Genomic DNA, 115,343 nt, shown 5'->3' with positions numbered 1-115,343 from the left:
AAATCTGTTCTTCCCAGCAAGATCACTGTCGCCTGAAAATTTTCCAGCAGATATTTTGAAATTACATAACCCAGTTTCCCAACACCTCCGGTAACCAGATAAACTCCTTCTTTGATAATTACTCCAGTATCTTTACCAAAAGCGTTATCATTTAATTGCTCATAAGACTGGACCCATCTGGAGCCATTTCTTAAAGCAATTACTTTACCTGAACTACGGTTTTCAATTTCATGAAATAACTGTTTAGGATTTTTTCTGAAATACTTTTCTTTCAGCGTGATATCAATATGACTGGTCAGGACTGTTGGATATTCCTGAGACAGTACTTTTAATAAGCCAGATGCTAATGATTTACTGAGGATACTTTTTTCAAATCCAGAGATTTTGAACAGATCATTGGTCAGGAGTACAATTTCTTTACCAGTCACTCCGCCCCCTATGTTTCCGATAGATCTGACTAGTTTTACAAGACTGAAGAAATAGCAATCCAGAGGATCAAATACTGTGACCTCCTGTTTACCAACCGACCATGCATGAATAATTTTATCAGGTACCTGGTTTCGGTTGAAAAGTGTGGCCATTAAATTATCGTAATCACCTTCTTTTTCAGGATGAATAGTAAATACGCCACTGGATTCTTCTGAAAACTCTATTCCTGTTTTCACAATGACCATCGTGGTGCCGTTTTTATTAAAATATGTGGCAAGGCTTTCAACTATGCCCAATTGATCTGCAAATACCAATACGGAATTGACAGCTCTGTTTACGGGTAAAAGGTGATTTCCCCGCTTCCAGGTTGGCGTATAAAACCAATTCTGAAATCCTCTTGCTTCATCTGGAATTTTGCTTTCAGTTAGTTTAGATAATAACCTCTTTGTATCTACCTTAACAGGATATTTTAACTTTTCAAAAGCATAGGTCGGTACTGAAATTCTTTTTCCCTTTTGATCGCCGTATAATTTCTCCCAATCGAGCTTTAATCCATTAATCCATAATTCAGCAATTGATTGCAAAAAGAATTTATAATCATTTAAAGTATGTCTTGGGTGCCGTAGAAGATTTACCTTTTTAATCTCCGGCTGAATTTCGTTGTTCGCATTTAAAAAGCTGCTTAAAACATTGCCTGGCCCAACCTCAATAAATAAGGGAGACTGATCTGATAGCTTTAAAATCTGAGTTATGCCCTCTTTAAACTTAACGGTATGCCTGAGCTGGTTAAACCAATAAGCTGGCTTAACCAAATCATCAAGCTCAACCAAATGACCGGTTAAACAGGATACATAAGGTATCTGAGGCTGTTTAAAGCTGTACTTTCTTATTTCATTTTCAAAACTCTCTCTGATATCTTCCATTAACGAAGAATGAAAAGCATGAGAAGCCTTAACCGGCTGCGCCTCAAACCCACTCTCTTTTAGTAAAGTTTCAAAAGTACTGATGGCATTTTTACCTCCCGAAACCACACATAAACCGGTGCTGTTGATAGCCGCTATTTCCAGTTCAGGCTGATCCTTTAATAATCCGGTCAGCACCTGCTCAGTTATGCGGATGCTTAACATCCGGCCATCTTTGGTTTGGCTCATCAGCTCACCCCTTTTAATGACAATAGCTAAAGCATCTTCTAAAGAAATAACCCCACTGATACAAGCAGCCACATATTCACCTATACTATGACCAATCATCACATCAGGTGTAATCCCCAGGTTCATCAAAGTCTTTGCTAAAGCATATTCAATGATAAATAAACATGGCTGTGTATATTCAGTATGATCCAGGTCATTATACTCAGGGCGGGCATTAAACAAAACTGCTGACAAATCTTTACCACAAAGCGTCTCTGCAATTTCAAAGCATTTATCCATGACCCCTTTAAAATAAGAGTCATTCAAATAAAGGTCTTTGCCCATATTTACATATTGAGAGCCCTGACCAGAGAACATAAAAACTACCTTCGGCTTTTGGTTTTCTTCAGTATCAAAAGATGTTGTTGTCAATAGATCCTTTAATAATTGCTTCGCCTCCTCTCTATCCTTACAGACTACTGCTTTTTGATGCGAAAAACTGCTTCTGCCTATTTGTAAAGTATAGGCGATATCCTCCAATTTAGCTTCCTCCTCATTTTCAAGAAAATAAAGGAACTTCTCCAGATACCGGTAAAGTGATTGTTTAGATTTAGCCGAAAACAATAGCAATTTAAATTCAGCCAGATCAGGCGTTTGTTTTAAAAATGGTGCTTCCTCCAGAATAACATGCGCATTAGTACCGCCAATTCCCAGAGAATTTACAGCTGCCCTGCGCAAACGGCCATTCATCTTATTCCATGGTTTTAACGCCTGATTTACATAAAATGCAGAGTTTTCAAAATCAATATTCCGGTTAGGCTGTTCATAATTGATTACCGGGGGCAGAGATTTATTTTTCAATGCCAGAACCGCTTTAATCAGTCCGGCAACTCCCGCAGCCATATCTAAATGACCAATATTTGGTTTTACAGAACCTAAAGCACAAAAATTACTTAGATTTAAAGTTTGATAAGCCTTGCTTAAAGCCTCCACCTCTATGGGATCTCCCAATGGTGTGGCTGTCCCGTGAGTTTCTATAAAACCAACAGTCGAAGGCTCTACTCCTGCTGTTTTTAAGGCCTTAATAATATTTTTATATTGCCCGTTTACACTTGGTGCAGCAAAAGCCTGCTTATTGTTTCCATCATTATTAATCGCCCCGCCTTTGATAATCGCCTGAATATTATCCTTGTCCCTGATCGCATCCTCCAGACGCTTCAACAGTATGACTCCGGCACCCTCACCACCAACAGTTCCGTTAGCCTGTGCATCAAAAGTTCTGCAGTACCCATCCGGTGAATTAATCATACCTTCCTGGTAGAGATAACCAATATTTAAATTGTTATTTATCGTTACACCTCCCGCCAGCGCCATATCGCATTCTCTCAACAAAAGACTTAAACAAGCTCTCTGTATAGCAACCAGTGATGTAGAACAAGCCGTATTTAAATATAATGCAGGTCCCTGCAGGTTAAAAAAGTAAGCAATTATAGCATTCATGAAAGTTACATTCCTCACTTGTGAAGCCGTGTAACCATCAACCAGTCCTTCTCTGTTTAGAAAAACCGCATGATTTTCCCAGGCTAAATTAGTGGCACCACCAGCAAAAAGACCGATATTTTTATCGCAGTTACTCAAGTTATAACCGGCATCTTCAATCGCTTCCCAGCATACTTCGTGAAAAACCCTGATCTGAGGATCCATGATCATTGCTTCCTCTGGCCTGTATCCAAAAAATTCAGCATCAAAAAACTCTTTATTTTTCACATAAGAATTAGCTTTCACATAAAATGGGTTATTAATTTCCTGGGCAGTTACGCCGTTTTCGATTAACTCCTCCTCACTAAAATAAGAGATACTATTCTTTCCATTTTTAATGTTTTCCCAAAATTCTGACGTATTATCAGCACCAGGAAAACGGCAGGACATACCGATTATCGCAATTTCAAAGCCCGTATATTTATCCATATCGATATTAATATTTATGAAAAATTATTAATTATTCCGCGCATCGCGATAACATCCTCAGTTGCTTTATTCTCATAGGCTTCCGTATGGTCTGCTCCATTTTCTACAAAATCAATCATAGCAATAATACTAGGGTACAGAAACATTTCACTTACTGAAATGTGCCAGTCAAATTTTTCATTGATTTTTGAGTGTAACTTGATGATCTTAATAGAATTGCCACCCAGCTCAAAAAAGCTTTTATCAATACTGATCTGATCTTCAGCTATCCCCAGAACTTCTGCCCAAATAGACAGCAATTGCTTTTGCATTTCCGTATCGGCAGATGTATAACTCTGGTCATCAGCAATATGAGGTTCAGGTAAGGCATTTTTATTTACTTTCCCATGCGTGGTTAAGGGTAAAATATCCAGCTGCATAAAATAAGAGGGGATCATATACTCAGGTATTTTTGACAGCAGATAATCACGTAGTGTTTTTGAATTAATCTGTTCATCTGCAACAAAATAAGCAACCAGATAATTTCCTTCAATAGCAGTTTTATTGATTACAACTGACTCCTTAACCTGCGTAAACTGTGAAAGATGATGGTTAATTTCATCCAGTTCTATCCGGAAACCCCTGATTTTCACCTGATCGTCTATCCTTCCAAGAAATTCGATATCACCAGTTTCCAGCCATCTCGCTACATCGCCGGTTTTATATATCTTCCCGGAAGATAATTCCTCAAAATGATCATTCAGGAACCGTTTTGCTGTAAGCTCCGTATCATTATAATATCCACGGGCAAGCTGACAGCCCCCAATACATAACTCTCCTTTTACTCCTATCGGACATAACCGGCCGTATTGATCCAGGATATAGACTTTCACATTGTTCAGCGGTTTTCCAATAGTGCTTAGTTTTTCATTGATCACAGGATGTGCAGACATGGTTACACAAACAGAGGCTTCTGTAGGGCCATAACCGTTTACGATACGGACACCTGCATCCATCAGTTTTTGAGCAACTTTTATATTTAAGGCTTCTCCTGCCGACACAATCGTACGCAATGAAATTAAACTATCCTCTAGCAAAGATTGATAAGAAGGTGGCAGTGTAGCTACAGATATACTATTTTGGAGGATAAAATCCTGCATAAATCCAATAGACATATTTTTTACCCGGGCAGGGATAAAGAGCTGCGCACCAGCACATAATGCAGGAAATATTTCAAAACCAAAGGCATCAAAAGCAAGTGAAGAGAATTGCAGCACATGATCTCTGTCACTCAGTCCCAGATAGTCCATCTGGTTTTTAATCAGGTTATACATTCCGCCATGCGTTACCATCACACCTTTAGGCTTACCAGTTGTACCTGAAGTAAAAATAACATTGATCAGGTCATTTGTCGTCACTGCCAGCTGCGGATTTTCACCGGACCATTCTGCCAGTAACTCCTGATCGTCCATATAGATAAACTCACAGGGGTGATCATTTTTGACTTTGTCAATTAAATAAGACTTAGTTAATAATTTTCCGGCATTGACTTCTTTTAAAATATAGCCAATCCGCTCTGCCGGGTATTCAGGATCAATCGGGACGTAAGTACCTCCCGCTTTTAATATGCCCAGCATTCCTATAATGGTATCCGCAGACCGGTCTATACAAACCGGAACAAGTGTTTCTTTGCGAAGCCCCTGTGCCAGTAAATAATGGGCAAGCTGATTAACCCGTACATTCAGTTCATGATACGTTAAGCTTAAATCCTCATGTACCACCGCAATCCGATCTGGTGATTTACTGACCTGTTCTTCAAATAAACCAATCACAGTTTTATTTGCAGGGTAGACAACCTCCGGTCCGTTAAAATCAATCAGTAAATGCTGACGTTCCTGTGCTGAAAGTATTTCAATGTCACGTAACAGAATATCCGGTTCTGCAATTATGGAAGAAACCAGTCTTTCAAAATATCCTGACAACCTGTTAATAGTATCTGCATTGAATATATCAATAGCATATTCAAAATTCAACTGCAGTTTTCCTTCCTTTTCCACAGCCGTAAGGATAAGGTCAAACTTGGCTACTCTGTTTTTTTGAGTATAGTCAGCGAGCTTAAGACCCGGAATATCAAGCGTTATTTCTTCAAAATTCTCATAAGCAAAAAGCACATCGAATAAAGGATTACGCCCTAAACTACGTTCTACTTTAAGCTGATCAATCAGATCTTCATATTGATAGTCCTGATGCTCAAAATACGCAAAGCTACTCGCTTTCACCTGGCTTAAAAATTCGCTGAACATCAATTCTCCAGCTGGATTATTCCGCATAGCCAGCGTATTCACAAACATGCCAAGCATCTCATCCACATCTGCATGTGGTCTGCCAGCGGTAGGTACACCAACAACAATATCTTCCTGGTTCCCTAAACGGCTAAGCAGAATATTGTATAAAGCTAGCAGTACAATAAATAAGGTTCCTCCCTGCTGCTGCGCCAGATCTTTTAAATATTGTGTTTCATTCAATCCTATTTCAAAACTCATGATACAGCCCTGATGACTTCTATGAACAGGACGTACATGATCCAGAGGCAGATTCAGCGATTCCGGAAGTTCCTGATAAGTATTAAGCCAGAATGACCGCTGATCTTTCAAACGCTCCTGTTGTACCTCACTCTGCTGCCATACCGCATAATCACTGTATTGCAAACGTTGTTCAGCAAGCACTTCACCATTATATAGCGCCATAAAATCCCGGATAAAGATGCCCTGAGAAACTCCATCCATCACAATATGGTGCAGATCAATCAGCAGCAAAGACTCTTCGTTCCCCAAATCAAGAAGTCCAACACGCAACAAGGGTCCTTTTCCCAGGTCAAACGGGCGGATAAAAGAATGAATCATCTTTTCCTCTTCTGCTGCATCAGCAGCATAATATACCGTAATCCCGAAATCAAAATCTGTAGTAATCTGCTGATAAGGCTCTCCATTGACAAGGACAAAGGAAGTACGCAGAATTTCGTGCCTGGAAATGAGTTTTTTAAAGGCTGCTTCCAGTAAAGAAAGAGCTGGCTGCCCTTTTAACCGGAACAACCGGGGCATATTGTAAAGTAAGGATGACCTGTCAAACTCGAACAGAAAATAAAGTCGTTTCTGGACAGATGAAAGCGGATAATAATCTTTTACAGTTGCTTTAGAAAGTGCTTCATAAGATTGTGTACCCTTTTTGCTGATATATTCACTTAGTTTTTTGATATTCGGATAACTGAATATATCACGAAGCGCTATTGTGATGCCCAGTTTTTTGGCAATTGTATTGGTCAGTACCATTGCTCTTAATGAATGACCTCCCAGTTCAAAAAAGCTTTTGTCTACGCTAATCCTGCTAAAAGGTAAATTGAGTACTTCAGCCCATATGGCTGCCAGTTCTGATTCCGTCTGGTTTGAAGGGGCGATATATATATCACCCGAAAAAATATCAGGTACCGGCAGCATTTTTTTATCAACCTTGCCATTTCCTGTTAATGGAAAGACAGGTACCGGCATAAAACAGGACGGAATCATATATTCAGGAAGTTTATCTGCTAAGAACTGTTTGAGTTCCTGACTATTCATTTCATTTTCAGCCACATAATAAGCCACCAGTAATTTATCTCCCGAACGCTCCCGGCAGTCCACGATGACATCTTTTAAACCCGGATGTAAAGAAAGCTGATGCTCTATTTCACCCAGTTCTATTCTGAAACCGCGGATCTTTATCTGGTTATCAATACGGCCGATAAACTCAATATTGCCATCCGGAATTCTCCGTACCAGGTCACCTGTTTTATACAGGTTCCCCTTTCCAAAAGGATTGGGAATAAAACGCATGGCAGTTTCTTCCTGAGCATTCAAATACCCTCTGACAATACCATCACCTGCGATATATAACTCTCCCATTGCACCAGCAGGCAATAATCCGAGTTGATTATCTAATATATAAGCATCAGTATCTCCTATAGGGAAGCCAATAGGAACAGTTCCAAGTTCAGTATCTATTGAATTGATTGGATAGTAAGTAGCAAAAACAGTAGATTCTGTTGGCCCATATACATGGATAAGCCGGTCAGGTCCTAATAAGCTGAGCACTTTTTGTACATGTTTCAAGGAGACTAATTCCCCGCCAAACAATAATTTTTTCACGTTAGCCAGGCAGGCGATTTTCTGATCAGCAAGCACATTAAAAAGTGCAGTAGTCATAAAGGCAATAGAAATTTTGTCCGCTACAAAGATTTCTGCCAGCCGGTCCAGATTAGATAATTCACTGCCTGAAATCAACCGGAGTGATGCCCCATTTAAAAGCGCACCAAAAATATCAAATATAGAACCATCAAAGGCAAAATTTGACAGTTGAAGCAAAGTATCATCCGCATGGATATGAATGTAATCCGTGTCTTTAACGACTCTCAATACATTTAAATGAGTCACCAGGGTCCCTTTAGGTTTTCCTGTAGTTCCTGAAGTATAAATAGCATAAAGCAGGTTATTTACGTCAATATCTGCAGGAGGAACAACTACAGGTAAGGTTTCAAAAAGTAAACCGGAATCTAAACTTACACAATGATATCCTTGTACGGGGTCAAGTTTACAGACCAGATGAGATTGGGTCAGTACAATGGTTGCTCCGGTGTCTTCAATGATATTCAGGACCCGTTCTTTCGGATATGTTACATCAATTGGAACATAAGCAGCCCCCGATTTGATAATGGCCAGTAAACCGACAATCATTTCAATAGATCTCTCTACAAATAGCGGGATCAGTATTTCTTTTCCTGCGCCCAGGCTAATCAGGTAATTCGCTATTCTGCCAGATTTCTCGTCCAGCTCCTGATAAGTAAGCTGTTCATTTCCATAAATCAGTGCAATACGATCAGCGTTCAAACCAGCCTGCACTTTAAAATGATCAATAATCGTAAAATCATTGTGCCTGAACGTCTTATTTCCCTGAGATTTTTTAAGCAAAGCCTCCTTTTCATGCGGGTTTAATAAGCTGGCTTTATGGGCCGGCTGATCAGGATAATTAATCAGCTCATTTGCTAAAGCTCCAAAACTTGCGGCAAAATCTGCTATAAACTGAGCTTCAATAGCATTGCTATATAAGATTTCAATTTCCAGTTCCTCTTTAAAAAAGACAGTGATTGCAAGCGGATGATCAATATGTTCATGAATAGAATTAAAACTTACTACAATATCTGAAGATCCATTAATTGCCTGCAGGTTCAGCGGATAGTTTTCAATAGCCAGCAGCGTATCAAACAAATGTTCATCCGGACCAAGTTTCCTTGCTTCCTTAATTTCCTGATAAGAAAAATCAGTTGTATGGTTCCTGATTAAATCCTGATTTACCCGCTTAACCAGATCCAGTAAAGTATCCCCCTGACTGGTTTTGACCCGGCAGGGAATAGTCTTTACAAAATTCCCGATCATATTTTCTACTTCTTTGATTGCAGCTGATCTTTTGGAAAGCACAGTACCAAAGACAATATCATCATTGAAATGGAACCGCTGTAATAACAGTCCGTAAATGGTATGTATGATAGCCGCTTTAGTGACATTATGTTGTTTAGAAAAGCGGTCTGCAGCTTCCATTAAAGGAAAAGAGAATTCTTTTTTTTGTATAAGGCCGGGTGCAACGGTATGTCTGATTGCCTGAAAAGGTGTTGTATTATATTCTGCTAAATAGGAATTCCAATACTGGGATTCAGCTTCAGACCAAGCAAGATCATTATTTTTATTTTCAGCAGCATAAGGGGCTTTAACTAAAACCGGAAGTTTTCCGGATTCAACCAGGCTACGATAAGAAAGGAAAACCTCCTTCAATAAAACACCAGTACTCCAGCCATCATATAAAATATGATGATGTGTAACCACAAATACAAAATGCTTCTCTGAAACCCTGAGAATAGAAAATCTCAAAGGCAGTACCGAAAGATCAAACTCTTTTTGCCGGTCATTTTTCAGATATGTTTCCAGCTGAAAATCAACATCTTCTTTAAAAACAGAAAAATCCTTATATACCACATCCAAAGGACATTTTTTTAGTACGATCTGGATTGGTTTACTGATCCCTTCCCATCTGTAAACTGAACGTAAAGTATCATTTTTAATCTGAACATACTGAATGGATTCTTTGAACCTGTCCAATTGTAATTCTCCTTCAATACGCAAAGACAATTGTACATTGTAAAGCCCTGCCTTCCCACCTTTCAGGTAGTGATAAAGCATTCCCTTTTGGGTAGAATTTAAATCAAGAATATTTTCAACTTCAGCTTGTTTTATTTTGAGCGTCATCATACAGAGGATAGAGTGATTACAGGAAACAGAAAGAATATTTTGGTGAATTCTAATCGAAAAGGACGTCAATATCCTCTTGATTGATCATTGAACTCATAAAATCAGAAGGGGTAAACCGTGTTTTCCCAGTTAATTTCAAGTGTTCAAAAATGGAGTCCAGAGATTTAAAGAAATCATCCCGGAATTGTACTATAGTCGATTGATGATGTGCTTTTTCATTGTAAATGATCTCCAGCTGCAGTTCATTGTTAACGATGACCACATTAAAGTCAATCTTTGCGCTGAGGTTATTTTCCGGAGCAGATTCAAGACCCGACAAGCCAAAATCATAAGAAAACACCTCATTATTAAATTCATTAGAGAATTGCCCCAGATAATTAAATCTGATATCAGCAGGAGATGGAACTTCTTCCTTTAATAAGTCAGTATAGTATTTCAACACACCAAAACCTAAACCATGGTTTGGAATATTCCGGATTTGCTCCTTGACCGATACAATGCGGTCCTCTATAGTTTGCTCAGCTAAATACAGCTTTAACGGGAAGATAGAAGTAAACCACCCAGTGGTTCTGGAAACATTAATGCCTGGTAAATTTCTACCATGCCCTTCCAGTTCAATTGTAAAAGTATCAGCAGCAGTCCAGTTCCTGATGGCCATACTTAAGGCTGTTAACAATAAGATATAAGCATCTGATCTGTAGTTGATATTTGCATTCTTTAGTAAAAACACGGTATCTTCCTGATTCAAAGTCCCGGAAATCCTGCGGGCATTAGCCGTTTTCCAATCCGCGGTCTGGAAATCTGAGGGCATTACCTGAGCTGCCGGTTTCAGATTCTCTTTCCAGAAAGCAGTTTCAGTTTCTAAATCCAGCTGCTCTGAATAAATATTAAGTTTATTCATCCAGTCTTTAAGAGAGGCCGTTTTTGGTGCAAAAACAACAGGTTGATTATTTTCCTTCGCCAGATAAAACGCGTAAAAATCTTCCAGTAAAATCCGCCACGATAGGCCGTCAATCACAAGATGATGCGCAGCGATATACAAATAGTAGTCTTGCCTGCTGTCTTTGAGGATTGATACTTGAATCAGCAGGCTATTTTTAATATTAAAAGATGGATCTGATTCTAATGGTGACAGCGTATTCAGATCCTTAAGATCAATGGAGATTTCCCGGATATCAATTGCAGCTGCCAGATGTGCTTCATTATAAAATAAACAATCTTTAACTGGATCATAATTGAGTCTTAAGCCATCATGGTGATGAATTGCCCAGTCAAAAAACTCTCCGGTCCAGGTCTTATTTATCTTTCCATTGAATTTTAGCAGCACACACTGATGGTAAACATCCGGATTCACCAGCTGCTGATTAAAGAGCCAGTGTTCAACAGGTGATAGTTTTTTATCTCCAGTAACCAATTCCTGTGATCCTGATGCCTCATCAAGTACCTTTACTGCATGCCTGCTAATCTCATCAATCGTATGGTAAGTAAGAATATCCTTTACATGAACCTCTACACCTTTAGTCAAAGCACGTGCAGCTATCTGAATTGCTTTGATCGAATCTCCGCCAAGTTCATAAAAATTGTCATGGATAGAGATATGATCCATATTCAAAACATCCTGCCATACCGATAGCAATTGTTTTTGCAAATCATTCACAAGAATAGCTGGTATTTGAGGCTCCTGTGTTTTTACTGGTAAAGGAAGTACAGACAGGTCAACTTTACCATTTAAGTTGAGTATAAATTCGCTCACCTCTATAATCCTTTCCGGGATCATATAATAAGGAAGTTTCTCTGTTAAGTAACTTTTCAATAAAGCTTCATTGACCAGGTCACCCTTCTGGGTAAAATAAGCGTACAATACTTTTTTCCCGTGTTCATTTCTTTTATCCAGTACCACCGCTTCTTTAATCTGCTCCTGTGCTTTCAATTGAAATTCAATTTCAGCCAGTTCAATCCGGTAACCATTAATTTTTACCTGACTATCATTTCGCCCTATAAATTCAAGCTCACCGTTAGCCGGTCTTTTCACCAGATCACCAGATTTGTACATCTTCTTTCCCTGTACAAAAGGATTGTCAATAAACTTCTGGCTGGTTAAACTTTCATTCCATAAATAGCCGCTGGAAAGACAATCTCCGGCAATATAAAGTTCTCCGGTTACCCCTTGCGGAACCGGATGAAGGAACTTATCCAAGATATAAAGCTGTGTATTTTGCGCGGCTTTACCAATAGGCACTGATGGCGTATTCCCACCGCGGTCAAACTGATAAATCATACAGCCAATAGTAGCCTCAGTTGGTCCGTATTCGTTAAAAATCCGGACACGATGCTTAAACTTTTCATCCACCTGCTTCGCCAATTCAAAGTCAAGTGATTCTCCGCCAACAATCAGGGTAACCTCCGTACTAAAACCTTCAGGGACGATCAGCTCATTCGCTAAGGCCAGTCTGAGATGTGACGGGGTAAGTTTAATGACATCAACACTGTTACCTTTAAAAATAGCTGTTAAAACGGATGCTCCAAAGTTGTCTTCGTACACCACGATTTTATTCCCGCTCAGTAAGGGTACAAAAATAGAAGTCAGCGTCAGATCAAATGAAATAGAAGTAAAAAGTGGAAATGCACATTTTCTATCTTGCGGTACATATTCACGGATAGCCCAGTCTACATAATTAAGCAGAGAACGATGTCCTATCTCCACCCCTTTAGGCTCACCGGTAGTACCCGAAGTATAAATCACATAGGCACGTCTTTTTCCGGATACCTGTTTGGTATCAGTAGTAGTAACTACCGCATCAAAATCAATTTCATCTGTTAAAATGATAGTAATGGAAAAATACTTTTTAAGATAATCAGCCCCGGCAGCATCTGTAATTACAGCTTTACATTGACTGTTAAATAATAAATATTCAATCCTGCTGATAGGCAAATCCGTATCCACAGGTAAAATCGTAGCACCAGTTTTCAATACGCTCAAAAAGCTGGTAATCAGCTTTTCACTGCGCGGCAAAAAGACGGCAATGATTTCTTCTGCATTGCTGCATAAAGTAGCTTCAATCCGCTCAGATAGGTTCGAAATTCTGTTTTTTAAGTGGTTATAAGTATAAACATGGCCGCCTTCTTCTACTGCAATAAAGTCAGGATTTTTAAGGGCTGCCTGTTCAAATAAATGATAGACATTTTCTGTTTTAGCATATTCAGCTTCCTGATAATTTGCCAGTTCATCCCATTCTTCTTTTAATAAGATAGAAATGTCAGCAACCGGTTTATCGGGTACTTGTAATATCAGCTCAATAAGATGCTCGAAATGAGTAGCGAAACTAAGTATAGTGTCTTCAAGGAAAAGCTGGGTAGCATATTCAATACTGTAAGTTAACTCTCCTTTTCCCTGATCTGAAACTTCCAGTGAAATATCGAATTTACTGAAACCGGGATCAAAATCAAATGCCGAACGGATCAGTTCTCCTTGCTCAGTACCAGGCTCCTGAATACTATTGAACATAAACATAGTATCAAAAACAGCATTCCTGCTTCTATCCATATTGGCATTTGCCTGTCTGGCTAATTTTTCAAAAGGATAATCCTGATGCTGAATTGCTCCATAAAAAGCTTTCTTCTCTTTTTCCAGAATAGTTAAAAAAGAGTCCTGTTGTGTAAGCTGAGTTCGTATGGGCAAGCTGTTTACAAACATTCCAAAGGTATTTTGAAATTCTGCATATCTTCTGCCCGAAGCAGGGATACCAATAATAAGATCTTCTGAACCAGTATATTTATTTAAGAAAACCCGGTATAAAGAGATAAAAACAACTTGAAGCGGACAGTTATTCCGCTTTGCAAAATCCCGGAGCTGGCTCACCTGATTTTTGGGCAGACTTCTGAATAGCTTTGCCCCAGCAGGATCAAAAAACACTGGTCTTTGAAAATCTGCAGGCAATTCTAAACGGGGCAGCTCACCTTCAAGTACTTTAGTCCAGTATTTAGTTTGTTCATCCATTGAACCGGTTTTCGCTACCTGAATTTCCCATAGGGCAAAATCACGGTATCCAGCAGTTAATGGTGCGATTGCCAATCCGGCATATAAGCTGCTAAGTTCTTCTATAAAACGTCCTGCAGATAAGCCATCAGCAATAGCATGATGAAAATCAAAGAACAGCACTGCATCCGAACTGTTTACAATAAACAGCTGACTGCGGAACAGCGGGCCGGTATGCAGATCAAATTGTTTAACCGAACGCTTCAGCGTTTCAAAAATCTCATGCTCAGCACAGGGTACACAGGTTAAAGTAAAGTCTGTATGGTCATGAATTTTCAGCAAAACCTCTTCGCCTTTTAAAAAATAAGACCTGAGCGATTCATGGCGGGCAATAAGTTGCTGAATACAATTTTCCAGCAGTTTTATATCTGCATCCGCATTGATTTTAAAAGCAACCGGTATATTATAAGCTGTCGCATCCTGATCGAGCAGCCAGGTATAGTAAATTCTTCTCTGAGCTGCGGATCCAGGATAAATTTCAGCAGTACTGCCCACTTCAATTTTATACTGGTCCTGCTTCAGTGCTGTTGTTCTGATTATTTCTGCCAGCCCTTTAATGGTTGGATGATCATATAATTTATCAATAGATAAGTCAATCTGGAACTCCCGTAGCAAAGCCGAAGCAAATTCTGCGGCTTTTAAAGAATTACCACCACAATCAAAAAAGTTTTCCTCAATTCCTATCGCTTTCCTGTTTAACAGGCGCTGCCAGAGTTTCAGTATTTTGCTTTCTACTTCATCAGCCGGATCAATTGAAGTGTGATCTTCCCCAATGCTCACAGCCTGGATCTCTTTTAAACGAGTTTCAATTTCCGAAAATTCTCCATTCAGGTATTGTTCCAGTAATTTAAACCGCTGCAATTTGCCACTTGTTGTTTTAGGGATCTGTTTGACCGGAAAAATCCTGGTTACTTCAAAGCCAAATTTCCCGCTAACCAGGTGTTTAACCCGATCAGTCAGTTTGGCGAACTCTTCGAGTTTACCTTTTGATATGATAAAAACTACAACCTCCTCTTCACCAGTCAGGTGATTTGTAAAACCAGACACGACTACTTTATTCAGTTCAACTTCTTCCAGCTCTTCCAGTGCCCGTTCCAGATCATGTGAAAAATAGTTCTGGCCATTGATAAAAATAATATCCTTTGCCCTTCCTATAACACACAAATTGCCATCCTTCATAAAGCCTATATCGCCAGTATTCAGCCAGCCGTCCGGATGGAGTATTTTCTGAGTAGCTTTCGGATTATTATAATATCCGGCAGTAACCCCTTCACCTTTAATATGAATATGGCCAACAATTTCGTCTTCTACCTCAGCATTTTCCTGATCATAAATACGAATCAGACAATCATTTACGGGTTTGCCCACATTTACAAAAGAAATGGAGTTATTCCCTTCTTCAACAGTTTCAATTTTATCTTTTACAGTTAGCTTATTCCTGTTTAACTGATAAATCTTAATTTCTTCTGAGGGCTCGGGAATAGAAACTGCAAGGGTAGCCTCAGCTAAACCATATACAGGATTCATTGTCCTTGCGTCTAAGCCATAAGCTTCTAAAAAGCCCAGAAACTCATCAATCACCTGAATCGAAATCGGCTCAGCTCCATTGTAAATCAATCTTACACTAGAAAGATCCCAATGATTTTCAGTGAGGTCTTTGCTGTTTTTGAGCAGATATTTATAGCCAAAATTAGGCGAACAAAGTATAGTAATCTGATGTTCACTAGTTTTATCCAGCCAAAGTCTGGGTGCGCGGATAAAAACTGGTGTAGGTATTAAATACTGGTCAATACCGCAATAGAGCGGATTGATATGAAAACCAATCATTCCCATATCATGTGTTAAAGGCATCCAGCTGATCATCGAATCACCCGCAGCATATCCTGATGCAGCAGTTATTGATCTTACATTAGAAATAATATTTTTGTGCGTTAAGATGACTCCTTTAGGATCACCCGTAGAACCGGATGAAAACTGCACATAAGCAATATCATTTTCAGCGGCAGGAAAAACTTCTCCCTTTTGCACCGGATTATAAATGTCACTGCTATCAATAAAGCGTTCTTCCATTTCGTCAAGTACACTGACAAACCTTTCATCCTCAAAAGTCAATAATTTTTCGAGATGCTTTTTTGAACTGATCAGATAAGGAGAATTTAACGTTTGCCATACCTTAAACAGCTTTATTTTATGTTCTTCGTGTACCCCGATTGAAATTGGAACGGCAATAATTCCCCCAGAAATACAAGCCCAAAAAACAGTGACCAGAGATTCATTATCTTCAATCTGGAAAACAAGTTCATCTTTTGGTTTTAACCCTAGTGATTGCAAATGGTGAAGCACCTTTAAAGATGCCTGATGCAACTTCTCATAAGAAATCTTCTTCTCCTGCTTAGCCCCTTCAATAAATGTAACTCCCTGATCAGGATAAAATTCGGCTACGTGCTTAATTACTGCTGTAAGTGTGTTCAAACGCATGGTATTTATCGATAGGTATTATTTCGTAAACTGACCTTCTAAAAAGTCACAGATTTCAAGCACATCATCTTTGCCATTTAAATGATCCTTTAAAAAGTAACGGACGGTTTCCAGCTCAGGATCATCAGGATATTCTTTGATAAAAGAACAAAAGCTATTTAAATCAGAAGCATGTACAAAATTCCAGGTAATCGAAATACTGTCCGATGCCGAAACCACATCATGAAACCAGCCTGATGGAAAAAGTACAATTTCTCCAGCCTTAAGTGTGGTTTCATAAGTTGCACCAGGCCTGGATAAACGCTCCTGCTCAGAAATTGACGGATGATACAGATCAATAATTTTCCCCTGATCATCTAAAAGATCCTTTTCCTGCTCAGGGCTATGTAATCTGATTTCTTTCTCTCCATAAAACTGGCACAATACCGCATTGCTGTTGAAAGGATCTTTATGCAGCCTGGTTCTGGCACCGCTGCCTGAGATAAACAAACCACGGTACGGAAATTGGGATTCATTACTGTTGATCACTTCACCCGTTTTACGGAAAGGGATAACCATCGCATCAGTAGGCAAAAAATAAGGTGTACTCCAGCTATCAACCAATTTGTCAAAAGCATCATCAGCCCAAAAGAAGTCTACATCCTTTAGCTTTGAATACCAGCGCATATATTCAAGTTTTACATTTTCGCTGGCAGTTTTGCCAAAATTATCATTGATATAATCTTCTAATGTTTTAATAGTCTGAAGATCAAACAAATCATTATAAACCTGAATATACGACTGTCCGAACTTCTCAATCAAAGCCTCAGGACTAAAGTCACCGAGATTCCACTGCGCCATTCCATCAGTGATTATAACAGGTTGTTTTTTTATCAGGAAATCGTTTACAAAACTAGCTTTAGAAAGACTAGAGATCCGTTGTATATCCATAAATTCAGGTGATTATTTTTCTAATTTAAATGACTGTCCAATTAAAGTGCACGACCAGTTTCGGCCTTATTTCCAGCATCTTTTTGTCTTGGTTTAACCTTATCACTACCAAATCTGTAATTGATAGAGAATACTACTCTGCGCAGATCAGCATAATTTTTATATTCCTGTCTGATATTATTGGTATATCCGACAATTGTCGGCGCACCGGTTTTAAAAACATCAGATCCATTTACCCCTAGTCTTAACTTATTATTCAGGAACTGAAATTTGAAACCGATATCCAGCTGATGAAAATTACTCAGCTGATATTGCGTAATAGGTGCAGGAAACTGATACATGTAATTGACCTCAGCGAAAATTGTCCTGGCAGCATTTAAGGTAAAAGAGTTATTGGTTGACACATAACCACTCATTCCTTTTGTTTTACCAACCAGTACATCCAGCTGGATGTCTGAATAATTATAATAGGCAGAAGCCTCATTGTTACTTTCCCATCTGTCCCCTACCGAAAACGAGTAAGATTCAGTAAGTCCTGCATTATAAAATGTGGCATAATTTTCATAGATATAAGCTTGCAGAGAATTATCCGGAGATATAAAAGTTACCCTTTCAAACCAATTGGAAGTTTTTGAGGCATAAAGTTTAGTACTCAGTTTATCTTTATAAACATGAGAAACTTCCACATTATTAATAATCTCTGGCCTTAAAAACGGGTTACCTGCACTATAGGAAAACACACTTGCATACCATCTGAATGGGTTCAGTGCTTCGTAAGACGGGCGGTTAATCCTTCTGTTATAATTAGCTGTAAATTTATGATCTGCCTGAGGCGAATAACTGATGTAAGCAGAAGGAAAAAATGAATTGTAAGTATTATTATTAGTTTGATTTAAAGATGCCGATATGCCTTTGGTATGGGTAGATTCAAATCTTAAACCAACTTTCGCATCCCATTGGTCACTCAGTTTTTTCTGCACAGTCCCATACAGGGCCTGTATATTTTCATTATAGCTGAACACATCATTCTGAGTTGTATCTACCGTAAGATTACGAAAGCCAATGTCATTCTTATTCTTTATAAAACTCAGTTTACCTCCAAATTCAAGTCTGGCCCATTTATAAGGAAGGGTCAGGTCAACATTTGCGGTATAGATTTTCATATTTTGATTACCCCAGTTATTCGCATCTGTAGGTGCAATATCAATAGGCAACTGCACACCAGGGTCGGCGGTACCATAACTGTTAAAAAACCTGTTGCGATCACTTTTATAGGCAAAATAATCTGTACCCAGTGACAGTCTTTTTCCCGAAGTATCTAATTTCAGTTGGTAAAATGCACTTAAGTTGTTGTAATTGACTTTACTATCCGTTTTTCCGGTGGTATTGATCGTACCGGCAACAGCCTTGGTAGATGGATTTATAAAGTTGACCAGAATATCATCTTTACTATCCGGAGCAGAGCTATTTCCTGCATACTGGATTCCGGCTATTGCCCGGTCAGAAAACTGATAATCCAAACTTATCCTCCCACTGATATACTTGTTATAATTTCTGGTTTTCTGACTGGAAGAACGCAAATAATCAGAATAAAATATTTTCTCCTGATTATCCTGATTTACAGAGCCATCACCAACACGCAAAGTGGAAGTTGCAGAAAATTTATCCTTTTTATAATTTAATCCGGCACCAACATTTGCTCCCGGGTGAGAGGCCTGCGTATATCCCAGGGAAACGTCTCCACTAAAATCTTCCTTTTTGTTTTTCTTCAAATTAATGTTAATCAAACCACTATTGCCCTGCGCATCATATTTTGCAGATGGACTGGTAATGACTTCAATATTTGAAATATCCTCAGACCGCAGTGACTGCAGATAGTTGGTGAGATCTTTACCCGACAGTGAAATCAGTCTGTCGTTCACCATCACCTTTACGGCCCCTTTGCCCGCCAGACTTATGGCATCATCAGAAATCCGTACACCAGGTGTTTTTCTCAAAGTTTCCATCCCATCATTTCCCATCGCTGTAACACTTTGATCTACATTAAATACATACCGGTCCAGCTTATATTCTATTACTGCCTTTTTTCCGGTAATGACTACTTCCTTCAGATTTTTCGAATCGTTTTCAAGGGTGATCGCCGCTAAAACAGTGTCACTAGTTAAATTAATACTGATTTGCTGCTGCTTAAAATTCAACTGGCTTATTTTAACAACATAAACGCCCTTATTTCCCATCAGAGAGAATTTACCAAGCTCATCTGTCAGTGTACTTATAGTTTGAAAATCGCTCGCATCGCTTGTTAAAAAAATATTGACTCCATTGATCGGTTTTCCTTCCTGGTCTTTAATAATTCCGGATACTTTATATTGCGCATGAAGTGCTAAAGGAAAGAAAAAGAGAAAGAGAAGTAGCTTAAAAAAGTCCGGCATTTTATAAAGTTTAAAAATCATAATGAACTGATTACTTCATCTTTAAGTACTGTATTATAAGATGAGTCTGCTTTAATTACATCAATTATCTGTTGAAGTCCCTTCACCAGATTTTCTTCTGATATGGTTAACGGGGATAATAGTTTCAATACCTGGCCATCATTCCCGCAGGTCTCGATAATCAATTTTTGTTCAAATAGTTCCTTTGAAATACGATCAGCGGTATCCCCGTCTATAAATTCGATTCCCCAGATCAGCCCGATACCACGTATATTAACTACATCTGGCATCTCTTCAACTGTCTGCAAATAATTATGTATGATTTGTGATTTAGCTTTAACCTCATTCTCCAGCTTATCATCCATCCAATAGTCCAGCGCTTTTTTTGCAGTACATAACGCTAAGTTATTGGCCCTGAATGTTCCGTTATATTCTCCTGGGTTCCATATATCTAACTCAGGTTTCAGCAACAATAAAGACAGAGGTAAACCTAAACCACTAATAGATTTAGATAATAAGACGATATCGGGTACAATACCGGCTCTCTCAAAACTAAAGAAATGTCCGGTCCTTCCGCATCCAACCTGGATATCATCTACAATCAGTATGATGTTATTCTTTTCGGTGAAAGCTCTTAATTGTTTCAGCCACTCTACAGAAGCAATTTTCACTCCCCCTTCAGCTTGTATGGTTTCCAGAATTACAGCTGCCGGCAGTTGATATCCTGTACCTGGAGTCAGGATCATCTTCTCGAGGAACGCCATGGAATCTACTATTCCGTTTTCAAAATCACAATAAGGAAAAAACAATATATCCTGTGAAATAGCATGCTGCAATGATTCTGCTTTTGAAGCAGATAATGCATAGGACGTAGCCGTCATACCGTGAAAAGAATTTGTAAAAGATACAATGTGTCTGCGTTTGGTAACTTTTCGGGCTAATTTAATAGCTGCTTCAACAGCATTGGTACCAGTTGGGCCAGGAAACTGCAACTTATAAGGCAGATTTCGTTTGGCCAGTAATAAATCAAATTTTTCTATGAATTCTTTTTTAATCACGCTGTCCATATCCAGACAGTGAAGAATTCTATCCTCATTTAAAAAAGAAATAGCGGCTTCCTTTAACTTTGGATTATTATGTCCATAATTTAAAGTTCCTGCTCCGCTGAAAAAATCAAGGTACTCGTCTCCATTCTGATCAAAGACAATATCACCTTTTGCATAATTGAAAACCTTTGGAAATCTCCTGGCGTAGTAATTAACGTTTGACTCCTCTAACATAATAAAATTTTAAAAAATGAATGAATTCCTATCCATAACCATGAGGCCAGTTTCTGAGAAACAGGCATTGGATATAAAGAGAACAGCTGATGTTAAATTTTAAGAATTGATGTTTAGTAATTTTTGAAATAGCTATCGCTACTGTTCGTGACATTTATGTTTTGTAAATAAAATACATTTTATGACACGAAGAATTTCCAGAAGGATTAAATCTTGAATTTCTTATGGAATGAAGTTATTCAATTAAGTATAACATTTCAATGAAATAGAAATATTTTATTTAAAATCACCGAATTACCGGACGAAAATAATAACCTGCTGTATATCATCAGTTAAATAAGGTCATCTGTCAACCTGAAAAAACCTAACCTTATTTCATAAAAAAAGGGTATCCAAATACGATGAACACCCTTTTAAAAAATTGAGTTTGAAGCTTTATTAATTACGTCCAGCCATAACACCTCCATCAATATCCCAGATGGCCCCGGTAACCCATGCCGTCTCATCCGATAACAGGAATGCGATTGTTTTGGCAATATCCTCCGGCCTGCCAACCCTGCCTATCGGATGAAAATCATTAAAGCCCTGCAGCGTTTCTTCGATTTTGCCTTCTTCAATAAAAGAGCGATATATTGGCGTCACGACTACCGCAGGTGAAACTGCATTCACCCTGATATGGTCTGCGGCCAGCTCCATTGCCAAGTGCTGCGTTAAACTGTGAAGACCTGCTTTAGCCATAGAATAAGCTGAAGAAGGCGTAGCTTTGATCGCTTGTTTAGCCCACATAGAACCTATATTTACAATTGATCCTCCACCGTTTTCCTTCATCACTTTTGCTGCTGCCTGGGTGATAAAAAAAAAAGCTTTATTGAAATTATGATAAATATCATAGTCTTGTTCAGCATGCTCAAGAAATGCTTTTGGACTAAAATAACCCGCAGCATTTACTAAATATTTCAGATGTGGTATTTCACTTTTCACAGCAGAAGCAAAGCTGAGAACCTCTCCTATTTTCGACAGGTCTACACCTATAGTCCTTACTGTACCCAGTTTAGCCAATTCCCTTTCAGCGCTTTGAAGATTTTTATCTGGTCTGCCAACAATTACAACCTCAATTCCTTGTTTTAAAAGTAATGCTGCGGTAGCTTTTCCCATCCCTGTTGTACCACCAATTATTAACGCTTGTTCGTTCATCATTTTTGTTTTTTATTTTACAATGCAAATGTCCGCAGGGAACTGTACTGATAAAATGGACAAAAAAGAGAATAAATGGTAAATTCAGGAAATTGACTTCCTGAAATCACCCGGGGAGAGTTTAGCGTGTTTTTTAAAATATTTCACAAAGTAAGATGGATCTTCAAATCCCAGCTGGTAGCCAATCTGGTTCACGTTTAAATTGGAATGTGCCAGAAGACGCTGTGCTTCCATCATAATCCGTTCCTGAATAAGCATTGAGGGCGTTTTAAAAATGATCTTATTGGTCAGACCGGTTAATGTTTTACCGGAAATATTTAACAGCGAGGCATAGGCCGAAACAGGAAGGCCCTTTTGATAATTTGATTCCACCAGATCAATAAACCGGAGTAATTGCATATGTTTCTCATCAGCAGCATACAACTTATTTTCTTTGTTGATATCTATATTCCCCTTCTCCCGCTGGGCACTGATTAAAAAAGCGTTCAGATAGGATCTGAGTAATTCAAGTTGTCCAAATACATCAGCTTTATGCAGCTCTGCATTGAGCTGTGACATCAAAACCTTTAACTCCTTTTCTGCCTGTTCACTGATGCTGCAAAAAGGTTGCTGGTGCGGATCATTGAATAAACTATATTTCAAAAAGAAGCTGACATCATTTTCTTGTTGTATTAAAAACCGTTCATTAAAATGGATCATTACCCCCTCATAATCAGCATGATCATCAAAATAATGAACCTGATTTTTACCGATAAAAAATAAAGTACCAGGCTTAACTTCATGCGCTTTAAAATCGACAAAATGAGTTCCCTGCCCTTTCTCAAACCAAAGCACCTGGTAAAAACTATGAATGTGCGGTTTTAGTGTATACGGTCTGTTTTTTTCCAAATACTCTTTTAAAGAGAATACTTCAAACTGCCTTTTTTCCGGGAAATCTTTATGCAGATGATATTCACTGATCTTACTTTCTTTCATGAGCTGGCGAACCTTAAACATTTTACAATAGCAAATCTGATTTGCCCAATTCCAAACTAAAATTTAGTTCATAGGATAATACCTGGTGATCAATCGTTATCTGATATTTCCTGGGGTATAAAATCATCAGCCTTTTTTTTGTATTTGCTATCCCAACCTGAGTAGAATTGGGATTTACATTATCTTCATTTGCCGAATTACAAATATGAAGCATCAACCTGGACTGCTCCATGCTAAAATTGATATGGATATAACCTTTTCCCGCGCCAGGTGGAATATGGTAATGTTTAAATGCATTTTCAACAAAACTGATTAAAATCATGGGCGCTATTTCATACTGCTGCAACACTGGGGTTGCAGCAATAGCAGTCATGGTTACCTCACATCTTTCACTGACCCGGTCTGCCTCTATAGCCACATAATCTGTGATAAAGTCAAGATCTTCCTGCAGGCTCACATATTTCTTTTTAGAAAGCTCCAGCTGATAACGCATAATCCTTGACATGTGCATAATCTTTTCAGGAACTTCAGCTGGTTTTTCCAGACTGATCCCATAAAGATTATTCAGGCTGTTGAACAGAAAATGCGGGTTTAGCTGAGACCTCAGTAAATTCAGCTCCATGTCTTTCATTAAAATCTGGTTATTAATTTCCTTTCGCTGCTGGCTGTAATAGCCAATAATAAAGAAAACAAACAATAGAATAATAAGACAAATTAAACAGCACAATACATAATATAAGTAGAGCTGCTGATGGTTAATAATAGCTTCATCATACCAGCCAACTGTAGACAGCCAGCTATCTATAAAATAGGCAGCCGTTCCAAATAAAAATACAGTAAAGATTGCCATTACCCCGTATAAGAAATAGCGCCCGGCTACAAAAAATGGCAGGATTAAAAACCGCTGAAACTGAATATGCAAATACAGCATAAAAAACACAAAAAAACCATCCCTGAATTCATGGGGATTGATCAGGCCCTCGCGGTCATTTAAAACCATGAAAATGAAAAGCAGGCTAAAAAACAGGAGTTCTCTTATCCACTTATTTTCCAGCAATCGAACCATTGATGTATCTTTATTAAAATTTAAGTGCCTCAGCCAAAATCCTTCTGTAAGTAATTCCTGCAGGCAGGTCTATTTGCGGTTCTTTGATCGAGATAATATCACCTGTAAAATCTTCAATTTTATTGATTGCCACAATATAGGACTTATGAATTCTTATAAACTCAGATTTGGGCAATTTTCTTTCAACTTCCACAGTAGTAGCTGTACACAAATAGGTTTGTTTAACGGTATGAAGCTTGATATAATTTCCCCAGCTTTGAATATAAGAGATCTCCCTGAGAGGGAAATCAACCATTCCTGCATCCGTTTTCAAGGTGATAAAATTATTAAACCCCAATACTCCCTCTTCGGCTAAAGCTATTCCGCTATGCTCCTGGTAACGTTTCAGAGCCTGCTCAAAACGGGGAAAAGGAATCGGTTTAACTAAATAATCAAGGACCCCAAAATCAAAAGCTTTTAAAGCATAATCAGAATAAGCAGTAGTCAGAATGATTTTAGGCGGAGACTGTAATGCCTTGATGAGTTCAAATCCATCTGTTCCCGGCATATTAATATCCAGAAAAATAAGATCAATTTGTACCCGCTGCAAAAACTCAATTGCAGTAGCTGCATCAAAATATTGAGCAGTCAGGACTAAACCAGGAGATCTGTTAATATAATTTTTCAACACATAATGTGCGTTTTTCTCATCATCAACAATCACACATTGAATATTTTCGCTCATTATTTTCTATTATTTCGCCAGCTGAACTGTCTTTTTTTTCTTCCTCATCCTGTTCAGCCACAATATAGTACCGGTGACAGGAAAAGTAGCACTGATTAAACTTACAAAAAAAGCCATTAATTTAGTAGGTATCCCACCAATTGCACCTGTATGCACGGGTTTCATATATCTCCTGAGCTGCCATCCCCCTGGCATATCTTTCAGTAAAGATACCTGAAGTATTGCTCCTGTGCGCTGATCAAGACTTAGGTTATCAAAACCATTACGGTGCAGCGCATCGGTACTTGCAGAAGTTATAGTAATCGGCTCGTCAGCTTGTTTTGGCATCGAAATGCTCCAATACGGAGCTTTACTAAATTGTTTTCTCCCTGCTTCCAGTGCTTGCTGGTAGCTGATTGTTTTTACGCTTCCTTGGGGCGATAAGGATTTAACTTTCTCAGGAAAACCAGGTTTAGAACCCGTAATGGTATATAATGCTGTATTTGCCCATTTAAAAGACCATGACAGACTAGTAACCAGCAGGATCAGAATAAAAAAGGAACAGTAAAAACCAAGCACAACATGCAGATCATGATTAATCCGCTTCCAGCTCCCATCTGTTTTTACTTTCAGCCTTGCTTTTAATTGTTTCCGCTTTTTAGGAAACCATAAAACCATACCTGTGATCAGAATAATAAGAACGACAAAAGTAGAAATCCCCAGAATAGTTTTTCCAACTTTACCTGTCAGTAATGACTGATGCAGATCCAGCATGAAACTAAAAAAAGTGGGTGCCGCAGGGTTAAGCTGCCCGGTAATTTCTGCGGTATATGGGTTCAGGAACAGGATTATACCTTTTCCACCACGTTTGCCACCTCCTTTTTCTTTCCCTTTCTTTTCCTTTACATTAATCTCTACTGTCCGATAAGGATTACTGTAAACTTTAATGGTACTGATTTTGCCTTTTGGCATTTTCATACGCACAGTATTTGCCAGACTATCTAAAGGGATTGCCTGCGAAACCTGATTTACCTGGTAACGTGAAGCATGCAAAGCTTCGGTAATCTCATCTTCAAAAACAAGTAAAGTACCACTCAGGCATTCCGTAAAAAAGATCAGACCTGCTGCCAGGCCCAACCATAAATGTATATTTCTCCAGATGTTTTTCATGAATCAGAATGTTTGTTTTCACCAGACTTATTGCTGCCAGAATACGGTGTTAACTAAACCGTTAATATTACCTTGTTTTTGAACTTCTGCCGCATTGGTACTAACCTCAGAAGCTGGATAACGTAATCTTTTGGGCGTTGTTGCAGCGGCTGCAACCGAAGATGGCATTCCTTTTGGCAAACCCAGTCTTCTGAAATCACTCCAGGCTTCCAGTCCGGCCAAACCATTTAATGCAAGCCATTTCTGATTGATAATCCTTTCTATTTTATTTGTCGCAGACGGGTCATCAAAGGCAACTCCTGTTTGCAGGTTATAGGCTGTAAATGCTGTTGCAGGAACCCCCGTATAACTGAAAGAGGCTTTGATCCCGTTCTCATATAGTGTTTTCGGTTCACCACCGATCCAGCCCCTCTGTGCTGCTTCTGCCTGCAGAAAATAACTCTCAGCCAATGAAAAGATTAATGCACCTGAAGTAGCCGTTTTAATCAATCCGGCCGATGGGCCCCTCAAAGCTGAAGTAGCACTGGCATTTTGTGTCGCATCAGTGGTATTCTGTCCAAGCAAAACACCTTTATATCCACTACCATTTGTTGCTTCAGCAAAGATTAAAGCTTTTCGGGGGTCATTAACCCCGTCATATTTGCTGAGTAAAAACCGGGTCGGTCTCACTGCATTAAACATTGCAGAGGCTATGCCCTGACTGTTTCTAAAATAAGCCGTATAAAACGGGTTCTGCTGATTATCTGCCTGGGAGGTAAAACCTGGATTAGCCAGTACATCGGCTGTCAGGTAACCAGAACCTTCGGCGTTGATTTTTGCAATCTCAGCAGAAATATAAGCTCCTTTATCCGATAACTGGCTCTGACGCAATAAGGCCCTTAACTTAACCGTATTTGCAAATTTCACCCATAATGTACCATTTCCTTTAAAAAAGATGTCAGATGTAGCCGGTATAGCTGTTGTTCCCGCATTCTTGATATCCTGTATACCTGAACTGATTAAATCCAGCGCTCCCGCATAAACAACATCTCCCTTGTCATAAGACGGTTGGGTAATGCCGGGATCAGAAGCTTTGGAAAAGGGAATATTATTATAGTGATCTACCAGTTGCAAAAAATGCAAACCTTTAACTATTTTGGCAATTCCTGAATAAAAAGGTGCATTCGCCTGCGTCTGCTGCTGTAAAAGTGTATAATTATAGATATTGGTATAAGATTTCTCCCAGATATCTGTGGCAAAATTATCAATGATACTATAATTGCCAATCAGGTCTAATGTTGTTCCCGAAGCACCTGTTGTGGTACCCGAAATATCATAGGCTTTACCCCAGTAACCGCCCCAGAATTCACCCAGTTCATTGATGGTATTGGTCTCCAGTCTGGCAGTGGTTAATAAAGAACCAGCAAGCAGCATGTCTTTAGTAACGGTAGTAGATGCATTAGGATTGGTATTGATATCCAGTACCTTTTTGCAGGACGCACTGCAAAAGGCGGAAACGATCAGTGTGGAATATAATATAACTTTCTTCATGTGTTCTGATTAATACGTATTGAAAATGGAAGGACTAAATAGTTAAACCCAGAGTGAAACCATAGGACCTGGTCGAAGGTGTAGTACGCCAGCCGCTAAAACCAACACCGCTGAGATAGATAAATTCAGTTTCTCCGAAAATATTATCTTTTGCACGCAAATTGACCAGGTTACGGCCATAAACTGATAAGTATAACCCTTTAATTGCTTTCTGATGTCCTAAAACCTGTATCGGAAAATCATAGTTCAGTGCAATCTCACGAAGTTTGATAAAACGTCCGTTAAATACATTATTTGATAGTATATTTTTGTAAGTATTCCAGAAGGCAAAATCACCATTGGTCTGAACAGATGTATTTTCAACATACACCCCAGGAGAAGTTTCAATCACCGAATTAGGGAAAATGAATTTATCTCTTCCGAAACCTTCACCGGCACTTTTAGGCAATAAACCCGAAGCAGTGATATTTTCTGCACCCGCGGTATAAAACATATTTCCCCAGCGTGCGTCAATTTGTGTACTCAATTGCAGACGTTTATAGCGTATAGAAGTATTGAAACCTAACATATGTACAGGCTGAGAAGTTCCTTTATCAGTTAATGCAGATGCCTGTGAAGGTAATCCGGTAGCTGCATTGATCACCACCCTGCCCTGTGGATCACGCACATAATCTGGTAGCTGATAAGTTGGATAACGGTCACCTACAGAAAGATAAAGTCCTTTCCACTGGTTCAGGGTTTCTTGTCCCCCGGTCAGGCTCACCACTGTATTATCATTATGGGTATAATTGATACCAGCCGACCAGCTCCAGTCTTTTGTTTTGATAATATCTCCATTCAAGGTTAGTTCAATGGATTTGCTTTTCATTCTTGCCGCATTGGATTTTGCTGATCCAAAGCCCGAAGCAAAAGATGTACCTATATCCAGGATCTGGTCTCTGGAATCTGCATAAGCATAAGTTCCTTCAAAATGCAACCTGTCTTTGAAAAATCCAAGCTGAATGCCACCTTCGTAAGAATACACAAATTCAGGTTTAAGATTATTGCTCAGGTTTTGCGCGTTAATCGCTGCACCAGGTATATTTCCAAAAGGAAATCCATCTACACTCGTATAGATATTCTGCAATGCATAAGGTTCTACAGTTACATTTCCACTTTTACTTGCAGATCCGTAGAGTTTAGCAAATGATAAAACATTGCTATGCGCCAATGCCGGGATGGCCTGACTCAAAATAAAGGAAACATTTGCGCCTGGATAAAAATAATTACGGTTATCTGCTGATAATAAAGATACAGACTCCCTCCTGCCGTTCAGGGTTGCAAATAAATAATTGTTATAACCAACGGTAAATTCACCGAAATACGAATAACGGCGCTGATGTGTGATTTGTGAACCGCCATTCAGATTACCGGTCAGGTTGCTTTCGTTATACAGATCAGGGAAGTTTAATGCTGCTGCGCCAACCTGCACAAATTTATATTGGATATCCTGATAGTTTTGTCCCAGTAATAACCTGGTACTGAACCTGCCAAAATCTTTATTGAATTGTAATAACAGATCACTGTTTAATTGCTGATTGTTAATCGTCTGATCATTGACCATTCCGGCAGAAGTGCCTCCAAAGCTTGTGCTTTTACGTACTGCTGTCAATATATTTCCATCTGTACCATAATACCGGTAAGGAATAGAAGCATCATCAAACTTATTTCCAAAACTCTTATAACCTGTATTTACACTGGTCAAACCTACCCTATAAGTCGCTTTAAACCAGGGTGCCACCTGATAATCAAAACTTACATTACCGGTAAGGTTTTCCTGTTTAGTATCCTGGCGCTGGTTGTCTATCGCCCAGTATGGGTTTAGCGTAGTTGTCGAGAAATAATATTCTGGTTTTGCATAAGGTGTGTTCTGCCAGTCTTTCAGAGCATCCAATGGAATAAATGAAGGTATCGACCGGACATTGTTCCAGGGTTCTGAAGTTGTAGTAGAAGTATTCGTCTGCACATAGTTCACAGAATAAGAAGTTTTCAGTTTACCAAAATCACGGCTCCCATTAAAACGAAGACTTGTTTTTTTACTCTGATCTTTCGGGATAACCCCATTGTTATTGACGTACTGTCCTGAAAGGAAATAAGTGGATTTCTCATCACCACCAGCAAAGGAAATATTTTCCTGATTGGTTATACCGGTATTAAAGAAATCAGATTTCTGGTTTTTAATAGGTGAATAAGGTAATTCCCACTGTGTGCCATCAGGCAAAACTGGTCCAACTTTAACCATTTTACCATCGTATTCTGGCCCCCATGAACGCACTTCGTAAGGTTGATAAACCCCATTAAACCCTGATCCATAGGTATCCTGTAATTTAGGCAGCCAACCTACGTTTTCCAAAGTAGTAGCATGAGAAAAATTGATCGTTCCCTGTCCGCTTTTACCCCTTTTAGTGGTGATAATGATCACCCCGTTTACACCCTGTGATCCATATACAGAGGCCGCACTGGCCCCTTTTAAAACTGTAATATCCTCTATATCATTTGGATTGATCAGCGAAATAGCGGAAGCATCTCTTTTTGTCCCTCCTGCCTGTGGGTTATAATAAGTAACTGTAGCCAGTGGTACACCATCTACAACAAATAAAGGTTCATTTTTTGCATCATTTATATTTCTTGCCCCACGTAAAGTTACCCTTACCTGCGGGTTTACACCTCCGTCAAACATGTTTACCTGTAAACCGGCAACTTTACTTTGTAATCCATTTAAAGGGTTTACTACCTGTGTTTGTGTGACGTCATTTCCAGTAATGGTTGCGGTTGCCACTCCTAATTCTTTCGCTTTACGCCTGATCCCAAAGGCACCAGTTATTTGCACCTCTGTCAACGATTTTGAAGATTCAATCAGGCTTACATTAATGATATCTGTGTTTGGTTGTATGGTAACCTCCTGTGTTTCAAAACCGACATAATTAAAGACCAGTACTTCGCCTGCATTAACTTTCATTTTAAACCTGCCATCTTTATCGGTCATGCCTGCCTGATGTTTGCCTTTAACACGCACGGTAGCTCCTGGAATTGCAATACCGGCTTTTTTATCTGTTAAAATTCCTTTAATATTTCTTTCCTGAGCGGATGCAAGGAAGCCATTAAAGAGCAGCCCTATCAGGAAAAATAAGCGTAAAAATTTAATCATGTAATTAAGACTAGTTATAAATTGCCTGCAAAAGAAACTATTTAGAATTGTTCTTTCTAATTTCCAGATGGATGTTTCGGGATTAAATGACGAGTTGAATTGGTCAGCTTAAACACAGCAAGTTTAACTAACTCATAATAAAGACATTAAACTTACCTTCTCCAGACATGATTCAGACCTCATCTACAGGTGTTACAAACCTGATCCGGAATTTACCGGACAATCAATGAATTTAAAGTGTAATACTTTTCAAATAGAAATTTATTATTACATTATTGTCATATTATTTAACTAAATTGTAACATTCAATTATATTAATCAGACAGGATTATGGCAATTTTACAGGAAGGCACCGTATTATCGGGTATCAGGGGGAAAATCGGAAACGTGGTCATTTATCAATGGAAGAATAAGGTATGTGCACGTTCGACACAAACCAGGCTACATAAAAAGCCCAGAACCACCGCTCAAAAATCTCAGACCGGTAAAATGAAGGTATTAAGCCCTTTTTTAAATCCTGTTTCTGAATTTCTTCAGGTCGGTTTCAGGCATGTAACCAAAGATCAGGACCTGTCTGCAAACAATGCTGCCAAGTCAGTGAATATGAAAAATGCCATTAAAGGAGAATTTCCTGACCAGGAGATCAATTGGGATACTATTTTAGTTGCAGAAGGAGAATTGATAAAACCTGAAAATGTAAAGGTTACAGTAGCTGAAAACTCTTTCATTTTCACCTGGGATAAAGATAAGACCAATACGGCTTCACCAACAGACAGAGCTATTATCCTGTTATACAGCAAAACTCACGGCTGGGTATATGCCAATTATAGTGGGGCTAGAAGAGATGAATTAAAAGACTCCTTCCGTATTAGGCAAAAACATTTCAAAAACAATACTTATGAAGTATTTATTGCCTTTAAAGATGTGAGAAGTGACGAAGTCTCCAGAAGTGTCTATTGTGGAAGATTTACGAACTAAAATATTGCTATTTGTAACATTTATCACCATTTTTAAATGAGATCTTTTTTCTCTTTGTGAAAGAAAGAATACATCATCTAAAAAACAAAAATATGTCTGATAACGTACAACTTATACCGGGAAATTCGCTGATTACAGCAACACCTGAAGAAGGGCGTATGCTCGCAATTAAAATGTCGAGATTAATCATTAAAGCTACCCAGCCTGATGCCGCAATCAGGGAGAAGCTAAGACCTGTTTATGCAGAAGATCCGGCTATGCTTATTGCTATAGGCCAAACTGTTGCTATAGAATTTGCGACTATCGCAGCAGCTAACAAATACTGGGTTAAATAGTTATTTTGAAATTCCAGCGCCCCTTCCCTGCTTATTGAAGGGGCTTTTAAGAAAAATTTTAAATTAACAGATCAATTTTATTTGTCTGCCAAGCTGAACTATTTTTTCTTCTTTTTCCATTTTTTTCAGAATCCTTGAAACCACCTCTCTGGATGTAGCCAGGTCAGTTGCAATATGCTGATGTGAAATCGATATGGTAGTAGATTTCAAAATGGAAGCCCTCGTTTTTAAATAATTCAATATCCGGTCTTCGAGATTATAACAAATCACTTGTTTGGTAGCTTCCAAAAGATCATTATACTGTCTTTGATACTCATCTAATATCATCGCATTAAAAACAGTATATTTCAGCATCCATTCTCTTGCTTTCTGGATTGGAATCAGCAAAATCAGAGACTCCTCATCTGCAACCCCCGAAAAATTTATTCCTTTTTCACCAAACATATGGGCGAAACTGGAGATGCAGGTAAAACCAGGATAAATATAATAGAGCAGGAACTGGAAATCATCTGCCTGAGTAAATACCTTGACGGTTCCTCTGAGCACAATCGGAAGATCTTTAACCAACTGTCCCTGTCTGATCAGAAAATCTTCTGGCATGAGGGTCTTTACCCTGCCATACTCCATAATCTCATTTAACAAATCTTTACCCAGATCTGCCAGACATGTTCTGATTATATCCCTTTGAAATTCATTCATTACCTTAAAAAAAACATGTTAATAATGCAGGTTTCCCCACGATAGACCAGCCTATACAGGCGCTTGTAAAAATACATTTTTGTTATTCTTTTCTAAAGAAAATGAATCAGGGTTCCATATTTCTAAAATTCATCTCCTGCTGCTACAGCGGTATTGATAATATCTTTACATTCGTTGATTAACAAAAAGATCATCATGAAAATAAAAGAGTTTGCGGTAGAAAGGTACTTTGCTCAATATGAATTTACAGCCAAATATTTATTATCAAGCTCCGATTGTGACGGTTATCCAATGGAATTTGTACTTAACCTGGCCTCTGCAGAAGAAAAAGAGCGCTGGAACAATTTGAAATTGGGTTATACAGAAACACGGGGAAGTTTAGAATTGCGGGAAGCTATTCAACAGCATTACCGTACTATAGAATTAGATGAAATTATAGTTTCATCACCAGGGGAAGCCAATTTTATTTTAATGAATGTTGTTCTTTCTAAAGGTGACCACGTCATTTGTATGGCCCCAATGTATCAATCCTTATATGAGATAGCTAAATCATTAGAAACGGATATTTCATTCTGGGAACCTGACCAGCAGCAACAAGACTGGTATTATGATCCCGCCGGGCTTGAAAAGCTAATCAGACCTGAAACTAAACTGACCATTGTTAATTTTCCGCATAACCCTACTGGATTTAGTCCTTCCAGAGTTGATTATCAAAGAATAATAGAGATTGCCAGAAAGCATAATCTTATTCTTTTTTCGGATGAGATGTACCGGTTCCTGGATCACAACCCTAAAGAAACGCTGGACTCAGCCTGTGATCTGTACGAAAATGCAGTAAGCCTGTGGGGTACTGCAAAAACTTTTGGACTGGCTGGCTTAAGGTTAGGGTGGCTGACCTCAAAAAACAAAGAAATATTACAAAAGGTAGAAAATTTCAAAGACTATCTGAGCATCTGTAATAGTGCAACGAGCGAAGTGCTGGCCACGATTGCACTCAATCATATGGATAAATTTGTCCAGCCCAATCTTCAAAAGATCAGGAGAAATCTGGAACTGTTTTCAGAATTTCATCAACAGAATAAAGATCTGTTTGATTTCTCAAAACCTGTCACTGGTTCAACAGCATTTATAAAGTTAAAAATTAAGGGAACAGCCCTCGATTTCGCTGAAAAACTGGTTAAAGAAACAGGGATCATGCTGTTACCTGCAGAGACTTTTGAATATGGAGATAAACACGCCCGGATCGGCTTTGGAAGAGAAAATTTCCCCGAAGTACTGGAAATATTTGGCAATTATCTGGCATCCGCAGCGCATTAAAAACTGATTGATTAGTTAAAAGAAGCCCTGAATTTCAAAGGAGATAAACTGGTTTTGGTTTTGAACAATTTGCTGAAAGATTGCAAATGTTCAAACCCTAATTCATAAGCGATTTCACTAACAGATAAGCTGGTCGTTGACAATTTCTCTTTGGCCAGCTCAATCAATTTGTCATGCAAATGCTGTTGTGTACCCTGACCTGTTAAAGCTTTGAGTAAACTGCTTAAATAACCGGGTGAGATATTCAGGTTTTCTGCAATAAAAGTGACGCTGGGTAAGCCCTGCTTAGCCAGCATGCCACTTTTGAAATAGTTTGAAAGCAAATCTTCTAACCGGGTCAGAATTTCGTGATTTGATATTTTACGGGTGATGAACTGACGCTGATAAAATCTTTCCCCATAAGTCAGCAGCAATTCAAGCTGTGCGATAATCACATTTTCACTAAACCTGTCGATATTGGCATGGTATTCCTGTTCCATGTTTTGAGCAATTCCCGTGAGCATCGTTTCTTCTTTGTCAGAGAGATATAGTGCTTCATAAACTGAGTAACTGAAGTATTCATAGTTCTTTATCTTTTTGGCGAGTGACGTGTTCCATAAAAAGTCAGGATGGATCAGTATCATCCAGCCCGAAGGCCCCTCAGTCAGACCCGCTCCCACATCTACACTGAATAGCTGTCCAGGGGACATAAAAAATAATACGCCTTCATCAAAATCACTGGTCTGCTGACCATATTTATACTTGATATGATGGGACCTTTTCATGGAGATAGAATAAAAATCAAAGATCAGACTGTACTGACCATTTGTTAATGGCGAAGTAATTTTTTGAAGATTGATTACACTGATTAGTGGATGCTCCGGTTTGGGCAACCCCATCAACCGGTGGTATTCGGTGATCGTTTTAATCCGGTACAGCTGATTGCCTGACATAAGACAAGATAACTATTTATGCTTAAAATTTAAGAGTTGAAATAATCAGTCTGTTCCATATCGGAAAGCAATTTTTCATGAGATGGGTGCCAGTTCAGGCTTTCCCGGGTGATTTTGCCTGAAGCCGGACAATCCAGACCAGCAAAATTGATGAACCAGCCAAAATGGGCTGCTGCTTCTGCTGCTGATTTTGAAACTACAGGGATATTAAGCTGTTTCCCAATGACCTCAGCAATGTCTTTAAACAGGATTCCTTCTTCAGCAACGCCGTGAAACCTTGTTCCCGGACTTGCATTTTCCAATGCCAGTCTGTATAAAACCGCAGCATCTAATCTATGCACAGCTGTCCAGCGGTTAAGTCCTTCGCCCAAATAGGCCGAAACCCCTTTTTCACGGGCAATATTAATCAGCATCGGAACAAAACCATGATCACCCGCACCATGTACAGACGGAGAAAGCCGCACGATTGAAACACGAATGCCCTTAGTGACTAATGCATCGCCTGCCTGTTCTGAAAGACGGGGATGAACGGAAGTGCCAGGTGCAGGTATAATATCTTCGGTTGCCAGACTGCCCGGACTTACGAGCGCAGTACCAGAAGTAATAATAAAAGGGCGGTCTGAACCCTCCAGCACAGCACCGATTGTTTCAATTGCAATCCGGTCTACTTCACATACTTCCTTAAATCTTGCAAAATCATGGATAAAACCGGCATGGATTACGCCATCTGCGTTGGCAGCACCACTGCGTAAACTATCCGGATCTTCTAAATCACCCCGGTGCACCCGGGCACCTGCAGCTAAAAGCGCATCGGCAGATGAATCTGAACGGGCCAGACCGATTACCTGGTGCCCCGCACCAATAAGTTCTTTAACGATGGCTGAGCCAATGAAGCCTGTTGCTCCTGTAACAAATACACGCATACTCTAATTTTTAATTGAACATTGATATCAACAAAGATCAGCAGTAGCGGGTGAACAGATTTAGCCAGATCCACTTTTGATTTAGCCAAAAACAGGGATTAAACAAAATGTTGTCCCATATACCGCGCACATGGGACAACTAACTTATTTAGCTTTTAAAAAAGGTACTGCTTCGGATAAAAACAAATCGGGAAACTGAAACACAGAACCATGCCCCGCATTAGGATATAAGCTCAGTTTAGCATTGGGTAAGTTTTGAAACAAATTATAAGAGTTAATATCGTGAACAAGCAGGTCATAGCGTCCATCGATAATTAAAGCTGGCTGTGTGATTGTCTGAAGGGATTCAAATGCTTTATCAATCGGTTTTGACCAATCTAAAACGGCAGTTATCTGTGCTCCATTACTTTCATTGGTTGATTCTATATCACGGTTAAGCTGACGTTTATGAATTCTGCTCAGGAATTGTTTGCCTGCTTCCTGACTTTGTTCTGATGGGGCAAATAATAAATATAATAACTGTTCATCAGGTTTTTTTTTACCAACTTCTGTTAACCTGTCCACTAGTCCGCTGAGGCCTTCACTTCCACGGGCCCCTGTTCCGAACAGGATAAATTTGTTCACTAACTGTGGTTCATCTGCCAGAATTTGCTGAGTAATCATACCACCCATTGAAAAGGCTAATAAGTTGACTTTAGGATATCCCAGTGCTTTTATGAAACTTTCTGCATCCTTTGCCATCGCCGGGATATTATCAGGTGTTTGTCCATTGGTAGCACCTACACCTTTATTATCAAATAATATAACTTTGAAATGTGCTGCAAGTCCATTTGTAATAGCCGGATCCCATTCATCCATATTGAAAAATGAACCTTGTAACATGATCAGGGGCATTCCACTTTTGTCCCCTAATATCCGATAAGCATAATGTGTCCCGTCCGCATCAATGAACCGGGTCTTCGAAATTTGATGATAATCAGTCTGAGCCACTTTTTTTTGCGCAAAAACCTGAATAGAAGCAATGCTAAGCACTAACCCCATAGTTAAAAAAATACGTTTCATAATCTGTTTTTGTTGATCGTTATTTAAACTTAATCGAATAAATATGTAATCAAAAGTAGCCCCAACGCTACCTGTAGACAATCTGTTAAAACGTTAAGTGTACCTAAAGCTCCATGAAGCAGTCATTTTCGATCTTCAATTACCACAACTTATGCAAAAAAAAGGGATCAATAATTGATCCCTTGAATTTATTCGTTGACTTAAGCTAATATGTCGTTTATCTCCGCTAACTCAGCAGCAGAAAAAGATAAGTTTTCGAGACACCTGATAGAATCCGTAACCTGCTCAGGTTTACTTACACCGATTAGTACAGAAGTAACACGATCATCTTTTAAAACCCATGACAACGCCATCTGAGCCAGGTTTTGTCCCCGTCTAAGTGCAAGTTCATTAAGTTTAATAATTCTGGAAATCTTATCTTCTGTAATTGTATCTTTTACTAAAGCACCATTTCCGCGGTCACTTGCAGCTCTGGAACCTTCAGGTATCCCTTTCAAATATTTATTGGTTAAAAGCCCTTGTGCCAGCGGCGAAAATGGGATACATCCCACACCGTGATCGCCAAGCACATCAAGCAGACCACCTTCTATCCAGCGTTCAAACATCGAATACTTAGGCTGATGTATTAAACAAGGTGTTCCTAAATCTTTCAGGATGGAGATTGCAGCCTCTGTTTCTGCTGGATTATAGCTTGAGATACCCACGTATAAAGCTTTTCCCTGCCTTACAATGAGATCCAGTGCCCCCATAGTTTCTTCCAGTGGTGTTCCGGGGTCTGGTCTGTGGTGATAATAAATATCTACATAATCAAGCCCCATTCTTTTTAAACTCTGATCTAAACTGGATACCAGGTACTTTTTTGATCCCAGGTCACCGTAAGGCCCTTCCCACATTCCCCAACCTGCTTTTGTCGAGATAACCAGCTGATCACGATAGTTTTTGAAATCATCCTTAAAAATCTGACCAAAAGTTTCTTCTGCCGAACCAGCAGGCGGGCCGTAATTATTAGCCAGATCAAAATGTGTGATTCCGCTATCAAAGGCCAATCTTAAGATTGCACGTGCATTTTCAAGACTATCGACAGCGCCAAAGTTATGCCAAAGGCCCAGCGATACCGCAGGAAGCATTAAGCCACTTTTGCCGCAACGGCGATAAGGCATATTTTTGTAACGATCTGGATTAGGTATATAAGTCATCTGTTAAAATTTGAATGTGATTATTTCAGCTGTAAAAATGGATCATCCGGAGATAAAAATCATTGAACCAGGACAAGAAATAAAAATATATATTTGATGCCTCATTCTTTAGAGAACCGGAGAAAAAATTTCATGTGTAATCAAATATATGTTTCAAAGCATTCATAGTTATATAGCCCGGTCTGTTCAGCTTTCACCGGCGGAGATAGCAATTGTCAATGAAAATCTGGAATACAGGTTAGTGCCTAAGAAAACTATTCTGTTAGCTGCGAATAATGTCTGCAATTTTGAAGCATATGTTGTTAAAGGTTGTATACGTGAATATTTCATTGATCCTGATGGTGTAGAACTAACGCTTGAATTTGCTGTGGAAGACTGGTGGGTAAGTGATATCACTAGTTTTGAGCATCAAACCAATAGTAAAATGTATATTGAAACATTAGAAGATTGTGAACTGCTGATGCTTTCGCGTGAATCTAAAGAAAGGTTATTGCAAGAAGTCCCTAAACTGGAGCGGATGTTTCGCCTGATGATCCAACGCCACCTCTCAGTTGTTCAAAATCGGTTATTTAAATCAGTATCCTATTCAGCAATGGATAAATACCTTGAATTTGTTAAACGTTACCCTTCTATACCGCAGCGTGTACCACAACACTATATCGCTTCTTATCTTGGTATAACTCCTGAGTTTTTAAGCAAACTCAGGACCAGGCAATTCAAAAAAGTGCTTTAATTCTCCAGCTGGGTTCGTTATTTTATGATTTGGATTTTAATGGGCCTTATGCCCATTTCAAAGCCAGATTGGGCAAGTTGAAGGTTTTTCATTTAGAGATTTATAGGCAAAAGGACAACTTTGGTTTAAAGAAACAAACAATGAAAACCATTCTGCAAAATAAAACAATCTATATTTTCTTATTGCTGCTTTGTTTATTAACTCAGCACGCTAATTCTTCAACCCTTCAAAAAGTGGACACCACCGGTACGGCCGGATTAGTATTTGAACCGGTTCAGGAGAATCCTGTTCCGGTTAAAAAAGATAAAATCATTATACACACATCTCAAAAACTGACTAAACCGATAAGATCACTTAGCTTATGGACCATTTTCCTAACAGGATTGCTGGGTGGTTTTGCAGCTATATTATTGCCTTGCATATTCCCCATGCTTCCCCTTACTGTCGGTTTTTTCACTAAAAGACATCAGGACAGGAAAAAAGGAATACTGGATGCTTTAATCTATGGCAGCTCAATTATTCTAATTTATGTGGGTTTAGGTATGCTGATTACCGTAGTTTTTGGAGCTGATGCACTAAATGCATTGTCTACAAACGGTATTTTTAATTTTATATTCTTCCTGTTACTGACTGCATTTGCAGCTTCATTTTTTGGTGCATTTGAAATTATCTTACCCAATAAATGGCTTAATAAAGCCGAAGAAAATACAGATCGTAAAGGCTTTACAGGGATATTTTTCATGGCAGCAGCTCTGGCCCTGGTATCATTTAGCTGTACAGGCCCTATTATTGGGACCTTACTGGTACAGGCGGCTACTTCAGGGGCACGTTTAGGCCCTGCAATCGGGATGCTTGGATTTTCAGTCGCTTTAGCTTTACCCTTTGTATTGTTCGCTCTTTTCCCTTCATGGCTCAATAGCCTGCCTAAATCGGGCGGATGGTTGAATAGCGTAAAAATTTGTCTGGGTTTTTTAGAGCTTGCACTTGCCTTAAAATTTCTCAGTAATGTAGATCTGACCTATCGCTGGCATATATTGGACAGAGAAGTTTTTCTGGTACTCTGGATTGTGATTTCTGCACTTTCAGGACTTTATCTGCTTGGTAAATTAAAGTTCAGTCACGACAGTGAAACCAGTCATATTACGGTACCCAGGCTATTCTTTTCCATTATTATCCTGTCATTTTCGATCTACATGATCCCAGGTTTGTGGGGAGCCCCACTCAAATCTATTGCCGCCTTTTTGCCACCACAATCAGGTCAGGATTTTGATCTCTACACCCCGCTGTTATCAGCAGGAAATCAAAATCAGCAAGTCCGGGAGAACAATTCGTTAGCTGATGTTAAACAGCCTCATAAATACGGGAATTTGTTTGACAAACCTTTAAACTTAGATCCATTTTTTGATTACAAAGAGGGAATTGCATATGCCAAAAGAATAAATAAGCCTGTTCTTATTGATTTTACAGGTCATGCTTGTGTGAATTGCAGAAAGATGGAAGCAACTGTCTGGCCTGACAGCAAAGTAAACGGGTTACTGAAAAATAGTTACGTTCTTATCCAGTTATATGTAGATGACAAGACTGATCTTCCAGTAAATGAACAGTATACCAGTAAGTTCAGCCATCGCAAAATCACAACTATAGGTGGCCTGAACAGCGATATTCAGGCCGCACAGTTCAACACCAATTCTCAACCATTTTACGTTTTATTGGATACACATACTCAGGCCCCATTAGTAAATCCGCAAGGAGCAGATTATGATCCTGTAAGTTTTTATAATTACCTTGAAGCGGGAATTCGCTTATTTAAAAAACAGAATTAACACAAACAAACCTTTTAAAATCATGATAAAGAAATACGGACTTTTAGGATTATGCATGGCTTTTTCCCTTTATACTTCTGCTCAATTGAATGTAAAACAAGGACATTGGCATGCTTCACTACAACGCAAAGACGGACACCATCTTCCATTTGAAATGGATATTCAGCAAAAAAATGGAATAACAACCTGTTATATCCTCAATAGTACTGAGCGTATAAAAACTGAAGATCCGGTCTATTCAGGGGATTCGGTTTTAATTAAAATGCCTGTATTTGAGTCTTATTTCAAAATTAAAATTATTAATAAAGATAGTTTGAATGGGATATGGGTTACTAAGGGAGAAAGTAAAGATATAATCTTACCCTTTGCAGCCTCGGCTGGAGAAGGCCGTTTTCCATACCGTAAAACAAACAACCCAAAACAAGTTCAGGGAAAATGGAGTATTGAGTTTACACGCGCCAATAAAACCAAAAGACCGGCCATAGGAGAAATAGTTCAGAAAGGTAGCTCTTTATCCGGATCTGTACTTACACCAGCTGGTGATTATCGCTATCTGGATGGTGTAGTTTCAGGAGATTCTTTATTCCTTTCTACTTTTGACGGTAGCCATGCACTTTTATTAACGGCAAAGATTAAGGGCGATAGTCTTAGCGGTTATTTTTATGCCGGTCAATCTGGCTTAGAAACCTGGACGGCAGTTAAAAAGGCTGATGTGGTTCTGACACCTGCTGTGACAGCGATTAAAGAAGGTAGTGATGGTAAACTCGATTTTACCTTCAAAGATCTGAAAGGCAAATCTGTATCACTTCAGGACGAACGGTTTAAGGATAAAGTTGTTATTTTACAACTGATGGGTTCATGGTGTCCGAACTGCATGGATGAGACTGCCTTTTTAAGCAAATATTATCTTAAAAATAAAGATCGGGGAGTTGAAATAATTGCATTGGCTTATGAACTGAGTACAGACGAAGAGCGTTCAAAAAAGAGTTTGCAAAAATTTCAGACTCAGTTTAATGTTCAGTATACCATATTAAATACGGGAGCTACTGCTGGAGACCCGCAAAGGACGGAAAAAACATTACCGCAATTGACAGCGATCAAGGTCTTCCCTACTACGATTATTCTCGATAAAAATGGCAAAATCAGTGATATTAATACCGCTTTTTATGGTCCTGGAGCAGGTGATTACCATTTAAAGTATAAAGAAAACTTTGAAAAGAAGATTAATAATTTGCTGGACCAGAAGCTATAAATAAATCCTGGATAATTCTTTGTGATCTTTCGGTTTGCCAGACTCAGGCCTCAATTTGCCTATTTCGACTTTTCATGACTAGGTCTGCAGATCAATTTGATTTCTATTTGTAACAGCAATTATTTAAGGCCACAATGATGGCTGTTACAAAATCATTTTTAAAGAAAATCATGAAAAGAACACAGTTAATTTTAGCTATTATCCTAATGGCAGGTTTATGGCAAAAAAGCAATGCACAAGATCTTGCTTTGCCAAATCCAAGTACCAAACAGACGATTATTCAGGAATTAGGGCTTGGAAAAGTTAGTATAACCTATTCCAGGCCTCATGTGAAGAACCGTAAGATATTTGGTGGTTTAGTCCCTTTTGGTCAGGTCTGGAGAACGGGAGCTAATGAGGCTACAGCCATTACTTTTTCCGAAAATGTAATTGTCGAAGGACATCATATCCCCGCTGGAACCTATGCCCTATTCTGTATTCCGGAAAAGGAATTATGGACGATTATACTAAACCGTGCAGTCGGTCAATGGGGAAGTTACACCTATAATCAGCAGGATGATCTGGTCAGGTTTACGATAAAGCCTGAACAAGTCACTGAGCAACAAGAATCATTTACTATACAGTTTATAAATCCAACCACGAATTCAACGGCTATGGCTCTTTCCTGGGACCACACTCATGCAGCTATTCATATAGCTGCTAATGATGATGCCAAAATCATGGCAAATATTGATCAGTTGATGTCAGCGGAAAAAATCACCAATCTGACTTATTTCAATGCGATACAATACTATTATATCAATAATAAAGATAACGATCAGGCACTGAAATGGATCTCAGGAGCAGAAAAAGCTTTTCCTAAAAGAGGGTCTTACAGACTCTTCGAATCTAGATTTTTGCTAAGAAAGGGTGATAAGGCCGGTGCGCGGTCAGCAGCCGAAGAAGGTATCAGACTTTCAAAAGAAAAACATGATGAGGAATATTTAAGGCTTAATGAGGAAGCACTTGAACTGGCTAAAAAATAATAGAAGCAATATCCGGATCATTTGATGATCCGGATTACCAGATACTGCAAAATTTTTAATTCCACTTTATTAATAAGGTAATTACAAAACTTCCAGAAGTTTACACAATTCTATGCTTAAATAAACTATTGGGACCATTTATGTCATAAAAAAGCAATAAGTAAAAGTAGAAAGCAAAAATATTTGTCTACCTACATGTAGGTTTATACATTTGATCTATCGTTAAATAAATAATCATGACTAACAATAGCACAAGGGATAAAATAATAGAGTTAGCGAGAAATTATATACAGACAATTGGATATCATTCATTTAATTATAAAATGATATCTAATGATCTTAATATTAAAAACTCATCTATCCATCATTATTTTCCATCGAAAGATGATCTGGCTGTAGCTGTTATAGAAAAAGATAAGATGGACTTCAGCGCTATGGCCAAAAGTCTCGAATCCCAATCACCAGCTGAAAAGGCTCAGGCCTTATTGAACAATTACGATGATTACTTTAATAATGGAAAAAAGCTTTGTTTGATCAGTACTTTCGGTTCGTCTTATAATGATATTTCAGAAAAAATTCAAAATGCAAGCAGTGCTTATGCTGTTTTAGTAAAAAAATGGCTTAGCGAAATTTTTAAAGACGGGCTTCTTTCCAAAGAATTTCACTTTAAACAAAGTCCGGAGGATATGGCTATTATATGGATGGCCACTCTACCAGGATCCCTTTTAGTAGGAAGAATTCATGGTGCAGTACATTTTGATAAAGTTATTGGCTTCTTAAAAAGTACCTTACTAGAGTAGTAAAAAAATTTGCCTCAACAACCTACCTGCATGAAGGTAGATAAATTTAATAAACCTTAAATAATAACACAATGACTTCTTACAATCATTTTACTGTTCCCAATCAATTTGTGGAAGCAGCAGGCATACGTTTTGCCTACAGAAAATTCGGACAGGAAACTGGTATTCCTATCATTTTATTTGGTCATTTCAGATCAAACATGGAAAACTGGGATCCGGCCGTTACAAATGGTCTGGCTAAAGATCGTCCTGTAATCCTATTCTCTAACGCCGGTATCGGCTTGACCAACGGTACTACTCCCGATACAGTAGCTGAAATGGCTAAAGATGCTATCCTCTTTATTGATGCCTTAGGCTTTAAACAAGTTGACCTTTTAGGTTTTTCACTTGGTGGTTTTATTGCACAGCAAATTACTCTGGAGCGTCCTGATCTGGTAAGAAAACTGGTATTAGGCGGAACCGGACCTGAAGGTGGACAGGATATGCTTACTTATATTCCAGAAGTAACCAGGGTAGCGACTAATGCAGTTCCTGTACTGGAAGACTTCCTGTACTTATTCTTCCCTCAGGACGAAACAAGTCAAAATGCGGGAAAGAAATTCTGGGAACGCAGACATCAACGTAAAACTGATCTTGAACCAGCAACATCTCCGGCAGTCATGCAGGCACAGGCCAATGCTATTGGTGCCTGGGGGATTCCAAATCCTGCTTATCCCAGATTAAAAGAAATCAAAAAACCTGTGTTGATTGCCAATGGATATAATGACCTGATGGTGCCTACGATTAATTCTTACATCTTGTTTCAGCACATTCTTAATAGCAAGCTGATTCTTTACCCGAATTCAGGACACGGTTTCCTCTTTCAGTTTCCACAAGAATTTGTGACTGACGTTACTTTATTTTTAGACCAGGCCTAAGCCATTAATTATAAAATTATGAAACGAATTAATTTAATATTATCCATAGTTCTCAGTTTAATCAACTTTGGAGATATTCAGGCACAGCAAAAAAATAAAACAGTTTTAATTGATTACCATCAAAATGCGCCAACTAAATTTATAGAAGCTGGTGGAACTAAATATGCATACCGCTCATTTGGGAACAATACCGGAATACCATTACTTTTATTACAACACTTTACCGGCACATTGGATAACTGGGATCCTGCAATCACCAACGGTCTTGCGAGGCATTTTCAAGTTATATTATTTGACAATAAAGGAATAGGTGCATCGCAGGGACAAACACCAGATAACATTGAAGCTATGGCACAGGATGCTATTTCGTTTATCAAAGCACTGGGTTTAAAGAAAGTAAATATATTAGGTTTTTCAATGGGTGGGTTCATTGCCCAACAGCTTATATTGGACGAACCTGCATTAGTTAACAAATTAATTCTGGCAGGAACAGGGCCAAAAGGCGGAACTGGCATAGCTGATATCATCACCCCATTAACAGCATCCTCTAAATTAGGTGACAATGACCAAAAACTCTTTTTGTTTTATACACATACTTCAGCAAGCCGGAAAATGGGACAGCAAGCATTAAACAGAATATACAAACGCAAAAAAAATCGTGACAGAGAAACAACTGGCCCAGCCATTCAGGCACAGTTAAAATCTATTTTGAGCTGGGGACAACCAGATGCTGAAGCTTTGAACAACCTGAAAAAAATTAAACTACCTGTATTAGTAGTTAATGGTAGCCATGACATTGTAGTTCCTACAATCAATTCTTATGTGTTATTCCAAAATTTAGTTAACGCCAGATTAAGCTTATACCCTGACTCGGGGCACGGTTCAATTTTTCAATTCCCTGAATTATTTTTGAACGAAGCAGTATCTTTTCTACAGAATAATTAAATCTTCAATACTTGTATTACTTAACAATTCAACAATGAAAATCACCTATTACGGACATTCTTGCTTCGCAATTGAAGCAGCTGGCAAACACATTTTATTTGATCCATTTATTTCTGGAAATGAGTTAGCAAAAAACATTAAAATCGATGAGATAAAAGCAGATTATATTTTTGTTTCGCATGGCCATTTTGATCACATATTAGATGTCACATCTATTGCTAACCGGACAGGAGCTACGATCGTAGCTAGCTGGGAATTGTACAATTATTTTAGCAATCAAGGTATAAAAAATGTATTACCTATAAATCCTGGAGGTAAAGCAGATTTTGATTTTGGAACGGTAAAGGCTGTCGTAGCGCAACATTCCAGTAGTTTCACGGATGGAACTTATGCAGGAATGGCGAGTGGTTTCGTTTTTAAAACAGATCATTCTAACTTTTATTATAGTGGAGATACTGCCCTTACGCTGGATATGACATTAATCCCGAAATGGGCAAATCTTGATTTTGCAGTTTTTCCAATTGGTGATATGCTAACAATGGGCGTAGAAGATGCAATTGAAGCCGCACAATTTGTTCAGGTAAATAAGGTTATTGGTGTTCATTATGATACTTTCGGATTTATTAAAATTGATCAGCATGAAGCAATTCAGGAATTTAAAAAGGCTGGTATTACACTTCAGCTACCACTGATAGGCCAAAGTATAGAAATTTAAATCATTCCTCTTCAGGTTCAGAAATGACCAGCTCAAGACTTGCTTAGTCTATTTCACTATTTATTGATTGGGGCTGACAGCTTATAGGAATACATTTGACTTAACAAATAAAATTAAAACAATGGAAAATAACATAATCTCAGAAGAAGTCATCAAAATTGAAAAAGTATTGTATACAGGTAAAACCAAAACTACTGGTGGACGTGATGGCGAAAGCCGCAGCTCAGATGACCGTTTGAATATCAAACTATCTTCTCCAGGAATCTCTGGGACCGGCACCAATCCTGAGCAACTATTTGCTTCTGGATGGTCAGCCTGCTTCATTGGTGCAATGGGACTTGCTGCTAATAAATTAAAGATAGCACTTCCTGCTGATCTGACTGTGCATGCCGAAGTGGATTTGGGAATCAGCGATAATGCTTACTTTCTTCAGGCCCGTCTTCATGTAAGCCTTCCTGGTTTAGAACAAGACATAGCAAGGTCACTTGTAGAGTCTGCACACCAGACATGTCCATATTCAAAACTTACAAGAGGTAATATCAATGTTGTAATCGATCTGATATAAAGGTCAGCTAATCTCTTTCAACAATTTGAACTTGCATACCCTTCTGATAAAATCAAAGGGGTATGCAAGTTTTTTAATAAACAACAGTTATTTATCTAAGAAATCCTTTGCCTGATCCAGGAACCGTGCCGGCTCTTGAAATATAGAACCATGTCCAGCTTCAGGAAAAAGATACAAGCGGGAATTTGGAATATTCTGATACAAGCTAAATGAATTTACTACTGGTACGAGTACATCAAAGCGTCCTTCAACAATTAAAACAGGTTGAGTAATAGTTTTAAGGTCTTCCAGCGTATGAGTAGCTGGCTCAGCCCAGTTTAAAACAGCTGTAACCTGTGCACCATTGCTTTGCTGAGTTGTCTCCGGGTCTCTATCAACAGTACGCTTATGAATTCTTTGAAGAGATTGCTGACCTAATTCTCTACCTGCAACTGAATGACTAAATAGCAAGTATAACAATTGCTCATCCGGGCTAAGTGTACTGATTTTTGTTAATGTACTACCCAGCTCAGAAAGTCCTTCACTTCCCTTAGGTCCCGTACCGGTCAGTATAACTCTGTTGACTAACTCTGGCTCAGTCAGAATAATCCGTTGAGTGATAAAGCCTCCCATTGAAAAACCTAATAAATTAACTTTACTATAGCCTAATGCCTTAATAAATATTACTGCATCCTTTGCCATATCATCAATCTTATCCGGTGTTTTTCCAGATGATGCACCTACGCCTTTATTATCAAATAATATGACTTTATAATACTTGGCAAGTCCATTGGTCACGGCTGGATCCCATCCATCTATTGAAGTAAATGAAGGTGCCAGCAGAATTAAGGGAATCCCGGTTTTATTACCTAAAACACGATAAGCATACTTAGTTCCCCCAGCTTCGATAAACTGGGTTTTAACTGTTTGATGGTAATCAATTGTAGTTTCTTCTTTTACAGGAGTAGTTATATCCTTTTTACAGGATACAATAATCAAAGCCAATAAGGCTAATAGTGTAATACGTTTCATCAATTGTGTTTTGGTTTAATGTTATTTATTTTATACCGTAATGGCCATTCATTAACTTTGAAAAAACAGATTCTGGCAGTATCGTTTTAAGAGCAGGAACTATAGTTTGTTCAAATTTCCCTGCAGAATAATTATAAGATGGATTTGATTGGGCTACTATTTTACAAACCAATCCTGCAAGATTAACGGGATCTGAACCTATGCGTTCATCTTCTTCCATAATAGCAATAGCAGCTTCGAACTCTTTTTCCAGGAGTTCATTATTTAGAATGAATGGCATTTTTACTCTGCTGGAAGTGAAATTTGTTTTAAAATCTCCAGGATTTATTACCGATACTTTAATACCTGTATTCTGCAATTCCATACGAAGACTCTGTGAGTAACCTTCAACAGCAAATTTAGAAGCACTATAAAGTCCCTGATAAGGCAAGCCAAATAAACCAGCCAGTGAACCTATGTTAATCACCAAACCTTTTTTCTCTTTAATCATCCAGGGCAATACAGCACTGCAGACACGTACCAGCCCAAAAAAATTAACTTCAAATTGCACTTTGGCAATAGCTACAGGAACAGTATAAAGAGGACCGGCAATTCCATTCCCTGCATTGTTTATTAAGACATCAATCTGACCTTCTGCAGCAATAATTTGTCTAACTGATGCATTGACTGAAACATCATTAATTACATCCATTTCTAGTGGAGTAAATGAGACATTCTTCATCTGTGTAATATCACGGCCTGTTCCATAAACCTGATATCCTTTAACAGATAGTGCGTTAGCCATAGCTAAACCTAAACCAGATGAAGCTCCAGTTACTAAAATTACTTTTTTCATTTTTTCGTATGGATTAGCAGAAACTAATGCTTTATGATTCCTAAGATATAAGACTGTAAGAGAGCCCCCCGGATCAGGGGCTTTAATAATTAAAGAAATGTTTATTTACGCAATGTTTTAAATGCTGCACGAAGTTCTTCTGCAAATAATTGCGGCTCTTCCCACTGGGCAAAATGACCTCCCTTTTTGACTTCATTGAAATAAATCAGGTTATGATAAGCTTTTTCTGTCCAGCTTTTTGGCGCCTGATAAATCTCTCCCGGGAAAACTGTTACCGCTGCAGGAATAGAAATATCAACTGCATTGAAGTTATTAGCATTATTTTCCCAGTAAAGCTGTGCTGATGAGGCAGCGGAATTAGTTAACCAGTATAAAGAGATATCATCCAGAATTTCGTCTTTAGTCAAAGATTTCTCAGCATCCCCGCCACTATAAGTCCATTCATTCATCTTATCGTAGAAAAATGCAGCTAAACCGGCCGGAGAGTCCGAAAGACCATAACCCAGTGTTTGTGGCCGGGTCACCATCATTGCGGCATAACCACCACCTTTTGTATATAAATGATTCAGCGAATTAAAAGCAGCGTTCTCTTTTTCAGATAAGCCTGCTGGTGCCGGATCACCGTTTTTCAATGCCAGGGCAACATCTGCAGGAACTGTAGCAGGCATATTTACATGGATTCCTAATAGACCTGCTGGTTGTTGTTTAGCCATTTTATCGGCAACAACAGATCCCCAGTCACCACCAGAGGACACGTAATTTGTATAGCCAAGACGTTTCACTAATACATCCCACGCTTTTGCAATATGGTCTGCATCCCAGCCTGTACCTGTTGGTTTACCAGAAAAACCGTAACCTGGCATAGAAGGGATGATGACATCAAATGCATCTTCAGCTTTACCTCCGTATTGGGTAGGATCTGTAAGCGGGCCAATGATTTTAATCAATTCGAATACCGATCCTGGCCAGCCATGGGTAAGTAGCAAAGGAAGAGCATTTTTATGTTTGGAGCGCACATGTACAAACTGTATATCCAGGCCATCAATCGTCGTGATAAACTGAGGTAACGCATTTAATTTAGCTTCGGCCTTTCTCCAATCATAACCAGTGCCCCAGTATTGAACCAATTTCTGTATCCTGTCTAATTTAACACCCTGACTCTGGTCAGCAACGGTTTCTTTTTCAGGCCAGCGGGTTGATGTTATGCGTTTACGCAAATCAGTAATCGCCGACGAAGGAACACTGATGTGATAAGGACGAATGGAAGCTGAAGATTGAGCAGTAGTCTGTGCGAAGCCGGATGTTCCTGTTAATAGGAAAACACTGGTCACTATTGCCCCGGCAAGTGTTAATTTGTTCTTTTTCATAATCTGTTTTTTAAAATTCTTCCAAAAGTATCCTCCTCATCGCCCTCCCCCAATCAGCAAACAGGTCAAATAGCCGAAGCAGGTTTTGAACTGGTCATTTTTGGGAATGAAGTAAGAGATGATTCTTTGAACATCTGATTAAAACAGGTATATTAAAAAGGCAGCTATAAACTTATATTTGCGATCAGATTATTTTTGCTATTTCATCTACTATAGAGACATATTAGCCATTCTTTCTTCCGGACAGGAAAATCTTTGATCACAACCGGGGATATAGCAGTTGACACTAATGCATTCAAAGTAAAACTCCGCTCAATTGCTTTGATCTTCAGCTATATCATTGGCAAACTGAGGCCTATTTTAAATACATTATGATAAGCCTTTAACCTGTTTTTTGCAGTTCTTATATTCTCAAAAGTAAGATCAAAATCTATATCTGCTTTTAAATCAGGATAGATTATCAAACAATCAATAGCCGCATTTTCATCTTTTATTAATTCATTGTTCTGATCTACAATGTTTAATTTTCTAAGCACCTTATTTAATCTTGCATAACCAGCAACCTGACGAATATCTTCATGCACTAAAGAACTGCTGTATTTCATCTTATATTTTGCATCAATAACCATTTCGAATCCTGGTTTACTGATTAAATAATCCAGTGAATTTCCATATGTGCTAAATTGATAATGTATATGCTGATGATCCAGTGGATTATGAGTTAATAATTTCTGATAAACATAGAGCTCAAACAACCTGGGCGTATCTATCCAAAAAGGTGGTATTGTATTGAACTCTGCTGCTGTCTGCGATAGATTATAAGCGAAACGTTTCAGAATGTATTTTCCTGTTTTGATTGCATTTCTATATTCTTTAAAAAAGGGGTTATGTTTGAAATGCCGCAACTGCTCGTCACTTTCTAGCAGACTTACCTGCTCAAAAGCAGGATGAACATACGTAAGAAGACTTTTGATCTTACCTATATTACTTCCAAACATACCAGCATGATTTTCTACATATTTTATAGTAAAGCTTAATACAGTTTTCAGGAAACGATTCTCTATATGGTCAACTCCAAAAAGCTGATACTCACAATAAGTCTTTGTAACACGATTCTTCAAAATGTTTTGCTTTATCTGCTGGCTGACCAGTACCTTTCCTTTTACACGATTGTTCAAATGCTCCTGTACTTTATAATAGGACTTTTTCAATCCTTTACGCACAATTGTCTTTAATAAATTAAGAAAATGAACCACCAAAAAAGGTGTTAACTGATCACTATTTTGCTTTATACTGAGTTCAGGGGAATCCCAGTCTATAAAAACTAATCCGTCTGTTTCATGAGATACACTTTCATCTGTCATCGCATCCAAAAGCATTCGCAGATAATTAACTTCTCTGTAATTATTGATTTCTTTAACAGACTCCTCTAAATCTATTTTTATTTTCTTATCAAGAATGTCTGTTACCAGCTCATCTTCTGGATTCTCCAGTTCCAGAATAGTATTGAAACAGGTAGCATCAAATAAATTTAGCTTTGGCTCTACTTGCAGATACCGGCCATTTGGAAATAGCCAATCAACACCAATATAATAGCCTGCACGAATAATAAAATTATTTTCCTCTTTATTGAAATCAAAGCAGTTTTGTTTTTTACCTCTGGATATTTTAAAAGTTCTGGGCTTAACCATTTCCAAAGTTTCATAATCAGCTTTTTTTAAAGATAAGGTAAAACACGCTCTATTGTAACTGCCCGAATCTTCTTCTTCACTGTATTGTATTTTGCATGACTGATGCTCTGCTAAGATTATACCCATAAGTTAATTGATCTTGATATTTTTTATGGCTTCTTTTGCCGACTCCTTTAACACACCATCTTTTATATATTCCAGGAGAATTGGTTTTATCTCATACGCCCATCGTATTTCCATTTCCTCTTCATTTTTATAAATAAAATAAGAATGACCTAGCCAAACATCCTCCGGATTAAAGTCCATAGATAAATGTACAGAACGCTCAATATCTCCTACAATAGTAGAATAATCAATATCTTCTGTAAAATCTTTAACGAATAAATTGCTTACTGTCTTGAACAGTCCGTTATCAAATTTACAACCGTCCAAATCTTTTATACTTTTGGGTAGTACATTAACAAAAGCGAAACGTCTGCGTATGGCATAATCTATGTGCCCAACACTGCGGTCGGCGGTATTCATAGTACCAATAATGAAAAGATTAGGTGGTAAAATTATTTTAGCTGAGCCATTAACTTCATACATTGAATCTAATGCTTTTCCTCTATATTCTAATGCATAAATTAACTCTCCTAACACAGAGGACAGGTTGGCTCTGTTGATCTCATCAATAATGAGGACGTAATTGTTTAAAGGTATTTTTGTCTTTTGTATACGGTGTTTCTGTTTCTGAAATGTTTTAAAAAACTCGTTGAAGTTATGATAATATGATGCGTGCTGTCTGGTTAATGCATTTAGAGATTTTTCTTTAACGATTTTCTGACGGGTATCTAAATTCAGATTAATGATCTTTTGCAGCTCATAGAAATTCATATTTAAACCATTTGGATGTGCAGTCCAATTGTCTCCTTTATATTTAAATCGTTTATCATCAACATAAAAAATATAAATAACATCAGATAACATAAATTTACCTTTTTCATCAATCGTTTCAATAATATGATCAATAAAATCACTAAAACGAACTTCTGAATTACCTTCATTCTCCTGTTGGCTCAGGATATAATTTTCTAACGCTACTTTTGAAAATTGAGCTAATGTTTTATTCTCTGCCTCATAAATAATCTGCTGATTTTCTTCATCAATCCTGGATACAATTCCCCTGACAAAATCTTCGTAGGTATAAGAAGGATGGAATTGCAAAAGCTTAATAAATTGTTCTTTATCCGGATTATCGGCTAATTCAAGATGTCTGTAAATATGTTTCGCTACCGCAGCACTATAAGAATCATTTCCTCCTTTCAACTCGCCTTCTCTCTCCCATGCTTTTTTCTTATACATAGCACATATTTCCTCAAATTTTGGAATATAGGTAGTCCCTTTTGAACTTTCAACTTTTACACCTGATGATTCAAGACCCAAAATTTTATAACTAATACCGTCCCTGGCACTTTTTATTTTTACTTTGCTGTTACAGTATTTTTTGATAACCTGCTCATCAATAAAGGATGGAATATTTAGCTTTTCAATTTTATTAGTTAAACATAAACGATCGGCAATTAGTTCTGCAAGACGCGTCTTTCCCGTTCCTGGAGGCCCCTGCAGAATGATTTGTTTTTTGTAATGAAGCAATTCAATCTCCTGATTATAACCATTCTCTATAATTTCACTCATATCATTATTTGGGATTTCTGCATCATTATCTCTTAATAAATCATAACTCTGCCAAGGATAAGTCATTAATTTATATGGATCTTGTAAACTGGAATGGGTTTTATAATAATCTAAAACTTCAAAGCTATTCTCAAACCAGTCCGATCCAATTTTAAGCTTACAATCTTCAATATTTTGGTTTAATAGTGACATTAAGTGTGTAAGATTTCCTTCATTAACGATCGTACATAATAATTCTGGTTGCAAACCAGCGATCATTCTATTCGTTGCTGCCTTTCTATTCTGATCTGTAAATTTTCTGATTACGTTTTTAAGTTTGTGATAGACTTTATAAAGTGGCTTATCCTGGCTCTCAGCAATTTCTTTTAAGAGTGGTGCAAGCTCATGCCAGTTCTTCTTTATTTTCTCCTTTTCGCTTTTAGTGAAATACCCTTGCCGCAATGAGGAGACACACTGATCGTTCGATTTTTCAAAAAACTCCCTAAAGACATCCTGATCCCACTCTTCTATTGTATTTTTTCCAGAAGCTTCTGTGATGAACTTTGGGACATAAAAATTATACCTGGTTTTCCAGTCTTCCCATATTTCTATTTCTCTTTCTAAATCTTGAAGGATCATTTTATTTAATGTTTAATTTAAAAGCTATTAAATTTCAATTATTACTTATAAAAGTAAAAACAATAAATTATAAGTTTATTTATTGTTATCAAAAATACACAGCATTATTAAAATATTAATACGGAAAACCGTAACACTTAAAACAGGAATTACCTCATTTTTGATATTTCGGCATTCAATTTCAATCAAGTAGCATTATTCAAATTGAATCCTGATTAAGATTAGCCCAATCTTGTCATCTTACATAAGGCACTTATATTTAATTACTTAACCCTCATTTTTATTTCCCGCTTATATGATCACAAATTCAAACAAAGAAAATCAGCTTGGTTTACTTAACCTGGTGGTATTTGTATTGTCTATATATGTTTTAATGGCAATCCTGGTAGACACAATTTTCGTCCTTCCAAAAGAAACATCAATCCTGCTTACCTATATTGATAATACAATCTGTGTATTTTTCTTTACCGAATTTTGCATTCGTTTTTACAAAGCGGATGATAAAAGTGCTTTTATGAGATGGGGCTGGATTGACCTGATTTCTAGCGTACCTGCCATAAGTTATCTCAGGGCCGGACGTATCCTTAGACTGATCAGATTATTACGCCTTATCCGTGCTTTCCGTTCTACACAGATGTTTGTTAAATATGTTTTCAGGAATAAGGCAAAAGGAGCTTTCACCTCGGTAACCATACTTGCTATATTACTCATCATATTTTCTTCAATCGCCATTTTACAGGTGGAGAAAGACCCTAACAGTAATATCAAATCAGCAGAAGATGCAATCTGGTGGTCCTATGTAACAATCACTACGATAGGCTATGGTGATAAATTTCCGGTAACTACCGAAGGCCGCATTATCGCAGCTATATTAATGACTGCGGGAGTTGGCCTGTTCGGTACGTTTACGGCTTATGTGTCAAGCTGGTTTGTAGTCGTGAAAGAATAACATTTAAGGAGCTGCCTCCAGGATTGGAATACTCCCTTACTGATAAAGGAAGCAGATGCAGTGTTATCGTTTAAAAGTGGTCAAATAGAAAAAGCCCCTTTCGTTTCTACTATAGCGGATGGACTGCTGAAAGAATGAAAATTATAATTGAGCCTTCTGCTGCTGTTCCGGTAGCTGTGGTATTGAAATATGCCGATCGGTTTGCTGGTAAAAAGGTAGGTATTATTAGTTAATTGGTGCCCTGTTTCATCAAATTGCGTCACGCTGATTCATATATTTTTTACAGGATAATATTTCTTTTAAACGCGCATCCCAGCTCCATGATAGAATCTGTTTTAGCAATACCCTGAATATTATCTATTTTTTCATAGAGTACTTTTCTCATATGCTCATGATTTTTAGCAATGATTTTCAGATATAAGGTATAAGAACCTGAAATATAATAACATTCGGTAACTTCCGGGATTTTCTTTAATTCTTCAATAATACGATTCGAGTCCTGATCTCTTTCGAGCGTGATCCCGGTAAAGGCGCCCCAGTCATAACCAATTTTCTTCTCATCTAATACAGGTTTAATCCCTGCTAATATCCCTTGTTCGGTTAACCTGGATATTCGCTGATGAACCATTGTGTTCGATATACCAAGAGTGGAAGCAATAGCCGAATAAGCCATTCGTCCATCTATTTCCAGTTGTTTTAATATTTGAATGTCAAATTCATCAATATGATCCATGAATTATTTAAGATTAGTTTTTTTTTAATACGCTTATTAACAACAAATATACTTTCAAAATCAATTAAAAAGTCAAATTAACTTTTTACAAGCACAAAATAATAAATATTACTATCTTCGTGCTTAAGAGAGAATCAATTATGAAAATTTCAGCAAACTTAAGTAAAAGCGAAGAGCTAATAGAAAAAGAAGAAAGATATGGTGCACATAATTACCACCCGCTACCTGTCGTTTTAGAAAAAGGAAAAGGCGTCTTTGTCTGGGATGTTGAAGAAATGAGATATTATGACTTTCTTTCTGCCTATTCAGCAGTAAACCAGGGACATTGTCACCCAAGGATTATTGATGCACTTAAAGATCAGGCAGAAAAACTTACGCTGACTTCCAGGGCATTTCATAGTGACAAATTAGGTGATTTTGAAGAGTTTGTCTGTAATTTATTTGGTTATGATAAGTCATTGCTGATGAATTCGGGTGTGGAAGCAGTTGAAACAGCGATGAAACTTTGTAGAAAATGGGCCTACCAAATCAAAGGTATCAGTCCTGATGAGGCTAAAATTGTCTTTGCAAATGGAAATTTCCATGGCAGAACTATTTCTGTAATCTCAGCTTCTAATGATGAAAGCGCGAAAAAAGACTTTGGTCCTTTTGTCAGTGGAATAGCCCATGTCCCATATAATGATGTGGATGCTTTTGAAGCTCTCTTAAAAGCGGATAAAAATATTGCAGGTTTTATTGTTGAACCTATTCAGGGTGAAGCTGGTGTTGTGGTACCAGACAGTGACTATCTGGTGCGTATTAAGGCACTTTGTCAAGCCTATAATGTTTTATTCATTGCGGATGAAATCCAAACCGGAATTGCCAGAACAGGAAGCATGCTGGCTTCATATGAAGTGAATTCTGAGGATAAAAGTAACCAGCCAGATATTTTGATCTTAGGAAAAGCAGTTTCAGGTGGTGTATTACCAGTTTCAGTAGTACTGGCTAATGATGAAATCATGCTGACCATTAAACCAGGCGAACATGGTTCAACATACGGAGGAAATCCTTTAGCATGTGCAGTATCCAGAGAAGCCATACAAGTAGTTATTGATGAAAATCTTGCTGAAAATGCATATAAAATGGGAAAACTGTTCAGGGCAGGATTAGAGAAGATTGCAGAAAAAACGGACATTATTCAGTCAGTGAGGGGTAAAGGGCTATTGAATGCCATTGTTATCAACTGTACGGAAGAATCTGATATGGCCTGGGACATCTGCATGAAGTTTAAAGAGAACGGCTTACTCGCCAAACCTACACACGGAAATAAAATCCGCTTCGCCCCACCATTAGTAATTACTGAAGAGCAAATTATCGAAAGCCTTGGCATTATTGAGAAATCATTGTTAAGCGTTGCTTAAGATCTGATCAAAAGAAAGAAGCGCCTGAAGGCAGACTTGCGATGTCTGTTTTCAGGCGCTTCTAAAATATTGATGGATTCTGTTCTTGCTTATATCTGTACTCTTGTTTACAATTCTCTTTTCATCTCCAACTGACTTATATTTTTTGAAACGCCAAGGCTTTTCAAAAATGCAATGGTTTCTAAAGAACTATGATCAACATTATTGATAAACAAATCTTTTGGATCAATCAACCCGATCATTGTATTGACCAGCTGCGTTGCTACACCTTTACGTCTGTGTTCAGATGAAACTGCAATTTGCCGTATTCTCCTTAAAACAGGATCATAGATTATATATCCAATTAATTCTCCGCCGATATAAGCCCCGGCTACACTACAGCGGCCTTTACTGTTTTCAAGAGTTATTACAGAATTTTGCCAGGAGGGTTTCATTGTCCAGAAAGAATTAAATTTACCCCAATCAAAATGATCTAATTCTTTAATTAGTGCTACAGGAGGTTTTTCTACCGTTTTAACTGCTCCGCTAAAACAATCCAGTGTTCTATTTACCTTATAATCCATTTTTTCATAAGACCGGATAGCAGAATTATTCCCTTCAATTACCTCTAATAGCATTTGCGCTACACCTGATATCTTTAATTTCGGTAATAAATAAGCATACATCTGTCCCACTAAACCTTGTCCGCGGTAATTAGGAATAACACCTGTTGCAGCATTATATGCCGATAGTTTTCCATCAACATTATTCAGTCCGTGTAGCATAAAACCAATCAATTTATCCGATGAAAAGACACCGATGGATAAATCCAGGCGTACGTTTTCTGTAAAAATCTTATAGGCTAATTGCTCTGAATTAAGTTGTAAGGGTATTATATAATCAGAAAACGATTCATTTAATACCTCTGCTATTCTATCTATTTCAATTTTTTCTAACGTAGTGATCTCCATCTTTTAACCCTTAAACACAAAAAACATTCATCTTTCTACTTAAGTCTCTTAAGTAATTTTATTTTTAATTTCAATGACAGGATATATAAGCCATATTCGCACAACTATCCCTTTTTGATAAATTTTGCACAATATATTAATATTACCGGAATACAGTATAGAAATTATCGCCGATATAAGAAAAAGACGTTCTATTATTGATGAACACGCTAAAATATGAATAGGCGCTTTACCCGTTTATTCAGGGTCACTTTCTTCTTTAGCAATTTCTTCCAGTTCTTTAAGATTAGTGTCTATCGGGTTTGCTTTTAAAAGCTTTGCAAAGAAAGTAAGATTACCAATCATATAACGCAGGGTAGAATTGGTATAAAAATATCTTTCACCTCCGGCTTCTGCATAATTTTTATCGCCTCCGGCTAAACCAACCCAATAAGCATTTACATTAGGGGGAATGGTAAAGCCAAGCTCCTGCATAGACCAAAGTAGCTGGGCAGCACAGGAATGCGCACCATCCTCATTACCGGTAATTAAACATCCGCCAACCTTATTGTAAGTAAAATATTGTCCGGTCTTTTCATCAGTAAATCCTTCCTCGTGAAAGATCGCATCCAGACGTTCAATAATACGCTGTGCTGTGGAAGCCAGATGCCCCATCCATATGGGTGATGCAATGATAAAAATATCACAAGCTTTAATCTTTTCCAGTATCAATTGCCATCGTCCCCTTCCCCGGCATCGGTAACATTTCCTGGTTTAATGTGATAATCAACGATCCGGAGAATCTCTGTTTCTGCACCTTTTTCTTGAAGTTGAGTTACAGCTTTTTTGATCAGCCTTTCGGTATTTGAGAATTGAGGCGATGGTTTTAGTGTACAGTTTATGATGAATGCTTTCATATTTAATGTCTAAAGATTTCCCCGGGCAGAACATCCTTCTGATAACATTGTTTTATATAAATGAACGTTAATGACAATATCACGCTAAACTATCCAGCCGAAAAATGCAGGAATAGTTCTAAGAAATAAAAAAAACCAAATTTTCTTTACCTAAACAACACCAGTACAGAGCCATACAGAAGGATTATATAGATTTATCGTAATTTATTTGTTTTTATAATTAACTAAAATTATATTAGAGATACGTTTTAATCAAATATAAACACTTATATGTTTATTTCTTATTGTGTTTTTAAAAAAACAAAACATACCCATACTATAAATTACAAAAAAATTGTATTTATAGCGGGAAGGATATGTACATGCGCCATTTTAATGATGACTTCGCTCACAGCGGAGTGTCAATGGAAAGTATGGCACTATGAGTCCGGAGAAAAAAATACGGTGTCTTTATTACCTTCCAAAAACCAATTAAAACAGGGCTATACTTTCTTTGCAATAACTGATGATTATGATAAAAATGTAATTACCGGAGGATACGAGCCTTTTTTGAAAAACAAACTTTGGAAAATAAAGCTAAATGAACCAAAAGGCTATTTAGCCAGGCGTTTGTATTTTAATCTTTATAGTGAAAATATATCGGCGCTGAAACTGCAAGTCTGTGAAAGTAACGGAAAGTGTTATGAACGCCGCTTTGAATTTGCTAAAGATGGTTATCAGATACCATTTGAATGGGCTATAGATAAAGCGGCTGAAGTAACAGCTGGTACACATAAGCAATCTGGGGATAACAGCCCTCTTTGCTATGTGACAATTGAACTTAAAGATATTGCTAAAACCTATAAGCTAATAGTTGGTGAGGCCAAATCATATGAAGAGAATTTAATAAAATCACCCAGCAAAGGATTATTTTTCGGGGAGCTGACTGGCAAAAAAGAAAATCAGATTGAAAAAACTGTGATCAGAAATTTTGGCGATAGTTATCCCTTGAATCAAAAAACTGAATTGAGCACGAATACTTCTGCTATATTTAATTTTGAATATGAGGGTGCTGATAGCGAAGGCAGACAAAAAGCTACCTTAAACCTGATCAGATATTTTTTCCAAAAATATCCCTTTTATAAAGAACATGCATTAGATAAACAGGCAATACTCTCTTCTATAGACACCCTGATTTCAGGCTCATTAGTCTTTACGGATAAAGTAGAGTTACTGAAAGGAATAGCCGATCACCTGTATGATGGACATTTTTATTTTCAAAGACCTGATAAGAGCAGAATCAGGTCTAAGATATCATCACCATTGATTCTAAAACGTATCAATAATCAAGTGCAGGTAGTGGGTATTAAAGATGGCAGATTAGAAAGTAAAATCAGCCTGGGAGATCAGCTCCGCCTGATAGAAGATAAAAGCTGTGAAAAATGGGTAGACTCGCTCAGTACTAATTATTTTGGAAATTCAGCTCAGCGCCAGGAACTGGCGATATCACATTTATTTGAAAACCAGATAGATTCATCCCTACAGCATATTACACTCGAAAAATCCGATGGCTCCCGTTATCAGGTGAGCTTAAACTATGATAAGGTATTCCCTATTCCCCGCAAATTCGTACCTGAACATTTTGGCTTTCGCAGGGTTAAGAATAACTGGATATATTTAAAAATAAACAAATGGGACAGAGGTGACTGGATCAAATTCTATAACCTGAAAGATAGTTTAAAAAATGCCGGGGGTATCATATTTGACCTGAGGGGCAATCCGGGCGGATATGAAATCGAGACTATTAAAATCGCTTCATGTTTTATAGGAAGTCCTATGGAATATTCCACCCAAACCTATTCGACCTCCGACAAGCTTTATACTGGAAAAACAATTGTAAAACCTAATAGCTTCTTAGATTTATCCGGGTTAAAAATTATCATTCTGGTTGATAATAAGACTGCTTGTGCATCTGAATCCTTTGCTTTAATACTTAAGGAAAAAAAAGGAGCAACCATTGTTGGCACGGCAACAACAAGCAGTTCATTTTCAACAGTGCATGCTTATCAGCTTCCCGAGGGTATAATTTTAAATGCGAATATTCTAAGCAAAATATATCTATTAAACAATCAAAAAACAATAGAATATCAAGGGATTACCCCAGATCTGACGGTAAAAATAAATGACTATTCAGATCTGTATGGATATCATGATAAGGTGCTTCATACTGCTTTTGAAATGATCGAACACGAAAATTTACAGACAACGCTGCAAGGTTTATAATTTAATGATGATACTATTTAATACAAAAAGATGAATTGACCGGTCAACTAAATAAATAATCTATTCACAATTTAAAACTTAAAAAATGGAAAATCAACCAAAAATCATGAGCACACTTGTAAACGCTCAAGGAGAAGAATCAACTGAGAAAGTACAAGGTTTCTGCGGAAAAGGCTACAGTTCAAATGGCGGTGGTACATCTTGCAGCAGCGGTTACGGCAGTAATGGCGGAGGAACCACAAGTACATCTGAAGAACTTGAGATTTTAATCTAATGCTTTTAACCTGCCGGGTACCTGTACCTGGCAGGTTAATTTAATGGTTATAAAGATTTTTTCATTCTTAAATAAAGATTATTTATCATGCTACCGAACCTAAAACTAAGTTATTACAATCATTTTATTCCACATACCAAACGGGATGTCTATATCATTTACAATGCATTTTCAAATGCTATGATGCAGGTAGACTACGATTTAGGGCATTTTATTTCCAAATTAAACAGCATGGAAATACACTATCTTGACCTGGATGTAATCTCGGCCCTGAGAGCCAACGGGATGATCATTTCCAGTGAGACAGATGAATTTGTAGAAGTAAAGAAGCGTGCAAATCAGTCCAGACAAACCATGACGGACTCCTCTACCCTTTTCCTCTGTATCTCACCAACTAACAGTTGCAACATGAAATGTCCTTATTGTTTTCAAGGTGATAAAAGTGCCAAAAACAGGGATACTAAATATTTGAATGAAGATAGCATGAACAACCTGAAACAATTGGTTTTGAATGCTGTAGAAAGACCTCATGCCCAGAAAATAGAAAAAATAGCAATTGAGTGGTTTGGCGGAGAACCTTTATTACGCAAAAATGTAATTAAAGAATTTTCTGAGTTTGTATTGGACATTTGTGAAAAATATGACCTGGATTTTTATGCCAGTATCATTACCAATGCCTCATTGCTGGATAGCAATACCTGGAAGTTATTAGCAGACTGCAGGGTTTATGATGTGCAGGTTACTATAGACGGCCAAAAGGATATGCATAACCAGGTGCGTTTTTACGGAAATGGAAATGGATCCTATGATGATATCATGAATAATCTTTCTGCTATGCCAAAAGATAAATTCGTGGTAACCATCCGTATTAACGGGGATAAAGCCGTTTTTGAGAATATCCCTGCATTATTTCAGGATTTCCAGGACAGAGAATTCTGGCCGCAGCGTGGCCAGCAGGTTAAATTTCACTGGGCACCTAAATTTTACAACTTTTTAGGCCATAATCAGGATAAGGATATTTACTATACAAGCTATGAATATCAGAAATCAAGACAGGATTTTGAATTTCTAAGAGTAGATCATTTTAAACGATGGGCGATAAGTACAGGATCAAAGTCTAAAAGACTAAATTTCGCCTACCCTAATCTCTCCTCTTTTTATTGTTTAACAGTAGAGAGTGCAAATTCTCTATCTATTGATGACGGAGGTTTTATTCATAAGTGTTACAATACAGTCAATAGTAAAGATAAACGGATTGAACATGTCAATGATTTTAACGGACAAAATCCCGCCCTCAGCCAGTATAAACATTTTGATAAAACTGAACAGGCTGATTGCCGGACCTGCAAGGTGCTGCCTATATGCGATGAAGGCTGTAATATGCGCTTTGTGAGCAATGCGGAAAGCAAAGTATGCAGTCCATGGAAATATTTTATGGACGAACGTATGCAAGCTATCTATGAGCAGAATTTCTCCAAAGATCATCCCGAAAATCAATTATTTACAAGCGAAGGAGAAGTTAAACTCGGATAGAAATCCTGGTTGACCATACCAGATTATATGGGAATTATATGATAAAGATCGGCATTATTGATAGCGGAATCAATCAGGTATATGCGGGAGAATTACCGGCTGTCCAGGGCATTTTTTTAGAAAAAGATAAGCTGACCAATCAGATCTGCTCATTTGATAACATCTTTGACCGCATTGGTCATGGCAGTGAATGCTTTAGAATAATTTCGTCCATAGTGACTGGCGCCAATTATTATATAGTGAAAATTTTTGATCAGGAGATGATTGCCGATGTGGATATTCTTGCTGCAGCTATACAAACCTGTATCAATCAAAATGTAAATATTATCAATATCAGCGCTGGTGTTATCGCTGATAAAATACCTGAGTTATTACGCATTGTTTGTGATCAGGCTTATGAGAATAACATAGCGATTATATCAGCAAAACACCAGTCAGGCACCCATTGCTACCCGGCACATTACCGGAAAGTAATTAGTGTCGGTACGACCACCTTGCCTGAGGGTGAGTTGTATAATTATAGCTATAAGGAAAACATTGAATTCTATACTTCTGCTGTGGATTTGTTTCCGGATGACATCACCTGGTCTGACTCTACAAGCTTTTCCTGTGCGAAAATGACAGCCTATGCTGCAAACATCCTGAAATTAAAAGGCCATATGAAAATGGAAAATTTAACGGATGAACTAATCAATAATGTTAAACAATAGCAGCACTCAATGAAGAAAAAACTAAGCCTGATATTATGCCTTCTATCCTTAACGATTTTATCAAAAGCACAAATAGTAAAGATTTCAGGGAAAATAAAATCCGAGCCCAATACAGCACTGAATATGGCCACTATAACGTTGCGTACGGTTCAGGATTCAATACTTGTAAAGGGTACTGCGTCTGATGAACAGGGTGTTTTTGTTTTGGAAAGCTTAAATGCAGGAAAATATATTCTTCATATTTCTCATCTTGGTTATGAACCCTTTCATCAGCGGATTGATCTTGCGGACCGCAATATTATCCTAAAGGATATTATACTTGCCAAAGATCTATCAGTTAAACTAGATGCGGTAGAGGTGAGATCAAAAAGGCCCTTAATTGCCAGGTCACTTGATAAATTAACATTGAATATAGAAGGCAGCGTATATGAAAAAGGGGAAGACGCCCTTCGGTTATTCAATATTATTCCCGGTGTACAGGCAACCAGCAGGGATATTACTTTCCGTGGATCGGAGAAAGTAACTGTTTATGTGAACAACAGAAGAATTCTATTATCCGCAGACCAGATATTAGCTTATCTGCGTACTATTCCATCAGAGTCTATCAAGTCTTATGAATTAAGACAAGTTCCGGGAGCAGAATATGACGCACAAAATGGAGGGGTAATTATTAATATCGTGCTGAAATCTGATTATAGATACGGGCTATCAGGCAGTGTAAATAGTGGTTACTGGTATAATCGGGAAAACAATACTTTTAGTTCTGCATCGGCAAATTATGGAGTAGAGAAATTAACCATTCAGGGAGGTTTTACTTATCGGAATTCTCCTGCTTTTTATGAGGATAATATCAGACAAGAATTTAAACAGACAAATATATACAATACACAAACTGAAAAATATATAGAGAAATACCCTTCTATTGCTTTCAATGCTGGTTTTGACTATAGACTGACGCCTAATCAGATTCTAGGGGCCAACTATAACAGATTTGATAATCCCGGAGATTTCAGTAATACCACAACCACCAGTTCCGACTTTTTCAGCAATAAAAACAGCAACCAGAAAGACTCTTCCTCCTATAGTACCAAGAATACCAGGTTTACCTACAGGAATCAAATTGCAAACGCTTTTTACCGCAATAAACTCGATACCCTTGGAAGTAAACTTGACATAGGTTACAGTTATGTAAATTATGATTTAAATGACCCTTCGGCACTGGAAACTAAATTTTTCAATAGTGCAGGAGCAGAAATCGGGCCACGTGACAGTTTATTTGCACACAATAAGGGGAAATCAAACGTCCACGTCTTCAATATGGACTGGGAACAGCATTATGGTAAGTCTTTACAGCTAAATCTGGGTGGTAAATACACGACTTCAAAAACCGATTATGCTATGGAATATCGAAATGGTCTGGATGGCAATGCGCCCCTGGATATTTTAAGATCTAACCGCTTTATATATCAGGAAAAAATATTAGCCTTATACAGTACCCTGACCAAATCTTTCAAAAACTGGGAAGTAAAAGCCGGACTGAGAGCGGAACAAACTGATTATAATGGTCAGTCTGTTACCACAAATGAAACCATAGGCCGTAACAGATGGGATTTTTTCCCTTCCACCTATGTGCGCAGAAAGCTGGGTGAGCAGCATGCACTTTCGTTTTCTTATGCACGCAGGATAGACCGTCCGGGATTCAGACAATTGAACCCTTTTACATTTTATACAAGTCTGAATACTATTCAGCAGGGGAACCCGAATTTACTACCTTATTTCAGCAATAATTTACAGCTGGAATATGTGTTTAAAAATAAATATACACTGACTGTGGGCTATCAGAATACCAAAGCTGGGATAGCGACTAATGTGACAAATATTGGCGATGTAATTGTTTCTAAAGATGCCAATATCAGTGATAACAGAAACTCTTTTCTGTCTGTTTATATTCCTGTCCAGATCACCGATTGGTGGGAGTTCAATATGAATGCTACCTTAAGAAATACCATACTTGATGTACGCACAACACCAGAAGTTCACCGGTCAAAGTTTTCACAGGATTTCTGGGCCGTACAGAAATTTACTTTACCTGGAAAATACTATGTTGAGGTTTCTGGTAATTACGGCCGAAACCGCTTTTATGATATTTACGACTCATTTAATACGGGTAATCTGAATATATATGTGAAGAAAAGTTTTTTCAAAGACAGGCTGACCACCCGACTGGAACTGGCAGACCCTTTTCACCTCAATAAACCTGGAAATACTATTGACAGCCCATACTTTACCAGGATTAGTGAAAGAACCAGACTGGACTATATCAGAAGCGTTGGGATTTTCTTAAACTATAGCTTTTCGGGCGGAAAAAAGACGACAAACAGAGAAGGAGTTGATGCCGGTGGAAATGAAGCCCGGGGGCGTTTATAAAAATCTGGTAAATCAGGACCAACATGGAGCAAAGAAAAATATGAACAAGGAAAAACCAGATGGATTTGATAGCAGTGGTATCCGCTTCACGAGATATGAAGCAAGTGAAGAGCTTGTCCGCAATTTAAAGGAATCCTGGCAATCTTATGTTAGCCAGGATATACCAGCTTACCCGGGCCATTTTTCTGATCAGGGAATTGTGATTTGTGGCGGAGGTATCCGGTATTTTACCTGTGCCTGGGTAAGTATCCATTTATTGAGAAATAGTGGCTGCGCGCTTCCTATAGAGCTTTGGTATATGGATGAAGAATTAAATGAGGAAGTGATCATGGAATTGCAGGCACTGAATGTGGTTTGTAAAAATGTTGACCATTATGCTTCTTCGCCATTGCAAGGTTATGCAATTAAACCATTTGCCATACTCAATAGTGCTTTTAAAGAGGTCTTATTTATTGACGCGGACAACAACTGTCTTGCAGACCCAACTTATTTATTTGACACTGAGGACTATAAAAAAAATGGAGCCGTATTTTGGCCGGATTTCTGGAAAACTGATATTGGGAATCCGATCTGGAAAATCGTTGATGCTACTGATTATGAAGAATATGAACAGGAAAGCGGGCAGATTCTGATCCATAAAGAACGTTGCTGGGCTGCACTGAATTTGTGTATGTATTTTAATCAGCAAAGGGATATCTATTATCAGTTTTTACTGGGCGATAAAGACACCTTCAAATTTGCCTGGAAAGCTCTGCAGCAACCCTATTCGATGATTGCCACGCCTGTAGCTTTTTGTGGATATGCCGGGGAACTGAATACAATCCCTTACAAAGGTATTGCTATGGTTCAGCATGATTTACAGGGCAGGATCTTATTTATACATCAAAATCTGATGAAATGGGACGTGGTGAAAGACGATGAATTTTTATGGGGCAAAATAAAAAAATTTAAACCGGATGCCAAAAACCGCTTGTTTATCCTGGAAATAGTCAAACTCTCTAAAGGAAGACAAAAATTGGTTTTTGACATTGATGGTGATATTTCAGTGGAAAATTTTCTGGAAGAGATACTGGAGAAAGAGAAATTATGTCTTGCCGTATTGAAAGACCTGCGTACATCCGGTTTCTATTTACGGTTTATTTTATACCTGTACCAGACCCGTCTCAGGACCTGAACAGAACAGCTATTCATCTATATATAAACCTGACTATGAATGCAGTGCGAAAATTTAAAGAATTAAAGGTTTTTTTTGCCTTCTTAAAGAAATACTGGGGCTACGAAGTACTCATGCTGGCATTGATTTTAACGGGAACTGCATGCAGTTTAGCGGCGCCATTTGTATTGGGGAAAATAATTGATGACGTAATCCCCTCTGCCAATCAGCACCTCCTTCTTGAACTGGTATTGATTATGGTAGGGATTAATGTGATCCGTTTTTTTGTCGGAATGTCTTCTGATTATTTAAACACATGGCTGTCGGGTCGCATGATTACTGACATTAAAGAGAAATTATTTACCAATTTACTCAGGATGCCCTACCCTTACTTTGAGAAAAATAAGCCGGGAGAAGTTATCCAGGTAATTAGTCATGAAGTAGATAAAATCCAGCATTTTCTGACTACAGGGGTAATCAGGTTATTAAACAATGTATTTATCTTATTGAGTTTAGCCGGTTTGCTTTGTTATCTCAACTATCGCCTGTTCCTGATCACTTTACTACTTGTACCTATTGTTATTTTTATCAATGGAAGAGTGAGCCGGCGGGTTAGGGAACTGGTAAAAAACACCGGAATTAAGGAAGGAGAACTATACAATTTCTATTTTGAACGGATCAAGAACATTAGCCTGATCAAGTTATTTAATACGCATGATTACGAAAAAAATGTATTTAAGCGCAAAACGAAAGATTTAATAGAGTTGAACCTTAGCAATACAAAGCTAAGTGCTTTAGGTAGTAATGGATCATCATTTTTCATCTCTCTTTCCCCTTTAGTTATCTTACTGGTAGGCGGTTATGAGGTTATGAACCATGCGATGACTATTGGCGCCCTGGTCGCATTTATACAGTATTGTAACCGGTTAACCCCTCCTACAAATGATTTTTTGAACTTATATGTTGATTATGTCAGGGCGCATGAATCTGCGAAACGAATTTTTCCTTATTTAGACAGACCCGCTGAGCCGGTACAGGATAAACGGATCATAACCAGCCAGCATATCGGAAAAATTGAATGTTATGGCCTCTCATTCACTATTGATCAAACTACAATTTTATCCGATATCAACCTGAAGTTTGTCAGTGGAAATAGTTATGGAATTATAGGAGCTAATGGTGCCGGAAAAAGTACGCTGATTAAAATCATTTCAAAGTTATATGATCCAACTCAGGGACAGCTTAAAATTAACGGAGAGATCTCTTTACTGGATGTTTCCATAAATGAATGGTGTGATTATGTAACTGTGATTACTCAACAGCCACAAATTTTATATGAAAGCATCCGGGATAATTTAGTTTATGCAAATCGTGAGGCTACGGAGACCGAATTATGGAACAGCCTGGAAGCTGTTAATCTGAAAGCCTATGTGCAGTCTTTACCTAAAGGTCTGGATACTTTAATTGGTGATGGCGACAATTGTGCAAACCCTTCAGGGGGACAACTGCAAAAGCTGTCACTGGCCAGATCATTATTAAAACAGGCTCATATTATTTTATTGGACGAAGTCACTTCTGCAATGGATGACAGCAGCAGTAAGGAGGTTTTAGAACTGATATTGAAAGTTTTTTCGGACAAGATCATTATATGTATCACGCACGACCTTACTGATGCACTGTTATTGGATCAGGTTATTCTATTAGAGGAAGGGAAACTGATCGAAGTTGGTGAACCGGCTGCCTTACTGCTGGAAAATGGAAAGTCTAAAGAGTTGTTTAAATATAAAATAACAGGGTCTGTTATATAAAATAATTGGTATGAAATCGATAACAAAGATATTGGTATTGTGTGATGCCCACGATTGTTTGAGACACGAAGGACTCAACCTATTATTATTGAAGCAATTGTATACGACAGTCTTTTTGCTGAAAAAACATTTTGCAAAAAGCAGTTATACTTTGCATGTGAACAGCAGGGGAATTATTGGCTTTGAAAATTTCTGGCCCGATACGCATCATTTATCTTATTTTTTGAATGATTATACCATTCAAGAGGATTGGAATACAATTGATATGTCAGCTTATGATTTGATTATAACGCATCCGGATTACCAGAAAGATCTGCAGCAGCATTTTTTGCAGCGGTATGATTTAGCTGTCAATGAGCAGAGAATTTATTCATTTTCAGAACTGCAGTATGATTGTACTATGCTTTATAAAATTGCTGCAACCTTATTTGGAAAAGAAGGCTTGCTCCCCTTTGAGCGGAGTGTAGAAAATCAAAACCAATTGAATGTCTTTAAAAAAGAATTTGATGATGGTATCCACCAGGTGACCATTGACCAGCAAGAAGCCAGAATTCCACAAATGGATCAGTTAATAGAAAAGATCAATTGCAGGTTTCAGCCGGAAAGAGCAAAAAGAATATTGATTTTAGACGACTTTAAAAGACCTTTTTTTATTGGTGACTCAGTTTACTGGCTAGCTAAAATAAAAAAGCTGATGACCATTCTTCCCGCGGACAGTGAATATTGCTTAAACATCAGTAACAGGGCCGCATTTGATCCGATCTACAAGATATTTCAAAAATCACTGCCTCATAACATTTATATTACGAATAAAGACTGGAAGGATTTGTCTTTTAAGGAATATGATCTGATACTATGCAATAATGATATATTATTAAAATTCTATCACTTTATTGTGGTAGCCAGTGCTGGGCATCCCAACGCAATAGCTAATGAAAACCTGTCTGGGCAACTGGTTTTTTATTCATTTAGTGCGATGGATGAACGGCCCGTTTCAACAAAGGCAACCATGGACTTTTATACAAATGCCTGCTATCATCCTGGATATTCAGACCAGGTGAAGACGAAGCTCGGCGAAGAGATTATGAATACGCTTTCTTTATTACCAGAAGAACATCTTTGGGCAAAGGATTGGCTGGTCAGTAATGGTATAAAAGAATCAGATCGTTTAATTGTTTTATTGCATGATGCTTCCAGTAAGGATAAAGTGATTTATGATCTGACGTTATTTCAATTCATCAGGAAACTTTCCGGACTAAGTAAAAATATCAGAATCCTGCTGGTGACTTCAAAAAAGGTTTCAGATAATATCTGGCTGAATGAGCTTATAAGACGTAGAGAATGTGCAAATGTTATCCTGGCAGATACTTTAAGCCTGCGTGAAGTGATGTGTTTATACACAGATCAGAGAGTGGATGCCGTTATCGGTCCATGCACTGGATTAATGCATCTGGCCGAAGGGGTCTATACCCATTTACTAAATCAGCAATTAATTGTTAAACCTCCTTTATTATTAACTTATGCCGGTAAACAGGTACCGGAAAGAAGGTATCATCCAAATCAATGGTGGAAGGGCTCATACCTTGTCCGCTGCCTTGTGCATATGCGTCATGCTCAGGGAGGTAACGACAACCAGCTCCTGTTAATGGCAGAATGTCCGCCAGATTTTGAAGAATTTAACCGGGAAAGTATTCCTGCCAGAGAAATAAATAGTGAGCTGCTGTTTAATTTCATAACTGAAAAATTTCCGGAATTCATTGATCAATATGCTGTGACTAATCATAGTCATTCTGCAGCAACTGATCTTCCGCTTTTAATTACAAAGGATTCATCCCCTGTGTGTGAAAAGATCCCCACGTTTATTATCAGTCTGGAACATAGGACTGACCGGCGAAATCATATTTTGAAGCAGTTTGCAAATCAAACGGCATTCGACTGGACCCTGGTTAATGCGATTGAAAATGAAAATGGACGTTTAGGCTTATGGCTTACGATTAAAAAAATTGTTACAGAGAGTGCGTATTCGGGTCATGAATATATTTTGATCTGTGAAGACGATCATCAATTTACTCCAGCCTATTCGGAACAGCATTTATTTGCATCTATTGCTCATGCAAAAAATTTAAACGCCGATATTTTACTTGGTGGAATTTGTTTTTGTGATGATCGGATTAAACAGGTGAATGCGAATTTAATAGCTGTAGATAATTTTGCATGCACACAGTTTGTAATTATTTTCAAATCATTTTTTGATCATATCTGTACCGCAGAATTTCTTGAACATGATTGTGCTGACTTAAAAATGTCGGACCTAAGCAACAAGAAATTAGCGATATACCCATTTATTTCAACGCAAAAAGATTTTGGATACTCTGATGTCTCTAGTGGATATTATGAAAGCAAAATGTCCATTCATTTTGAAGAAACATCAAGACTGATTGATAACATGATTAAATAAAAACAATTTAACTGACCAGTAATATTTTCAAAATAAATCTATTTTATATCTGCCTTATGAATAGTACTGTTTGTAATAAAATATTTCAAAAAGCAATCAATGATTATCATCTTATCAATGTCGTTGATTGTGTTATTAATAATCCATTCCCTGCAAATACATTAGATGAATTGCTTTATCTCAAATGCTGGATAGATACGGTACAATGGCATATGGAGGATATAGTACGTAATCCGGATATTAGCCCGGATGAAGGTTTAAACTGGAAACGCAGAATTGATATTTCTAACCAGCAGCGTACCGATGTAGTTGAATTTATTGATAGCTATTTACTGGACAAGTTTAAAGAGGTTAAACCTTTAGAGAGTGCAAAGATAAATTCAGAAAGTCCTGCCTGGGTCATAGACAGGCTATCAATCCTCGCTTTAAAAATTTATCATATGAAGGAGGAGACAAGACGGGATGGTGCCTGCGAAGAACATCAGAAAAACTGCCTGGAAAAACTGAAAGTGCTATTGCTTCAGCAGACGGATCTTTGTAAGAGTTTAGATGAACTGATCGATGACATCAGCATTGGTGTAAAGTACATGAAAGTCTATAAACAAATGAAAATGTATAATGACCCCAGTCTGAATCCAGTTTTGTATAATGCAGGGAAGTAACGCAGAAAAAGATAATGCAATGATAAAATCATAGACTTTGACTTTTTCTGAGTTCAGAAGGATTTTGTTTGGTAGCATTTTTAAAAAACCTGCTAAAATGCCCTGCATCTGAGAAACCTAATTCGTAGGCGATTTCTTTGCTGGACTTATTGGTATATAAAAATAACCTTTTGGCTTCAGTAATAATCCTGCCCTGTATAATTTCTGAAGGAGTGCTGTAGTTAAAATGAGCAAACACATTGGAAAGTGTTTTAGGCGATTTATTTAATAATCCGGCATAAAACTGAACCTGATGCTCCTTTTTATAGTGATACTCTACCAATAAATTGAATTGTCTGATCAGGTCAAATTTATCTTCTTCATAGACCTTATCACTTAAGTACTGTTCCTTAGCCAGCCTTGTGGTAATGATCACAAGGTGTTTGACAAGAATTTGAAGCATATCAGTCTGAATAGTGTCCCTGGTTTTAAATTCTTCCATAAACATCTGGAGTAACAGCTCCAATTTTTTAACGTAGTTCTCATCTAACTTTAAAAATAAGTTTCCGCTAAAACCAGAAAACAAAAGCCCAAGACAACTGAGTTCAAAGTTATTATCAACTAAACAATAAAAATCACGGGTATAATGCCAGATTGTGATTTGTTCTGCACGCTCAAATTTAAATACCTGATTGGCTACCAGAGGGATAATACTAAACTGCGGAAAAACATAGGCAACACCATTAATGATTACCTGCTGATTCTCCTGCAGGTTCAGCGCTATAGTCAGGAAATCTCCTGCTTCAGTCTTTTCCCTGAATGAACTGATTTCAGATACCTCCTGATGGCTAAAAAAAAGCGTTCCCTGGGTCTTATTAGAGGTGTGAGTTAAATACATAGGTGCAGTAATGATAATGGATCATTTTTTACAAATATACACAGGTTTCTCCTGATCGCTGTCTTTAGGATAAATAGGCAATACTTCAGGAAAATTATCCATTTTTTCATCAGTTGCAAAACATCAATTTTGAATTATCAAAAGGCAATATTGCTACAATGATTAAACACTATAAATTCTCTGACAATGAAAACTATTAAATTGTTACTAAGCGCTCTATTAATTGTACTGGCATCGGCAGGTACCTATGCCCAACAGTCAGCAACATCTAAACCAACTATTATTTTTGTCCACGGTATCTGGGCAGACGGCTCTTCGTGGGCTGCACAGATTACAGCACTTCAATCAAAGGGCTATCCGGTTATTTCCGTTCAAAACCCAATCACTTCACTGGCTGATGATGTTTCAGCTACCAAAAGAGCAATTCAACAGGCAAAAGGTAAGGTAATCCTGGTGGGCCATTCCTGGGGAGGGTTTGTAATTACGCAGGCAGGTAATGATCCAAAAGTTGCTGGCCTGGTTTATGTAGCCGCCCTTGTACCAGATTTGGGAGAAACGCTTCCATCTTTATCCGCTAAAGGACCGGCTGTAACACTGAGTAATTATTTTGAACCCTCAGGTGATTTTATCTACTTATCTGAAGCAGGCGTGAAATCGGTTTTTGCACAGGACCTGAGCCCTAAACAACAAGGCCTTATTTTCGCTACTCAAACTCCTGCTTCTAAGACTGTGTTTGGCGATCAAAGTGGAGAACCTGCATGGAAAACTAAACCAAGCTGGTACATCGTTGCTAAAAGTGACCGTGCCATCAGTCCGGTATTGGAACGCTTCATGGCTAAAAGGAGCAATGCCAAAACTACTGAAATTGACGCAAGCCATGTAGTTATGGTTTCTCATGCAGATAAAGTATTAGCAGTTATTGAAGAAGCAGCTAAAACTGCAAAATAAATTACAACATATTGCCATCTTTAAAAATCCGGGATGCCATATATGGCCCCCCGGATTTAAGAGCGGAAATTTAAATTTTAAAAGGTTGAGAACTTGTAAATAGAAGTCGATTTATAAGTTTGACCTGGGTTAAGTACAGTTGAAGGAAATGAAGACTGATTTGGAGAATCTGGAAAGTGCTGGGTTTCCAACGCTAATGCCGTTCTGAAATCATCTCTTGAACCACCTTTAAAGATGTTCTTACCCTGCATCACATTACCACTATAAAATTGTAACCCGGGCTCCGTAGTATAGATATCCATGACGATACCAGATCTATCGCCTTTAACAGTAGCCGCATGGAACATGCCCATTCCTTTGGTTTTATTCAATACGAAGTTATGATCGTAACCTTTACCATAACCTAATTGTTCATTTTTATCATCGATCCTGGCTCCTATGGCGAATGGTTTAGAGAAATCGAATGGGGTTCGGGCTACTTTTTCGATCTTACCCGTTGGGATTAAAGTAGAATCAACCGGGGTATACCCATCCGCATAGATCTGTAATTGATGATCTAGAATTTTCCCGCTTCCTTCTCCATTCAAATTAAAGAAAGCATGATTGGTTAAGTTCACCACGGTTGGCCTGTCAGTTGTGGCTTGATAATCCATTTTTAATTCATTTTCGTCTGTTAATGTATAAGTGACTTTAACGGTTAAATTACCAGGAAAACCTTCTTCCATATCTTTTGATACATACTGAAATTCTACGGTATTTGCGTTCGGTTGTTTTGCATCCCACACGACATACTGATAGCCTTTTTTACCTCCGTGCAGGGTATTCTGACCATTGTTGGTGAACAATGTATACTGTTTACCATCCAGACTGAATTTACCTTTGGCAATGCGGTTACCATAACGACCGATAGTTGCCCCAAAATAAGGTTCTGTAGATTTTTCGTACGCATTCACGCTATTAAAACCGACCACTACGTCTGTTAATTTACCAGCTTTATCGGGAATCAGCAAACTAACCAGCCTCCCCCCGTAATTGGTAAATACAGCTTCTGCATGTTTAGCATTTTTCAAGGTATAAAGCCCAGTTTGCTGCCCGTCGGTAGTTCTTGTAAAAGAATCTGCCGAAAGTTTAACCGTTTGCGTGCTATCTGCGATTACTGACGCCGGTTTGGTCTGTGAATTACAGGAGGCAAAAATTGTCCCTGCCATGGCTATAACACTGATATAAATAATCTTCATAATCTTTTATTATTTGATGGTGGTCTTGCCTGACACTTGATCAGGACAAGACACACCAAATAAATTTATTTTTTATTTACGATGTAACTTATAATCCAGGAGTTTAATTGCAAAACCTCCTACTACGCTTCTTGCCTGGAAACCAACTTGTTTACCATCTGTAGTTTCATACCAGTCACTTAGCGGAACCCTGCTTGCTGTTTCTGTAGCAAACTTATATATCGGGTCTATAAACTTCTCAAAATCTGCAGGACTATCTGCTAAAGTTGCTGTCCACATAATCCAATCTGATTTAGTATAAGTGCGGCGGCTATCGAGCGGTAACCCAAAAGCATTTTGTTTAGTCAGATAATACCTGATTTCTTTCTTAAATACGTCCACTGGAAAGATATCCATGTCCAATACTTTATCCCAAACCAGGTTATATTTCTGGCTCCAGGTATTTTTCCGGTCAAAAGTTAAGGCGTAATGATCTCCGTCATTTGCCATTTCCATCCATTTAATTGCCATTTGCTTCGCCATCGTATGATATTTCTCAGCCTCAGCTGTCATCCCCAGTTTGTCTGCAAGCATTCCATATCCCCCTAAAGCAACAATTGCTTTAACGGATAAGTTTGCATTGCGGGCCATATGTCCTGCAAAATCATCCGTACAAAGCTGATTGGCCGGATCAAACCCTTCTTTGCTTAAGTAATCTGCCCATACAGAAAGTGTTTTCCAATGTTTTTTAGCGTAATCTGCATTCCCTTCTACCTTTGCAATCGCTGCCGTAAGGATAATCATGTTACCTGCTTCTTCGACAGGCATGTCTTCTCCATAGGTCTGTCCGTTTGCTAAAGGATACGTTCCCAGATCATGTGAAGGAAATGGTTTTTTCCATTTGCCGCTTTCACTGTAATGAAAGATTCCGTTCATCATTCCTTTTAGCAAATCAGGGTTATAGACAAGATATAGCGGCGCCGAAGGATAAGTGATATCTACGGTATTGATAGACCCATTACTGAAATTTTCTTTAGACATAAAAAGGAGATCCCCTTGCGGGCTCTCTACCAATTTATGTGCAGCAATAGACTGACGATAAGAAAGATCTGAAAGTTCAGCATATTTTATCCCTCCCGCTTTTAAGTTATCGGCGTGAAATCTCTGATCAAAGTCATTGCATTTTTTCAGCACAGCTGCATATTCTGTATGAGCTAATTCCAACTGTTTTTCTATAGTCTGATTATTTTTTCTGTTCCACCAGGCTTTTAGGTTCTGACCAAAGTACTGCACTGCGTATAAATCATCATAGCCTATTAAAATATGTTTTTCGACTGGCGATGTGCCAATCTGATTAAAAGGCAATACGGTAGAAAGCATTAGTTTTTTACCTTCTGTACTGGTTTTGCCAGTTGTACGGCCTGTTGTAAATGAAGTTAAAGCTTCATCTGCCGGACCAGCGTATTGTTTCGCCCGGGTATTCTCTGATACAGCTACATATAAATAGCCCCAGTCGATGCGGACATCGTCACCCTGTTTTTTTAACACGGCCTGTTCTTTGGTACCTGCTTTTAAAACAGACAACTGTCCTGTTTTATACTGTTTAGCAGTCACTTCCTGAAATTCCGTATTAACAGCTAAACCTGTACTTGCTCCGAAATAAACTTCAGCATTATGCTTTTTACCGTCTTTAGATTTTACTTTAAAGGATACATAAGAAACAGGGCGGGATAATAAATCGAGCTCATTCATCAGCAGTGGTGAAGTGAAGTCCAGATCCAGATTTACATTTCCACAATCAAAGCTGTAAGAGGTTTGAGTAGCAGTTAATGCTATTTTTGTCTGTTTAGCCAGCAAAACATTCGGGGTACCCGCCGTAGGTTTATCATAAACCAATCCTGCATCCAGCCATTGACCACCCACATTATTTCTCACGTGAACAGCCAGTAAGTTCTGCCCTTTTTTCAAAAGTTTAGTATCTACCGGCACATAGATAAATTTGCCATTGAAACATTCACAGGCAAAAATCCGGGTTCCGTTTAGATAAACTTCGACATCATCATCGTTCATCAGTTTAAGTTTCAACCCTTTAAAATCTGTTTGTTCTAAATTAAAAGTCCGGCGCATCCACAGATCTTTAGTTCTCCACTGGGTGGTGGCAGCACCATCTCCAAAAGGTGCTGTTCCTGTTTTCCAGCCAGTTTCTTTAAATCCTGCCTGGTTCCAGCCCTTAGCAGGTTCTGACTCCACATATTTTGCCGTATAGGCTTTTTCATCTGAAGCTGGCAGTATCGTCTGGAAACTTTCTTCCTGTCCACCGAGAAAGCGGTAAACTTTGCCGTCTACTTTTAATAAACCGGTGAGAGACTGATTTGCCCCCGTCCAGTGTTTGGTAGCTGAAGTATTTAATCCGTCTGTAAATGACCATACACTAAAATAAGGATCGTGTGTTAGCAGTGGATATGCCGGCGCAATACGCTGCTGCTGAACTGAGGAATGCTGTTGCTGAGCTGAAGCTTTGAACATCAGGCCTGCTAAAGCTAAAGAGATAAATAATCGTTTCATGCTATGTATGTTGTTATACTATAATTAAGGGGCTGGTATTAAATAAAGTTTATCGTTTACGCGTTTTAGTTCTTCTACGGGCATTTTAATTACCTTTCTGTCGTAAGTCATAAAGCCATTTATTTCTCCTTCTACGTCTGTTGTCTGTGTATAAACCGCAGCAGACAATCCTAATGGGATTAATTCTTCTATCCTTTTAGTGAAGGATGCATATTTACTGAACAGGTCACCAGCATTTTTGAAAGACTGGTATCCCCAGTTATTTTTTTGCTGCCAGGTATGGCCGTCAACGGGTAAACCTAATCCACCAAACTCACCCAGAACGAGTATCTGCTTTTGGCCAAACAAATCTGGTCTTGGCATAGCCGGGTGCGGATAATTGTGCAGATCTACGATATGTCCGGTAGTATAAAAATTGCCTCCGCTTGCACTGTTGACTATTCTGGAAGGGTCTTTTTTCATTGTCCATTCTGTAATTTCAACAGTTTTAAACTGACCCCAGGCTTCATTAAAGGGTACCCAAACTACAATTGAAGGGAAATTATGTAAACTGTTCATAATCACCTCCCATTCTTTGCGGTAATATCCTTCAGATTCTGCCGTTCTGTTTTGATCTGTAGCACGGTCAAGTATTCCAGGGTTGTTTTCCCAACCATTGCCCAGATCGCCACTTGGCATGTCCTGCCATAGTAACATCCCAATTTTGTCGCAATAGTTATAATACCTTGCCGGCTCAACTTTAATGTGTTTACGAATCATGTTAAAACCCATTTTTTTAAGTTCGTCAATGTCATATACCATAGCTTCTTCAGTAGGCGCTGTATATAAACCGTCCGGCCACCAGCCCTGATCGAGCGGGCCGTATTGAAATACAAATTTGTTGTTCAGCAGCATCCGTTGAATACCTTTGGAATCAGGCCCCATAGAGATTTTACGCATGGCGAAATAACTTTTTATTTCATCTACAGGTTTTCCATTCCGCAAGAGTGTGATTTTCAGATTATATAGGAACGGATGCTCCGGAGACCATAACTTTTCATTTTTAACCGAAATCTCAGCCGTCGCATTCACAGCTATCTTTTCTTCGGCCACTACAGTATTCCCATCTAATATACTGATTTTCAACTGGTCCCCCGGCTGGTTATTTTGAACAGCAGCACTTACCGAAATACGGTGTGCATCAATATCTGGTGTCTGTTTAGTAGATAGAATATATGATTTTGGTACAGTTTCCAGCCAAACAGTTTGCCAGATACCCGTTACTGGTGTATACCAGATACTTTCAGGTTTTCTAACCTGTTTACCTCTTGGCTGAGGGCCCTGATCGGTCGGGTCCCATACCCGCACTTTAATTTCCTGTTTATTCCCTTTTTTGAGGAAGGAAGTAATGTTCAACGAAAAAGGATCAAAACCGCCTTCGTGTTTACCAGCACTTTTGCCATTGACAAAAATCTCTGCCTGCCAGTCTACTGCCCCAAAATGAAGCAGCACGTCTTTGTCATTCGCAGATGCAGGTACTGTAATGGTATTTTTATACCACAATACACTGTCTTTACCTACTGTTTTACCAACTCCTGATAACGCAGATTCTACAGCAAATGGTACCAGAATATTGCCCTGGTATTTAGCAGGTTCCTGCTCGTGTTTCGGTATAATGGCATACTCCCAAAGCCCGTTCAGATTTTTCCAGTTATTATTGCGCACAAGCTGCGGCCTCGGATATTCCGGCAAAGGGGCAGCCGGGTTTACCTTTTCTGCCCATGGAGAAACAATCCTGTCTTTAATTAATGTCCATTTTGTCTGCTGTGCATTTGCAGAATAGCCCAATATTAAGAGCATTGTTCCCGTTAAAATTTTCTTCATCATCTTATTAATTTGTGGTTACAATTGGTATTTCGTGGTTTACATTTGATATGCTTTGATTATAACTGGATTTTTTGAAGAGGTGAAAAGATCATGTCCTCCACCCCCTCTATTTTTACCCCTATACGGGCGAAAACATAATTCTGAACCGGAACAATAGCCGGAACACTGACTTTAAGCATTAAGGCAGTGGGGTCTGTGATAGCCCCTCCGGATACTACAGAACTGACAATATTGTCTGAACCTGAAACAAACTGGGTTTTATTCACGTATAAATTAACACGCTCAATATTTTTAGCTGTATTCCCCGTAATGATCTGATCGACACGGAATGTGGCAGTCAGGTCTGTTCCGGATACTTTATAAACCGCATTCCTGATCAGATAATAAGGAACCGCCTGTAAGTCCAGTGTCTGATTCCCACTCACTGTCACTGCTAAAGTATCATTGACCCCGGCTGTATTCTGGTGCCATTTAAAAGGCCCTTGCCCGTCTGGGATAATCAGTTGATAATTGCCATCAAACAAAAGCGCAGAATAACTTCCATCCTGAGCAAAACTTGCCTTAATCGCGCCATTTTTTCCAAAACCAGGCTGATAAAATTCCAGGGGGACACGGTCATATTCCAATCCGATTTCTTCATTGTTATAGAGAATCCTGCCTTTCAAACTAGTGGAAGGTGACTGGTAATTATCTTTTTTACAGGAGAAAACCGGCAGGAAGAATAACAGGATATATATAGGTTTTAACTTCATAATTGCACTATTTAATAGCCAGGTTTACTGGTTTGGTTGTTTAACAATTTTTGGATTTGCAGATAAAATATCATTACCAATATTTGAATAATAATTACCCATCTGGAACATATTTGCCCCCGTAACTACCGAAGGCAGCACTTCTTTAAACAGCCATTTACCATGATTCGGGTTTCCAGGGTTGTAGTACTTATAAGGCCATAGTCCATAAGGCTGGGTATTTTTCTTGGTAGATAGTCCAATATCACTTACCAATTGATTTACAGACATTTTACTGCCGTCCCAAACCACATGCGCCAAACGCCATCTTTTCATATCATATAAAGTATGTCCTTCAAAAACCAGTTCTACCCTCCGCTCATGAACAATCTGATCGAATGTAACCCCCTGTATAGCTTTGGTCAGGCCGGCCCTGACACGAACCTGATTGATGTAACCATCGGCAACACCGCCCATACCCAGCTCAAAGGCAGCTTCGGCAGCATTCAATAAAACTTCTGCATAACGGTAACGGATAAAAGCGACATCACTCTGTCTTCCTCTTCTTCCGGAACCTACCTGCGGATCTAAATATTTACGGATATAAAACCCGGTTTGCGACCTGAACTCCTGTCCATTAACCGGCCCGTCTTTCCCAACTACCTGAACTGCAACATCAGTTCCTGGTAATTTAGCAAGGTGACTGGCATCATCACTTGTTAAAATACTGCCATCAGCCAATTGATAACCAGCCCAGATGTCAACATTCTTCCCTTTAAACGCCCCGTTAGGCAGTAAAATAGTTCCCGCCAGCCTGGCATCTCTGCCAGCAAAAGCATCCAGCTGATTGGTATAATATATAGGGTTACCCTGTCCGTCTTTTGTCGCGATAGGCGCATAAGTATTGTCCAGTTTTTCAAAAGCCTGTACCAGGTTTAAAGAAGGGTTAATACGTCCGGCATCCAAACCTTCGTCAGAAATAGAGAATGGCTGGTCGCTGGTGGTAAAACCATGGACCTTAGCAGAGTTCACTTTAAAGTCTTCAATAAAAATAGATTCCTGATTAACACTGCTTTTATCCAGAAAGACTGCCGCAAAGTTTTCTGAAAGATCAGGTAAGACTTTGTACAGCTGATAAGAGCCAGCCTGCCCCTTAATGATTTCTTCTGCTGCTGCCAGGGCTTTCTGATAATAACCGCCAGCCATGCCGGAAGGTATACCTATTTCTGCTCCGGGTAAAGTAACCTGCGGGGTTTTAAAACCATATTTGGCAATAGACCCGGCATATAAAGCTGCCCGTGCTTCCATTGCCAGTGCCGCTCCTTTAGATGCTCTTGATTTCTGGTTCACATCGGCAGGTAATATGTTTTTTATCGCCTCAGCCTCACTGATCACAAAATCATAGACTGCCGATTCTTTTGATCTGGGAACTTGTAAATTGGTTACATTTCCTGAATAATCGTATTGCATTGGCTCTGTAATTAAGGGTACTCCCCCCATCCGTTTGGCCAGCTCAAAATAAAAATTTGCTCTTAGAAAACGTGCTTCGGCAATAAATCTGGCCTTATCTGAATCACTAAGTTTAGTCGCGGCAGTTGCCCGTTTGATGAAAAGATTCATGTCACGGATATACCCATAATCCCAGTTACCCCATTCTCCATAACCCCAGCCTGTACGCTGAACGATATTATAACTTCCATTTTCAGAAGGAAAAGCTTCACTAAAATCAACGAATGAGCGCCACCCATCTCCATCCAGACTTGAGAAATCAAGTTGCCGGTTATACAAATCTCCCAGAACAGAAAGTACCAGCGCCGGGTCTGAGAATGCAATTTCTTCGGGAATAATTTGTTTAGGAGGTACATCTAAAAATGCACTGTCTTTTTTACAGGCCCCGCTCAGTAAAAGGGCAGTAAAGGTGAGTACTGTATATATCTTCTTCATCATGTTATTAAAAAGTTAAATTGAGACCTATGTTAACCACTTTATTTTGTGGGAATTGAAGACCGTTATCGTCTGCAACTTCGGGGTCAACGTTATACTGTTTCATATTATCAATAGAGAACAGGTTGTATCCGTTTACATAGAATCTTGCCCGTTTTATCTTGATTTTAGCCAACATGGCAGCTGGTAAAGTATAACCAAATTCTATTGTTCTTGCCCGGATATATCTGACACTATGCAGCCAGAAGGTAGAGTTATGATTGTAATTGCTATGCCCGCCTTCATTATAGCGGTTTGCAGGATATTTACCCGGAATCCATTCACTGTTCACATCAAACGGATCGGCACGGTGCCATCTGTCTTCGAAAATTGTATTTAGGTTACCATTGTTCTGAAAGGCCCATCTGGTCTCATAATTCTGGAACCAGGTATAACCAGCCCCTCCGGAAAAGTCTGCGTGAAAATCAAAAGACTTATAGCTTACCCCAAAACTTAAACCAAAATTAATATTGGGCTGTTTCCCATAACCGAAGCCAATTGGCCGCTCATCGTATTCGTCAATTTTACCATCACCGTTCTGATCCTGATAGATCAAATCACCAGGTAAAAGAGTTCTGTTACCTTTACCATCAATATTTACAGGATAATTGTTGATTTGTTCCTGAGAAGTAAACTGACCAATAGCTATATAGCCCCAATCTATATTTTTATACCTGTTTTCGGACGAGTTGCGGTATTTGTCCCAGGAATTATAGAATAAAGGATTATAGGAGTCCAGGCTTTTAGACCTGGTATAGGAGAAATTACCCCCGATGTTAAAATTAACCTGTCCTACCTTGCTGCTATAGTTTAAAGAGATCTCCTGACCATATTGTGCATCGCTGTTTACGTTCTCATCCGGTAGTTTGTAGCCCAGTTCAACAGGAACAATGATATCATTTCTTCCCCCCAGTAAACCGGTACGTTTTCTGTAAAAATAATCTATCGTACCTGTTAGCTTATTGCCGAACATACTGAAGTCTGCACCTGCATTAAAGGTTTTACTCTTCAGCCAGGATATCCTGTTTAAGGGAATCCCCTTATCTCTGGAAACAATTATCGGGTTTCCATCCAGAATGACTGTTCCCTGGTTATAATTGTAGCCTGGAAGATAAGCATAAGGAGGTACGATAGACTGATTCGGATCATTTGGGTTCCGGTCATCTCCAAGTATGCCGTAAGAAGCACGGAATTTCAGATCGCCCAGGATCTTTTTATCTCCCAGAATATTTTTCATGAACCCCTCTTCTGTAATTCTCCAGCCCGCAGAAACGCCAGGAAAATAACCTACACGTTTATCAGGTGCAAATAAGTAAGAGGCATCCCTCCTTGCAGAAGCTTCCAGATAATACTTGCTGTTATAATTGTAATTTAACCTGGCAATATAACCGATACGTGCTTCGCCATCATCGGCGTCATCATATCTATCAGCAGTTGGAAAATAAATTAAAGGCAGGTTATTTGAAATTGGTGAAGAATGTATATAATTCCGCTGATGCTTCAGGTTAATCCTTTCCGCAACCAGTGTAGCACCTACACTGTGTTTACCAAAAGTGTTGTTATAATTTAATTGTCCCTGAACAGTCGTCGCAAATTCTTTTTTCTGTTCACGTTCCCGGTACGGATTATTACTGCCACCTGTAATATCGTAAGCACCAGTTGCAGGGCGATAAGTATAAGTGCTGTAAGTATACTCATGATTGTTGAGTACATAATCTGCGAGATAATAAGAATACACGGCTTTAGCAACCAGCCCTTTCACACCTGGAATCTGGTATTCTGCATTAAAGTTGGTTTGTAAAACACGCCAGTCATTGCGGTATACCCCTGAAAGTTTCTTATTTAAAAAGGCATAGTTAGTTTCCGTATGCCCGATATCATTCAGATAATTAGGGTTATCATTCGCATATGGACGCTCCAGAGGGTTGTTCCGCAATACCGCTAAACGTGCCAGTAAATAATCATCTGTACCTGGCACACCAGGATTCTCACGGCTTTCAATTCTTCCGTTAATGTTCACACCGACTTTAAGACCATTTGCTACAGTTGCTGTAATGTTAGACTGAATATTGGTCCGTTTAAATTCATACTCTTTTCCAAGTACAGAATTCTGATACAGATTGGTCGCAGAAACATAATAACTCATTTTATCAGTCCCCCCGGTAAAGTTTACGTTAAGCGAATTCTGAGGGGCATTGTTATTACTTTTCAATATATAATCGCGCCAGTCGAAGCTCCTGTAGGCAGGATCTGTTCCGGCTTTATACTTCTCGAGTTCTGCCGGAGTAATGCTTGTACTCCCGTTAGAGTTAATTTCTGCCTCCGCTTTATAACGCATATAATCGTAAGAGGTACGTACTACATCGGGAAACCTGGACCAGTTCTGAAAACCCAGGTAAGCATCTACATTGATGCGGCTTTCACCAGTTGTCCCCTTTTTAGTGGTCACAACCACTACCCCATTGGCTGCACGTACTCCATAAATAGCAGCAGAAGCGTCTTTTAACACTGAAATACTTTCAATGTCGTTGGGTGCAATGTTGTTAAACTGCTGTTCCTCCTGTTGAATACCGTCAATCACATACAGCGGACGTCCCATGTTACGGATTTGTATACTGGCACTTGCTCCGGGACGACCGTCTGTCATCCGGAAAGTAACTCCCGGAATCTTTCCTGCCAGCGCTGTACTTACCGTAGAGCCTCCATGTACCCGCTCGATGTCCTTGCTGGTTACAGAAGAAATTGCGCCGGTAATGGATTCTCTTTTTTGCGAACCGAATCCTGTAACCACAATTTCCTGCAGGTCATTGTTAAAATCCTTTAGTTTAACGGTGAGTTCGCTTTGTCCGTTTAAAGGGACTTCGGCAGTGACGTATCCGATGTAAGCGAATACTAAAACGGCATTTTTATCCGGGACAGTCAATTTAAATTTCCCGTTTGCATCTGACATTCCGCCGATTTTCGTGTTTTTAATTTTTACGGTGACACCGATCAGTGTCTGTCCTTTCTCGTCCGTTACGATTCCGCTTACGTTGCTGGTTTGTGCGGTACTGGCCAGAGAGAAAAGGAGGAAAATGCAAAAGGTAAAAGCTTTAAGCAGATACTGCTTTAAGCGCACACTTCTGCAATAAGCAGGTAAACTTTTTTCCATAAAGATTTATATTTGGTTAGGTTTCCCCGGCTAAATAGCTCGTTCAATCCGGGATTGCTCAAATATTAGTTTTTTAGCTTTTGGTTGTTGCACGCGTTTGTATCAATAATTCTTCAATTTGTCTCTATTTTTTTGTTCGGTAAGGACATAAAAGGTTTGTTATAAAATCGATTCAGCTTTATAATTATTGATATATTTGAGATAACGATCAAACCAAATTGAGAATTCTAACCTTATTCTTCTTATTGCTATGTGCCACAGTTTTGCAGGCACAGCCTTATTACTTTAAACATTACCAGGTAGAGAATGCCCTGTCCAATAATAGCGTGTTTTGCAGTACTCAGGATCGCAGTGGTTTTATGTGGATGGGTACAAAGGACGGACTGAACAGGTTTGACGGTTATTCTTTCAAAACTTACCGGCATGATCCTGCCAATCAGAAAAGTTTGGGCAGTGATAAGGTCTATTCTTTACTTAGTGACAAACCAGCCAGTTTATGGGTAGGTACAGATCGGGGCTTATATCATTACAACGCAGTTAATGAATCTTTCACACTGGTTAAGGAAACGAAAGACAGGAGCATAAGTGTACTCTCTCCCGATCATGAAGGTAATTTATGGATGCTTTCTTCGGGTAAAGTATATATTTATGAGCCGGTTCAGAAAAGGTTTTCTGTGGTAGTACTTCAAAAATCTTTTGTGCCAACCTATATTTACTGCCGTCCAAACGGTGAAATCCTGGTGAGTAGTCCAAATGGTTATATCGGCAGATACGACAAGACATCCCGGACTTTTAAAAATCTTGATTTACAGGGACAAAAAAAGAGAACAGAAATAGGCTGGATCTCTGCGATCGAAGAAACGAGTGACCAGCAGCTCATTATCGGAACTGTAAACCAGGGAATCAAACTATTCGATCTTAAAACAAATTTGCTGAAAGATCTGATCGTGATGAACAAGGACAAAACCAACATTTTTGTTCGGACTATAAAAAAATTGAATGATCAGGAGTATTGGATCGGTACAGAATCCGGTCTGTATATTTATAATCATCAAAGTCAGAAACTGATTCACCTGCAAAAACAAAACAGCAATCCCTATTCCCTGTCTGACAATGCGATTTACTCTCTTTGCCGGGATACAGATGGAGGAATGTGGGCCGGGACTTATTTTGGCGGCATGAATTATTATGCTGCCCAGTCTTCCATTTTCACCAAATACTTTCCCACACAGCAGAAAAATTCTATTAGTGGAAATGACGTCAGGGAAATCTGTAAAGACCAGAATGGCAATTTATGGATCGGAACCGAAGATGCGGGATTGAATAAATTGACTCCCGGAAGCGGAAAATTCAGCTCTTATTTCCCGGATGGCAGTAAAAATACAATTGCTCATTATAACATTCATGGTTTACTTACCGATGGCAATAAGCTTTGGATCGGTACTTTTGAACATGGGCTGGATGTCATGAACATCAATACCGGACTGATTACCAAACACTATCATGTGCGTAAGGGAAGTTTACTACGGTCAGATTTCATTTTGAGTTTATATAAAACCAGGGCCGGCGATCTGATGATTGCAACTACAGCAGGTATTTATACCTATAACAGCAAAAAAGATGATTTTGAGCCTGTACCTGGTTTACCTTTTCTATTCTTTAATAATCTAAGAGAAGATGCGGACGGAACTATATGGGCAGGAAGTTTTAATGATGGACTTTTCAGCTTCAAACCCGGGAACAGCAGTTATAAAAATTACAGAAATGATAGTCAGGACGGTAATAGCCTACCGAATAATACGGTAAATTGTATTTTTCAGGATAGCAAAAAGAATCTGTGGATTACTACAGATGGTGGTGGCTTATCTCTTTTCGACAAAAAAACAGGCGGTTTCAAATCCTATACAGTAAAGGACGGAATGCCAGCTAACTTCCTTTTTAATATGCTGGAAGATGATCAATATAAATTATGGATCAGCAGTACGCGCGGACTAATCTGTTTTGATCCGCTTCAAAGGACAGTTAAAGTTTATACAAAAACAGATGGCCTGCTTACTGATCAGTTCAATTATAGCTCTGCTTATAAGGATACGGATGGCAGAATGTATTTCGGAAGTTTAAAAGGCTTAATCAGTTTTCTACCAAATCAACTGAAGACCAATGCTAAAACTGCTCCTCTATTTTTAACAGGCTTTAAAATTGACAACGCTGCAAGCCAGCAAAAAAAAGAAGATACACTGCTGCAACAATCTATTTTGTATACCCGCCGGATTATCCTGAATAACAATCAGTCTTCATTTAATATTGATTTTGCTGCATTAAGCTATTTTTCTCCGGAAAAAACTGAATATGCTTATAAAATAAGTGGATTGTATAATGATTGGCAATATTTGAAGACTAACCGGAAAATATACTTTACAAAACTTGCTCCGGGAGAATATGTGTTTGAAGCGAAAGCAATGATCCAGGGTAGTAATGAATGGAGTAAAAACAATATTAAACTGTTTATTGTTGTGCTTCCGCCATTTTGGAAAAGTCCGGTTGCCTGTTTCATCTATGCATTGCTGCTGATTGGTTTAACCGCTTTGCTCATCACACAATATCATAAAGCGACCCAGCGTAAAAATAACAGGCGTATGGAAATCTTTGAGCATAAAAAAGAGAAAGAGATCTACCAGGCAAAAATCGAATTTTTCACTAATGTGGCGCACGAAATACGAACGCCGCTCACATTGATTAAAGGACCAATGGAGAAAATGATCAAAGCTGCGGAAGAAGTTCCGGCACTGGAGAAAAATCTGAAGATTATGGATCGCAATACTGATCGTTTGCTGAACCTGACCAATCAGCTCCTGGATTTCAGAAAAACAGAGATCCATGGTTTTTCTTTAAATTTTGTTAAAGCAAATATTTCTGAAATTCTTCACGATGTAAATTTGCAGTTCCTGCTTGCTGCTGAGCAGAAAGAGCTTATTTATGAGACGCTTCTACCCATAGAGCCCCTCTATGCTTATATCGATCTGGAAGCTTTCTATAAAATAATGAGCAATTTGGTGGATAATGCTATCAAATATGGGAAGCACATTGTAAAGGTGACGCTTACCGTAAATAAACAGGAGGATCAGTTTATGATACGTATCCTGAATGATGGAAATAAAATTACACCGGAACTGAAACATAAGATTTTTGAACCTTTTTTCAGGACAAAAGAGGCCGAAATGAAACAAGGAACCGGCATCGGTCTCTCTATTGCAAAATCACTTGCCGAGCTGCATAAAGGTTCTCTTAAATTAGAAGAAACAGATACTGATTATAATATATTGGTAGCCACATTCCCCATTCATCAAATGATAGAGTTCAACTTAAAAGGAAAATGGAAAAAGATTTAAACTTTACAATAGATACAGCACCTGGTATCCAGGAGAAACCTGTTATTCTTCTGGTTGATGATCATGAAGAGATTCTTGATTTCATAGCGGATGACCTGAGCGAAAAGTTCAAAGTCCTGATTGCCTCTAATGGTATTGAAGGGCTTACTATTTTAGAGAAAGAAATTGTACACCTGGTGATCAGCGATGTAATGATGCCCGAAATGGACGGTTTTGAATTTTGCCGGAGGATCAAATCAGGAATAGAATTCAGCCATATCCCAGTCATCCTGCTGACAGCCAAAAACAGCCTGCAATCAAAAATACAGGGATTAGAACTCGGTGCGGATGTTTATATTGAAAAGCCATTTTCTCCAGAATTTTTACAGGTACAGGCTGCTAGTTTAATTGCTAACCGTAATAAAATTAAAGCTTATTTTTCAAGCTCTCCACTGCTCCATATTAAGAGCCTTGCCTATTCCAAGGCAGATGAGCTATTTTTAAAAAAAATACAGGTAATTATAGATCAAGCGATTAGTAACCCTCAATTAGATGTAGATCTTTTGACCTCTCATATGAATATGAGCAGACCCACGCTGTACCGGAAAATAAAATCTATTTCAAATCTTTCTCCGAACGAACTTATCAACCTGGCCAGATTAAAAAGAGCAGCTGAATTACTCAATGAGGGCATTCTTAAAATCTACGAGATCGCAGAAATGGTTGGCTATAGTTCTCAAACTCATTTTGGTAGAATTTTCGCCAAACAGTTTGGAATGTCCCCGACTGATTATGCGGCAAGTATGCATGCAAATCAGAAAAAGAAGATTTAAGTGGTTAACATCACTACAAAAAGCATAGTCCCTTCTGCAGTGATGTTTAGAGCCGAATTATCAGTGGTCAGCTGTTTATGTGCTTTAGCTGCCGCAGGACCTTGCTCCTGTTAAACTGCTAAAGTTACTTTAAGGTCTGGGAATATCATCGGCTGAAATATTTTTTGATTCCCGGATAAGCTGAAAGAGATGATCAGGACGCACAACCACATAGTCTGCATTAAGAGAACCGGCCACATTCTTAAAACTTGTTGGAGTCACATTAGTCCAGGGCTGTGCTTGTATGATTACAAAACGCGGCGAGTTTCTATCCCACCCCGCAGCCGCAGAGGCAATGTGATTCTTCATCGCCTGTTCATCATTGCAATAGTTACAGGAAAGTGCCATTCCAGGCAGGCTATTATTGTAAATGGTCAGTCCGCCACCTGTATTCTGACCTGTTAATCCAAGTAATGTTGGCGCATAACTGGCAAAGGCCTGTCCCACATTCTGATTGATCCCGCCAGTGATTGTGTTCCAGATCGTAATGACCCGCAAACCGGCCCGTTTATTATAATCTTCAGTTTTGGTTACAAACTGATTCAACAAACTTTGATTAGTCCAGCTGTTAGGGTAGGTATAACCATAACCCGAAGGACCTGAAATGAGGTTATCATTATTAGTTGAGGTCTGCCAAAAATAATTGAGTGCCCCGGGCATAGCATCCAGCATGGCAGGTGATAAAGTCCATCCTATGGGAACTGAACCGCGGTCAGGATTAGACCAAAGCTTACGCATCAGGTGTTCGACATATTGTAAATTGTCACCATCACTTAAAATGAAGGCCACATAAATTTTGTTTTGTAATGCAGGTTTTGGAGGTATCGGTTTAATATTCACCGTTCTGGATGTACCGCTATGTACCGTCAGGTTAGTACACCAATCACTTGCAATGGTAGTTAACCCATATTTAGACGCTCTTTCTACACCTGCAGCTTCTTCAGGCCACCATCCCATAAAGTTCGAACCAGCAGGCATCGAAGACAGAAAGCTGTTTAACAATTCACTTTCACCAGCGATGTCCGGATCGAGCCAGACCACAGCTGCGCCCAATGCTGTCGCGTATTCCCGCAGCGCGGCTTTATGTGCATCAGGGTTTAGTCCTATTAATAATCTATGGTCAAGGGTCGGCCAATAAGTATTGTATAAAGTCTGGTAGACCTGCAGTTTACTGCTGAACTGTCCGCGCATATCAACCAGAACAGGTAAATTGTATGGAGCAGACGTTAACCTTGATAAGAGCAATGGCGAGACGATAAGGGCGCCTTTGCTTTTTGCCAGCATCGTTGCCAGGTTGACGGTGTGTATCTGTGCAGGATCATAAACGATTAATCCAGCTATTTCATTGCGGTATTTAGTAATCAGGTCCCACTTATCTGCGGGCTCAGACCAGCTTAAACCTAAAGATTCGAGCCAGGTATGCGGTCCTTCGGCAAATGCGTCACCTTCATAGGAGAAAATACGGGGCTTTGTTTTGTTAATGATCCCTTTTAAAGAAGCAAACAGGTACATTTCTGCAGAAGAACTATTCTGCTGTACACTCATCCAATCCACTTTGATATAACTGGCCCCCCGCCAGAATACACGTAACTCGATAGATTGATTATCTGCTGGCATCGTAAAAGGCAGCTTAAAACTGGTATAGTCTGAGGCTATAGCAAATTGCTGACGGGTAATGGTCTGTGCCGCAAGAATCTGACCGGTTGTTGCATTGACGACATCGATGTCCACCACAGGATCATTATTGACAGTATTGTTATCAATCTTCATTCGAAACTCTGCTAAGTTAGGACCCGCAGGTATAGTTTTATCATAAGGACCGTAAACCATATGAAGATTTGGAAGGTCAATCCCGGTTTGACAAAGCCAGCCGTCTGTTTCAGGTCTTCCGGTTTTATGACTGATAGCCGGGCCTTCGGCTTCCCAGCGGGAAGATGTTTCGCGAAGCGTAATTAAGTCCTGAGTTTGTGCCGGCGCAGCAAAAGATGGAAGAAGCTGACTGGCAGGCCAGGTGATCTGAGCCATTGAAGGCAGAGTGTAAAACTGGAGTAAAAACAGTATTGTTACCACAATTCCAGTTAATTTAAACGATTTAGCCATAGGTAAGAGTTTAATTTATAAAGGTTTAATATTTGGTTTTATACTGGAAGTTATCGTATTTATTTAGTCCATCCAAAAGGTTTGAAAAATAACGTGATAAAAAAGAGATATTCACTAACGAAAATTTTTATCCGAACCAACCTGAAAAAAATTAATCGACGGACGAAAAAACATCCGAAAAATTCAATACGGCTCACTGATAAATATATAAATTGGGATACTGCCTTAGTAGCAGACACAGAGCTGGTTAGACCAGAAGAAGAAGGGAGGAAAGATTTATGGTGGTGCAAGAAGGGACGAATTAAAACATAATTCTACCTCGCCCCTACTCACATCAAAAATAAAACATATGAAATTTTATGGCTTTTAAAGCTATAATGACCTATAGGTCTTCTAAAAGCCTTTTATCATCTTTCCCATTTACACAAAGTCCTGCCCTCTCTTTTAGCTTTATCCAGATTAATTTTCAGAAGTTTAAACTGGCAATTTTTTAACCCCCGGCAATCCTGTTTATAATGGTATTTTTTTGAGATACCACTGTTACAGATGTAAACAGTTTTTGTGGCTGAGAAATTTGTGTTAATGATGATAAAGAGTAAGAGTGTTTTCATTATTTTAAATTAATAGTTTATCTACAGTTTGATGCAATTGACTTCTATAGTCATAAATTTCATCCAGACTTTTAAGCTGTTTTTTCTCCCCTGTATCCTTTCCATTTTGAAAGGTCTCCAGATATTTATTGGCGGTATTAAAGTGGAGGCGGCAGATTGGTTTACGGTTATTATTATCAAGTAATACGCCGAAATACGATTGGGTATCTCTGGCCGCAATTCTGTTAGCCGGAATTTTTTCTCTTAAAATTGCCTTAACAATCTGGAAAGCTTCCAACTCCTCTTCGGTAGTAATAATTTTAGATTCATCCTGATTTTCATCAACAGTATTTGTTTTAATATCTTCTTGTTTTTCAATCTTCTCGTTAATGCTAAGTGCTGATTTTAAACGATAGCTTATCGACTCATTAATTGAAATAGTTAATGCTTTTTTTGCATATTCTTTAAAAGCGATCATCCGGTTTGCTGTTAAAGGTTTATCAAAAAAACGGTTAACCAATAGCTTAACAATTTCATCAGATGGGTTATCAATTTCTTTCTCAAATTCATTACGGATGGCCTTAATGTATTTGAGTCCTTCTGCAGAATCAAGGATACTTTCTAAACTGTATTGATTCTTGGTAAAGCTTTCCAGAATTTTGATTGAGTTATCTTTCAGGTTTTCCAGATCAATGGTTAGAAAGGGCTTCTCATCCATAATATTTGGCTTCTCCAGATCGGCATAGAAGTTATAAATAGTACCGTTCGTTAAGACACCAAATCTTGCTTTTGAAACATGATAATAACGGTGAAGTTGTGAGTTGTGTGCATCGGCATTTTCTTTCCAGTGCTTACATTCAAAAATCAGGATAGGCTCATTATTGTTACGAATAACATAATCTACCTTTTCGCCCTTTTTAGTCCCTATATCACAAATATGCTCTGGAATTACCTCCGTCGGATTAAAAATATCGTAACCTAAAATTTGAATGAAAGGCATAACGAATGCATTTTTCGTTGCCTCCTCTGTGTTAATCTGATCTTTTAATCCGACTACTCTTTGATGAAGTTGCTCTAATTTAAGTTTGAGATCCATTTTCCTGTATTTATAATTTGAATTGTTTTCATCAAAAGTAGGCAGACCAGGACCATGAATCTTACGGGAAACCGTAAGCCTTGATTATTTAATGAAATGCATTTTGAAGATTTTCAATGATTTATGAATACCCTACCTGGTATGGCACAAATTCGAGCAGATCTTACAGCCATTTGTAATAAGATATTTATTTTTTGCTGTAGCTACAGCACCAATACAAGAAGAAAATTCACCCAGATAGGTTCTATTGTCAACCTTCGGCAGATAGATGCAGTCTTCAGCATGGACTTCATGATCACCGTTGCCCTGGGCATTTTTATTTACATAGTACTTTTTCATAATCCAATTTTTAATGAATAGATATGACAAAAGTATCCAGGCAGAAAGTCTTTATATTACGGATAGCCGTAAAGCAATTATTTTTTATCGTGCTAAACAGAATTAAATAATCTTTTTATCCTTACAATAAGCAACCAGTTGCTCATTGCTGGAAATATTCAATATTGTTTTAATTGCGTTTAACCGCTTTTCAACACTACTTAAACCGGATGGTTTAATGTTATTTTCCTGCAGATAACATGGGATATTTTTTTGTGGCATTCCGCTACAAAGTAATTTGATAATCTCGATATCAAAAGCTTTAAAATCATAAGAATTCTCTACTCTTTTATTACGCATCAAACCGGCAGAACGATATTTTTTATTGCCCGAAACTGCATCTATTGCTTTCCTGAGATCTTCTGCATCATGACGGGCTTTACGCACATAAGCATCAATGCCATGCTCATCAAACAATTCATCTACCATGCTGATATTATTTTCAAGGGAGAAAACAATAATTTTTAAACCGGGCTGCAACTGCCTCACAGCTTTGATAAGCTCCCGGCCTCCGGTAATCTGTTGCTTGTTTGTGTCTTCATCAAAAGAAAGATCAGTAATCAATAAGTCAAAGGGATCTCCCTGACGCATGGCTGCCTGTAGAAGCGCTAAGGCATCATCACAATAATATCTAAATTCTTTCTGGACTGTACCAAGGTCGTCCAGGGTTTTGCGCACGGAAATATTAACGTGTTCGTGGTCTTCTGCTATAAGTACTTTTTTGAACATTCTTCTTAAATTTTTACGAAAAGGGGAATGAGAGCTGAATTTGAAGTTCTTTCTCTTGTATATTGTCAAATGTAATAGTACCCCGGATACTTTTTATACGGTTTTCCGTATTCGTTAAACCGTTTTTCTTGCTGGTATTATTCAACCCGATCCCATTATCCGAGTAAGAGATATTCATCATACCTTCATTCCGGCTAAATTTTAAAACCACAGTATCTGCTTTACTATGTTTTTTCATATTAGTCATTAACTCTTGTATAATATAAAAAACTTCAGCCTTTGCTTCAGTACTTACATCTTCCCATAACTCTTCTTCATTTCCAATAATAAAAACCGCTATGGTTTCACAAGAATAGGATTTTAGCATTTTTGAAAGGTCCTGATCATAGCTTTTTCCTGTATCTAATTCTTTGCTGTCGTAAGAAATATCTCTGGAAATATTATAGAGGACTTCCAGTTTATCCAGCAAAATGTCTCTATCAAATTTTGGCGTATTTTCTACTTCTGACAACAGCTGATAGACTTTATTAGCAACCCGGTCATGAATTTTCTTGACGTACTTAATCTCTGTATTTTTGACTTCTATTTCTTTTTCCTGCTGAAGCCCTTTTTTTCTTTTCCTATACCACCAGTAGCCACCCAGTAAGAATAAAACAAGGATGCCAAGGGCAAAGTTCTTCCTTAGAATGTTATTCTGTTTCTGAATATTTTCAGACTGAGCTTTTAAAAAGTCTGCTTTATGCTTCTCTGTTTCATAACGAATAAGCGCAAATTGGTTTCTGGCTGTACTGCGTGCATTTTGGACACTGTCATTCAGCTTCTGGTAGGTTACAAAATATTGCCGGGCTTTAGACGGACTCAACTTAATTAATCTTCTAAGAGCCCCTAATCTATTATCAGCACTATTTACTCTGGTAGAAACCTCATACATTTTATGCGCATAAAGTAAGGAAGAGTCGGTTACTTTTTTTGCATAAAAATCAGAAAGATGTGAATAGCTGGAATTCAGATCCACGAGATCTTTTTCTTCTTCACGAATATGTAATGCCTTTAAATAATCAGGTAAAGGATTATAGCCGGGGTCTTGCTGCCATTTGGTCGAAGAGATGTTAGTCAATGCCCTGGCATATTCCTTTTTATTTTTAGTGCCACTTTTTAAGATATGATTGTATATTTTCAAAGCGGCTTTATAATCCCCGATCTTCTGATAGATTGTAGCTTTATTATTTAAATAAAGGCGGGCATCTAAAGAACCTTTTGAAAATTTAATTGCGGCGTCATAAAATTTTAATGCATCTGTGTAATTCTCCAGCATGGATGTTGAAATTCCAAGATTATTATAGTTGGAGTGAATGTAAAAGTATTGATCTTCCTTTTTCTCGTCGAAATAAGAGATCGCACTCAGAGAAAGTTCCTGGGCCCCGAAATAATCATCTTTATTTGCGGAGATAATTCCCATGTTGACTAAACACTTCCCTGCACTCAGGGTATCTTTTTGCTGCAGGAACAAATCTTTAGCTTTATTGAAGTAAAGGAAGGCACTGTCAGGCATCTTTTTTTCCCGGAATTCAAAGGCCTGATCATAGAATAAATTATCTTCCTTCTTTTCTTTTTCGGAATGGTCTTTACAGGAATAAAAAAGCAGGATAAGAAACGAGAGCGAACAGATATATTTCAAGAGCTTATTTTTATCCAAAATAAAGAAAAAATTTAGCGCTTTTATCAAAAAAATACTATTATATATATTAACGAAAAGGAATTGATCAATTAATAACGAAAACTGATAAGTTTTCCGGATAATAAAGATAGCGTGGAAACGACAATGCCCCCATAAAGCTTTTGACTTTTGAGGGCACTGTATTTCTAATCTATTTTATAATCTTATTTTGGTGGAGGATTCTGACCAGTATCACCTCCGGTAATAGGTTCGCCCTGCATAACAGAAATATCACCTTTTGGATTACAGTTTGTATTTGTAGTTGATGGGGATACTAATCCCAGTAAAATAGTTAGTATAAATTGAAAAAACATAACTCAAAAATTTAGAATGATCGGTATGTAGTCCCCCACGAATCATACGTGGGGACTGCTACAATTGCAAATCAGAAGGCCTTCTGAAATTTTTGGGAAGTGTGAGAATCAAACGCGGGAAATAATAACTGCTTCCCAAACCGGTCATTAACCACCGCGCTTTCATCTCTTTATGAAATCTGTTTTGTACATTTAAACTCTGATAGCGAATCAAAGTCTGAACTGATTTCTGATACAAACATACAGGGATGTAAACGACTAACTATCAAAGGATTCCGAAGATTCCAATGATTCTGTCCGGATTCCGAAAATTCCTTAGAGATTCCGAAAATTCCATTTAATAACTATTTACTAATTGATTTGAAAAGGTTTGAAGATTATAAAGAAGAGGTAATTCTTACTTATAAAAAGAGACGAGACGAAGGAGCATTACCTTATAATTTGCGAAATCTTACGATTGCAAATATGAGAAAGGAATGCCTGGCCGTTTTTCACAGGCGATATTCGAAAAAGGATGAGGAGACTTTCAAGTCGCTGCTAAATGTGGAAAGAGATAGTGCTCAGGAATATTATAAAAAGCTCAACGAATCCAAGGCCGATATCTTCAAAGCCTTATACAATTTTCTGAAGGAATACTCCGGTGATACAAAAGATAAGAATATTGAACTTTTAGCCTGGCTGATAGATTTTCAACCCAGACCACATGTGAAACCTGATACTTATGAACTGGTGAAAACTGAATGGGAATTATCAGTTATTAAAGGGAAAGTGTCAGGTAAAAAGGAAATAGAGGAAGATCAAATAGTTGATGCCTATGAAATAACGAAAGCGGAATTTTCGGAATCTGCCCCAGTACGACCAATTAACAGCCTATTAGGTGATATTCCATCAGATAATAGCCCTTTAGATGAAAATCCAAAAAGTGGTAATGGAAAATTTGGTTTTCCCCGTAAATTCAATAAAGCTGTGATATCATTTGTTGCTGCTTTCCTTATTATGGGCGGATCATATTTCTTTTATGATATGAACAATCAATGCATGTACTGGAATGGTGACGAATATCAATCCATAAATTGCAATCAAAAAGTTGAAGGCGCTAATATTATTCCCAAGGATACTTTCAGATTAAAGCATTTAAAAAGAATAAAAAATGTTGCAGAGATTACCAGGGATGATATTGGAAAAGTTCATTATTCAAAAGTAAATGGCAATGTAGTATTTTATACTACTGGTGGTGAAAATCCCACAGATAGCCGTAAAAGATTATTGCCACTTTCTGAACATATGTATGCTGAGCACGTAGAGGGTAATCAACCGTAATGTATGAAAAGTTTATGCCTTGATAATTCAATGCATCACTAAACTTTTAAACACAAAAAATTGGACGTTTAAACAAAATGAGTGAGATGGTTTTGAGAGATCTTTGTCTTAAGAAATCAGAACATGGAAAACTTAGCAAAACAACAAACAGTATTAGTAACAGGCGGTACAGGATTTATCGGCCTATATTGTATTCTACAACTTTTAAAAGAAGGTTATACAGTAAAAACTACACTCCGTTCACTGACCAGAAAAGACGAAGTAAACAATCTGCTCAGTAAAGCTGGCATTAATTCTTTAGAAAAACTGTCCTTCGTAGAAGCAGATTTAACTAAAGACCATAATTGGGATGAGGCAGTAAAAGATTGCACTTATGTGCTTCATGTAGCCTCCCCTTTCCCTGCGAGTGATCCTGTTGATGCAGATGAATTGATTATTCCTGCACGTGACGGTGCACTTAGAGTTTTAAAAGCTGCTCGTGGCGCTGGTGTTAAACGGGTAGTGCTCACTTCCTCTTTTGCAGCCATAGGATACAGTAAAGATATTAAAGACCATGTTTTTACAGAGCTCGACTGGACTGATCCCGAATTATCAGACAATGCTTATGTGAAGTCTAAATCCATTGCAGAAAAAGCAGCCTGGGACTTTATAAATAGCGAAGGCGGAGACCTTGAACTAACGGTAATCAATCCTGTTGGTGTTTTTGGTCCTGCACTGGGAAAAGACTATTCTACTTCTATTGGAATGGTTAAAGCTATAATTGATGGACATTTAACAGAAACACCACCTTTTACCTTTGGTGTTGCAGACGTACGCGATGTGGCTGATATCCATGTAATTGCGATGACAAGCTCTAAAGCTGCCGGCGAAAGATTCCTGGCTACCTCAACTGGCGCAATGAGTCTTTACGATGTAGCAGAATTGATCAGGAAAGAAAGACCTGAATTAGCAGGTAACATTGGAGATTTGCAGCCACTTGATCCATCTCTTTCTATTGTGATGTCTAATCAGAAAGCAAAAGACTTGCTTGGATGGAAGCCCAAAAGTAAAGAGGAAGCAATTCTGGCCAGTGCGGATAGTTTAACAGAATGAGTATTTTTGTTTAAGAATTTATTTAAATGAACATGCAAGGCATACAGTCCTGCCATTTAGGCCCAGGTATCTCTCCGGAACAAATTGTTCCGGAGCATTTTTTCTTATATATTTTACAAGGTACGATGCTGGTTTATAATGGTGAAAAGCATTATGAAATTGGCCCCGGTGATTGCTGCATTGCCCGGAAGAATCATCTATTGCGGTATAACAAACAGCAGCAGAATGGAGATTTTAAAAAAATAGTCATTGTGCTGGATGAACATTTTTTAAAGACTTTTTTAACGAAACACCCTTCAGTATCTGGTACTGCAGAACAGGATGACTCCATTGTAACCATGAAAAGTAATAGCTTGCTGGATAGCTTCATCCAGTCACTGGCACCCTATTATAAAGGTGAAGCAGAGATAGAGGAAACTTTTGCAGATATAAAACGAGAAGAGTTGTTATTGATCCTGTTACAAAAACATCCTGGTCTTGCTAACGTCTTCTTCAATTTTAGTGCGCCCGAGAAAATAGATATTGAAGAATTTATGAGCCGCAACTTCCGGTTTAATATCAGCCTCGAGCGTTTCGCATTCCTAACAGGAAGAAGTCTTTCTGTATTTAAGCGGGATTTCAGAATGGTATTCAATGAAACTCCTGGCCGCTGGCTTACCAGAAAGCGATTGGAAGAGGCCTACTTTCTTATTCACAATCAAAATCAAAAACCCAGGGACATTTACCTGGATCTTGGTTTTGAAGACTTATCACATTTCTCTTTTGCCTTTAAAAAACAATTCGGACAATCCCCTACTAAATTACATAGTGTTGTTTAGCAGGGATCAGATTTCGGTTCCGATTCAAATACATTACAAATTATATTATTTCATTCTTTTCAGTGCTTCCATATGCCAATTTTTATTCTCACTTACTTCAATTAACTGAATAGGAATATGCTCTCCCCGGGAAGCCAGGCTAACCCCGACTTTTACAATAATACGCCCCCATCATTCTGTTTGCACTTTCCACTTTAAGCACCCAAATAAATGGAATAGCTGTACACAGTGCGTCGAAAACCTGTTTTTTCGGAAATGGAAATTCGCTTTCGCTGTTGTGATCTAATAGAGCCGTAATTTAGATTGGTTTAATTATTTAACAGAAGTTAAATTAGAAAACACTCCCTTCAGAATGCCCCGGTATGAACGATTGTCTTATCCTTTAAAAGGTAGATATTAATTACTATTTGAATAGTTGAATTTTGATGCAACTAAAAAAAAATGAACAAAAAAAAACAATAGCGATCCTTGAGGCTTCCAGATTGGTTAATGCTAATTCGTTAAAACAACTTTCAATTATTTGAACAGTGAATTTAACATACCTGGCGATTATTAATAATGTCTTTACTTGCTGGTACGCCTTTTACATTTTCTGGCAAGATCCTGTCTGAATCAGAGAGGTAATTCAGTTAATAGTTACTCAATTTTTCAGGTATTTCTTTTACTCCTGTTGAAAAAAAATAAGTCATAGAAAAATCTACTTTTGCGCCATTAAATCACAATTACAACACATGAAAAACAAAAAAAATCTAAACACACAACTTGAAAGTGAAGATGAAATTGCCCCGGTAAAAGGTAGAACAAAAGGAATAGGAAAAGCTATTGCATGCTGTCTTCTGGTTACTTCATTATTTATGGCATTCAGCTCCCGAGCCGATGTTCCATCGAATCGTATTGCATACATAGATTTTAATATGAATGCACCAGGTAATCACACAGGTTCGAGTATGCAATCGCGGTATGCACAATTGATCACTGAGATACGAAATGCTACTGGTCATACTTTCCGGCAAAACGTACTCGCCACGCAAGGCAATAGCAATCCCGGTATCATCCGTATAAGGCTGATTAGTGGTGCAACACAAGCATTACTCTGGATATCGCCACAGGATCTTTACTTGCGGGGTTTTACCAATACACACGGACAAACGTTCCAGTTCAGAGATCCTGAATATGACCTGGTGAACCAGTTAAGGGATTTAGAGTATCAGGCCGGTACAATTACAACGCTGAGCTTCGGGAGTAATTACAATGCTCTGGAGGGTACACGTGCAGCTAACCGTGGAAGGGAAGCTATTCCATTGAACTACAATTCATTCTGGAATACCTTTTTCAACTTAGCATTTATGAATGATCCTACAGGAAGCCACTTACAGGGCTGCGCTCAATCGTTGCTGACCATGATTCAGGTAACTTCGGAAGCCGTAAGATTTAATGATGTGTACAATTTGATCTACGATGCTATGGGCTCTGGAAGTTATACAGGGTTGCCAGCTTTTCAGCAGAGACTTGAGAACGAATGGGGCGCGATGTCTATATGGGCATTTACGATAAATAACAATCCTGGAGCAGCTCCGCTTGAGCTTAGAGGTGCTAATCCTAATAATGGCAATAGCCCAACATCAGCTCCGAACGGTTTAACGTTACGTTCATGGGCTGATCTTCAGCGATATGTCAGAGTGTTATTGAATGCACCTAATGGTCTGGGTAACGGCGGTAGTGGTGGTAATTGGGATTACACGCAGTTATAACAGGCAGCGATCTTCTTCTGGCTTCGGCCAATGCCCTATTTTTTATAAAATATTAAAACAAGTAAAAATCAACTAAACGATCATGATTTTTACCGACATCTTCCTAACCGATCATATATATACAAATGAAAATTAACTTCCTGAAATCAAGTATTATCTCTGGGCTTACATTAGTAATTGGCCTTGCATCTTGTTCAAAAGATAACAAAAACTCTTCTTACAGTCCACAGTCTCAAAATTCAACAGCAGCTGTAGGGGTACAATTGATTAACAATGTAAAACTTGGAGACATTTTAACGGACAAAACAGGCCGTACTTTGTACAGCTTTGCTGCCGATTCTACTACCGCTGCCCAGTCCAGCTGTAATGGCGACTGTGCGGTAAAATGGCCTCCGTTTTATGATGCAAATCCAGCATTGGGAACAGGGCTAAACAATGCAGACTTTGGCGTGATCACCCGCAATGATAATACCAAACAAACTACTTATAAAGGATGGCCGCTTTATTATTATTCAGGTGACACTAAAAAAGGCGATACGAATGGTGATGGCATACTTAAAGCCTGGTTTGTATCTACGCCAGTTTATAAGGTCATGTTTGCCATGTAAAAATCCTTATCGGTTTGCGGCTTACAAAATAAATAGTAACAAACCTGTAAATAAAAAACGCGCTGATCAGCGCGTTTTTTATTTACAGAAATAGTATCGGTACATGGCACATAATTTATGATAAAGACCTGCGATGAAGTTCGCAATTAGATTTTGTGGTCTGGACTATTTTAGGATCCCTTTCAATAACACTTTCCAAAAAGTCACGGTTATTATCACCCCAGTGGTTCATCGCATCTATTATAGGCAATAATGTTTGTCCGATTTCGGTCAATGAATATTCTACTTTTGGCGGCAATTGAGGATATATCTTTTTTTTAATAATGCCGTGCTGTTCCAATTCTTTCAACTGTACGGTCAATACCCGTCGAGAAGCTTCCGGCAATAAGCGAAATAGCTCGCTTGGCCGATGTACATCCATTGAAATAGCGTTTAGCAAAGCCGGCTTCCATTTACCATTAAGCACTTCTTTGGTCAGGTGTAAGCCACAATCAATAGGCAATGGGATTTTTCTTTCGTACATAAACAGGTCTATTCATCAAAAATACACATTGTATCCTAATTGTTTCTAGTGATAAATTTATCACTACGCAATAAATTCAGCCCTTATTGTCAAACATTGCTATACCCGGTAATTTCGCCTAAAAAAAATTATGCAAAAAGAACAGCAGCCTCTTTTAGAGGAATATAGATTAGGCGATCTGAAACTTAAGAACCGGGTAGTGATGGCATCCCTAACCCGCGGAAGGACGACTAACCCAGAACTGGTTCCTACACCACTTATGGCCGAATATTACGCACAACGGGCATCAGCCGGCCTTATACTTACTGAAGGTGTCTGGCCAAGTAAGAAAGCAATAGGGTTTATTAACGTACCTGGAATCTTTACCCCGGAGCAGGTTGAAGGATGGAAAAGTGTAACAGACGCAGTTCACGCTAAGGGCGGCAAAATCTTTGTACAGCTTGGCCATACTGGTACGATATCACATCCTGATTATTTTGATGGTGAACTACCTGCGGGCCCATCTGCCATTAATCCGCAGACCAGGTCTTTTACTCCGGAAGGATTTAAAGATACGGTAACTCCACGTGAATTTACTGTTGCAGAGATTAAAGAGACCATTCAGGATTACAAGCAAGCCACTTTGAATGCTAAAAATGCAGGGTTCGACGGGGTTGAGATACATGCTCAGATTGGTATGCTTATCCCGCAATTCCTGAGTATAACTACAAATAAACGGACTGATGAATATGGGGGCAGTATCGAAAACCGCGCACGGATAATTTTCGAGATACTGGATGCCTTGCTTGAGGTTTGGGACAGCACCCGGATTGCTATTAAATTTACACCTGTGGCCATTAGCAATGTGGGCATTGTTGTTCCCGATGAGTTCACCATTCCGACGTACCGATATATTGCGGAAAAATTGAATGATTATAATTTAGCATATTTACATATCGCAGGCCCGGCTGAGGCACTCAATGGCACAGTAGTAGAGGCTCTACAGGAAGATTTTTTTAGTCATTTCCGCAAAAACTACCACGGAACATTGATGGCAAACTTAGGGTTTACGCAAGAATCTGGTAATGCTATTATTAAAGATGGTATTGCAGATCTGGTTTCGTATGGGGCATACTATGTTGCCAATCCTGATCTTGTTGAACGCTTTGAATATCATATTCCACTAGCAGAAGCCAACACAGATCTTTATTATACAGGGGGAGAAAATGGCTATACAGATTATCCAAAGGCCGATTATACAAAGTTCGCCTCAGGACACTTTGGTTCAGACCGGTAATCTTATTAAGAACAATCCGGTTGAACTAATCTTATTAATTTCTTTCGCACAGAGGTGTGCGAAAGAAATTAATATGGATCTGTTTACATTTTCATATTTCCCATATCCATTTTATCAGCTCCATTTTTAAAGATCGCTTCACTGTTTAACAGGTAAGCTCCACTGGTTACCACAACATCACCCGCATTTAACCCGGATACTACAGTCATATAGTTTTGATTACCTGTACCTAACATGACCATTTTTGGCGAAAAACTATTATCTGAATTTTTAACCCATACCCGGCTTCCTTTTCCATCAGTTAAGATGGCCGAAGTCTGAACGGCCAAACTACGTTTCTGTTCATTTGCTATTGAGATATAAGCCAGCATTCCAGGTCTGATCAGCCCTTGATCATTAGCAATACTTACCCGGATTAAAGCCACTTTCGATGCTCCTGATAATTCAGGATTCATAAAATCTATTTTACCAGCGATACGCTGACCACCTAAATCGGGTAATGAAACACTGACCAAATCATTTAGATGATAACCTGAAGTTTCACTAACGTATAACTGGGCCTCAATCCATAAAGCATTAATATGCTGAGTTTTTAAAATTGGCATACCTTCAGTCACATAATCGCCCTCATGTACGGCAATATCACTCACTGTTCCATTGATCTTACTCATAACAGTAACGCTGGCAGAAACCTTTCCGGAACTTGCTAAGTTCTTGATTTGTGAACCTGACAAACCCCACAACAATAATTTGTTTTCTGCCGCACCAATCAACTGTTTATAATCTATATCCGGATTGTTCAGCATTTTTTGCTGTTGTCCAGCCAATAGATACTCTCTTTCAGCTTCCAGCAGATCTTCACTATAAATCCTGTAAACAGGCTGTCCTATTGAAATCTTTTCACCTGTTGTCCTTACAAAAAGCTGTTCAATCCTACCTGTGTTTCTGGCACTTAATTGTTCTGCCTGATTTTCATTAGTTGTTACTGTACCAGTCAGTGTTTTCTCATTTCCAACATTTTCTTCCCTGACAGTATCTATCTTTATACCAGCTATTTGTAACTGAGATGTGGTGAGCATTATTTTATTCGCTCCCGTACCAGAACTTTTACCTGTGGTTTCCACCCTGATCAGCTCCATATGGCAAATCGGACAATTTCCCGGATGATTCTCATGTATTTGCGGATGCATAGAGCAGGTATAGTAAGTTTTATTTGCCGATTTACCCAGAGGCTGCATCTTTTGTTTACAGGCTGTAAACAAAGTCAATGAAAGGAATAAAATTAATAAAAAAACGCCCGATACCTTCCTGGAAGAAAGTCTTTTAATTATACTTCTCATTATTTTCAATTTTAATAAAACCTTCACTATCCATTAAATAATGAGCATCCAAGGCCAGGCTATCAGTCTTAGCTACTCCTTCTATAATATTTACAAGATCTCCATTTTGTATTCCTGCAGACACCTGCTGCACCTTAAAACGACTGCCCTTTTTTAGCCAGACTATCTTACTCCGGCCCAAATCAAGTACTGCTGATTTTGGCACCCATAGCCCGCTTGTTCTCCCGGCTTGTATGGCTGCATGAACAATGCTGTTCACCTTTAAATCATGTTCCATATTATCGATATAAACCCGGATACTGGTTCGTTTATCACCATCCTGCAAAATAGGTTCAATGAAATTGACCTTTCCAACTAGTTTTTTGTCTGGTAAATCAGGCAGGGTAATTTCTACCTTTTGGTTTAACTTTAAACTGGAAACGGATGATGGATCAACCTTAATTATTGCCCATAGATGATGCGGATCAACAACGTTAAAAATGTTCTGTCCTTTTTCTACATACATTCCCTCACGGATTGCTAAAGGAGTATTATTCACCACACTGGATTCCGGTTTAGAATTGATCACTCCTCCCATCTGACTGTGCAGCATATCATGCACATGGCCATTATAGAGGCTAAAAACAGGTAAACTATAAAATGTCTTTCCTGTTTTCAGAACCTGGTTCATCTGGGAACTGGTCATTCCAAGTAATAATAATTTTTGTTTTGCAGCATTGATCAACCCTGTCTCACCCGAAGAATTCCTTACCACATAGAGCAGATCTTGTTGTGCGGTTAACATTTCGGGACTATAAATATCAAAAATCCGCTCCCCTTTATGTATTTCCTGAAAAGCATATTTGATATATAGTTTCTCAATCCGACCAGAAAAACGGGCTGCAATATTATTGAATGTGCGCGTATCAAAATCAAGATAGCCCTCGCCCTGTATCTCTACCAGACTTTGCTTTTGTTCGGGCTGAATAATACCAATAGAAGCAATTACTGATGAGCCCACAGGTTCTAATACTGTATTCAGGCTAATACCTGCACCCTCGCTGCTTTGCCCGGATTTTTTAACCAGGGCCATGCCGCATATCGGACATGCCCCCGGATGATCTTCTAAGATCTGGGGATGCATGGGGCAGGTATATTTTGTTTCATTTTTCACAGACTCAACGCCTGAAGGCCTTTTTTGCTGCGTACAGCTTCCTAAGAATATAATCAGAAAGAAGGACACTCCAACTGTGATCAGACTAATATTTCTCATTTTCTCTTTCATAATCTACTTGTAATTGTAAAAGTTCACCCAAACGATCTAAAGCTTCCATTCTTGCCATTTGCAGTGCTTTTAATCCCTCTAAAACCACCTGCATCTCCCCTGTATTCTGTTCATAAGCAAGCAGGGATGTTTTATAATTGTTCTGCAAGGCAGGAATAATATTTTGGTTATAATTCTTTAGCAAGAGTTTTTTACTTTTAATTGCAGCTTTTAAACCAATCAAAGTTCCTTCGGCCTGGTTGATCAGATCTAATTTTTTCTGTTTCAATTCCTCAACCTGATAACTGATTCCTTTCAGATTTGCCTTATACTCTTTGGAAGACCAAGAGAAAACAGGAATGGTTACAGACCCCATTAAGATGTATTGGTTGGCCATTCCACCGTAACTAAACATGTGCCCGGCCTGCAAGCCAAAGTCTGGTTTACGCTGGTTGTATTCCATTTTAGCATTCAGCGTTTGTAAACTGATGCTTTGGTTAATCCCCTTAATGTCACTTCTTCGCGTTGCCAGGTCAGTTGTATCAGTAACAGATGTTTCATAATCTTTTACCAATAAGGTAGTATCTACGCTAAAATCGATCTGTTTATCCCTGTTCATCAGGATATTCAGCATAATTCGCTGCTGCTGGAGATCGTTCTTAAACTGTTCCTGATTATTATCTAATTCATAGAGTTCTGCTTTGGCCTTATAGATGTTATTTATCTTCTCTTTGCCATAAGTTAAACGGATATTAGCACTTTTGAGCATGTAGGTTAATAAGCCTCTTGTGTTTTCTAATAATGCCCGCTTACGCTCTATAATGCCCATATTGTAATAATATCCCCTAGTCCTGGCAATCAGTTGATTTTTTAAATAATTCTTGTCTTCAGCGGTTACTTTAGCCACCCCATTCATATAATCCTGTTTAGCTCTTAGTTTAGCTGGATTAGTAAACATTTGCTCTGCACTAATCATAAATGATCCTGTATTTGGATTTAACTGATACGGCGTTTGATACTGTCCAGCACTGATTTTAGGAGCCGGTAAACTTTTAGCTCCTTTTGCATAAGCATTTTCCGCTTCAATTCTGGCATCGTAAGCCTGTAGCCCCGGGCCCGTAACTACCTTTGCAAGAACACTATCCAAAGGAAAAACAGAAACCTGTGCTTTAGAGGCAACCGTACCCACCATCCAAATGAGTATGGTATATATAATTCGATTGATCGTTTTCATTTTCATTATTCTTTTACGTCCAATACTTCCAGTTTGCCATATTTTTTTAATTCATATTCTTTTACCATCAGAAATATTAGCGGCGTAACCAGCAAAATATGTGTGGAAGAGGTCAGTACTCCGCCAATCATTGGCAATACAATAGGCTGCATCACATCACTGCCTGTACCTGTTGACCACAGTACAGGAACTAACCCAAATAGTGCTACACTAACGGTCATGAGTTTTGGTCTCAATCTTTTAATGGCACCATTCATTACATAAATGCGTAGATCTTCTCTGGTAATGGTCTCATTTGAGTTGCCTTTTAAGGCTACCAATTGTGCCATCGCATCATTCAGGTAAATGACCATCACAATTCCCGTTTCTACGGCAATTCCAAACAAAGCCACAAAACCTACAGCTACAGCTACTGACAGGTGGACGCCGAAGAAATAGACCATATAAGCTCCTCCAATTAAGGCGAAAGGAATAGAAATCAGACTAAAAAAAGCTTCCCTGATAGAATGAAAAGCAAAATACAGGCAGGCAAAAATGATTAACAACACAATAGGCAGGATCAGCTTTAGTGTTCGTTCTGCCCGGATCAGATTTTCATATTGCCCACTCCATTCCATAAAATAACCTTTAGGCAGGGTTTTGACCATACTATTTAACTTCTCTTGCGCTTCTTTAACAGTACCTCCAAGATCACGGTCGCGAACATTAAACAGGACTGTTCCTCTTAACAGTGCATTCTCTGACTGGATCATGGCAGGGCCATCGTTAATTTTTATAGCTGCAACAGAAGATAATGGCACAGGCCCATTGGCAGGTGTTTGTACTAATGTCCGCTTGATCTGATCAAGATTATTACGATAATCCTGTGCCAGACGCAAATTTACACTGAACCTTCTTCTTCCCTCAATAGTTGGCGTAATACTCATTCCTCCCAGCGCACTTTCTACCACCTGGTTTACGTCATCGACACTCAATCCATAACGGCCTATTGCTTCTTTGTCTATCTGGATATCCAGATATTTCCCTCCGGTGATCGGATCAACATAAAGATCTTTGACACCATTAATTCCTTGCAAAGCTTGTTTCATACGGCTGGATAAAGCATAAATTGTATCCAGATTCTGTCCATACACTTTTAAGCCTACATCAGTTCTAACACCTGTAGACAGCATGTTGATCCGGTTGATAATAGGCTGTGTCCAGCCATTTACGACACCAGGTATTTGCAGTTTAGCATTTAATTCATTAATGATATCTTCTTTTTTCAGGCCTTTTCGCCACTCATTTTTGGGTTTCAGCAAGATAATTGTCTCCACCATAGAGATTGGTGAATTATCAGTTGCTGTATTTGCCCTTCCGGCCTTACCTAATACATTTTTAACTTCAGGAACACTTTTAATAATCCGGTCCTGTACTTGTAAAAGTTGTTTTGCCTGAGCATTGGAAACATCAGGTAAAGTAACAGGCATAAAAAGGATGGTTCCCTCATCTAAAGGAGGCATAAATTCACTGCCAAGACTCAGCAACAGAGGCACACTGATAGTTAAGGCTAAAAGATTAATACCAATAGTGGTTTTACGCCAATGAATACACCAGTTCAGAACCGGTCTGTAAACCCGTTCCATAAAACGGTTCAATGGATTATGCTCATCTGTTTTTAGCTTCCCTTTTAGAAAAAAGGAAATCAAAACCGGAGCAAGTGTAACAGCTAAAATGGCGTCTATTGCTAATATAAATGATTTTGTCCAGGCTAAAGGCCCAAACAATTTACCCTCCTGGCCTTCCAGTAAAAATACAGGCAGGAAAGAAGCTACAATAATCAGCGTAGAGAAAAACACGCCTCTGCCTACCTGTTTACAGGAGGTTTCTATAATTTTGATTCTTTCGATGGTAGTCATGATTTTTCTTTTTCTTGTGCAATTGCCAGATTGCGATGTGAATTTTCGACCATTACAATTCCATTATCCACAATTACCCCTATAGCAAGGGCAATCCCGGTTAAGGACATAATATTAGACGATATACCAAAAGCATTGAGCAGAATAAAGCTGGCAGCGATGGTAATTGGAATTTGAATAATGATACTCAAGGCGCTTCTCCAGCTAAACAAAAACAGGATTACAATTATAGATACGGTGATCATTTCTTCAATCAGGGTATGTTTAACAGAGCCAATCGCACTTTCAATGAGTTCACTGCGATCATATGCAATTTTGAATTTTACCCCTGCAGGAAGTCCTTTTTGAATATCTGCCATTTTATCTTTCACGGCATGGATCACCTGATCTGCATTTTCACCATAACGCATCACCACAATTCCACCTACAGCTTCACCTTCACCATTCTGGTCAAAAATACCCAGACGTAAGTCGCCCCCCATCTGTACTGTTGCCACATCTTTGACTTTGACCGATACTGTATTTACGGTACCTATAGAAATGTTTTCTACATCCTGCAGGTTTTTGATATAGCCCAGGCCACGAACAATATATCCTGTTCCGTTCATTTCAAATTTACGACCGCCAACATCATTGTTGTTACTTTTAACAGCCTTAAGAACCTGACTTAGCGGAATATTGTAGTAGTTGAGTTTATGAGGGTCAATATTGATCTGGTATTGTTTTTCAAAGCCGCCAAAAGAAGCTACCTCGCTTACCCCCGGCACAGTTTGCAAACCAAGTTTTACATACCAGTCTTGCAAGGCTCTTTGCTCACCAAGGTCAATCCCCTTCGCATCCAGGGTATACCATAAGATATGACCGACACCTGTTCCATCAGGACCAAGTGTTGGTGTAATGCCTTCGGGCAATAAACGCTGTGCATAATTCAATCTTTCCAGCACGCGGCTTCGTGCCCAGTAGACATCCGCTTTGTCATCAAAAACGATATAAACAAAGCTCATCCCAAACATAGAAGTAGCTCTTATGGCTTTTACTTTTGGGATACCCTGCAAATTACTGACCAGTGGATAAGTCACCTGATCTTCCATGATCTGAGGACTACGGCCCTGCCATTCGGTAAAAACAATGACCTGGTTTTCTGACAAGTCAGGAATGGCATCAATCGGATTTTCCCGCACAGCATAACTGCCCCAGGCAAAAAGGATTAATGCTGCAATCAATACGATATACCTGTTTTTTAAGGACAGGGAAATTAATTTATTAATCATCTCTTAATACAATTAAGCAGAGCAGCTGCAGCCGCTCTGCAATAAAATTTACATCTTCATTTTCCCCATTACTGGTTTGGTTTTAGCAGACGCTTTTTTAACCAGTGTCATCCCGCATTTGGGACATTTCCCAGGCTTGCTGCTAATCACCTCAGGGTGCATTGTACAAGTGTATTGCACTGGCATTTTCATTTTTTTCATCTTAGCAGTATCTGAAACTGGCTTTGTCTGACCAGATACAGAGAATACAGTAAATCCAGAAAGGATCAATGCAAAGACAATTGATGTTACTTTTTTCATCGTTTTTAATTTTAAAATGGTTATTTATTGTATTAAGATTATTACTTGAGTTATCTCAGGAAGAATTGCAGCCTGCACCAACGTTTTTGATAAAAACAAGGCAAGTAAGATCATCGAAAACTTTAAAGTTTTCATTTTTTGAATCTTGTTTATAAGAAGAAAATCAATAATTGATCATTACCTGAAGAGCAGGCAACAGTAGTTAAGACACTATGAAATAGTGTTTAAACGCTTTGGGAAAGCGATCAAATTCTGTAAATGCAGTTAAAAATATAAATGGGAACACCACCATGTAAAGGTGGCGCATTGGTTGGATTAGCGATAGAAATCTGCTCAAGAATAGCCAGAGATGGCCCTTGATAAAAAGTGATCAATGCCGGTATATGCAGATCACTAAAATACTTTGCCGGACTACCAAATTCATCCGAAGCAACATGCGAATCCTTTACCTTTAAATTGTGAAATTGATTTTTACAGCATCCACCTCCCTCATTACCCTTACTACATTTTTCGTTTAGATCCTGTTTAAGCGTAAATGATACTGATTTCAGCTGCCCACAGCAATAGAACTGCTTTACACTAAAACCAAAACTGGCAGTAGTATAAATAAGTAATAATAATATGGATAATACCTTTTTCATTTCGAGAGGTAAAATTATTGAAATTCCATTGAATATTTATTACATAATTAACTAATAATCTTACATAATTACGACTGGATGACTATAGTGGCTTTTGATTATATTAATACCTAATTTTGTTATCAATAATAATCTATTTGAATGTACAATACTGGCATCAATACTTTTTACGATCAATATATTAATGGTGAGTTTTCGGAAAAGAACAATTTTTCCGGACATTTTGATTTTTTATTATGGGAAGATCTTCAAAAAGATTTGTCTGCATGCGGGAGATTTCAGAGAAAACCATTTTATAAAATGGCCTTACTTCAAGGTGAAGCTGTTTATCATTCTGGTCATCAACAAATTCATATTTCAGGGAAAACAATTGTTTTTACGGACCCGATGATCAGGTTCAGTTTTGAAGCAACTGACAAAAATTTCGATGGTAAATATTGTGTTTGCAGTGAAAGTTTCCTTCGCGGAACAAGTAAATTATCTCTGGGTAACTGGCCTGTTTTTAAAGATAGAAATATTTACACACAATCCTTAACTGATGAGCAGTATACGGAGCTACTGCGTATTTTCAAAGAGATAGAACAGGAATACAAATCTGATTATCCCTTTAAGGAAGAATTAATCCGAAATAAGGTTTTTGATGTTGTCCATTTTACACAGAAATTAAACAAAAATCTAATTGAATCTATTCAGATTAAGGATGAAAGCCTGGAAGACCGATTCTTTAAATTACTTGAAAATGCTTTTTTTAATATCAGCAAAGAAATGCCTCTGGAGGATAAATCCCCTGCTTATTTTGCAGAATTGTTATTTACTTCTGTAGATCAACTTAATAAAACGATAAAAAAAGTCTCAGGAAAAACTACACAAACACATATTCACGAACGTATTATTGAGGAAGCAAATGTTTTGCTGAAACATACAATATACAGCGTGAAAGAAATTGCCTGGAGTCTTCATTTTCAGGAAACATCTCACTTCCAGAATTTCTATAAAAAGCAAACCAACCGTACACCTCTCGAATATAGGGCCGGATAGTTTTTTTGTAATTCTATCCCGGATTTTTGTAATGTATTTTATCAGGCCGGATTTAACTTTACTAAAAAATTAAGCAATGGAAAATTCATTTTTAATAATTGGTGCAGGCGAAGTTGGGCTTGCTATTTTGAATAGTTTATATGATTATCAGGAAAAACATGAACATCAATTAGAAATAGGTGTTCTTGTACAACCTTTAACAAGCAGTATTGCTAAAGTCAGAAACAATTCAAAATTTGTAAATATAACAGTGGAACCTCTTGACCTGATCAACGAAAGTATTCAAAATTTGACTGCTGTTTTTAAGAAGTATGATACAGTTATATGCTGCAGCGGATTTTCAACTGGTCATGGAATGCAGGTTAAAATTACGAAAGCAGTATTGGATGCAGAAGTCAGAAGATATATTCCATGGCAATTTGGAGTTGATTATGACAAAATTGGAAGAGGCAGCGCACAACCCACATTTGATGAACAATTAGAAGTCAGAGATCTTCTTCGTGCACAAAACGGTACCAATTGGATAATTGTTTCGACCGGACTGATTACGAGTTTCCTGTTCCGTGAAGATTTTGGTGTAATTAGTTTGGCGGATAAAACGATAAGTGCTTTAGGCGGCTGGCAACACTCCCTTACTTTAACTTCTTGTGAAGATATTGGCAATCTAACCGTTGAAATTCTATTCCACAAGCCGGAAATATTAGATCAGGTGGTCTTTATTGCAAGCGACACATTAACTTTTGAAGAGATTTCTAATCAACTGGAAGAGCTTTTCAATATAAAATTTGAGCGCAGATTGCTGGACATTCCTCAATTGGAAAAAGAAATACAAAAAGATCCTGAAAATGTTTTCCATCGCTATCGATTAGTATTTACGCATCCTGGTGTTACCTGGCCTATGTCCCAAACATTTAATGAGCAAAATAATATCCCTGTAGCTGATCTGGGTAGTTGGATGAGGGAAAACATTCTTTAAAATCATTGATATTATAAAATTTATGAATGAGCAACCGATGAAAACCATTGAAACTGAAACACTGTCAATAGCCTACTTTGAATATGGGCCCGCCGATGGCTGGCCTGTGATACTTTCTCACGGATTCCCCTATGATGCTCATGCTTTCGATGAAGCAGCAATCATTTTGAAAGATTCAGGGGCAAGAGTAATTACCCCCTATACCCGTGGGTTTGGCCAGACCAGCTTCATTTCTAAAGATGCCACACGTAACGCGCAGCAAGCTGCCCGGGCTACAGATATCATCCAGCTTTCTGACGCACTTGGGTTAGAGATGCCTATACTTGGAGGTTTTGATTGGGGCGGTAATGCGTCATGCGTTGCCGCAGCTCTTTGGCCCGAAAAAATTGGTGGTTTGGTATCATATGCGAGTTACGACGTGATAGATGTGGAAGGACAAAGGCATGCTGTTACCCCATCTCTTGAACATACATACTGGTATCAGCATCTCTTTCAGTCTGAACGCGGTCGTGAATGCCTGACCAAATACCGATACGAAATGGGCCGGGTATTGTGGAGTGAATGGTCACCTAACTGGAAATTCGACGAAACAACCTATGCCCGGACGGCTGCCGCTTTCGAAAATCCTGACTTTGTGGAGATTGTTATACATTGCTACCGCTTTATGCATGGTCTTGATCAAGGAGACGCTGCTTTTCAGGAGCTGGAGAATATTTTGGCAAAAAAGCCCGGGATTATAGTACCAGCAGTTACAATTGATGGGGCAAACGATCCGCTTAAGCCTAATGGAACAGCGGACCATGCCAGTTTGTTTGTTGGGCGACATGAGCATTTAGTTGCCGATGCTGGTCACAATGTGCCGCAGGAAAATCCAAAGGTATTTTCAGATGCGATTCTGAAAGTACATAGCTGGCTGTAATTTTGAAAGACTCCATCATGTTTTGTATTGCTTTTGATAGCAAACTATTATCTTTGGTGCCTGTCCTGGTAATCCTGCTATGTCGATTTTGCGTACGTCCCTCATTGTTTTTCTATCTTGTTGTTTTCAGATTCTTTATGGGT

82 protein-coding genes and 1 pseudogene (2 of these 83 cut by a window edge) are annotated in these 115,343 nt (G+C 38.5%); 36 read left to right on the top strand and 47 right to left on the bottom strand.

The genetic code is table 11. The features are described 5' to 3' along the window. The 13 genes from HDE68_RS04880 to HDE68_RS04820 form a co-directional block, all read right to left on the bottom strand. Positions 1-3,527: the 5' end (the start) of a non-ribosomal peptide synthetase/type I polyketide synthase gene (locus HDE68_RS04880; RefSeq protein WP_183879460.1), read on the bottom strand. 4,168 nt of this gene lie to the left of the window's left edge; only the first 3,527 of its 7,695 coding nucleotides appear in the window; its start codon is at positions 3,525-3,527; its stop codon lies off the left edge, out of view. A 14-nt stretch (positions 3,528-3,541) separates the two neighbouring features. Beyond that, a complete protein-coding gene (locus HDE68_RS04875) occupies positions 3,542-9,838 on the bottom strand; it encodes a non-ribosomal peptide synthetase (protein ID WP_183879458.1) in 6,297 nt (2,098 codons plus the stop codon). Positions 9,839-9,887: 49 nt separating this feature from the next. Continuing rightward, positions 9,888-16,346 (bottom strand): non-ribosomal peptide synthetase, encoded by a 6,459-nt coding sequence (locus HDE68_RS04870; RefSeq protein ID WP_183879456.1) that lies wholly within the window; start codon positions 16,344-16,346, stop codon positions 9,888-9,890. Positions 16,347-16,370: 24 nt separating this feature from the next. After that, the gene (locus HDE68_RS04865; RefSeq protein ID WP_183879454.1) at positions 16,371-17,282 is read right to left on the bottom strand and encodes a cupin-like domain-containing protein; all 912 of its coding nucleotides are present in this window, start codon (positions 17,280-17,282) and stop codon (positions 16,371-16,373) included. A gap of 41 nt (positions 17,283-17,323) precedes the next feature. Further along, positions 17,324-19,735 carry an outer membrane beta-barrel family protein gene (locus HDE68_RS04860; protein WP_183879452.1) on the bottom strand — a complete coding sequence of 804 codons (2,412 nt, stop codon included), beginning with the start codon at positions 19,733-19,735 and terminating at the stop codon, positions 17,324-17,326. Beyond that, positions 19,732-20,994, bottom strand: a complete 1,263-nt coding sequence (locus HDE68_RS04855) for a diaminobutyrate--2-oxoglutarate transaminase (protein ID WP_183879450.1) — start codon at positions 20,992-20,994, stop codon at positions 19,732-19,734. The genes HDE68_RS04860 and HDE68_RS04855 overlap by 4 nt, the downstream gene beginning before the upstream one ends. A 438-nt stretch (positions 20,995-21,432) precedes the next feature. Then, entirely contained in the window at positions 21,433-22,191 is a 759-nt protein-coding gene (locus HDE68_RS04850) for an SDR family NAD(P)-dependent oxidoreductase (protein WP_183879448.1), read from the bottom strand. Positions 22,192-22,272: 81 nt separating this feature from the next. Continuing rightward, complete coding sequence (locus HDE68_RS04845; protein ID WP_221300664.1) at positions 22,273-23,163, bottom strand: helix-turn-helix domain-containing protein; 891 nt, start codon at positions 23,161-23,163, stop codon at positions 22,273-22,275. Between the two features lie 22 nt (positions 23,164-23,185). Further along, positions 23,186-24,229, bottom strand: coding sequence for a sensor histidine kinase (locus tag HDE68_RS04840; RefSeq protein ID WP_183879444.1), 1,044 nt, complete (start codon positions 24,227-24,229; stop codon positions 23,186-23,188). 13 nt (positions 24,230-24,242) lie between these two features. After that, on the bottom strand, positions 24,243-24,953 hold the full coding sequence (locus HDE68_RS04835) for a LytR/AlgR family response regulator transcription factor (protein WP_183879442.1): 711 nt from the start codon (positions 24,951-24,953) through the stop codon (positions 24,243-24,245). A 9-nt stretch (positions 24,954-24,962) separates the two neighbouring features. Next, positions 24,963-26,102: a PepSY-associated TM helix domain-containing protein gene (locus HDE68_RS04830; RefSeq protein WP_183879440.1), complete on the bottom strand. Its 1,140-nt coding sequence runs from the start codon at positions 26,100-26,102 to the stop codon at positions 24,963-24,965. 27 nt (positions 26,103-26,129) lie between these two features. Beyond that, positions 26,130-27,632 (bottom strand): SusD/RagB family nutrient-binding outer membrane lipoprotein, encoded by a 1,503-nt coding sequence (locus HDE68_RS04825; protein WP_183879438.1) that lies wholly within the window; start codon positions 27,630-27,632, stop codon positions 26,130-26,132. Positions 27,633-27,666: 34 nt separating this feature from the next. Next, the gene (locus HDE68_RS04820) at positions 27,667-30,819 is read right to left on the bottom strand and encodes a SusC/RagA family TonB-linked outer membrane protein (RefSeq protein WP_183879436.1); all 3,153 of its coding nucleotides are present in this window, start codon (positions 30,817-30,819) and stop codon (positions 27,667-27,669) included. 330 nt (positions 30,820-31,149) lie between these two features. On the opposite strand from HDE68_RS04820, the gene HDE68_RS04815 reads away from it, so the two are divergent. Together HDE68_RS04815 and HDE68_RS04810 are read left to right on the top strand one after the other, a co-directional pair. Beyond that, the gene (locus tag HDE68_RS04815; protein ID WP_183879434.1) at positions 31,150-31,797 is read left to right on the top strand and encodes a DUF6266 family protein; all 648 of its coding nucleotides are present in this window, start codon (positions 31,150-31,152) and stop codon (positions 31,795-31,797) included. A 92-nt stretch (positions 31,798-31,889) separates the two neighbouring features. Beyond that, a complete protein-coding gene (locus HDE68_RS04810) occupies positions 31,890-32,132 on the top strand; it encodes a hexameric tyrosine-coordinated heme protein (RefSeq protein WP_183879432.1) in 243 nt (80 codons plus the stop codon). 63 nt (positions 32,133-32,195) lie between these two features. Here the strand turns inward: HDE68_RS04810 and HDE68_RS04805 are convergent, their stop codons facing one another. Then, positions 32,196-32,831, bottom strand: coding sequence for a Crp/Fnr family transcriptional regulator (locus HDE68_RS04805; RefSeq protein ID WP_183879430.1), 636 nt, complete (start codon positions 32,829-32,831; stop codon positions 32,196-32,198). Between the two features lie 195 nt (positions 32,832-33,026). On the opposite strand from HDE68_RS04805, the gene HDE68_RS04800 reads away from it, so the two are divergent. After that, entirely contained in the window at positions 33,027-34,148 is a 1,122-nt protein-coding gene (locus HDE68_RS04800) for an aminotransferase class I/II-fold pyridoxal phosphate-dependent enzyme (protein WP_183879428.1), read from the top strand. Between the two features lie 11 nt (positions 34,149-34,159). Here HDE68_RS04800 and HDE68_RS04795 read toward each other — a convergent pair whose 3' ends face one another. From HDE68_RS04795 to mgrA, 4 genes are all read right to left on the bottom strand, one after another. After that, entirely contained in the window at positions 34,160-35,080 is a 921-nt protein-coding gene (locus tag HDE68_RS04795) for a helix-turn-helix domain-containing protein (protein ID WP_183879426.1), read from the bottom strand. Between the two features lie 29 nt (positions 35,081-35,109). Further along, positions 35,110-36,003, bottom strand: a complete 894-nt coding sequence (locus HDE68_RS04790) for an SDR family oxidoreductase (RefSeq protein ID WP_183879424.1) — start codon at positions 36,001-36,003, stop codon at positions 35,110-35,112. A 144-nt stretch (positions 36,004-36,147) separates the two neighbouring features. After that, positions 36,148-37,065 (bottom strand): alpha/beta fold hydrolase, encoded by a 918-nt coding sequence (locus HDE68_RS04785; RefSeq protein WP_183879422.1) that lies wholly within the window; start codon positions 37,063-37,065, stop codon positions 36,148-36,150. A 200-nt stretch (positions 37,066-37,265) separates the two neighbouring features. Continuing rightward, on the bottom strand, positions 37,266-38,261 hold the full coding sequence (gene mgrA, locus HDE68_RS04780; RefSeq protein ID WP_183879420.1) for an L-glyceraldehyde 3-phosphate reductase: 996 nt from the start codon (positions 38,259-38,261) through the stop codon (positions 37,266-37,268). Between the two features lie 148 nt (positions 38,262-38,409). Here mgrA and HDE68_RS04775 point away from each other — a divergent pair, with 148 nt between their 5' ends. The 9 genes from HDE68_RS04775 (at position 38,410) to HDE68_RS04735 (ending at position 47,036) form a co-directional block, all read left to right on the top strand. Continuing rightward, a complete protein-coding gene (locus tag HDE68_RS04775; RefSeq protein ID WP_183879418.1) occupies positions 38,410-38,994 on the top strand; it encodes a Crp/Fnr family transcriptional regulator in 585 nt (194 codons plus the stop codon). Between the two features lie 140 nt (positions 38,995-39,134). Next, the gene (locus HDE68_RS04770) at positions 39,135-40,817 is read left to right on the top strand and encodes a protein-disulfide reductase DsbD family protein (RefSeq protein WP_183879416.1); all 1,683 of its coding nucleotides are present in this window, start codon (positions 39,135-39,137) and stop codon (positions 40,815-40,817) included. Between the two features lie 22 nt (positions 40,818-40,839). After that, a complete protein-coding gene (locus HDE68_RS04765) occupies positions 40,840-42,069 on the top strand; it encodes a peroxiredoxin family protein (RefSeq protein WP_183879414.1) in 1,230 nt (409 codons plus the stop codon). 170 nt (positions 42,070-42,239) lie between these two features. After that, positions 42,240-43,094: a DUF2911 domain-containing protein gene (locus HDE68_RS04760; RefSeq protein WP_183879412.1), complete on the top strand. Its 855-nt coding sequence runs from the start codon at positions 42,240-42,242 to the stop codon at positions 43,092-43,094. Positions 43,095-43,330: 236 nt separating this feature from the next. After that, positions 43,331-43,894 (top strand): TetR/AcrR family transcriptional regulator, encoded by a 564-nt coding sequence (locus tag HDE68_RS04755; protein WP_183879410.1) that lies wholly within the window; start codon positions 43,331-43,333, stop codon positions 43,892-43,894. Between the two features lie 71 nt (positions 43,895-43,965). Further along, positions 43,966-44,811, top strand: coding sequence for an alpha/beta fold hydrolase (locus tag HDE68_RS04750; RefSeq protein ID WP_183879408.1), 846 nt, complete (start codon positions 43,966-43,968; stop codon positions 44,809-44,811). 18 nt (positions 44,812-44,829) lie between these two features. After that, positions 44,830-45,756: an alpha/beta fold hydrolase gene (locus tag HDE68_RS04745; RefSeq protein WP_183879406.1), complete on the top strand. Its 927-nt coding sequence runs from the start codon at positions 44,830-44,832 to the stop codon at positions 45,754-45,756. 34 nt (positions 45,757-45,790) lie between these two features. After that, on the top strand, positions 45,791-46,471 hold the full coding sequence (locus HDE68_RS04740; protein ID WP_183879404.1) for a metal-dependent hydrolase: 681 nt from the start codon (positions 45,791-45,793) through the stop codon (positions 46,469-46,471). Between the two features lie 121 nt (positions 46,472-46,592). Further along, positions 46,593-47,036 carry an organic hydroperoxide resistance protein gene (locus tag HDE68_RS04735; RefSeq protein WP_183879402.1) on the top strand — a complete coding sequence of 148 codons (444 nt, stop codon included), beginning with the start codon at positions 46,593-46,595 and terminating at the stop codon, positions 47,034-47,036. 87 nt (positions 47,037-47,123) lie between these two features. Here HDE68_RS04735 and HDE68_RS04730 read toward each other — a convergent pair whose 3' ends face one another. The 5 genes from HDE68_RS04730 to HDE68_RS26355 all read right to left on the bottom strand — a co-directional run bounded on the left by HDE68_RS04730 (position 47,124) and on the right by HDE68_RS26355 (position 54,235). Continuing rightward, positions 47,124-48,047 (bottom strand): alpha/beta fold hydrolase, encoded by a 924-nt coding sequence (locus HDE68_RS04730; protein WP_183879400.1) that lies wholly within the window; start codon positions 48,045-48,047, stop codon positions 47,124-47,126. Between the two features lie 25 nt (positions 48,048-48,072). Next, on the bottom strand, positions 48,073-48,882 hold the full coding sequence (locus HDE68_RS04725; protein ID WP_183879398.1) for an SDR family oxidoreductase: 810 nt from the start codon (positions 48,880-48,882) through the stop codon (positions 48,073-48,075). A gap of 101 nt (positions 48,883-48,983) precedes the next feature. Further along, complete coding sequence (locus HDE68_RS04720) at positions 48,984-50,249, bottom strand: epoxide hydrolase family protein (RefSeq protein WP_183879396.1); 1,266 nt, start codon at positions 50,247-50,249, stop codon at positions 48,984-48,986. 332 nt (positions 50,250-50,581) lie between these two features. Next, positions 50,582-52,066 carry a 5-methylcytosine restriction system specificity protein McrC gene (locus tag HDE68_RS04715; protein ID WP_183879394.1) on the bottom strand — a complete coding sequence of 495 codons (1,485 nt, stop codon included), beginning with the start codon at positions 52,064-52,066 and terminating at the stop codon, positions 50,582-50,584. Positions 52,067-52,069: 3 nt separating this feature from the next. Further along, positions 52,070-54,235: an AAA family ATPase gene (locus HDE68_RS26355; RefSeq protein WP_221300663.1), complete on the bottom strand. Its 2,166-nt coding sequence runs from the start codon at positions 54,233-54,235 to the stop codon at positions 52,070-52,072. 295 nt (positions 54,236-54,530) lie between these two features. On the opposite strand from HDE68_RS26355, the gene HDE68_RS04700 reads away from it, so the two are divergent. Continuing rightward, positions 54,531-55,184, top strand: a complete 654-nt coding sequence (locus HDE68_RS04700; protein WP_183879392.1) for a potassium channel family protein — start codon at positions 54,531-54,533, stop codon at positions 55,182-55,184. A 280-nt stretch (positions 55,185-55,464) separates the two neighbouring features. Here the strand turns inward: HDE68_RS04700 and HDE68_RS04690 are convergent, their stop codons facing one another. Beyond that, positions 55,465-55,917, bottom strand: coding sequence for an Lrp/AsnC family transcriptional regulator (locus HDE68_RS04690; RefSeq protein ID WP_183879390.1), 453 nt, complete (start codon positions 55,915-55,917; stop codon positions 55,465-55,467). A 140-nt stretch (positions 55,918-56,057) separates the two neighbouring features. On the opposite strand from HDE68_RS04690, the gene rocD reads away from it, so the two are divergent. After that, complete coding sequence (gene rocD / locus HDE68_RS04685; RefSeq protein WP_183879388.1) at positions 56,058-57,317, top strand: ornithine--oxo-acid transaminase; 1,260 nt, start codon at positions 56,058-56,060, stop codon at positions 57,315-57,317. Between the two features lie 107 nt (positions 57,318-57,424). Here the strand turns inward: rocD and HDE68_RS04680 are convergent, their stop codons facing one another. Beyond that, positions 57,425-58,267 carry a GNAT family N-acetyltransferase gene (locus tag HDE68_RS04680; protein WP_183879386.1) on the bottom strand — a complete coding sequence of 281 codons (843 nt, stop codon included), beginning with the start codon at positions 58,265-58,267 and terminating at the stop codon, positions 57,425-57,427. Between the two features lie 237 nt (positions 58,268-58,504). Then, positions 58,505-59,163: pseudogene (locus HDE68_RS04675) on the bottom strand (flavodoxin family protein). Between the two features lie 375 nt (positions 59,164-59,538). Here HDE68_RS04675 and HDE68_RS04670 point away from each other — a divergent pair. From HDE68_RS04670 to HDE68_RS04630, 9 genes are all read left to right on the top strand, one after another. Beyond that, complete coding sequence (locus HDE68_RS04670) at positions 59,539-61,425, top strand: S41 family peptidase (protein WP_183879384.1); 1,887 nt, start codon at positions 59,539-59,541, stop codon at positions 61,423-61,425. 85 nt (positions 61,426-61,510) lie between these two features. Continuing rightward, entirely contained in the window at positions 61,511-61,699 is a 189-nt protein-coding gene (locus HDE68_RS04665; RefSeq protein WP_183879382.1) for a hypothetical protein, read from the top strand. 87 nt (positions 61,700-61,786) lie between these two features. Next, complete coding sequence (locus HDE68_RS04660; RefSeq protein ID WP_183879380.1) at positions 61,787-63,232, top strand: radical SAM/SPASM domain-containing protein; 1,446 nt, start codon at positions 61,787-61,789, stop codon at positions 63,230-63,232. Positions 63,233-63,270: 38 nt separating this feature from the next. Continuing rightward, positions 63,271-63,942 carry a S8 family serine peptidase gene (locus HDE68_RS04655; RefSeq protein WP_183879378.1) on the top strand — a complete coding sequence of 224 codons (672 nt, stop codon included), beginning with the start codon at positions 63,271-63,273 and terminating at the stop codon, positions 63,940-63,942. A 9-nt stretch (positions 63,943-63,951) separates the two neighbouring features. Beyond that, on the top strand, positions 63,952-66,369 hold the full coding sequence (locus HDE68_RS04650; RefSeq protein WP_183879376.1) for an outer membrane beta-barrel family protein: 2,418 nt from the start codon (positions 63,952-63,954) through the stop codon (positions 66,367-66,369). Positions 66,370-66,409: 40 nt separating this feature from the next. After that, on the top strand, positions 66,410-67,543 hold the full coding sequence (locus HDE68_RS04645; protein ID WP_183879374.1) for a hypothetical protein: 1,134 nt from the start codon (positions 66,410-66,412) through the stop codon (positions 67,541-67,543). Between the two features lie 35 nt (positions 67,544-67,578). Beyond that, positions 67,579-69,330, top strand: a complete 1,752-nt coding sequence (locus HDE68_RS04640) for an ABC transporter ATP-binding protein (protein ID WP_183879372.1) — start codon at positions 67,579-67,581, stop codon at positions 69,328-69,330. Positions 69,331-69,340: 10 nt separating this feature from the next. Continuing rightward, a complete protein-coding gene (locus HDE68_RS04635) occupies positions 69,341-71,788 on the top strand; it encodes a glycosyltransferase family 9 protein (RefSeq protein ID WP_183879370.1) in 2,448 nt (815 codons plus the stop codon). A gap of 56 nt (positions 71,789-71,844) precedes the next feature. Then, positions 71,845-72,450: a DUF4254 domain-containing protein gene (locus HDE68_RS04630; protein ID WP_183879368.1), complete on the top strand. Its 606-nt coding sequence runs from the start codon at positions 71,845-71,847 to the stop codon at positions 72,448-72,450. Between the two features lie 28 nt (positions 72,451-72,478). On the opposite strand, the gene HDE68_RS04625 is transcribed toward HDE68_RS04630, so the two are convergent. Continuing rightward, positions 72,479-73,327 (bottom strand): helix-turn-helix domain-containing protein, encoded by an 849-nt coding sequence (locus HDE68_RS04625; protein ID WP_183879366.1) that lies wholly within the window; start codon positions 73,325-73,327, stop codon positions 72,479-72,481. A 186-nt stretch (positions 73,328-73,513) separates the two neighbouring features. Here HDE68_RS04625 and HDE68_RS04620 point away from each other — a divergent pair, with 186 nt between their 5' ends. Then, entirely contained in the window at positions 73,514-74,275 is a 762-nt protein-coding gene (locus HDE68_RS04620) for an alpha/beta hydrolase (RefSeq protein ID WP_183879364.1), read from the top strand. 77 nt (positions 74,276-74,352) lie between these two features. On the opposite strand, the gene HDE68_RS04615 is transcribed toward HDE68_RS04620, so the two are convergent. The 6 genes from HDE68_RS04615 to HDE68_RS04590 all read right to left on the bottom strand — a co-directional run bounded on the left by HDE68_RS04615 (position 74,353) and on the right by HDE68_RS04590 (position 85,788). Further along, on the bottom strand, positions 74,353-75,513 hold the full coding sequence (locus HDE68_RS04615; RefSeq protein ID WP_183879362.1) for an aldose epimerase family protein: 1,161 nt from the start codon (positions 75,511-75,513) through the stop codon (positions 74,353-74,355). A gap of 72 nt (positions 75,514-75,585) precedes the next feature. After that, on the bottom strand, positions 75,586-78,057 hold the full coding sequence (locus HDE68_RS04610) for a glutaminase family protein (protein ID WP_183879360.1): 2,472 nt from the start codon (positions 78,055-78,057) through the stop codon (positions 75,586-75,588). Between the two features lie 24 nt (positions 78,058-78,081). After that, positions 78,082-79,923, bottom strand: a complete 1,842-nt coding sequence (locus tag HDE68_RS04605) for a glycoside hydrolase family 2 protein (protein ID WP_317617683.1) — start codon at positions 79,921-79,923, stop codon at positions 78,082-78,084. A 56-nt stretch (positions 79,924-79,979) separates the two neighbouring features. Further along, positions 79,980-80,675 (bottom strand): DUF3823 domain-containing protein, encoded by a 696-nt coding sequence (locus HDE68_RS04600; RefSeq protein ID WP_183879358.1) that lies wholly within the window; start codon positions 80,673-80,675, stop codon positions 79,980-79,982. Between the two features lie 24 nt (positions 80,676-80,699). Beyond that, positions 80,700-82,601 carry a RagB/SusD family nutrient uptake outer membrane protein gene (locus HDE68_RS04595; RefSeq protein WP_260171610.1) on the bottom strand — a complete coding sequence of 634 codons (1,902 nt, stop codon included), beginning with the start codon at positions 82,599-82,601 and terminating at the stop codon, positions 80,700-80,702. A 4-nt stretch (positions 82,602-82,605) separates the two neighbouring features. Next, positions 82,606-85,788 (bottom strand): SusC/RagA family TonB-linked outer membrane protein, encoded by a 3,183-nt coding sequence (locus HDE68_RS04590; RefSeq protein WP_183879356.1) that lies wholly within the window; start codon positions 85,786-85,788, stop codon positions 82,606-82,608. Positions 85,789-86,006: 218 nt separating this feature from the next. Between HDE68_RS04590 and HDE68_RS04585 the strand changes: the two genes are divergently transcribed. Together HDE68_RS04585 and HDE68_RS04580 are read left to right on the top strand one after the other, a co-directional pair. Next, complete coding sequence (locus tag HDE68_RS04585) at positions 86,007-89,177, top strand: two-component regulator propeller domain-containing protein (protein ID WP_183879354.1); 3,171 nt, start codon at positions 86,007-86,009, stop codon at positions 89,175-89,177. Further along, positions 89,162-89,989, top strand: a complete 828-nt coding sequence (locus HDE68_RS04580) for a response regulator (protein ID WP_183879353.1) — start codon at positions 89,162-89,164, stop codon at positions 89,987-89,989. Before HDE68_RS04585 ends, HDE68_RS04580 begins: the two co-directional genes overlap by 16 nt. Positions 89,990-90,118: 129 nt before the next feature. Here HDE68_RS04580 and HDE68_RS04575 read toward each other — a convergent pair whose 3' ends face one another. The 6 genes from HDE68_RS04575 to HDE68_RS04550 form a co-directional block, all read right to left on the bottom strand. Then, positions 90,119-92,128 (bottom strand): GxGYxYP domain-containing protein, encoded by a 2,010-nt coding sequence (locus HDE68_RS04575; RefSeq protein WP_183879352.1) that lies wholly within the window; start codon positions 92,126-92,128, stop codon positions 90,119-90,121. A 615-nt stretch (positions 92,129-92,743) separates the two neighbouring features. After that, on the bottom strand, positions 92,744-93,814 hold the full coding sequence (locus HDE68_RS04570) for a type I restriction endonuclease (RefSeq protein WP_183879351.1): 1,071 nt from the start codon (positions 93,812-93,814) through the stop codon (positions 92,744-92,746). A gap of 132 nt (positions 93,815-93,946) precedes the next feature. Next, the gene (locus HDE68_RS04565; RefSeq protein WP_183879350.1) at positions 93,947-94,153 is read right to left on the bottom strand and encodes a hypothetical protein; all 207 of its coding nucleotides are present in this window, start codon (positions 94,151-94,153) and stop codon (positions 93,947-93,949) included. Between the two features lie 102 nt (positions 94,154-94,255). Beyond that, positions 94,256-94,921: a response regulator gene (locus HDE68_RS04560; RefSeq protein ID WP_183879349.1), complete on the bottom strand. Its 666-nt coding sequence runs from the start codon at positions 94,919-94,921 to the stop codon at positions 94,256-94,258. 13 nt (positions 94,922-94,934) lie between these two features. Continuing rightward, positions 94,935-96,599: a tetratricopeptide repeat protein gene (locus HDE68_RS04555; protein ID WP_183879348.1), complete on the bottom strand. Its 1,665-nt coding sequence runs from the start codon at positions 96,597-96,599 to the stop codon at positions 94,935-94,937. A gap of 203 nt (positions 96,600-96,802) precedes the next feature. After that, positions 96,803-96,952 (bottom strand): hypothetical protein, encoded by a 150-nt coding sequence (locus HDE68_RS04550; RefSeq protein ID WP_183879346.1) that lies wholly within the window; start codon positions 96,950-96,952, stop codon positions 96,803-96,805. Between the two features lie 360 nt (positions 96,953-97,312). Here HDE68_RS04550 and HDE68_RS04545 point away from each other — a divergent pair, with 360 nt between their 5' ends. The 5 genes from HDE68_RS04545 (at position 97,313) to HDE68_RS04525 (ending at position 102,541) form a co-directional block, all read left to right on the top strand. Next, positions 97,313-98,272: a hypothetical protein gene (locus tag HDE68_RS04545; protein WP_183879344.1), complete on the top strand. Its 960-nt coding sequence runs from the start codon at positions 97,313-97,315 to the stop codon at positions 98,270-98,272. A 123-nt stretch (positions 98,273-98,395) separates the two neighbouring features. Further along, a complete protein-coding gene (locus tag HDE68_RS04540; RefSeq protein ID WP_183879342.1) occupies positions 98,396-99,364 on the top strand; it encodes an SDR family oxidoreductase in 969 nt (322 codons plus the stop codon). Positions 99,365-99,390: 26 nt separating this feature from the next. Next, positions 99,391-100,182 (top strand): AraC family transcriptional regulator, encoded by a 792-nt coding sequence (locus HDE68_RS04535; RefSeq protein WP_183879340.1) that lies wholly within the window; start codon positions 99,391-99,393, stop codon positions 100,180-100,182. 731 nt (positions 100,183-100,913) lie between these two features. Further along, positions 100,914-101,933: a ribosome-inactivating family protein gene (locus HDE68_RS04530; protein ID WP_183879339.1), complete on the top strand. Its 1,020-nt coding sequence runs from the start codon at positions 100,914-100,916 to the stop codon at positions 101,931-101,933. 125 nt (positions 101,934-102,058) lie between these two features. Beyond that, positions 102,059-102,541: a hypothetical protein gene (locus tag HDE68_RS04525; RefSeq protein WP_183879337.1), complete on the top strand. Its 483-nt coding sequence runs from the start codon at positions 102,059-102,061 to the stop codon at positions 102,539-102,541. Positions 102,542-102,656: 115 nt separating this feature from the next. Here the strand turns inward: HDE68_RS04525 and HDE68_RS04520 are convergent, their stop codons facing one another. Next, positions 102,657-103,064, bottom strand: a complete 408-nt coding sequence (locus HDE68_RS04520) for a winged helix-turn-helix transcriptional regulator (RefSeq protein WP_183879335.1) — start codon at positions 103,062-103,064, stop codon at positions 102,657-102,659. Between the two features lie 130 nt (positions 103,065-103,194). Between HDE68_RS04520 and HDE68_RS04515 the strand changes: the two genes are divergently transcribed. Continuing rightward, positions 103,195-104,340, top strand: coding sequence for an alkene reductase (locus HDE68_RS04515; RefSeq protein WP_183879333.1), 1,146 nt, complete (start codon positions 103,195-103,197; stop codon positions 104,338-104,340). Positions 104,341-104,423: 83 nt separating this feature from the next. Here the strand turns inward: HDE68_RS04515 and HDE68_RS04510 are convergent, their stop codons facing one another. From HDE68_RS04510 to HDE68_RS04480, 7 genes are all read right to left on the bottom strand, one after another. Then, a complete protein-coding gene (locus HDE68_RS04510) occupies positions 104,424-105,680 on the bottom strand; it encodes an efflux RND transporter periplasmic adaptor subunit (RefSeq protein WP_183879331.1) in 1,257 nt (418 codons plus the stop codon). Further along, complete coding sequence (locus HDE68_RS04505) at positions 105,664-106,944, bottom strand: HlyD family efflux transporter periplasmic adaptor subunit (protein ID WP_183879329.1); 1,281 nt, start codon at positions 106,942-106,944, stop codon at positions 105,664-105,666. The genes HDE68_RS04510 and HDE68_RS04505 overlap by 17 nt, the downstream gene beginning before the upstream one ends. Beyond that, on the bottom strand, positions 106,919-108,157 hold the full coding sequence (locus HDE68_RS04500; protein ID WP_183879327.1) for a TolC family protein: 1,239 nt from the start codon (positions 108,155-108,157) through the stop codon (positions 106,919-106,921). Before HDE68_RS04500 ends, HDE68_RS04505 begins: the two co-directional genes overlap by 26 nt. 5 nt (positions 108,158-108,162) lie before the next feature. Continuing rightward, on the bottom strand, positions 108,163-110,055 hold the full coding sequence (locus HDE68_RS04495) for an efflux RND transporter permease subunit (protein ID WP_183879325.1): 1,893 nt from the start codon (positions 110,053-110,055) through the stop codon (positions 108,163-108,165). Next, complete coding sequence (locus HDE68_RS04490; protein WP_183879323.1) at positions 110,052-111,326, bottom strand: efflux RND transporter permease subunit; 1,275 nt, start codon at positions 111,324-111,326, stop codon at positions 110,052-110,054. Before HDE68_RS04490 ends, HDE68_RS04495 begins: the two co-directional genes overlap by 4 nt. 48 nt (positions 111,327-111,374) lie before the next feature. Further along, the gene (locus HDE68_RS04485) at positions 111,375-111,626 is read right to left on the bottom strand and encodes a heavy metal-binding domain-containing protein (protein WP_221300660.1); all 252 of its coding nucleotides are present in this window, start codon (positions 111,624-111,626) and stop codon (positions 111,375-111,377) included. A gap of 245 nt (positions 111,627-111,871) precedes the next feature. Next, positions 111,872-112,267: an HYC_CC_PP family protein gene (locus HDE68_RS04480; protein WP_183879321.1), complete on the bottom strand. Its 396-nt coding sequence runs from the start codon at positions 112,265-112,267 to the stop codon at positions 111,872-111,874. A 141-nt stretch (positions 112,268-112,408) separates the two neighbouring features. On the opposite strand from HDE68_RS04480, the gene HDE68_RS04475 reads away from it, so the two are divergent. From HDE68_RS04475 to HDE68_RS04460, 4 genes are all read left to right on the top strand, one after another. Beyond that, positions 112,409-113,305: a helix-turn-helix domain-containing protein gene (locus HDE68_RS04475; protein ID WP_183879319.1), complete on the top strand. Its 897-nt coding sequence runs from the start codon at positions 112,409-112,411 to the stop codon at positions 113,303-113,305. 76 nt (positions 113,306-113,381) lie between these two features. Then, complete coding sequence (locus HDE68_RS04470; protein WP_183879316.1) at positions 113,382-114,281, top strand: aromatic alcohol reductase; 900 nt, start codon at positions 113,382-113,384, stop codon at positions 114,279-114,281. Positions 114,282-114,387: 106 nt separating this feature from the next. Next, complete coding sequence (locus HDE68_RS04465; protein WP_221300659.1) at positions 114,388-115,200, top strand: alpha/beta fold hydrolase; 813 nt, start codon at positions 114,388-114,390, stop codon at positions 115,198-115,200. Between the two features lie 88 nt (positions 115,201-115,288). Beyond that, a protein-coding gene (locus HDE68_RS04460; RefSeq protein ID WP_183879314.1) for a tetratricopeptide repeat protein crosses the window boundary here: on the top strand, positions 115,289-115,343 show its start. The gene runs 1,892 nt beyond the window's last position; 55 of the gene's 1,947 nt are visible here — the first part of the coding sequence; it begins with the start codon at positions 115,289-115,291; the stop codon falls past the right edge of the window.

Origin of the sequence: Pedobacter cryoconitis, assembly GCF_014200605.1 — a bacterium.
GTDB lineage: Bacteria > Bacteroidota > Bacteroidia > Sphingobacteriales > Sphingobacteriaceae > Pedobacter > Pedobacter cryoconitis_B.
Note: the sequence above shows the minus strand (reverse complement) of the source record. Positions and strands in the feature narration are given on the sequence as shown.

What these genes read in the sequence shown, in the direction of transcription:
- HDE68_RS04875 (WP_183879458.1), bottom strand. Translation starts at nt 9,838, where the DNA reads ATGATGACGCTCAAAATAAAACAAGCTGAAGTTGAAAATATTCTTGAT.
- HDE68_RS04865 (WP_183879454.1), bottom strand. Translation starts at nt 17,282, where the DNA reads ATGGATATACAACGGATCTCTAGTCTTTCTAAAGCTAGTTTTGTAAAC.
- HDE68_RS04860 (WP_183879452.1), bottom strand. Translation starts at nt 19,735, where the DNA reads ATGATTTTTAAACTTTATAAAATGCCGGACTTTTTTAAGCTACTTCTC.
- HDE68_RS04855 (WP_183879450.1), bottom strand. Translation starts at nt 20,994, where the DNA reads ATGTTAGAGGAGTCAAACGTTAATTACTACGCCAGGAGATTTCCAAAG.
- HDE68_RS04850 (WP_183879448.1), bottom strand. Translation starts at nt 22,191, where the DNA reads ATGATGAACGAACAAGCGTTAATAATTGGTGGTACAACAGGGATGGGA.
- HDE68_RS04845 (WP_221300664.1), bottom strand. Translation starts at nt 23,163, where the DNA reads ATGAAAGAAAGTAAGATCAGTGAATATCATCTGCATAAAGATTTCCCG.
- HDE68_RS04840 (WP_183879444.1), bottom strand. Translation starts at nt 24,229, where the DNA reads ATGGTTCGATTGCTGGAAAATAAGTGGATAAGAGAACTCCTGTTTTTT.
- HDE68_RS04835 (WP_183879442.1), bottom strand. Translation starts at nt 24,953, where the DNA reads ATGAGCGAAAATATTCAATGTGTGATTGTTGATGATGAGAAAAACGCA.
- HDE68_RS04830 (WP_183879440.1), bottom strand. Translation starts at nt 26,102, where the DNA reads ATGAAAAACATCTGGAGAAATATACATTTATGGTTGGGCCTGGCAGCA.
- HDE68_RS04825 (WP_183879438.1), bottom strand. Translation starts at nt 27,632, where the DNA reads ATGAAGAAAGTTATATTATATTCCACACTGATCGTTTCCGCCTTTTGC.
- HDE68_RS04820 (WP_183879436.1), bottom strand. Translation starts at nt 30,819, where the DNA reads ATGATTAAATTTTTACGCTTATTTTTCCTGATAGGGCTGCTCTTTAAT.
- HDE68_RS04815 (WP_183879434.1), top strand. Translation starts at nt 31,150, where the DNA reads ATGGCAATTTTACAGGAAGGCACCGTATTATCGGGTATCAGGGGGAAA.
- HDE68_RS04810 (WP_183879432.1), top strand. Translation starts at nt 31,890, where the DNA reads ATGTCTGATAACGTACAACTTATACCGGGAAATTCGCTGATTACAGCA.
- HDE68_RS04805 (WP_183879430.1), bottom strand. Translation starts at nt 32,831, where the DNA reads ATGAATGAATTTCAAAGGGATATAATCAGAACATGTCTGGCAGATCTG.
- HDE68_RS04800 (WP_183879428.1), top strand. Translation starts at nt 33,027, where the DNA reads ATGAAAATAAAAGAGTTTGCGGTAGAAAGGTACTTTGCTCAATATGAA.
- HDE68_RS04795 (WP_183879426.1), bottom strand. Translation starts at nt 35,080, where the DNA reads ATGTCAGGCAATCAGCTGTACCGGATTAAAACGATCACCGAATACCAC.
- HDE68_RS04790 (WP_183879424.1), bottom strand. Translation starts at nt 36,003, where the DNA reads ATGCGTGTATTTGTTACAGGAGCAACAGGCTTCATTGGCTCAGCCATC.
- HDE68_RS04785 (WP_183879422.1), bottom strand. Translation starts at nt 37,065, where the DNA reads ATGAAACGTATTTTTTTAACTATGGGGTTAGTGCTTAGCATTGCTTCT.
- mgrA (WP_183879420.1), bottom strand. Translation starts at nt 38,261, where the DNA reads ATGACTTATATACCTAATCCAGATCGTTACAAAAATATGCCTTATCGC.
- HDE68_RS04775 (WP_183879418.1), top strand. Translation starts at nt 38,410, where the DNA reads ATGTTTCAAAGCATTCATAGTTATATAGCCCGGTCTGTTCAGCTTTCA.
- HDE68_RS04770 (WP_183879416.1), top strand. Translation starts at nt 39,135, where the DNA reads ATGAAAACCATTCTGCAAAATAAAACAATCTATATTTTCTTATTGCTG.
- HDE68_RS04765 (WP_183879414.1), top strand. Translation starts at nt 40,840, where the DNA reads ATGATAAAGAAATACGGACTTTTAGGATTATGCATGGCTTTTTCCCTT.
- HDE68_RS04760 (WP_183879412.1), top strand. Translation starts at nt 42,240, where the DNA reads ATGAAAAGAACACAGTTAATTTTAGCTATTATCCTAATGGCAGGTTTA.
- HDE68_RS04755 (WP_183879410.1), top strand. Translation starts at nt 43,331, where the DNA reads ATGACTAACAATAGCACAAGGGATAAAATAATAGAGTTAGCGAGAAAT.
- HDE68_RS04750 (WP_183879408.1), top strand. Translation starts at nt 43,966, where the DNA reads ATGACTTCTTACAATCATTTTACTGTTCCCAATCAATTTGTGGAAGCA.
- HDE68_RS04745 (WP_183879406.1), top strand. Translation starts at nt 44,830, where the DNA reads ATGAAACGAATTAATTTAATATTATCCATAGTTCTCAGTTTAATCAAC.
- HDE68_RS04740 (WP_183879404.1), top strand. Translation starts at nt 45,791, where the DNA reads ATGAAAATCACCTATTACGGACATTCTTGCTTCGCAATTGAAGCAGCT.
- HDE68_RS04735 (WP_183879402.1), top strand. Translation starts at nt 46,593, where the DNA reads ATGGAAAATAACATAATCTCAGAAGAAGTCATCAAAATTGAAAAAGTA.
- HDE68_RS04730 (WP_183879400.1), bottom strand. Translation starts at nt 48,047, where the DNA reads ATGAAACGTATTACACTATTAGCCTTATTGGCTTTGATTATTGTATCC.
- HDE68_RS04725 (WP_183879398.1), bottom strand. Translation starts at nt 48,882, where the DNA reads ATGAAAAAAGTAATTTTAGTAACTGGAGCTTCATCTGGTTTAGGTTTA.
- HDE68_RS04720 (WP_183879396.1), bottom strand. Translation starts at nt 50,249, where the DNA reads ATGAAAAAGAACAAATTAACACTTGCCGGGGCAATAGTGACCAGTGTT.
- HDE68_RS04715 (WP_183879394.1), bottom strand. Translation starts at nt 52,066, where the DNA reads ATGGGTATAATCTTAGCAGAGCATCAGTCATGCAAAATACAATACAGT.
- HDE68_RS26355 (WP_221300663.1), bottom strand. Translation starts at nt 54,235, where the DNA reads ATGATCCTTCAAGATTTAGAAAGAGAAATAGAAATATGGGAAGACTGG.
- HDE68_RS04700 (WP_183879392.1), top strand. Translation starts at nt 54,531, where the DNA reads ATGATCACAAATTCAAACAAAGAAAATCAGCTTGGTTTACTTAACCTG.
- HDE68_RS04690 (WP_183879390.1), bottom strand. Translation starts at nt 55,917, where the DNA reads ATGGATCATATTGATGAATTTGACATTCAAATATTAAAACAACTGGAA.
- rocD (WP_183879388.1), top strand. Translation starts at nt 56,058, where the DNA reads ATGAAAATTTCAGCAAACTTAAGTAAAAGCGAAGAGCTAATAGAAAAA.
- HDE68_RS04680 (WP_183879386.1), bottom strand. Translation starts at nt 58,267, where the DNA reads ATGGAGATCACTACGTTAGAAAAAATTGAAATAGATAGAATAGCAGAG.
- HDE68_RS04670 (WP_183879384.1), top strand. Translation starts at nt 59,539, where the DNA reads ATGATGACTTCGCTCACAGCGGAGTGTCAATGGAAAGTATGGCACTAT.
- HDE68_RS04665 (WP_183879382.1), top strand. Translation starts at nt 61,511, where the DNA reads ATGGAAAATCAACCAAAAATCATGAGCACACTTGTAAACGCTCAAGGA.
- HDE68_RS04660 (WP_183879380.1), top strand. Translation starts at nt 61,787, where the DNA reads ATGCTACCGAACCTAAAACTAAGTTATTACAATCATTTTATTCCACAT.
- HDE68_RS04655 (WP_183879378.1), top strand. Translation starts at nt 63,271, where the DNA reads ATGATAAAGATCGGCATTATTGATAGCGGAATCAATCAGGTATATGCG.
- HDE68_RS04650 (WP_183879376.1), top strand. Translation starts at nt 63,952, where the DNA reads ATGAAGAAAAAACTAAGCCTGATATTATGCCTTCTATCCTTAACGATT.
- HDE68_RS04645 (WP_183879374.1), top strand. Translation starts at nt 66,410, where the DNA reads ATGAACAAGGAAAAACCAGATGGATTTGATAGCAGTGGTATCCGCTTC.
- HDE68_RS04640 (WP_183879372.1), top strand. Translation starts at nt 67,579, where the DNA reads ATGAATGCAGTGCGAAAATTTAAAGAATTAAAGGTTTTTTTTGCCTTC.
- HDE68_RS04635 (WP_183879370.1), top strand. Translation starts at nt 69,341, where the DNA reads ATGAAATCGATAACAAAGATATTGGTATTGTGTGATGCCCACGATTGT.
- HDE68_RS04630 (WP_183879368.1), top strand. Translation starts at nt 71,845, where the DNA reads ATGAATAGTACTGTTTGTAATAAAATATTTCAAAAAGCAATCAATGAT.
- HDE68_RS04625 (WP_183879366.1), bottom strand. Translation starts at nt 73,327, where the DNA reads ATGTATTTAACTCACACCTCTAATAAGACCCAGGGAACGCTTTTTTTT.
- HDE68_RS04620 (WP_183879364.1), top strand. Translation starts at nt 73,514, where the DNA reads ATGAAAACTATTAAATTGTTACTAAGCGCTCTATTAATTGTACTGGCA.
- HDE68_RS04615 (WP_183879362.1), bottom strand. Translation starts at nt 75,513, where the DNA reads ATGAAGATTATTTATATCAGTGTTATAGCCATGGCAGGGACAATTTTT.
- HDE68_RS04610 (WP_183879360.1), bottom strand. Translation starts at nt 78,057, where the DNA reads ATGAAACGATTATTTATCTCTTTAGCTTTAGCAGGCCTGATGTTCAAA.
- HDE68_RS04605 (WP_317617683.1), bottom strand. Translation starts at nt 79,923, where the DNA reads ATGATGAAGAAAATTTTAACGGGAACAATGCTCTTAATATTGGGCTAT.
- HDE68_RS04600 (WP_183879358.1), bottom strand. Translation starts at nt 80,675, where the DNA reads ATGAAGTTAAAACCTATATATATCCTGTTATTCTTCCTGCCGGTTTTC.
- HDE68_RS04595 (WP_260171610.1), bottom strand. Translation starts at nt 82,601, where the DNA reads ATGATGAAGAAGATATATACAGTACTCACCTTTACTGCCCTTTTACTG.
- HDE68_RS04590 (WP_183879356.1), bottom strand. Translation starts at nt 85,788, where the DNA reads ATGGAAAAAAGTTTACCTGCTTATTGCAGAAGTGTGCGCTTAAAGCAG.
- HDE68_RS04580 (WP_183879353.1), top strand. Translation starts at nt 89,162, where the DNA reads ATGGAAAAAGATTTAAACTTTACAATAGATACAGCACCTGGTATCCAG.
- HDE68_RS04575 (WP_183879352.1), bottom strand. Translation starts at nt 92,128, where the DNA reads ATGGCTAAATCGTTTAAATTAACTGGAATTGTGGTAACAATACTGTTT.
- HDE68_RS04570 (WP_183879351.1), bottom strand. Translation starts at nt 93,814, where the DNA reads ATGGATCTCAAACTTAAATTAGAGCAACTTCATCAAAGAGTAGTCGGA.
- HDE68_RS04565 (WP_183879350.1), bottom strand. Translation starts at nt 94,153, where the DNA reads ATGAAAAAGTACTATGTAAATAAAAATGCCCAGGGCAACGGTGATCAT.
- HDE68_RS04560 (WP_183879349.1), bottom strand. Translation starts at nt 94,921, where the DNA reads ATGTTCAAAAAAGTACTTATAGCAGAAGACCACGAACACGTTAATATT.
- HDE68_RS04550 (WP_183879346.1), bottom strand. Translation starts at nt 96,952, where the DNA reads ATGTTTTTTCAATTTATACTAACTATTTTACTGGGATTAGTATCCCCA.
- HDE68_RS04540 (WP_183879342.1), top strand. Translation starts at nt 98,396, where the DNA reads ATGGAAAACTTAGCAAAACAACAAACAGTATTAGTAACAGGCGGTACA.
- HDE68_RS04535 (WP_183879340.1), top strand. Translation starts at nt 99,391, where the DNA reads ATGAACATGCAAGGCATACAGTCCTGCCATTTAGGCCCAGGTATCTCT.
- HDE68_RS04530 (WP_183879339.1), top strand. Translation starts at nt 100,914, where the DNA reads ATGAAAAACAAAAAAAATCTAAACACACAACTTGAAAGTGAAGATGAA.
- HDE68_RS04525 (WP_183879337.1), top strand. Translation starts at nt 102,059, where the DNA reads ATGAAAATTAACTTCCTGAAATCAAGTATTATCTCTGGGCTTACATTA.
- HDE68_RS04520 (WP_183879335.1), bottom strand. Translation starts at nt 103,064, where the DNA reads ATGTACGAAAGAAAAATCCCATTGCCTATTGATTGTGGCTTACACCTG.
- HDE68_RS04515 (WP_183879333.1), top strand. Translation starts at nt 103,195, where the DNA reads ATGCAAAAAGAACAGCAGCCTCTTTTAGAGGAATATAGATTAGGCGAT.
- HDE68_RS04510 (WP_183879331.1), bottom strand. Translation starts at nt 105,680, where the DNA reads ATGAGAAGTATAATTAAAAGACTTTCTTCCAGGAAGGTATCGGGCGTT.
- HDE68_RS04505 (WP_183879329.1), bottom strand. Translation starts at nt 106,944, where the DNA reads ATGAAAGAGAAAATGAGAAATATTAGTCTGATCACAGTTGGAGTGTCC.
- HDE68_RS04500 (WP_183879327.1), bottom strand. Translation starts at nt 108,157, where the DNA reads ATGAAAACGATCAATCGAATTATATATACCATACTCATTTGGATGGTG.
- HDE68_RS04495 (WP_183879325.1), bottom strand. Translation starts at nt 110,055, where the DNA reads ATGACTACCATCGAAAGAATCAAAATTATAGAAACCTCCTGTAAACAG.
- HDE68_RS04490 (WP_183879323.1), bottom strand. Translation starts at nt 111,326, where the DNA reads ATGATTAATAAATTAATTTCCCTGTCCTTAAAAAACAGGTATATCGTA.
- HDE68_RS04485 (WP_221300660.1), bottom strand. Translation starts at nt 111,626, where the DNA reads ATGAAAAAAGTAACATCAATTGTCTTTGCATTGATCCTTTCTGGATTT.
- HDE68_RS04480 (WP_183879321.1), bottom strand. Translation starts at nt 112,267, where the DNA reads ATGAAAAAGGTATTATCCATATTATTATTACTTATTTATACTACTGCC.
- HDE68_RS04475 (WP_183879319.1), top strand. Translation starts at nt 112,409, where the DNA reads ATGTACAATACTGGCATCAATACTTTTTACGATCAATATATTAATGGT.
- HDE68_RS04470 (WP_183879316.1), top strand. Translation starts at nt 113,382, where the DNA reads ATGGAAAATTCATTTTTAATAATTGGTGCAGGCGAAGTTGGGCTTGCT.